102 protein-coding genes are annotated in these 87,696 nt (G+C 67.1%); 68 read left to right on the top strand and 34 right to left on the bottom strand.

What is annotated here, in order from left to right:
* From ORI27_RS23700 to ORI27_RS23670, 7 genes are all read left to right on the top strand, one after another.
* A partial coding sequence (locus ORI27_RS23700; protein ID WP_265998694.1) for an aldehyde dehydrogenase family protein occupies positions 1 to 124 on the top strand: 124 nt, incomplete at its 5' end.
* Complete coding sequence (locus ORI27_RS23695) at positions 124 to 672, top strand: DUF779 domain-containing protein (RefSeq protein WP_265999508.1); 549 nt, start codon at positions 124 to 126, stop codon at positions 670 to 672. The genes ORI27_RS23700 and ORI27_RS23695, both read left to right, overlap by 1 nt.
* A 29-nt stretch (positions 673 to 701) precedes the next feature.
* On the top strand, positions 702 to 980 hold the full coding sequence (locus ORI27_RS23690; RefSeq protein WP_265999507.1) for a putative holin: 279 nt from the start codon (positions 702 to 704) through the stop codon (positions 978 to 980).
* Entirely contained in the window at positions 973 to 1,527 is a 555-nt protein-coding gene (locus tag ORI27_RS23685; RefSeq protein WP_265999506.1) for a hypothetical protein, read from the top strand. The genes ORI27_RS23690 and ORI27_RS23685 overlap by 8 nt, the downstream gene beginning before the upstream one ends.
* Positions 1,528 to 1,531: 4 nt before the next feature.
* Positions 1,532 to 2,926 carry a dihydrolipoyl dehydrogenase gene (gene lpdA, locus ORI27_RS23680; RefSeq protein ID WP_265999505.1) on the top strand — a complete coding sequence of 465 codons (1,395 nt, stop codon included), beginning with the start codon at positions 1,532 to 1,534 and terminating at the stop codon, positions 2,924 to 2,926.
* Positions 2,923 to 3,195, top strand: coding sequence for a hypothetical protein (locus tag ORI27_RS23675; RefSeq protein ID WP_265999504.1), 273 nt, complete (start codon positions 2,923 to 2,925; stop codon positions 3,193 to 3,195). The genes lpdA and ORI27_RS23675 overlap by 4 nt, the downstream gene beginning before the upstream one ends.
* A gap of 118 nt (positions 3,196 to 3,313) precedes the next feature.
* Positions 3,314 to 3,556 (top strand): hypothetical protein, encoded by a 243-nt coding sequence (locus ORI27_RS23670; protein WP_265999503.1) that lies wholly within the window; start codon positions 3,314 to 3,316, stop codon positions 3,554 to 3,556.
* Between the two features lie 13 nt (positions 3,557 to 3,569).
* On the opposite strand, the gene ORI27_RS23665 is transcribed toward ORI27_RS23670, so the two are convergent.
* Both ORI27_RS23665 and ramB read right to left on the bottom strand, forming a co-directional pair.
* Positions 3,570 to 4,106 carry a carboxymuconolactone decarboxylase family protein gene (locus ORI27_RS23665; protein ID WP_265999502.1) on the bottom strand — a complete coding sequence of 179 codons (537 nt, stop codon included), beginning with the start codon at positions 4,104 to 4,106 and terminating at the stop codon, positions 3,570 to 3,572.
* Positions 4,106 to 5,530, bottom strand: coding sequence for an acetate metabolism transcriptional regulator RamB (gene ramB / locus ORI27_RS23660; RefSeq protein ID WP_265999501.1), 1,425 nt, complete (start codon positions 5,528 to 5,530; stop codon positions 4,106 to 4,108). Before ramB ends, ORI27_RS23665 begins: the two co-directional genes overlap by 1 nt.
* Positions 5,531 to 5,689: 159 nt before the next feature.
* On the opposite strand from ramB, the gene ORI27_RS23655 reads away from it, so the two are divergent.
* From ORI27_RS23655 to ORI27_RS23640, 4 genes are all read left to right on the top strand, one after another.
* Positions 5,690 to 6,514, top strand: a complete 825-nt coding sequence (locus ORI27_RS23655; RefSeq protein WP_265999500.1) for an acyl-[acyl-carrier-protein] thioesterase — start codon at positions 5,690 to 5,692, stop codon at positions 6,512 to 6,514.
* Between the two features lie 267 nt (positions 6,515 to 6,781).
* Complete coding sequence (aceA, locus tag ORI27_RS23650; RefSeq protein ID WP_265999499.1) at positions 6,782 to 8,074, top strand: isocitrate lyase; 1,293 nt, start codon at positions 6,782 to 6,784, stop codon at positions 8,072 to 8,074.
* Between the two features lie 146 nt (positions 8,075 to 8,220).
* Positions 8,221 to 9,081 carry a 3-hydroxybutyryl-CoA dehydrogenase gene (locus ORI27_RS23645; protein ID WP_265999498.1) on the top strand — a complete coding sequence of 287 codons (861 nt, stop codon included), beginning with the start codon at positions 8,221 to 8,223 and terminating at the stop codon, positions 9,079 to 9,081.
* 131 nt (positions 9,082 to 9,212) lie between these two features.
* Positions 9,213 to 10,088, top strand: coding sequence for a cyclopropane mycolic acid synthase family methyltransferase (locus ORI27_RS23640; protein ID WP_265999497.1), 876 nt, complete (start codon positions 9,213 to 9,215; stop codon positions 10,086 to 10,088).
* 3 nt (positions 10,089 to 10,091) lie between these two features.
* On the opposite strand, the gene ORI27_RS23635 is transcribed toward ORI27_RS23640, so the two are convergent.
* Genes ORI27_RS23635 through ORI27_RS23625 form a run of 3 tightly spaced genes read right to left on the bottom strand, consistent with a single transcriptional unit; the run spans position 10,092 to position 11,931 of the window.
* Entirely contained in the window at positions 10,092 to 10,949 is an 858-nt protein-coding gene (locus ORI27_RS23635) for a polyphosphate kinase 2 family protein (RefSeq protein ID WP_265999496.1), read from the bottom strand.
* Positions 10,950 to 10,971: 22 nt separating this feature from the next.
* Positions 10,972 to 11,202, bottom strand: coding sequence for a hypothetical protein (locus ORI27_RS23630; protein WP_265999495.1), 231 nt, complete (start codon positions 11,200 to 11,202; stop codon positions 10,972 to 10,974).
* A 27-nt stretch (positions 11,203 to 11,229) separates the two neighbouring features.
* Complete coding sequence (locus ORI27_RS23625; protein ID WP_265999494.1) at positions 11,230 to 11,931, bottom strand: TetR/AcrR family transcriptional regulator; 702 nt, start codon at positions 11,929 to 11,931, stop codon at positions 11,230 to 11,232.
* A gap of 97 nt (positions 11,932 to 12,028) precedes the next feature.
* Between ORI27_RS23625 and ORI27_RS23620 the strand changes: the two genes are divergently transcribed.
* From ORI27_RS23620 to deoC, 6 genes are all read left to right on the top strand, one after another.
* Positions 12,029 to 13,363, top strand: a complete 1,335-nt coding sequence (locus ORI27_RS23620) for a DUF445 domain-containing protein (protein ID WP_265999493.1) — start codon at positions 12,029 to 12,031, stop codon at positions 13,361 to 13,363.
* A 90-nt stretch (positions 13,364 to 13,453) separates the two neighbouring features.
* Positions 13,454 to 13,846: a helix-turn-helix domain-containing protein gene (locus tag ORI27_RS23615; protein ID WP_265999492.1), complete on the top strand. Its 393-nt coding sequence runs from the start codon at positions 13,454 to 13,456 to the stop codon at positions 13,844 to 13,846.
* A gap of 63 nt (positions 13,847 to 13,909) precedes the next feature.
* Positions 13,910 to 14,512 (top strand): heparin-binding hemagglutinin, encoded by a 603-nt coding sequence (locus ORI27_RS23610; RefSeq protein WP_265999491.1) that lies wholly within the window; start codon positions 13,910 to 13,912, stop codon positions 14,510 to 14,512.
* Between the two features lie 57 nt (positions 14,513 to 14,569).
* A complete protein-coding gene (locus ORI27_RS23605) occupies positions 14,570 to 14,845 on the top strand; it encodes a DUF2516 family protein (RefSeq protein ID WP_407666409.1) in 276 nt (91 codons plus the stop codon).
* 23 nt (positions 14,846 to 14,868) lie between these two features.
* Positions 14,869 to 15,261 (top strand): DUF2599 domain-containing protein, encoded by a 393-nt coding sequence (locus ORI27_RS23600; RefSeq protein ID WP_265999489.1) that lies wholly within the window; start codon positions 14,869 to 14,871, stop codon positions 15,259 to 15,261.
* On the top strand, positions 15,261 to 15,950 hold the full coding sequence (gene deoC / locus ORI27_RS23595) for a deoxyribose-phosphate aldolase (protein WP_265999488.1): 690 nt from the start codon (positions 15,261 to 15,263) through the stop codon (positions 15,948 to 15,950). The genes ORI27_RS23600 and deoC overlap by 1 nt, the downstream gene beginning before the upstream one ends.
* A 27-nt stretch (positions 15,951 to 15,977) precedes the next feature.
* Here deoC and ORI27_RS23590 read toward each other — a convergent pair whose 3' ends face one another.
* Genes ORI27_RS23590 through ORI27_RS23570 form a run of 5 tightly spaced genes read right to left on the bottom strand, consistent with a single transcriptional unit; the run spans position 15,978 to position 19,569 of the window.
* Positions 15,978 to 16,928 (bottom strand): LmeA family phospholipid-binding protein, encoded by a 951-nt coding sequence (locus tag ORI27_RS23590; protein ID WP_323055659.1) that lies wholly within the window; start codon positions 16,926 to 16,928, stop codon positions 15,978 to 15,980.
* Positions 16,925 to 17,746, bottom strand: a complete 822-nt coding sequence (locus tag ORI27_RS23585) for a carbon-nitrogen hydrolase family protein (RefSeq protein WP_265999487.1) — start codon at positions 17,744 to 17,746, stop codon at positions 16,925 to 16,927. The genes ORI27_RS23590 and ORI27_RS23585 overlap by 4 nt, the downstream gene beginning before the upstream one ends.
* 4 nt (positions 17,747 to 17,750) lie before the next feature.
* Positions 17,751 to 18,536, bottom strand: a complete 786-nt coding sequence (locus ORI27_RS23580; RefSeq protein WP_265999518.1) for a class I SAM-dependent methyltransferase — start codon at positions 18,534 to 18,536, stop codon at positions 17,751 to 17,753.
* Positions 18,529 to 19,041, bottom strand: a complete 513-nt coding sequence (locus ORI27_RS23575) for a DUF2505 domain-containing protein (protein ID WP_265999486.1) — start codon at positions 19,039 to 19,041, stop codon at positions 18,529 to 18,531. Before ORI27_RS23575 ends, ORI27_RS23580 begins: the two co-directional genes overlap by 8 nt.
* 21 nt (positions 19,042 to 19,062) lie before the next feature.
* Entirely contained in the window at positions 19,063 to 19,569 is a 507-nt protein-coding gene (locus tag ORI27_RS23570; RefSeq protein ID WP_265999485.1) for a DUF2505 domain-containing protein, read from the bottom strand.
* A 38-nt stretch (positions 19,570 to 19,607) separates the two neighbouring features.
* On the opposite strand from ORI27_RS23570, the gene ORI27_RS23565 reads away from it, so the two are divergent.
* The 3 genes from ORI27_RS23565 (at position 19,608) to ORI27_RS23555 (ending at position 23,301) form a co-directional block, all read left to right on the top strand.
* On the top strand, positions 19,608 to 20,735 hold the full coding sequence (locus ORI27_RS23565) for a UDP-N-acetylmuramate dehydrogenase (RefSeq protein WP_407666408.1): 1,128 nt from the start codon (positions 19,608 to 19,610) through the stop codon (positions 20,733 to 20,735).
* A gap of 157 nt (positions 20,736 to 20,892) precedes the next feature.
* Positions 20,893 to 21,864 carry a hypothetical protein gene (locus tag ORI27_RS23560; RefSeq protein WP_265999484.1) on the top strand — a complete coding sequence of 324 codons (972 nt, stop codon included), beginning with the start codon at positions 20,893 to 20,895 and terminating at the stop codon, positions 21,862 to 21,864.
* A 105-nt stretch (positions 21,865 to 21,969) separates the two neighbouring features.
* Positions 21,970 to 23,301, top strand: a complete 1,332-nt coding sequence (locus tag ORI27_RS23555) for a L,D-transpeptidase (RefSeq protein ID WP_265999516.1) — start codon at positions 21,970 to 21,972, stop codon at positions 23,299 to 23,301.
* Here ORI27_RS23555 and ORI27_RS23550 read toward each other — a convergent pair.
* Positions 23,285 to 24,034, bottom strand: coding sequence for an SDR family NAD(P)-dependent oxidoreductase (locus ORI27_RS23550; RefSeq protein ID WP_265999483.1), 750 nt, complete (start codon positions 24,032 to 24,034; stop codon positions 23,285 to 23,287). The two genes, ORI27_RS23555 and ORI27_RS23550, sit on opposite strands and share 17 nt — an antisense overlap.
* 242 nt (positions 24,035 to 24,276) lie before the next feature.
* Between ORI27_RS23550 and mshA the strand changes: the two genes are divergently transcribed.
* The 5 genes from mshA to regX all read left to right on the top strand — a co-directional run bounded on the left by mshA (position 24,277) and on the right by regX (position 28,943).
* Positions 24,277 to 25,572, top strand: coding sequence for a D-inositol-3-phosphate glycosyltransferase (gene mshA, locus ORI27_RS23545; RefSeq protein WP_265999515.1), 1,296 nt, complete (start codon positions 24,277 to 24,279; stop codon positions 25,570 to 25,572).
* Complete coding sequence (locus tag ORI27_RS23540; RefSeq protein ID WP_265999482.1) at positions 25,569 to 26,087, top strand: type III secretion system chaperone family protein; 519 nt, start codon at positions 25,569 to 25,571, stop codon at positions 26,085 to 26,087. Before mshA ends, ORI27_RS23540 begins: the two co-directional genes overlap by 4 nt.
* Before the next feature lie 94 nt (positions 26,088 to 26,181).
* Positions 26,182 to 26,928: a phosphoglyceromutase gene (locus ORI27_RS23535; protein WP_265999481.1), complete on the top strand. Its 747-nt coding sequence runs from the start codon at positions 26,182 to 26,184 to the stop codon at positions 26,926 to 26,928.
* Positions 26,929 to 27,057: 129 nt separating this feature from the next.
* Entirely contained in the window at positions 27,058 to 28,260 is a 1,203-nt protein-coding gene (locus ORI27_RS23530; RefSeq protein ID WP_265999480.1) for a sensor histidine kinase, read from the top strand.
* Positions 28,257 to 28,943, top strand: coding sequence for a two-component sensory transduction protein RegX (regX, locus tag ORI27_RS23525; RefSeq protein ID WP_265999479.1), 687 nt, complete (start codon positions 28,257 to 28,259; stop codon positions 28,941 to 28,943). Before ORI27_RS23530 ends, regX begins: the two co-directional genes overlap by 4 nt.
* A 34-nt stretch (positions 28,944 to 28,977) precedes the next feature.
* On the opposite strand, the gene ORI27_RS23520 is transcribed toward regX, so the two are convergent.
* Positions 28,978 to 30,525, bottom strand: a complete 1,548-nt coding sequence (locus ORI27_RS23520) for a sugar transferase (RefSeq protein ID WP_265999478.1) — start codon at positions 30,523 to 30,525, stop codon at positions 28,978 to 28,980.
* Positions 30,526 to 30,701: 176 nt separating this feature from the next.
* A complete protein-coding gene (locus ORI27_RS23515) occupies positions 30,702 to 31,532 on the bottom strand; it encodes a hypothetical protein (protein WP_407666407.1) in 831 nt (276 codons plus the stop codon).
* 95 nt (positions 31,533 to 31,627) lie between these two features.
* On the opposite strand from ORI27_RS23515, the gene ORI27_RS23510 reads away from it, so the two are divergent.
* The 9 genes from ORI27_RS23510 (at position 31,628) to ORI27_RS23470 (ending at position 39,232) form a co-directional block, all read left to right on the top strand.
* Positions 31,628 to 32,644: a Ppx/GppA family phosphatase gene (locus ORI27_RS23510; RefSeq protein ID WP_265999476.1), complete on the top strand. Its 1,017-nt coding sequence runs from the start codon at positions 31,628 to 31,630 to the stop codon at positions 32,642 to 32,644.
* Positions 32,641 to 33,663, top strand: a complete 1,023-nt coding sequence (locus tag ORI27_RS23505; protein WP_265999475.1) for a hypothetical protein — start codon at positions 32,641 to 32,643, stop codon at positions 33,661 to 33,663. The genes ORI27_RS23510 and ORI27_RS23505 overlap by 4 nt, the downstream gene beginning before the upstream one ends.
* A gap of 7 nt (positions 33,664 to 33,670) precedes the next feature.
* A complete protein-coding gene (locus ORI27_RS23500) occupies positions 33,671 to 34,516 on the top strand; it encodes a sugar phosphate isomerase/epimerase family protein (RefSeq protein WP_265999474.1) in 846 nt (281 codons plus the stop codon).
* Between the two features lie 40 nt (positions 34,517 to 34,556).
* Positions 34,557 to 35,390, top strand: coding sequence for a thioesterase family protein (locus ORI27_RS23495; protein WP_265999473.1), 834 nt, complete (start codon positions 34,557 to 34,559; stop codon positions 35,388 to 35,390).
* A 73-nt stretch (positions 35,391 to 35,463) separates the two neighbouring features.
* Positions 35,464 to 36,327, top strand: coding sequence for a pyrroline-5-carboxylate reductase (gene proC, locus ORI27_RS23490; RefSeq protein ID WP_265999472.1), 864 nt, complete (start codon positions 35,464 to 35,466; stop codon positions 36,325 to 36,327).
* 139 nt (positions 36,328 to 36,466) lie between these two features.
* The gene (locus ORI27_RS23485; RefSeq protein WP_036422530.1) at positions 36,467 to 36,730 is read left to right on the top strand and encodes a helix-turn-helix domain-containing protein; all 264 of its coding nucleotides are present in this window, start codon (positions 36,467 to 36,469) and stop codon (positions 36,728 to 36,730) included.
* Positions 36,731 to 36,879: 149 nt separating this feature from the next.
* Entirely contained in the window at positions 36,880 to 36,981 is a 102-nt protein-coding gene (locus tag ORI27_RS23480; RefSeq protein ID WP_003402602.1) for a 30S ribosomal protein bS22, read from the top strand.
* A gap of 82 nt (positions 36,982 to 37,063) precedes the next feature.
* Positions 37,064 to 38,137: an SDR family oxidoreductase gene (locus ORI27_RS23475; RefSeq protein WP_265999471.1), complete on the top strand. Its 1,074-nt coding sequence runs from the start codon at positions 37,064 to 37,066 to the stop codon at positions 38,135 to 38,137.
* A 30-nt stretch (positions 38,138 to 38,167) separates the two neighbouring features.
* The gene (locus ORI27_RS23470; protein WP_265999470.1) at positions 38,168 to 39,232 is read left to right on the top strand and encodes a lysophospholipid acyltransferase family protein; all 1,065 of its coding nucleotides are present in this window, start codon (positions 38,168 to 38,170) and stop codon (positions 39,230 to 39,232) included.
* 10 nt (positions 39,233 to 39,242) lie between these two features.
* On the opposite strand, the gene ORI27_RS23465 is transcribed toward ORI27_RS23470, so the two are convergent.
* Both ORI27_RS23465 and ORI27_RS23460 read right to left on the bottom strand, forming a co-directional pair.
* A complete protein-coding gene (locus ORI27_RS23465) occupies positions 39,243 to 39,755 on the bottom strand; it encodes an FAS1-like dehydratase domain-containing protein (RefSeq protein ID WP_265999469.1) in 513 nt (170 codons plus the stop codon).
* A gap of 113 nt (positions 39,756 to 39,868) precedes the next feature.
* The gene (locus ORI27_RS23460; protein ID WP_265999468.1) at positions 39,869 to 40,807 is read right to left on the bottom strand and encodes an HAD family hydrolase; all 939 of its coding nucleotides are present in this window, start codon (positions 40,805 to 40,807) and stop codon (positions 39,869 to 39,871) included.
* A 30-nt stretch (positions 40,808 to 40,837) separates the two neighbouring features.
* Between ORI27_RS23460 and ORI27_RS23455 the strand changes: the two genes are divergently transcribed.
* The 9 genes from ORI27_RS23455 to ORI27_RS23415 all read left to right on the top strand — a co-directional run bounded on the left by ORI27_RS23455 (position 40,838) and on the right by ORI27_RS23415 (position 47,875).
* A complete protein-coding gene (locus ORI27_RS23455; RefSeq protein ID WP_265999467.1) occupies positions 40,838 to 41,122 on the top strand; it encodes a glutaredoxin family protein in 285 nt (94 codons plus the stop codon).
* A gap of 107 nt (positions 41,123 to 41,229) precedes the next feature.
* A complete protein-coding gene (locus tag ORI27_RS23450; RefSeq protein WP_265999466.1) occupies positions 41,230 to 42,597 on the top strand; it encodes a glutamyl-tRNA reductase in 1,368 nt (455 codons plus the stop codon).
* Positions 42,598 to 42,623: 26 nt separating this feature from the next.
* Positions 42,624 to 43,583: a hydroxymethylbilane synthase gene (hemC, locus tag ORI27_RS23445; protein ID WP_265999514.1), complete on the top strand. Its 960-nt coding sequence runs from the start codon at positions 42,624 to 42,626 to the stop codon at positions 43,581 to 43,583.
* A gap of 4 nt (positions 43,584 to 43,587) precedes the next feature.
* Positions 43,588 to 45,249, top strand: coding sequence for a bifunctional uroporphyrinogen-III C-methyltransferase/uroporphyrinogen-III synthase (locus tag ORI27_RS23440; RefSeq protein ID WP_265999465.1), 1,662 nt, complete (start codon positions 43,588 to 43,590; stop codon positions 45,247 to 45,249).
* Between the two features lie 15 nt (positions 45,250 to 45,264).
* Positions 45,265 to 46,254 carry a porphobilinogen synthase gene (gene hemB, locus ORI27_RS23435; RefSeq protein WP_265999464.1) on the top strand — a complete coding sequence of 330 codons (990 nt, stop codon included), beginning with the start codon at positions 45,265 to 45,267 and terminating at the stop codon, positions 46,252 to 46,254.
* Positions 46,251 to 46,673 carry a hypothetical protein gene (locus ORI27_RS23430; protein ID WP_265999463.1) on the top strand — a complete coding sequence of 141 codons (423 nt, stop codon included), beginning with the start codon at positions 46,251 to 46,253 and terminating at the stop codon, positions 46,671 to 46,673. The genes hemB and ORI27_RS23430 overlap by 4 nt, the downstream gene beginning before the upstream one ends.
* Before the next feature lie 20 nt (positions 46,674 to 46,693).
* A complete protein-coding gene (locus tag ORI27_RS23425) occupies positions 46,694 to 47,089 on the top strand; it encodes a hypothetical protein (protein ID WP_265999462.1) in 396 nt (131 codons plus the stop codon).
* Positions 47,082 to 47,588, top strand: coding sequence for a DUF3093 domain-containing protein (locus ORI27_RS23420; protein WP_265999461.1), 507 nt, complete (start codon positions 47,082 to 47,084; stop codon positions 47,586 to 47,588). Before ORI27_RS23425 ends, ORI27_RS23420 begins: the two co-directional genes overlap by 8 nt.
* Positions 47,585 to 47,875 carry a cytochrome c-type biogenesis protein gene (locus ORI27_RS23415; protein WP_407666406.1) on the top strand — a complete coding sequence of 97 codons (291 nt, stop codon included), beginning with the start codon at positions 47,585 to 47,587 and terminating at the stop codon, positions 47,873 to 47,875. Before ORI27_RS23420 ends, ORI27_RS23415 begins: the two co-directional genes overlap by 4 nt.
* Here the strand turns inward: ORI27_RS23415 and ORI27_RS23410 are convergent.
* Positions 47,832 to 48,977: an amidohydrolase family protein gene (locus tag ORI27_RS23410; protein WP_265999460.1), complete on the bottom strand. Its 1,146-nt coding sequence runs from the start codon at positions 48,975 to 48,977 to the stop codon at positions 47,832 to 47,834. The genes ORI27_RS23415 and ORI27_RS23410 overlap by 44 nt on opposite strands.
* A 222-nt stretch (positions 48,978 to 49,199) precedes the next feature.
* On the opposite strand from ORI27_RS23410, the gene ORI27_RS23405 reads away from it, so the two are divergent.
* The 4 genes from ORI27_RS23405 to ORI27_RS23390 all read left to right on the top strand — a co-directional run bounded on the left by ORI27_RS23405 (position 49,200) and on the right by ORI27_RS23390 (position 53,700).
* A complete protein-coding gene (locus tag ORI27_RS23405) occupies positions 49,200 to 49,889 on the top strand; it encodes a GOLPH3/VPS74 family protein (protein ID WP_265999459.1) in 690 nt (229 codons plus the stop codon).
* A gap of 135 nt (positions 49,890 to 50,024) precedes the next feature.
* Positions 50,025 to 52,136: a heavy metal translocating P-type ATPase gene (locus ORI27_RS23400; protein ID WP_265999458.1), complete on the top strand. Its 2,112-nt coding sequence runs from the start codon at positions 50,025 to 50,027 to the stop codon at positions 52,134 to 52,136.
* 120 nt (positions 52,137 to 52,256) lie between these two features.
* Positions 52,257 to 53,120: an oxygenase MpaB family protein gene (locus ORI27_RS23395; protein ID WP_265999457.1), complete on the top strand. Its 864-nt coding sequence runs from the start codon at positions 52,257 to 52,259 to the stop codon at positions 53,118 to 53,120.
* Positions 53,113 to 53,700 (top strand): TetR/AcrR family transcriptional regulator, encoded by a 588-nt coding sequence (locus ORI27_RS23390; protein WP_265999456.1) that lies wholly within the window; start codon positions 53,113 to 53,115, stop codon positions 53,698 to 53,700. The genes ORI27_RS23395 and ORI27_RS23390 overlap by 8 nt, the downstream gene beginning before the upstream one ends.
* A 64-nt stretch (positions 53,701 to 53,764) precedes the next feature.
* On the opposite strand, the gene ORI27_RS23385 is transcribed toward ORI27_RS23390, so the two are convergent.
* From ORI27_RS23385 to ORI27_RS23375, 3 genes are all read right to left on the bottom strand, one after another.
* The gene (locus ORI27_RS23385; RefSeq protein WP_265999455.1) at positions 53,765 to 55,111 is read right to left on the bottom strand and encodes an MBL fold metallo-hydrolase; all 1,347 of its coding nucleotides are present in this window, start codon (positions 55,109 to 55,111) and stop codon (positions 53,765 to 53,767) included.
* A 48-nt stretch (positions 55,112 to 55,159) separates the two neighbouring features.
* Positions 55,160 to 55,930: a sulfite exporter TauE/SafE family protein gene (locus ORI27_RS23380; protein WP_265999454.1), complete on the bottom strand. Its 771-nt coding sequence runs from the start codon at positions 55,928 to 55,930 to the stop codon at positions 55,160 to 55,162.
* Between the two features lie 391 nt (positions 55,931 to 56,321).
* Positions 56,322 to 56,702, bottom strand: coding sequence for a nitroreductase family deazaflavin-dependent oxidoreductase (locus ORI27_RS23375; RefSeq protein WP_265999512.1), 381 nt, complete (start codon positions 56,700 to 56,702; stop codon positions 56,322 to 56,324).
* A gap of 22 nt (positions 56,703 to 56,724) precedes the next feature.
* Here ORI27_RS23375 and ORI27_RS23370 point away from each other — a divergent pair, with 22 nt between their 5' ends.
* Positions 56,725 to 57,120 (top strand): nitroreductase/quinone reductase family protein, encoded by a 396-nt coding sequence (locus ORI27_RS23370; protein WP_265999453.1) that lies wholly within the window; start codon positions 56,725 to 56,727, stop codon positions 57,118 to 57,120.
* On the opposite strand, the gene ORI27_RS23365 is transcribed toward ORI27_RS23370, so the two are convergent.
* The 3 genes from ORI27_RS23365 to ORI27_RS23355 are packed head-to-tail and all read right to left on the bottom strand — an operon-like array spanning position 57,101 to position 59,876.
* Positions 57,101 to 57,622, bottom strand: a complete 522-nt coding sequence (locus ORI27_RS23365; RefSeq protein WP_265999452.1) for a NifU family protein — start codon at positions 57,620 to 57,622, stop codon at positions 57,101 to 57,103. The genes ORI27_RS23370 and ORI27_RS23365 overlap by 20 nt on opposite strands.
* A gap of 20 nt (positions 57,623 to 57,642) precedes the next feature.
* On the bottom strand, positions 57,643 to 59,595 hold the full coding sequence (gene feoB / locus ORI27_RS23360; protein WP_265999451.1) for a ferrous iron transporter B: 1,953 nt from the start codon (positions 59,593 to 59,595) through the stop codon (positions 57,643 to 57,645).
* Positions 59,592 to 59,876 (bottom strand): FeoA family protein, encoded by a 285-nt coding sequence (locus tag ORI27_RS23355; RefSeq protein WP_265999450.1) that lies wholly within the window; start codon positions 59,874 to 59,876, stop codon positions 59,592 to 59,594. Before ORI27_RS23355 ends, feoB begins: the two co-directional genes overlap by 4 nt.
* A 111-nt stretch (positions 59,877 to 59,987) precedes the next feature.
* Between ORI27_RS23355 and hemL the strand changes: the two genes are divergently transcribed.
* The 7 genes from hemL to ORI27_RS23320 all read left to right on the top strand — a co-directional run bounded on the left by hemL (position 59,988) and on the right by ORI27_RS23320 (position 67,224).
* Positions 59,988 to 61,307 (top strand): glutamate-1-semialdehyde 2,1-aminomutase, encoded by a 1,320-nt coding sequence (gene hemL / locus ORI27_RS23350; protein WP_265999449.1) that lies wholly within the window; start codon positions 59,988 to 59,990, stop codon positions 61,305 to 61,307.
* Positions 61,304 to 61,912, top strand: a complete 609-nt coding sequence (locus tag ORI27_RS23345) for a histidine phosphatase family protein (RefSeq protein ID WP_265999448.1) — start codon at positions 61,304 to 61,306, stop codon at positions 61,910 to 61,912. Before hemL ends, ORI27_RS23345 begins: the two co-directional genes overlap by 4 nt.
* Positions 61,909 to 62,505, top strand: coding sequence for a TlpA disulfide reductase family protein (locus ORI27_RS23340; RefSeq protein WP_265999447.1), 597 nt, complete (start codon positions 61,909 to 61,911; stop codon positions 62,503 to 62,505). The genes ORI27_RS23345 and ORI27_RS23340 overlap by 4 nt, the downstream gene beginning before the upstream one ends.
* Complete coding sequence (locus ORI27_RS23335) at positions 62,502 to 63,281, top strand: cytochrome c biogenesis CcdA family protein (RefSeq protein WP_265999446.1); 780 nt, start codon at positions 62,502 to 62,504, stop codon at positions 63,279 to 63,281. Before ORI27_RS23340 ends, ORI27_RS23335 begins: the two co-directional genes overlap by 4 nt.
* Positions 63,282 to 63,391: 110 nt before the next feature.
* Entirely contained in the window at positions 63,392 to 64,963 is a 1,572-nt protein-coding gene (gene resB / locus ORI27_RS23330; protein WP_265999511.1) for a cytochrome c biogenesis protein ResB, read from the top strand.
* Positions 64,960 to 65,949: a c-type cytochrome biogenesis protein CcsB gene (ccsB, locus tag ORI27_RS23325; protein WP_265999445.1), complete on the top strand. Its 990-nt coding sequence runs from the start codon at positions 64,960 to 64,962 to the stop codon at positions 65,947 to 65,949. Before resB ends, ccsB begins: the two co-directional genes overlap by 4 nt.
* 75 nt (positions 65,950 to 66,024) lie before the next feature.
* Entirely contained in the window at positions 66,025 to 67,224 is a 1,200-nt protein-coding gene (locus tag ORI27_RS23320; RefSeq protein WP_265999444.1) for a MinD/ParA family ATP-binding protein, read from the top strand.
* Here the strand turns inward: ORI27_RS23320 and ORI27_RS23315 are convergent.
* Complete coding sequence (locus ORI27_RS23315; protein WP_265999443.1) at positions 67,221 to 67,382, bottom strand: hypothetical protein; 162 nt, start codon at positions 67,380 to 67,382, stop codon at positions 67,221 to 67,223. The genes ORI27_RS23320 and ORI27_RS23315 overlap by 4 nt on opposite strands.
* A gap of 92 nt (positions 67,383 to 67,474) precedes the next feature.
* Between ORI27_RS23315 and ORI27_RS23310 the strand changes: the two genes are divergently transcribed.
* Positions 67,475 to 67,792 (top strand): DUF4229 domain-containing protein, encoded by a 318-nt coding sequence (locus ORI27_RS23310; protein WP_265999510.1) that lies wholly within the window; start codon positions 67,475 to 67,477, stop codon positions 67,790 to 67,792.
* Here ORI27_RS23310 and ORI27_RS23305 read toward each other — a convergent pair.
* Entirely contained in the window at positions 67,789 to 68,658 is an 870-nt protein-coding gene (locus ORI27_RS23305; protein WP_265999509.1) for a 1,4-dihydroxy-2-naphthoate polyprenyltransferase, read from the bottom strand. The genes ORI27_RS23310 and ORI27_RS23305 overlap by 4 nt on opposite strands.
* Positions 68,659 to 69,246: 588 nt before the next feature.
* On the opposite strand from ORI27_RS23305, the gene ORI27_RS23300 reads away from it, so the two are divergent.
* From ORI27_RS23300 to ORI27_RS23280, 5 genes are all read left to right on the top strand, one after another.
* Positions 69,247 to 70,407, top strand: a complete 1,161-nt coding sequence (locus ORI27_RS23300) for a hypothetical protein (protein ID WP_265999442.1) — start codon at positions 69,247 to 69,249, stop codon at positions 70,405 to 70,407.
* Between the two features lie 99 nt (positions 70,408 to 70,506).
* Positions 70,507 to 71,034, top strand: coding sequence for a MarR family winged helix-turn-helix transcriptional regulator (locus ORI27_RS23295; RefSeq protein ID WP_265999441.1), 528 nt, complete (start codon positions 70,507 to 70,509; stop codon positions 71,032 to 71,034).
* A 41-nt stretch (positions 71,035 to 71,075) separates the two neighbouring features.
* Positions 71,076 to 71,852, top strand: coding sequence for an S-methyl-5'-thioadenosine phosphorylase (locus ORI27_RS23290; RefSeq protein ID WP_265999440.1), 777 nt, complete (start codon positions 71,076 to 71,078; stop codon positions 71,850 to 71,852).
* Positions 71,849 to 72,880 (top strand): NAD-dependent epimerase/dehydratase family protein, encoded by a 1,032-nt coding sequence (locus ORI27_RS23285; protein WP_265999439.1) that lies wholly within the window; start codon positions 71,849 to 71,851, stop codon positions 72,878 to 72,880. The genes ORI27_RS23290 and ORI27_RS23285 overlap by 4 nt, the downstream gene beginning before the upstream one ends.
* Positions 72,881 to 72,940: 60 nt before the next feature.
* The gene (locus ORI27_RS23280; protein ID WP_265999438.1) at positions 72,941 to 74,074 is read left to right on the top strand and encodes a nitronate monooxygenase; all 1,134 of its coding nucleotides are present in this window, start codon (positions 72,941 to 72,943) and stop codon (positions 74,072 to 74,074) included.
* Here the strand turns inward: ORI27_RS23280 and ORI27_RS23275 are convergent, their stop codons facing one another.
* Genes ORI27_RS23275 through ORI27_RS23265 form a run of 3 tightly spaced genes read right to left on the bottom strand, consistent with a single transcriptional unit; the run spans position 74,075 to position 76,424 of the window.
* Positions 74,075 to 74,695 (bottom strand): TIGR03085 family metal-binding protein, encoded by a 621-nt coding sequence (locus ORI27_RS23275; protein ID WP_265999437.1) that lies wholly within the window; start codon positions 74,693 to 74,695, stop codon positions 74,075 to 74,077.
* Positions 74,696 to 74,707: 12 nt separating this feature from the next.
* Positions 74,708 to 75,733: a sensor histidine kinase gene (locus ORI27_RS23270; protein WP_265999436.1), complete on the bottom strand. Its 1,026-nt coding sequence runs from the start codon at positions 75,731 to 75,733 to the stop codon at positions 74,708 to 74,710.
* The gene (locus ORI27_RS23265) at positions 75,720 to 76,424 is read right to left on the bottom strand and encodes a response regulator transcription factor (protein WP_265999435.1); all 705 of its coding nucleotides are present in this window, start codon (positions 76,422 to 76,424) and stop codon (positions 75,720 to 75,722) included. Before ORI27_RS23265 ends, ORI27_RS23270 begins: the two co-directional genes overlap by 14 nt.
* Before the next feature lie 93 nt (positions 76,425 to 76,517).
* Here ORI27_RS23265 and ORI27_RS23260 point away from each other — a divergent pair, with 93 nt between their 5' ends.
* From ORI27_RS23260 to ORI27_RS23245, 4 genes are read left to right on the top strand one after another with little or no spacing between them, the layout of a single operon-like run.
* Entirely contained in the window at positions 76,518 to 77,174 is a 657-nt protein-coding gene (locus ORI27_RS23260; protein WP_265999434.1) for a glycosyltransferase family 2 protein, read from the top strand.
* Positions 77,171 to 77,848, top strand: coding sequence for a TIGR04282 family arsenosugar biosynthesis glycosyltransferase (locus ORI27_RS23255; protein ID WP_265999433.1), 678 nt, complete (start codon positions 77,171 to 77,173; stop codon positions 77,846 to 77,848). The genes ORI27_RS23260 and ORI27_RS23255 overlap by 4 nt, the downstream gene beginning before the upstream one ends.
* A gap of 1 nt (position 77,849) precedes the next feature.
* A complete protein-coding gene (locus tag ORI27_RS23250) occupies positions 77,850 to 78,479 on the top strand; it encodes a methyltransferase domain-containing protein (protein WP_265999432.1) in 630 nt (209 codons plus the stop codon).
* Positions 78,479 to 79,609 (top strand): molybdopterin-dependent oxidoreductase, encoded by a 1,131-nt coding sequence (locus tag ORI27_RS23245; protein WP_265999431.1) that lies wholly within the window; start codon positions 78,479 to 78,481, stop codon positions 79,607 to 79,609. The genes ORI27_RS23250 and ORI27_RS23245 overlap by 1 nt, the downstream gene beginning before the upstream one ends.
* A 389-nt stretch (positions 79,610 to 79,998) precedes the next feature.
* Here the strand turns inward: ORI27_RS23245 and ORI27_RS23240 are convergent, their stop codons facing one another.
* Genes ORI27_RS23240 through ORI27_RS23220 form a run of 5 tightly spaced genes read right to left on the bottom strand, consistent with a single transcriptional unit; the run spans position 79,999 to position 84,192 of the window.
* The gene (locus ORI27_RS23240; protein ID WP_265999430.1) at positions 79,999 to 81,354 is read right to left on the bottom strand and encodes a hypothetical protein; all 1,356 of its coding nucleotides are present in this window, start codon (positions 81,352 to 81,354) and stop codon (positions 79,999 to 80,001) included.
* A 31-nt stretch (positions 81,355 to 81,385) separates the two neighbouring features.
* Positions 81,386 to 81,787, bottom strand: a complete 402-nt coding sequence (locus ORI27_RS23235; protein WP_265999429.1) for a TIGR03668 family PPOX class F420-dependent oxidoreductase — start codon at positions 81,785 to 81,787, stop codon at positions 81,386 to 81,388.
* The gene (locus ORI27_RS23230) at positions 81,784 to 82,653 is read right to left on the bottom strand and encodes an alpha/beta fold hydrolase (protein WP_265999428.1); all 870 of its coding nucleotides are present in this window, start codon (positions 82,651 to 82,653) and stop codon (positions 81,784 to 81,786) included. The genes ORI27_RS23235 and ORI27_RS23230 overlap by 4 nt, the downstream gene beginning before the upstream one ends.
* 40 nt (positions 82,654 to 82,693) lie before the next feature.
* Positions 82,694 to 83,839 (bottom strand): o-succinylbenzoate--CoA ligase, encoded by a 1,146-nt coding sequence (gene menE, locus ORI27_RS23225; RefSeq protein ID WP_265999427.1) that lies wholly within the window; start codon positions 83,837 to 83,839, stop codon positions 82,694 to 82,696.
* Between the two features lie 50 nt (positions 83,840 to 83,889).
* The gene (locus ORI27_RS23220) at positions 83,890 to 84,192 is read right to left on the bottom strand and encodes a DUF3349 domain-containing protein (RefSeq protein ID WP_265999425.1); all 303 of its coding nucleotides are present in this window, start codon (positions 84,190 to 84,192) and stop codon (positions 83,890 to 83,892) included.
* 233 nt (positions 84,193 to 84,425) lie between these two features.
* On the opposite strand from ORI27_RS23220, the gene ORI27_RS23215 reads away from it, so the two are divergent.
* The 3 genes from ORI27_RS23215 to ORI27_RS23205 are packed head-to-tail and all read left to right on the top strand — an operon-like array spanning position 84,426 to position 86,315.
* Positions 84,426 to 85,682 carry an inorganic phosphate transporter gene (locus ORI27_RS23215; RefSeq protein ID WP_265999424.1) on the top strand — a complete coding sequence of 419 codons (1,257 nt, stop codon included), beginning with the start codon at positions 84,426 to 84,428 and terminating at the stop codon, positions 85,680 to 85,682.
* A gap of 29 nt (positions 85,683 to 85,711) precedes the next feature.
* Positions 85,712 to 85,996, top strand: a complete 285-nt coding sequence (locus ORI27_RS23210) for a hypothetical protein (RefSeq protein WP_265999423.1) — start codon at positions 85,712 to 85,714, stop codon at positions 85,994 to 85,996.
* Between the two features lie 7 nt (positions 85,997 to 86,003).
* Complete coding sequence (locus ORI27_RS23205; protein ID WP_265999422.1) at positions 86,004 to 86,315, top strand: DUF3349 domain-containing protein; 312 nt, start codon at positions 86,004 to 86,006, stop codon at positions 86,313 to 86,315.
* 8 nt (positions 86,316 to 86,323) lie between these two features.
* Here ORI27_RS23205 and ORI27_RS23200 read toward each other — a convergent pair whose 3' ends face one another.
* Together ORI27_RS23200 and ORI27_RS23195 are read right to left on the bottom strand one after the other, a co-directional pair.
* Complete coding sequence (locus ORI27_RS23200) at positions 86,324 to 86,710, bottom strand: VOC family protein (protein ID WP_265999421.1); 387 nt, start codon at positions 86,708 to 86,710, stop codon at positions 86,324 to 86,326.
* Positions 86,711 to 86,725: 15 nt separating this feature from the next.
* Positions 86,726 to 87,571, bottom strand: coding sequence for an SDR family oxidoreductase (locus ORI27_RS23195; protein ID WP_265999419.1), 846 nt, complete (start codon positions 87,569 to 87,571; stop codon positions 86,726 to 86,728).
* Between the last annotated feature and the right edge of the window lie 125 nt (positions 87,572 to 87,696).

Raw genomic sequence — 87,696 nt, 5'->3', positions numbered from 1 at the left:
GGCGTTCGGCGGCTACAAGCAGTCCGGCATCGGGCGGGAGAACCACCTCATGATGCTCGACCACTACCAGCAGACCAAGAACCTGCTCGTCTCCTACAGCAACAAAGCCCAGGGGTTCTTCTGATGAGTGATTTCGGCGCGCATTCCGCCGCACAGCGAACGAAAGCGCGCCGAAATCACGGGGGGCAGGCGCCGCCGCGGGCGTTGATCACCGCGGCGGCCGCCGACCTTCTGCACCGGCTCCAGCAGCGGCACGGTCCGGTGATGTTCCATCAGTCCGGCGGCTGCTGCGACGGCTCGTCACCGATGTGTTACCCGGACGGGGAATTCATCGTCGGCGACCGTGATGTCTTGCTGGAGGTGCTCGAGGGTGCCCCGGTGTGGATTTCGGGCCCCCAGTTCCAGACCTGGAAGCACACCCAACTGGTGATCGACATCGTTCCCGGACGCGGCGGCGGGTTCAGCCTGGAATCGCCCGAGGGTGTCCGCTTTCTCAGTCGCGGGCGGGCCTTCAGCGACGCCGAGAACGAGTTGCTGGCCAGTGCATCGCCGCTGACGGGAGCTGACTACCAGCGGGGGGCGCGGTTGCCGGCGCGGGCCGATCTGGTGGTCGCGGAGGGGGTCGACGCCTGCGCGATCCCTGCTCGGCACGCCGGAGTCGTTCAGCCGTAGTCCGCTGCCGGACCCGTACCCTCATAAGGGTGATACCCCTGCCTCGGGCATGGCTGCTCACAAGTGCGTTACTGGTCGGCACCGTTACCGGTCTGGTCGCGGCGGTCGTGGCCACTGTGTTGGTCAAGACGCCGGTTCGCCCCGATCTCGTGGTGGGCCTGGTGGTGGCGGTGCCCAGCGTGATCGGGATGCTGCTCATCCTGTTCTCCGGGCGGCGCTGGGTCACCACCGTGGGGGCGTTCATCCTGGCGATGGCACCGGGATGGTTGGGTGCACTGGTTCTTGTTCAGGTGGTGTCCGGTGGCTGACCAGACTTCCGCTCCGTCGACCGAACCGTCCCACGCACCGATCTTCGACACCGGACCGCATCCCGAGCCCCTGAAGTCGCTGACCGACGAACCCGAGGCCCAGATCTCCCCGGAGTCCATCGCGTTCAGCGAGTTGGAGAACTTCGACACCGACGCCTTCATGCGCCCGGTCAACGGGTCTCTCCATGCCGAGCCGGTCGTGGTGCCGCCCGCGGCGTCGACGGCCCCGGCCGAGCATCAGTTGCTCAAGCGGTGGCAGTTCGTGTTCATCGTGGCCGCGGTCTGGGTGCTGGCGGCGGCCGCCGGCCTGGGCTTCTACTTCTGGTGGTACACATCGCTGAACAAGACCCCGGCGGTGTTCGTCGTCCTGATCTACCTGATCTTCTGCTCCGTCGGCGGCATCCTGGTCTCCCTGGTGCAGGACCGGCCGCCGGTAACGGCGCTGGCCATCGCCCTGATGTCGGCGCCGCTGGCCTCAGTGTCCACCGCCGCGGTGTTGCACGGGGCCTACTACTTCGAATGGATTGCCCGTCCGACGATAGGCTGACGACGTGACTCACTATGACGTCGTCGTTCTCGGAGCCGGTCCCGGCGGGTACGTCGCGGCGATCCGCGCCGCCCAGCTCGGGCTGAACACCGCCATCATCGAACCCAGGTATTGGGGCGGAGTCTGCCTCAATGTCGGTTGTATTCCGTCGAAGGCGTTGCTGCGCAACGCCGAGCTGGCCCATATCTTCACCAAGGACGCCAAGACGTTCGGCATCAGCGGAGAGGCAACCTTCGACTACGGAGCCGCCTTCGACCGCAGCCGGAAGGTCGCCGAGGGCCGGGTGGCCGGCGTGCACTACCTGATGAAGAAGAACAAGATCACCGAGATCCACGGCTACGGGAAGTTCACCGGCGCCAACAGCATGACCGTCGATCTCAACGAAGGCGGTACGGAGGACGTCACCTTCGACAACGCCATCATCGCGACCGGCAGCAGCACCCGGCTGGTGCCGGGCACGTCGCTGAGCGAGAACGTCGTCACCTACGAGAAGCAGATCCTGTCTCGGGAGTTGCCGGGCTCGATCATCATCGCCGGGGCGGGCGCGATCGGCATGGAGTTCGCCTACGTGCTGAAGAACTACGGCGTCGACGTCACCATCGTCGAGTTCCTGCCCCGCGCGCTGCCCAACGAGGACGCCGAGGTCTCCAAGGAGATCGAGAAGCAGTACAAGAAGCTCGGGGTGAAGATCCTGACCGGCACCAAGGTGGAATCCATCACAGATGATGGCTCCCAAGTCACCGTCGCGGTGAGCAAGGACGGCAAGACCGAGGAACTCAAGGCCGACAAGGTGTTGCAGGCCATCGGTTTTGCCCCCAACATCGAAGGCTTCGGCTTGGACAAGGCCGGCGTGGCGCTGACCGACCGCAAGGCGATCGGCATCGACGACTACATGCGCACCAACGTGCCGCACATCTACGCCATCGGCGACGTCACCGGCAAGCTGATGCTCGCTCACGTCGCCGAGGCGATGGGGGTGGTGGCCGCCGAGACCATCGCGGGTGCGGAAACGTTGGCGTTGGGTGACTACCGGATGCTGCCGCGCGCCACGTTCTGCCAGCCGCAGGTGGCCAGCTTCGGGCTGACCGAGCAGCAGGCCCGCGACGAGGGCTACGACGTAAAGGTGGCCAAGTTCCCGTTCACCGCCAACGGCAAGGCGCACGGACTGGCCGACCCCACCGGATTCGTGAAGGTCATCGCCGACGCCAAGTACGGCGAACTGCTCGGTGCCCACCTGATCGGACCGGACGTGTCCGAGCTTCTGCCCGAGTTGACGCTGGCGCAGAAGTGGGACCTGACCGTCAACGAGCTGACCCGCAACGTGCACACCCATCCGACGCTGTCGGAGGCACTCCAGGAATGCTTCCACGGTCTCGCCGGCCACATGATCAACTTTTGAGGCCCGCCACGGTCGTCGCCGCCATCGGCGGACTGGTGCTGGGTCACGTCCTGTGGCTCGTCGGTATCTCGTTCGCGACCGATGCATCGAGGGTCAGTTTCTGGGTGCTGATCCTCGCCGCGGTGATCGCCGTGGTTGCCGCCGTCGCCGGCTTTCTGGCGTGGCAGAGCTTCCAGCGCAAGCGGATGCCGTGGGCGGCTTTCCTGGCCTGCCTGCCGATCTCGCCGGTGATCTTCACGCTCATCGTGCTCGGGGTCACCTACCTGTAGGCGGCATCTGCCAGCCCTTCGCCAGGTTGATTACAGGCTGCCTCAAGCCTGGCGGGGTTCACTGTCGTTCACGATCGGCGACCGTGGCTGGCGCCGGTTGGCGAAACGAGGGGGCGGCATGGCTGAGTCGACACATACGCGGGTGAAGATCCTGTTGGCTGTCGCCGGTGGCGGTGCTGTGATGGCGCTGGCGGGGTTCGCGGTCGGCGAGGGCGCGCCGCCGCCATCACCCTCGGTGGCGGCGCCGGTCCTACCCGGTCCGATGACGCAGGGCGACACCGTGACCACCACAATTCCGCCCACCGCCTTGGCCACCGCGAAGGCGGCGCCGGTGGTGAAGGCGAAGCCCTACCACGGATAGCCGCCGGCGCGGCCTAGTCCGGGAAGTCCATCGGTACGCGCAAGGTGGTCAGAATGGCGGCGATCGCGTCGTAATGCCCTGCCACGGCGCAGAACTCGATCAGCTGCTGGCGGGTCAGATGTGCCGACAGATCGGCGAACGTGTCATCGCTCAGATCTCGGTTCAGCACGAACTCGTCGACCGCGGTGAGCAATGCCCGCTCGCGATCGGTCAGTCCCTCCGCACTCGGGCCGGCAAAGATCTTGTCCTGCAGTGCGGAATCAACCCCGCGGCTCCTGGCCAGCCGTCGGTGCTGCTGCAGTTCGTACTCTGAGCCACGTAAGTGGGCCACCCGCAGGATGACCAGTTCCTTGTCCCGTTTGGGCAGCTTGCCCCAATTCAGCAGCACGTGCGAATACGGCAGAAACGACAGGAACAGCAGCTTGTGCTGCCCCAGGACATCGAACAGGTGCATGCGCGGAGCGCGAATCGCACGCGCTCCCAACCGGGAAACACCCCAGTTGATCAGGCCGAGCTCACGACGGCCGCCGGGTGGAATGCGTTGGGGCATTAAGACTCCTTGACCAGGTAGGGCGATACCGTGCTGCGGTGCTCGTCGAGATCCAGCGCCCGGCCGAGCGCGGGGAAGGCCCGCTGCGGGCAGTTGTCGCGTTCACACACCCGGCAGCCGGAGCCGATCGGCGTCGCATTGTCCGACGACAGGTCCAGGCCTTTCGAGTAGACCAGCCGGTTGGCATGACGGGCCTCGCAGCCCAGGCCGATCGCGAAGGTCTTGACCGGCTGGCCGTATCGCGACGCCCGCCGTTCGACCGTGCGTGCCACCCACATGTAGTTCTGCCCGTCAGGCATCTGGGCTATCTGCACCAGAATCTTGCCGGGATTGGCGAACGTCTCGTAGACGTTCCACAGCGGGCAGGTTCCGCCGGCGGACGAGAAGTGAAAACCGGTGGCGGACTGGCGCTTCGACATATTGCCGGCTTTGTCGACGCGGACGAACGAGAACGGGACGCCGCGCATCGAGGGTCGCTGCAACGTCGAGAGCCGGTGACAGATCGTCTCGTAGCTGACCTGATAGAAGGCCGAGAGTCGTTCGATGTCGTAGTGGAAGGTCTCGGCCACATCATGGAACTGTCGGTATGGCAATATCGTCGCCGCCGCGAAGTAGCCGGCCAGCCCGAGCCGTGCCAGCGTGCGGGACTCCTCGCTGGTGAATTTGCCTTCGTCGACCAACTGATCGATCAAATCGCCGAACTCTAGATAGGCCAGCTCGGTTGCCATCTTGAACACCTGCTGGCCGGACGACAGCTGATTGCTGATCTCCAGAGTGCGGGACACCGGGTCGTAGCGGTGCAGCACCGTGTCGCCCAGGTCGATGCGGCGGATGATGTGGACACCGTGCACCATCGTGAGTCGATCGGACAGCTCACGCGACAACTCGGCGCGGTGCATTCGCATCCGGATGGTGAGATCCTCTGCGGCGGTGTCGAGTTCGTGCAGATAGTTTTGCCGCTGGTAGAAGTAGTCGCGAACCTCCTCGTGCGGCATGGAGATCGATCCGGTGCCACTGCCTCCGGTGTTGAGGTTGAACCGGTCCTCGGTGGCGGCCGCCAGTTGCGCGGTGGTGATCCGGTAGCGGCGATGCAGGTTCACTATCGCGCGGGCGACGGCGGGATGGGTATTGACGATGTCGGCGACCTCGGTCATGTCGATGTCGAGATCGAGGTCGCGGTCCATCGTCACTTCGCGCAACTCCGCCACCAGCCGGGTGTCGTCCTGGGACGAGAAGAACGTGGCGTCCACGCCGAACACCTCGGTGATCCGGAGTAGCACCGCGACCGTCAGCGGCCGGACATCGTGCTCGATCTGGTTGAGATAGCTGGGGGAGATCTCCAGCATCTGAGCCAGCGCGGCCTGGCTGAAACCCCGCTCACTGCGCAGTTGTCGTATCCGGGAGCCGACGAACGTCTTGGACACCACTTCAGCCTACCGACGGGATGCGAAGAGCATCTTCGCAGCGTTGGCAACGCAGGCTGGTTGGCATTCAGGGGGCCCTTTGGCATGATCGCGCTGGGCGGGGACGGGGAGAGGACGACCGCACATGAGCACCAGCGAGAAGCCGAAGGCGGATCGCGCATGAGTCCAGCGGAGCGCACCGCAGACTCCGGGTTGGCGAAGTCGTTGATGCCCGTTCCGGATCCGAACCCCGATGTGTTCGACCGGGAATGGCCGCTTCGGGTCGGCGACATCGACCGGGCGGGCCGGCTGCGGCTGGACGCCGCCTGCCGCCACATTCAGGACATCGGTCAGGACCAGTTGCGCGAGATGGGCCACGAGGAGACCCACCCGTTGTGGATCGTCCGGCGCACGATGGTCGACCTGATCCGGCCCATCGAGTTCCAGGACATGTTGCGGATGCGCCGCTGGTGCTCGGGGACCTCGAATCGCTGGTGCGAGATGCGGGTCCGTATAGATGGGGTGCGCGGCCGCGGCCTCATCGAATCTGAAGCCTTCTGGATCAACATCAACCGGGAGACCCAGGGCCCGGCGCGGATCTCCGACGACTTCATGGAGGACCTGCAGCGCACCACCAACATCAACCGGTTGCGCTGGAAATCGTACCTGAGCGCCGGGGCGCGCCAGGATGCCAACGAGATCCGCGACTTCCCGATTCGGGTCAGCGATATCGACCTGTTCGACCATGTCAACAACTCGGTGTACTGGAAGGTGGTCGAGGAGTTCCTGGCCCCATACCCCGAGTTGTTGGAAGCGCCGCTGCGAGTGACCATCGAGCACGATGCGCCGGTGGCCTTCGGTGACAAGCTCGAGATTCTGCTGCACGTGTATCCGCCCGGCTCGACGGACAAGTTCGGTCCGGAGCTGACCGATCGGACTGTTAGAACGCTCACATATGTCGTCGGCGACGAGATCAAGGCCCTCGCCGCGATCTTCCCGCTCTGATCGGCGCGGTTTAACAGTACAAGCGTACTGACCTGCGAAAAGGTGCTACTGGACGGTAACCTCTGAACCGGTTCAGCTGATGATGGCCTTCGCAATCTTTGCAAACTAATCGGTGCCGTTGGCGAAAGTTGGCACTGATAACGGCTTGAACTGCCCTAACGGTACGGGGCATGCTCGTGTTCAGCACACAAGCGAAGCTGCGTTGACGTTAACAATTCACTTTCCCGTCAAGGTGGCGACCTCGATTGAGAAGGAGCAGGCCCCCTCATGACTACGTCCACCGTTGGCCAGCCGAAGACCGCAGAAGAGATCCAGCGCGACTGGGACACCAACCCCCGCTGGAATGGTGTCACCCGTACCTACACCCCGGCCGACGTCGTCGCCCTGCAGGGCAGCGTCGTGGAGGAGGCCACCCTGGCCCGTCGTGGTGCCGAGGTGCTGTGGAGCCAGCTGCACGACATGGAGTTCGTCAACGCGCTCGGTGCGCTGACCGGCAACATGGCCGTCCAGCAGGTGCGCGCCGGCCTGAAGGCGATCTACCTGTCGGGTTGGCAGGTCGCCGGTGACGCCAACCTGTCCGGTCACACCTACCCTGACCAGAGCCTGTACCCGGCCAACTCGGTGCCGCAGGTGGTCCGCCGCATCAACAATGCGCTGCTGCGCGCCGACGAGATCGCCAAGGTCGAGGGCGACACCTCCGTCGAGAACTGGCTGGCCCCGATCGTCGCCGACGGTGAGGCCGGCTTCGGTGGTGCGTTGAACGTCTACGAACTGCAGAAGGCGATGATCGCCGCCGGTGTCGCGGGCTCGCACTGGGAGGATCAGCTGGCCTCGGAGAAGAAGTGCGGCCACCTCGGGGGCAAGGTGCTGATCCCGACCCAGCAGCACATCCGCACTTTGACGTCTGCCCGGCTCGCGGCTGACGTCGCTGACGTGCCGACCGTTGTCATCGCCCGCACCGACGCCGAGGCCGCCACCCTCATCACCTCCGACGTCGACGAGCGCGACCGCCCGTTCATCACCGGTGAGCGCACCGCCGAAGGCTTCTACCGGGTGCGCAACGGCCTCGAGTCGTGCATCGCCCGCGCCAAGGCATACGCGCCGTACTCCGATCTGATCTGGATGGAGACCGGTACCCCGGACCTGGATCTGGCCCGTCGCTTCGCCGAGGGCGTCAAGAGCGAGTTCCCGGACCAGATGCTGGCCTACAACTGCTCGCCGTCGTTCAACTGGCGCAAGCACCTGGACGATTCGACCATCGCCCGGTTCCAGAAGGAACTCGGTGCCATGGGCTTCAAGTTCCAGTTCATCACGCTGGCCGGTTTCCACGCCCTGAACTACTCGATGTTCGATCTGGCCTACGGCTACGCCCGCAACCAGATGACCGCCTACGTCGAGCTGCAGGAGCGCGAATTCGCCGCCGAGGAGCGCGGTTACACCGCGACCAAGCACCAGCGTGAGGTTGGCGCCGGCTACTTCGACCGGATCGCCACCACCGTGGACCCGACCAGTTCGACCACGGCGCTGGCCGGCTCGACCGAAGAGGGTCAGTTCCACTGATTGCCCCTCCGCGAGCGTGCGTGTCTGCTCGGTGACACGCCGTCACCAGCGACAGTAGGCGCACGCTCGCGGCAGGCGGGCCCATCAGCGATGCCGTCAGGCCCCGTCCCTATATTTGGGCGGGGCCTGACGCGTGAGGAGACGAAGTGAGCATTCAACGAGTTGGCGTGGTCGGAGCGGGACAGATGGGCTCTGGCATTGCCGAGGTGGCAGCCAAGGCGGGCGCCGATGTCGTCGTGTTCGAGCCGACCGAGGAACTTCTCGGCGCTGGACGCCAGCGCCTGACCGGCTCGCTGGAGCGGGCGGCGAGCAAGGGCAAGCTTTCCGGGGCCGACCGCGATGCCGCGCTGGCCCGGCTGTCGTTCACCACCGACCTCGCCGATATGGCTGACCGCGAGCTTGTCATCGAGGCGGTTGTGGAGGACGAGGCCGTCAAGGCGAAGATCTTCGGTGAGCTCGACCGGATCATCACCGATCCGGATGCGGTGCTGGCGTCGAACACCTCGAGCATTCCGATCATGAAGATCGCCGCGGCTACCCAGAACCCCGGCCGGGTGCTGGGCCTGCACTTCTTCAACCCGGTGCCGGTGCTGCCGCTTGTCGAACTGATCAACACGCTGGTCACCTCCGAGGGGGCCATCGCCAGGGTGGAACAGTTCGCGAGCGAGGTCCTCGGAAAGAAGGTCGTGCGATGCGCCGACCGCTCGGGATTCGTCGTCAACGCGCTCCTGGTGCCGTACCTGCTGTCCGCGATCCGGATGGTCGAGGCCGGGGTCGCCACCGTCGAGGACGTCGACACGGCGATCGTCGCCGGCCTCTCGCATCCGATGGGGCCGCTGCGGCTCTCCGACCTCATCGGCCTGGACACTATGAAGCTCATCGCCGACTCGATGTACGACGAACTCAAGGACGCGCAGTACGCCCCGCCGCCGCTGTTGCTGCGCATGGTCGAGGCCGGGATGCTGGGCAAGAAGTCCGGACAAGGCTTTTACTCGTACTCACCGTGACGTAACACCACGCCTTGTGCATTTCCTGGTCTAATTGGTTAGGCTCCTGGTTTTGGTTGGGGGACTGCCGAAGCGGCATTGCTTCCCGAGGCATCCAGCCATGTGAACAGAAAGCTGGAAGGTAGCTGTAGATGGTCAACGTAGATGCGGATCTGACTCCTTACTACGAGGAGTCACAATCGATCTACGACGTCTCCGACGACTTCTTCGCCCTGTTCCTCGGCCCGACCATGGGGTACACCTGCGGATACTACGAGCGCGACGACATGACGCTCGAGGAATCGCAGCTGGCCAAATTCGACCTCGCCCTGGGCAAGCTCAACCTCGAACCCGGCATGACCCTGCTCGACGTCGGCTGCGGCTGGGGTGGCGCCCTCGAGATGGCCGTGCAGAAGTATGACGTCAACGTCATCGGCATCACGCTGAGCAAGAACCAGTCGGAGTACGCACGCCGGCGCCTGGCCAAACTCGACACCAACCGCTCGATCGAGGTGCGGCTGCAGGGCTGGGAGGAGTTCGACGAGCCCGTCGACCGCATCGTGAGCATCGGCGCCTTCGAGGCGTTCAAGGCCGAGCGGTACCCGCTGTTCTTCGAGAAGGCCTACAACCTGCTACCCGACGACGGCCGGATGCTGCTGCACACGATCCTGGCGCACACCCAGAAGTTCTTCCGTGAGAACGGAATCAAGCTGACCATCAGCGACTTGAAGTTCATGCGGTTCATCGGCACCGAGATCTTCCCGGGCGGGCAGCTGCCCGCGGTCGAGGACATCGAAGCGCTTGCGGCCCAGTCAGGATTCAATCTGCAGCGCATCCACCTGCTGCGCCCCCACTATGCGCGCACGCTGGACATGTGGGCGGCCAAGCTGGTGGCCAACCGGGACGAGGCGATCGCCATCACGTCTCAGGAAATCTACGACCGCTACATGAAGTACCTCACCGGCTGCGCGGACTTCTTCCGCCGCGGGATCACCAACATCGGCCAGTTCACCCTGGTCAAAGGCTGACCGTCAGGCCTGCGCCAACCTCTTCTTCTCCACCTCGACGTCGAAGTCGGGCGGCGGCCACGATAGCCCCATGCCCTTGATGGCCTCGATCAGCAACTCGTTGATGGCCAGCCGGCTGTACCACTTCTTGTCGCACGGGATGACGAACCACGGGGCGTAGTCGGTTGACGTCCGGTCCAGCACCGCCTGATAGGCCTCCTGGTAGGCCGGCCACAGCTTGCGTTCGTCGAGATCGCCCGGGTTGTATTTCCAGTACCGATCCGGGCGGTCGAGGCGTTCGGCCAGCCTGCGTTTCTGCTCTTCGAGCGAGAGGAACATCGCGCACTTGACGATGGCGGTTCCGGAGTCGACGAGCTCTTTCTCGAACGCGTTGATCTCGTCGTAGCGCGGTTCCCACACGTCTGGCGGCACGAGCTCGTGCACGCGCACCACCAGCACGTCCTCGTAGTGGGAGCGGTCGAACACCCCGATGTCGCCGGCGTCTGGCAGGGCATTGCGGATGCGCCACAGGTAATGGTGGGCGCGCTCCTCTTCGGTCGGCACGCCGAAGCTGGTGTAGCGGATGCCCATCGGATTGGCAGCGCCGACAACGTGCTTGACGATGCTGCCCTTGCCCGCGGTGTCCATGCCTTGCAACACCAGCAGCACGGAGCGGTGGCCACCGGCCTTGCCGTTGGCGTAGAGCAGTTCCTGCAGGCCCGCGAACCGCTCGTTGCGCTCGGCCTGCACCTCGTCGGAGCCGTCTTTGCCGTCGGAATACCCCGGGCTGGAATCGGTATCGATGTCGGTGACCTTGTCGCCGGGACGGAACCGGAGGATCTTGTGTGGCTCATGCGTCCATTGCGACGGCAGATCGGTCATAGCCGACGAGACTAGCTTCCGATCAGCCGCTGAGGCCGCGACGCCGCGAAACCGCCACGGCAAGCGCCGATATGCCTGCGCCGACGGACTGCTCAGGATCTTCCTGCGACGCTTCCGGGCCGGCCGGATCTGCGATGTCACCGTCGGCCGAGGCCACCTCCTGCACCCCGCCGCCGTCCGGCGCGCCCGACCACGACGGGTTGCCGGACACGTCCGACAACGACAAGGACTGGCCGGGCAAGATGACGGCCACCTACGCGGACCTTGCTCGGCCCGTACCTCACGTGAGCTTGGTCGGCAGCAACGGGGAAGGGTGCGGGACGGATCTGAACATATCCAGCGAGCCACCGGCCTCGACGATGCCGCACAGTGCGTTCCAGCACAGCATGGTCAGGTAATCGATCAGTTCACCACTGGTCATCCGAGGATTCGACATCCATGAGTGCGTCGCCAACTGGACGCCGCCGACGATCAGGTAGGCCCAGGGCTCCACGCCGCCGGTGTCCATTCCGGCCCGTTTCATGCGCCTGCGCAGCACCACCGCGAGCATCCTGGCGATGATTTGCTCCGAGTCGGCGATGACTTTGTTTTTGCTGGCCGAACTGTTTGCCATCACGAATCGGTACGGTTCGGGCTCGTTGGCGACGGTGTCCACGTACACCCGGATGATCTCGCGGGTGAGGTCGAAACCGTCGAGGTTCGACGACAGCGCGGCGGCCATGTTGGGGATCAGGGTGGTCTGCGCGAAGCGCATCATGACCGCGGTCGTCAGGTCGTTCTTGTCGACGAAGTAGCGGTACAAAACAGTCTTGGAGACGCCGATTTCCGCAGCTATCTCGTCCATGCTGACGTCACGACCGCGCTGGCGGATGGCCTCGAGCGCGCCGTCCACCAATTCGGTGCGGCGCTCAACCTTGTGCTGATGCCAGCGTCGCTTCCGACCATCGGTCTTGGCGGGCCCATGGTTAGTCTGCTCTGCCACTGTCGCGGAGTCCGTCCCCTCGTTCTCGACGATTCTACGGTCAGTTCGAACGGCGACGTCACATTAACTGGGTCGCCGGATAGCGGATGATGGTGGTGTGGCAAAACATCGCGAGCTCCCGGCGTTGCCGGACAGAGTGGCCCGCGCCGGCACCTCGTTTGCGGAATCGTTCGCCGGGGCCGACCCGGAAGCGGATGCACAGCGTCGCCGTGCGCTGCGCCGGATGAAGGCCGTGGCGCTGGGCTTCCTGATCGGTGCCACGGTGATTTTCCTCCTCTGCCGGTGGGGTCAGGCTCAGGGCGGACCGGCGTGGATCGGCTACGTCGGGGCCGCCGCTGAGGCGGGGATGGTCGGCGCGCTCGCCGACTGGTTCGCCGTCACGGCGCTGTTCCGTCATCCACTGGGGCTGAAGATCCCGCACACAGCGATCATCAAACGCAAGAAGGATCAGCTCGGCGAGGGGCTGGGCACCTTCGTGCGGGAGAACTTCCTGTCCCCGGAGGTGGTGGAAACCAAGCTGCGGGACGCCGAGGTGGCCGGCCGGCTGGGCAAGTGGTTGTCCGAACCGTCGCACGCCGCACGGGTGGCCACCGAGACGGGCACCGTGCTGCGGGTCGTCGTGGAACTGCTCAACGACGAGGACATCCAGCAGGTGATCGACCGCACCATCGTCAAACGGCTTGCCGAGCCGCAGTGGGGGCCGCCTGTGGGCCGGGTGCTGGCGCAGTTGTTGGCCGAGAACCGCCAGGAGGCCCTGATTCAGCTGCTGTGCGACCGGGCCTTCCAATGGGCACTGGGCGCCGGAGACACGATCGAACGCGTCGTCACCCGCGACTCGCCCAGTTGGTCACCGCGATTCGTCGACCAGTTGGTGGGCGACCGGATCCACCGGGAGCTGATGGACTTCACCGACAAGGTGCGCCGAGATCCGAATCATGAACTGCGCCAATCGGCTACGCGCTTTCTGTTCGAGTTCGCCAACGATCTGCAGACTGATGACGCGACGATCGCACGCGCGGAGGCGGTCAAGGAACAGCTGATGGCGCGTGATGAAGTCACCCGCGCGGCCGAGACCGCGTGGAAGACGTTGAAGCGGTTGGTGCTTGACGGCGTTGACGACCCGGCAAGCACATTGCGCACGCGTATCACCGATTCGATCATGCGTATCGGTGAGTCGCTGCGCGACGACGCCGAGCTGCGCGACAAGGTGGACAACTGGATCGTGCGCGGAGCAGAGCATCTGGTCGGTCAATACGGGGCCGAGATCACCACGATCATCACCGACACCATCGAGCGCTGGGACGCCGAGGAGGCCAGTCGTCGGATCGAATTGCACGTCGGCCGGGATCTGCAGTTCATCCGGATCAACGGCACCGTGGTGGGTGCGCTGGCCGGCCTGATCATCTACACCGTGGCGCAATTCCTATTCTGACCTGCGCTAGCAAGTGCTTGCAAAAGTTAGCACCCCCGCGTAGTGTGGCATCCGTACGCACCGGATACCCGACGCGACGGGAGGTGAACCATGGCGCAAGACGCAGATCTTCAGGCTGTGGTGTCCAATGCCGCGCATGACATCGGGGGCTTCATCAGGGCGCAGCGTGAAGCCGCTCAGGTTTCGGTGCGACAGTTGGCCGAAAAGGCCGGTGTCAGCAACCCGTATCTCAGTCAGATCGAACGGGGGCTACGGAAACCTTCTGCGGAAGTTCTGAGCCAGATTGCCAAGGCACTGCGGATGTCGGCCGAGGTGCTCTACATCCGGGCTGGGATTCTCGAGCCCGGGGAGGCGAGCAAGGTGAACGACGCGATCATCGGAGACACCGTGATCACCGAGCGTCAGAAGCAGGTTCTGCTCGACATCTACACCTCGTTCTGTCAGCAGAACGAAGCTGCCCGTGAGGAGCTGTCGACTGAGTAACAACAGACCAGCAACCTCGAATTCCGTTAACTGACAATCGATTCACTGAAAGGAGCCACTACGATGGCTGAGAACCCCAATGTCGAGGACCTGAAGGCCCCGCTGCTTGCTGCTGTCGGTGCTGCCGATCTGGCCCTGGCCACTGTCAACGAGATCCTGATGACCCTGCGCGAGCGCGCCGAGGACGCCCGCAGCGAGGCCAACACCCGCGTCGAGGAGCGTCGCGCCGCGCTGACCAAGCTGCAGGAAGACCTGCCGCAGCGGGCCGAGGAGCTGCGCGGCAAGCTGTCGAGCGAGGAGCTGCGCAAGGCCGCCGAGGGCTATGTGGAGTCCGCGACTGCGACCTACAACAGCCTCGTCGAGCGCGGTGAGGCCGCTCTGGAGCGGCTGCGCAATCAGCCTGAGCTCAAGGAAGCCGCCGCCCGTGCCGAGGGCTATGTCGACCAGGCGGTCGAGCTGACGCAGGAGGCGCTGGGCAACGTGTCGTCGCAGACCCGTGCCGTCGGCGAGCGCGCGGCCAAGCTGGTCGGTGTCGACCTGCCGGCCAAGGCCCCGGCCAAGGCTCCGGCGAAGAAGGCTCCGGCCAAGAAGGCCGCTCCGGCCAAGGCCGCCGCCAAGAAGGCTCCGGCCAAGAAGGCTCCGGCCAAGAAGGTCACCCAGAAGTAATCCCACGACGAAATTCGTCAGCAAGGGCAAGACCCGCCTACCCTGGTAGCTGTGATGCTGCAAGGTGTGGCGGGTCTTGTCCTTCAGATCGTGTTCTGGGCGGTCACCGCGGTGACCATCTATGCGTTCGTCCATGCGGCGATGCAGCGGCCCGATGCCTACACCGCGGCTGAGAAGCTGACAAAGCCGGTGTGGCTGGTGATCCTCGGTATCGCGGGGTTGCTCTCGCTGTTCCTGGGCATCATGGGCGTGGCGATCGCCGCCGTGGCCTCCGGTGTCTACCTGGTGGACGTCCGGCCCAAACTGCTCGACGTCCAGGGGAAGTCCCGCTGAGCGCACGACGCCACCTGGCCGCGGTGCTCGCCGTCATCCCGGTCGGGCTGGGCTTGGCCGCCCCTGCCGCAGCCGACAACAACGCGTCACCACCGTTCATCGATCACGTCACATGGGTGCACTGGGGCGACTTGTCCAGCCTGCGGGTCTATCCCACCCGCGCCGGCCGTCAGGTGGCCGGTGAGCTGTTGAAACCCCAGTGGGACATCGATGAAGCCTGGGGCGAGGTCCTGGCGCTGGCACCGGATGCCGACCTCCCCGGAATGCGTGACCAATTCGTGTGTCATTTCCGCTTCGCGGAGATCGGTGAGCCCGGGAAAACCAGCTGGAACCTGGAACCGTGGCGGCCGGTGGTCGACGACGAGACGATGACCGCCGCGGGCTGCAACCCCGGCGGTGTCGAAGAGCCGTTCTGATGGTGACGATGCGCTCCCGGGGTGAGGTCGCGGCACTCGTTGATCACACCCTGCTCAAACCCGAGGCCACCGAGGCCGACGTGGCTGCCCTCGTCGACGACGCCGCCGACCTGGGCGTGTTCGCGGTATGTGTGTCTCCGTCGATGGTGTCCTGCGCACACAAGGCCGTCGACGCCCGTCCGGAGCGCCTCGCCATCGCCGCGGTCGCCGGCTTCCCGTCCGGCAAGCACCTGCCGGTCATCAAGGCCCGCGAGGCGGCGGTGGCCGTCGAATCCGGCGCCGACGAGATCGACATGGTCATCGACGTCGGGGCGGCGCTGGCCGGCAACTTCGCCGAGGTGGCCGCCGATATCGCAGCGGTCCGAACCGCCGTCCCCGGCGTGGTGCTCAAGGTGATCGTCGAGTCGGCCGCCCTGCTCAGCCTCGCCGATGAACACACGCTGGTTGCGGCGTGCCGGGCCGCCGAGGAATCCGGCGCGGACTTCGTCAAGACATCCACCGGATTCCATCCCGCGGGCGGTGCATCGGTGGTCGCGATCGAGATCATGGCCGGCACCGTGGGCGGTCGGCTCGGTGTCAAGGCCAGCGGTGGCATCCGCACCGCCGAGCACGCGGTGGCGATGCTCGACGCCGGCGCCACCCGCCTCGGGTTGTCCGGGACGCGAGCGGTTCTCGACGGGCTGGGCTAGGGGCAGTCGAGTGGCGCCTGCCCCGGGCTACACCCCGGCGAAGCAGGGGTCTTGCTGGCCGTTGGGAATGGTCGCGTTGCGGGTGATGAACTTGGCGGTGACGCCGTCGTCGGTGACCGCGACGCTATCGGCGTGAATGCCCATCGGCAGGTTCTTGGTCAACGCGGTCATGAACGCGTCCAGCGCCGGCTGCACGGCTTCCCTCGGCAGCGTCATCCCCAGCCCGCTCAGGCTGACGACCTGCAGGTTCAGCGCATTGTTCGTCACCGTCGGCTTGACGGTGACCGTGCCCAGCGCGCCTTGCAGTTCGATGGTTCCTTCCGACGGAGAAGTCGTCACTCCGCTGACCAGACTGCCCAGGAACGGGATGGCGTCCTGCACGGTCTGCTTGATGCCCTCGCTGGACCAGGTGATGTTGGCGTCCAGCGCGCCCATCGTGCCGGCCGAGTCCGCGGTCTGGTTGATCCGGACGTCATCGAGGAGAAGGTCGAGCTTCATGCCCTTGGCTTGACGGATCTGATTTCCCGCGGTCTGTACCGAGATGTCGTTGTAGTGCTTCGACAAGTGCTGAAGCAGGAACGGCCGGGCTCCGAATGACACGCTGGCCTGATCTTGCACCACGCAGGACACGGCGCGGGACACCACGGTATCGGCCACGTGGCGCACGTAGAGCTCGGTGCCCAGCAGCCCGGCGATCGCCAGCGCGACGACGATGATCAGCGACAGGACGATCGACAGCGGGTCGCGCAGGAACCCCCGCTTGGGCTCCTCGGGCTCCACCGGCGGCGCAGGCGGCACAGGAGCAGTAGGCGGTGGCGGCGCGGCGTGCGGGATGTGCTGGGTCGGCGCATCGGCGGGGCCGCCCGGTCGCGGGATGTACTCGGTGGGTGTGCCCTGCCCCGGGGCCGCGGGCCAAGCCGGGGTGGTCGGGTCGCCGGGGCCGACGGGATGACTCGGACCTTGTGGCGGATACGTCACCTGCGCGATTCTGCCTTATCAGCCTGAGCGAACTCTGAGCGGTTACGCAGCACGCCGAGCGTTTCCCGCACCGGGGCGACCCGATCGATGTCAATATCGGCCACCACCAGCTGGGGATCGTCGCCCGCCGACGCCACCACCTCGCCGAGGGGGGAGGCCACCAGGCTGCCGCCCACGCCGGTGGGTGCCTTGGACGCCATCGCCATCTCGTCACCGGGATAGCCCTGGTCGACGGCGGCGACGAAACACGTGGAGTCCAGGGCGCGGGCGCGGGCCAGCAGGGTCCACTGCTCGAGCTTGCCCGGCCCGGCACCCCACGATGCGCTGACGGTGATCAGCTGCGCTCCCCGGTCGGCGAGCTCGGTGTAGAGGGTGGGAAAGCGGATGTCATAGCACAGGGTGAGTCCGACGCCGACGCCGTCGATGGTGATCACCACCGGTTCCCGGCCCGGCGCGACGGCCTCGGATTCGGAGAATCCGAACGCGTCGTACATGTGGATCTTGTCGTAGTGCGCGTCGACGCCGGGGCCGACGGCCAGCATCGTGTTGGTGACCCGCCCGTCGGGGGCCGGGGTGAACATGCCGACGGCCACGGTGATCCCCGCACTGTCGGCGATGTGACGCACCCGGTTGGCCCACGGTCCATCGAGCGGCTCGGCCACCGGGGCCAGGGGAACGCCGAACCGGCACATCGTGCCCTCGGGGAACACCACGAACCGGGCGCCGGCGTCGGCGGCGCGGCGGGTGTAGTCCTCGACCAGCTCGAGGTTCGCGGTCGGATCGGTATCCGACAGCAATTGGGCGAGCGCAATCCGCATGGGCCTAGCCTACGGCGGGCGCCACCGTCGCCCACGGCACGGTGAACACGGCATCGCGGGCATTGCGCCGGTGCGCCTCGATCGGGATGCCGGCGCCGCGGAGCTCGGCGAGCATCGCTCGCCAGCGGTCCCGCGGACCGAACACCGAGTGCCCCGCCGACGTCGCCCACGCGCGGTCGGCCGACGACAGCAGAGTGTGAATGGGTTGACCCGGAATATTGTGGTGGATAAGCACTTTCGGCAATCGCTCGGCCAGATCTGACGGCCGCTCGATGTGCCGCGGGTCGCAGGCCAGCGTCAGGCTCACCGGACCTTCGCGATCCAGCAGCACCCAGCAACAGCGCCTGCCGAGCTCGTCGCAGGTGCCGTCGACGATCAATCCGCCCGGGGCCAGTCTCGACTGCATCTCCGCCCAGGCCTGCGCCACCGCGTCTTCGGGGTACTGTCGCAGCACGTTGAAGGCCCGCACCAGAATCGGTCTCAGTCGGGCGAGTTCGAAACCGCCCACCCTGAATTCGACGCCGTCCACACCGGGAACCACCCGTTGTGGATCGATCTCCAGGCCGACCACCCGAATGTCGGTCCGTACCGCGCGTAACCGTGCCGCCAGTTCCAGTGTGGTGACGGGCAATCGGCCGTACCCGAGGTCGATGACCACCGGGTCGTCCGACGCCTCCAGCGCCGCCCGCACCAGCGGCGAGTTCACCAGCCAGCGGTCGGCACGCCGCAGCCGGTTGGCGTTGGTGGTGCCGCGGGTCGGAACTCCGACCGGGCGAGGTGGCCTAGTAATGGCCGGCGATCCAGTCGCGGGTGAAATCCCGTTCGCTGTCGAATAATCCGCGCAGGCCGTCCAGCACCCATTGTTCGATCTTGCCGCCGACCAGCGGCACGTTGACCTTGCACAGACTGCGCAGGCGAAGCTCGCTGCCGTCGGTGGTCTGCTGAAGCACATAGGTTCCGTCGAAGTTCAACGGCGCCGCGGGCACCAGGGCGCGGTAATGCCCGTCGGCCGAATTCGTCGCGGGATCGAACGGGTCGAAATGTTGTTCGCGGGTGATGGTGAGCCGCAACGGAACCACCGCGGCAACCAACGACGGCATGTCCCTGCGGGACACCGTGTGGGTGAAGACGATGTCGGTGCCGGAATCGTCGGAATGAAACCGGGTCATTTCGGAATCGGTGTGACGCTGGTGTTCGGCGATCAGATCTTCCCAATACGCGCGGCTGGTGAAGCTCTGGTAGAGGTCGGCGACCGGCTTGTCGAGCCCGATGACGTAGTCCATGCGGCGGGACATGAGGCAACCGTACCTGCGGTGTCAGCCGTTCTCAGCGATCCACCTGGTGGTGAACCGTTGTTCGGCGATCAGAAGGTCGACGAGCTGATTGCCGATGAAGTTCTCCACCTTGCCGCCCACCAGCGGGATGCGTACCTCGACGGTGGCCCGAAAAGCCAAGCGCGCCCGCAGATCCGACGGGGCCAGCTGGGCGCTACCGGTCAACATCACCGGCGCGCCGGGGATGCTGCCACTGACGCTGGCTTCGGCCTGGCCGGCCATCAGACCGGTCCAGCTCTCGGCCCGTCGGATCTCCAGATCACCGTGGTGGAACTGGGTGACCACGGCTGGCAGCCGGTCGGCGCGCAACAGCTGGGTGGTGCTCACCTCGACGCCGCCGTCGGGGGTCAGCTCCAGGGAGTTCAGCGTCGCGTCGTCGGCTCCCGAATCGGCCAGCCGGGCCAACCAGTACTGCTCGTTGCGCAATGCCTGGTGCACCTGTTTGACGCTGCCCTCGTAGTCGGTGGCCATGTCGAATGAACGCGGCATAGCTGGTGAGGCTACCGTTACGGGCCGTGGGATCCGGGATTGAGCACGGCGGGGGAGAGCGAAGCGACCCGGGGAAGGGCTACGGCGGGCCGGAGCGGAGCGACCCGGGGTTGAGCTATGCCGGCGCGGCGGTTGCCGAGAACGTCCCGCTGGCGCCGCTGACCACCCTGCGGGTCGGCCCGGTCGCGCGCAGGGTCATCACCTGCACCACCTCAGAGCAGATCACGGCGACGCTCGGCGTACTCGACCAGGCCGGCGACGGTCCGGTCCTGGTGCTCGCGGGTGGGTCGAACGTGGTGATCGCCGACGACCTCACCGACCTGACCGTGGTCCGGCTGGCCAACCGCGCTGTCGGTATCCACGGTGGCCGGCTGCGCGCCGAGGCCGGAGCGGTCTGGGATGACGTGGTGGTGGCCGCCGTGGCGGCCGGACTGGGCGGACTGGAATGCCTGTCCGGGATCCCCGGTTCGGCCGGGGCGACACCGGTCCAGAACGTCGGGGCCTACGGCGTGGAAGTGGCTGACTACCTGACCCGTGTTCGACTGCTGGACCGGAAGCGTTCGCGGGTGCGCTGGGTGCCCGCCGGCGAACTGGGACTCGGATACCGGCACAGCGCGCTGAAGAACTCTTCTGATGCGGTGGTGCTCGAGGTGGAGTTCGAACTCGACCCAGCGGGCCGGTCCGCCCCGCTGCGCTACGGCGAGCTGGCCGAGGCTCTCGGTGTGGGGGTGGGGGAGCGGGCCGCGCCGGCCGCGGTGCGTGCGACCGTGCTGGCGCTACGCGCCCGCAAAGGTATGGTGCTCGACGCCGACGACCACGACTCCTGGAGCGTCGGATCGTTTTTCACCAACCCCGTCGTCCCGGCCGAGCGCTTCGAGGAACTCCAGGCCGGCCGCGAGGATCCGGTGCCGCACTACCCGGCACCTGACGGGGTCAAGCTGGCTGCGGGCTGGCTGGTCGAGCACGCCGGCTTCGGTAAGGGCTATCCGGGCGCTCAGGGTGCGCCGTGCCGGCTGTCGACCAAGCATGCGCTGGCCGTGACCAACCGCGGTACTGCGACCACCGCGGACGTGCTGGTGCTGGCGCGCACCGTCCGCGACGGGGTCCGCGACGTGTTCGGTATCACGTTGGTGCCCGAACCCGTGCTGGTCGGCTGTTCGCTGTAGCACGGGACAACACCGGCCAGACAGAGGGTCGGGCAACCCGACGGCGACACAACTTTGTGAATCTCCTGATAATTAACCCGGGCGACGAAAAATAGGGAGAATGGTTGCTTGTCAGCCCGCTCACGGGTTTGCTTCAACGACTTACGGGGGATTTGAGATGGCCAGTGGGACCACGAAAACTGCCAAGCAAGGACGCAACCGCGCGCTGTCAGTCAGAACTTGGCTGGGTGCGGGTGCGCTGACCATCGGCGTGGGTGCTGCCATGGCCGCCGCATCGGGGGTGGCCCAGGCCGACACCGGCGCTCACCACGCCACGGGGTCGTCGACCTCGGCGAGCAAGCACGAAGCCGGGCCGAAGCACGCCACGGCCGGCTCGGCTCGGTCACTGGTCAAGGTGAGCAAGCCGGCCGCGAGCCCAGCCGCCGCTGTCACATCGACAACCAGGGCGCAGGCCAAGGCCAAATCCGCCGCGTCGAGCCCGTCCGCCGCTTCTCAGACGGTGGAGGATACGCAGACCGTCGACACTCCGATCGGTCCCATCACGGTGAAGATTTCGTCGACCGTTCCGGACCCCGGCGAGAGCGGCCCGGTGTCGTTGAGCCTGAATGCGAGCACACCGATCGGCAACGCGCTGTTCTCGCTGTCGGGGAATGAGACCTTCGTCACGGACCCCGCCGTGAAGGCCACGTTCTCGATCACCGATGGGACGCTCAAGGTTCCGGCTCCGGTCGCATTGATCGCCAGCGGCGCCGGCGCCGTGCTGGCCGGCGGACTCGCCGCGTACGACAGCTTCAACTCGTTCGTCTCCGCGGCACAGAGCGGCAATGTGGGAGGGGCGATCCTGGCATGGGCTGAGGCTGCGCCCAAGTTCACCCATGCGCTGCTATTCGGCACTGACACACTGACGTTGCCGCTCTCGACCGGGGACACCGGGCCGGTAGTCGAACTGGGCATTCCCATCGGCGGGTTGTTCTCCCCGCTTCGGTCGGTGTCGGTGAGCTGGGACGAGTACAGCTATGTCGACGAATCCACCGGAACGGAATTCGTGCTCGACGCGGCGGACATCAACTTCGCGGGATCGAAGTTCGGCGGTGCGGCGCCCGCGTTCCTGCAACTGTTCGGCCTCTGACCCGACCGGGCGCTGCGGGGCCTGGTCAGAGCACTTCGGTTGGCAGCACGACGGCTGGGTTCCGTATCTTGGATTGACGTGAGCCCAGCCGACCAACCGCCGCCGATGAACCGGCGACGGGCCCTGACAGCGCTGGTCCTCGGCGTTGCTGCGCCGGGTGCGCTGGCCGCGTGTGTGAGCAGGCCCGGCCAGAAGGCCGCGGCCCCGGAACCGCCGCCCACGCCGTCACTGGAATTCACCCCGGCCAACGATGCCCAGGATGTGCTGCCCACGACGGCGGTCAGCCTGCAGGTCAAGAACGGCTGGCTGCAGCACGTGGACCTGACCAATGCCGATGGCAAGGTGGTCGCCGGCACCCTCAACCGTGACCGCACGGCGTTCACCGTCACCGAGCCGCTTGGTTACGGCGCCTCCTACACCTGGGCGGGATCGGCAGTCGGTCGCGACGGCAAAGCGCTGCCCGTTGCCGCGTCGTTCACCACCGTCGACCCCACCACCAGGGTCAACGGCCAGTTCCAGCTGTCCGACGGGCAGACCGTCGGGGTGGCGGCGCCGATCATCCTGCAGTTCGACGCCGCGATCGACGACGAGCACAAGCCTGATGTCGAGCGGGCGCTGACCGTCACCACCGAGCCGCCGACCGAGGGCAGCTGGGCCTGGCTGCCCGACGAGGTGGGCGGCTCGCGGGCGCACTGGCGGACGCGGGAGTACTACCAGCCGGGAACCAAGGTCCACGTGGACGCCCGCCTCTACGGAGTGAGGTTCGGCGAGGATGCCTACGGCGCCACCGATTCGACGCTGGACTTCGACATCGGCCGCCGCCAGGTCGTCAAGGCCGACGCCCCGTCGCACCGCATCCAGGTGATCACCGACGACGGCGTCATCATGGACTTCCCGTGCAGCTACGGGGAGGCCGACCTGCCGCGCAACGTGACGCGCAGCGGAATTCACGTCGTCACCGAGAAGTATGCCGACTTCTACATGTCCAATCCGGCCGCCGGCTACAGCGATGTCCATGAACGCTGGGCGGTGCGGATCTCCAACAACGGCGAGTTCATCCACGCCAATCCCGCCTCGTCGGGCGCGCAGGGCAATACCAACGTCACCAACGGCTGCATCAACCTGTCGACCGGCGACGCCGAGCAGTACTTCGGGACGGCGGTGTACGGCGACCCGGTGGAGGTGACCGGCACGTCGATCGAGCTGTCCTACGCGGACGGCGACATCTGGGACTGGGCCGTGGACTGGAACGACTGGAAAGCCATGTCGGCGCTGTCCGATGCCCGGCCGGAGACAAGCATGCCCAGTAGCGCGCCGGCCACCCCGACCGACGCGCCGACCCTGTCGGGCACACCCACCACCACGACAACCACGACGAGCCCCACCACGACGGCGGGCGTGGAGACGACGACCGGCTCGGCTACGACCGGCGGTTGAACCGGCTGGCGCTGGCCTGGTCGCGGGGCCGGATGATGATCTGGTCCAGGTTGACGTGCGGCGGACGCGACGCGACGAAACCGATCACCTCGGCGACGTCGGCGGCCACCAGTGGCGTGATGCCGGAATACACCGCGTCGGCGCGCTGTTCGTCGCCGCCGAAGCGCACCAGGGAGAACTCCGTTTCGACCGCGCCTGGCGCGATCTCGGTGAGGCGCACCGGTTCTCCGAGGAGTTCGCCGCGCAGCGTCCGATGTAGCGCACCCTGGGCATGTTTGGCGGCGGTGTACCCGCCGCCGCCGTCGTAGACCTCCAGCGCGGCGATCGACGTGACGGTGACGATCAGCCCGTCTCCGGACTCGACGAGTCTGGGCAGCAGCGCCCGTGTCACTCGCAGCGTCCCCATGACGTTGGTCTCCCACATCCAGCGCCAATTGTCGAGATCCGCGTCGCCTATCGGTTCCAGTCCTTTGGCTCCACCAGCGTTGTTGACCAGCACGTCGACCCGGCCGAGCCCGGCCGCCAGTGCCTCGACCGCCGCGTCATCCGTGACGTCGGCCGTGACGGCGGTGCCGCCGATCTCGTCGGCCAGCCGCCGCAGGCGCTCCGCCCGACGGGCCACTGCGACGACGTGAAATCCCTGTGCTGCAAGGGTTTTAGCAGTAGCCTCGCCGATGCCGGAGCTCGCGCCGGTGACCACCGCCACGCGGGAATGGGCGTCTGGATTCGTCATCGGTCCAACTCTAGTAACTGTGTTAGGCCCCGAGGGCCTCGTCGTCGGCGGTCGGGGGTGGTCGAGGCGTCGTTCGCCGAACGCTTGGTGCTGCCGACGGGGGCATCCGGGTGACCGCCTTCGGCAACCGGGTGCAGAGGGCCGGGGCCGGCGCAGAACCGCCACGAAGCCCTGGACAGGGCAGGTGCAAAGATGGACACGTGCGGCACGCCCGGGAACTGACCGACGGTTCGATCGATGGCATGCCGCGACGTGTGGCGGTGTTATCGGTGCACACCTCGCCATTGGCGCAGCCCGGCACGGGCGATGCCGGCGGGATGAATGTCTACGTGCTGCAGACCGCGTTGCAGATGGCCCGCCGCGGGGTGGAGGTGGAGATCTTCACCCGGGCGACGTCGTCGTCGGACCAGCCGCTGGTGCGCGTCGCACCCGGGGTTCTGGTGCGCAACGTCGTCGCGGGTCCCTTCGAGGGACTCGACAAATATGACCTGCCGACCCAGTTATGCGCGTTCACCGCCGGGGTGCTGCGCGCCGAAGCCAACCACGAGCCCGGGTACTACGACATCGTGCACTCGCACTATTGGCTGTCCGGTCAGGTCGGCTGGCTGGCCCGCGACCGGTGGGCCGTGCCGCTGGTGCACACCGCCCACACGTTGGCCGCGGTGAAGAACGCCGCGCTGGCCGACGGCGACGCCCCGGAGCCGCCGCTGCGATCAGTCGGTGAACAACAGGTGGTGGACGAGGCCGACCGTCTGGTCGTCAACACCGAAGATGAAGCCCGCCAACTCATTTCGCTGCACAACGCCGATCCTCGGCGGATCGATGTGGTGTACCCCGGTGTCGATCTGGAAACGTTCAGCCCGGGCGACAGGCGTGCCGCGCGGGCCGTGCTCGGCCTGCCCGCCGACGAGCGGGTGGTTGCGTTCGTGGGCCGCATCCAGCCGTTGAAGGCACCCGATGTGCTGTTGCGTGCCGCCGCCCGGCTGCCCGGGGTGCGGGTGCTGGTCGCCGGCGGCCCGTCCGGCAGCGGTTTGGCCGCACCCGATGCTCTGGTGGGTCTGGCCGCCGAATTGGGTATCGCTGATCGGGTGACCTTCCTGCCCCCGCAGTCGCGCGAACAACTGGTCAATGTCTACCGAGCGGCCGATCTGGTCGCGGTGCCCAGCTATTCGGAATCGTTCGGGCTGGTCGCCGTCGAAGCGCAGGCCTGCGGGACGCCGGTGGTCGCGGCGGCCGTGGGCGGGCTGCCGGTGGCGGTGGCCGACGGAGTCAGCGGCGCATTGGTGTCCGGTCATGATCCCGGCCCCTGGGCCGAGGCGATCGACGCAGTGCTGCGACGCGACCCGCAGGAGCTGGGCCGCGCTGCCGCCGCGCACGCACAGCGCTTCTCCTGGGCCAACACTGTCGACGGACTGTTGGCCAGCTACAGCGGGGCTATCACCGAATATGCCAGCGCGAGGCGGCGGAACGCGGCCGGTGATGCGCTGGCCCGGCGCAATGGCAGGCGCTGGTCGATGCGGCGCGGTGTGCGGGCATGACCTCGAACATTCAGCGGGTCATCGAGGCCGCGCTGGCTGAGCACGGCCTGGTCTACAGCCGTCACGAAGGCGCCCACGGCGGGCTGCCGGGGCTGATCGTCGAGCTGCCGGGCGAGCGCAAGCTGACGACGAACACCCTGCTGAGCATCGGTGAGCACTCGGTGCGTATCGAGGCGTTCGTCTGCCGCCAGCCCGACGAGAACCACGAGGGCGTTTACCGGTTCCTGCTCAGGCGCAACCGCCGGCTCTACGGCGTGGCCTACACGCTGGACAACGTCGGCGACATCTACCTCATCGGGCGGATGGCGCTTGATGCGGTGACCGCCGACGAACTCGACCGGGTACTCGGACAGGTGCTCGAGGCCGTCGACACCGACTTCAACACGTTGCTGGAGCTGGGCTTCAAATCATCCATCCAGAAGGAGTGGGCGTGGCGGGTGGCCCGCGGCGAATCGCTGAAGAACCTGCAGGCCTTTGAGCATTTGATTACCGAAGACGACGATGCGGGCCGCTGAGCGGCCCCAGGAGGAGTCGAGCACCTGATAGACGACGAGCAGGCGGGTGGCGACGGCCGCGACCGCTGAGCTCAGCCGTGAGAGGATTTCGGTTATGGCTGACTCCACACTGATCCTGCTGCGGCACGGCGAGAGCGAATGGAACGCGCTGAACCTGTTCACCGGGTGGGTGGACGTCGACCTCACGGATAAGGGCCGAGCCGAGGCGGTCCGGGGCGGGAAATTGATGGCCGAGCAGGGCCTGCTGCCCGATGTCCTCTACACCTCGCTGTTGCGGCGCGCGATCACCACCGCGCACCTGGCGCTCGATGCGGCGGACCGGTTGTGGATTCCGGTGCAACGGAGTTGGCGGCTCAACGAACGCCACTATGGCGCACTGCAGGGCTTGGACAAGGCCGAGACGAAGGAAAAGTACGGCGAAGAGCAGTTCATGTTGTGGCGGCGCAGCTACGACACCCCGCCGCCGCCGATCGAGCCGGGCAGTACCTACAGCCAGGACACCGACCCTCGCTACGCCGACATCGGAGGCGGACCGCTGACGGAATGCCTGGCCGACGTCGTCGCCCGCTTCGTGCCCTATTTCACCGAGACGATCGTCCCCGATCTGCAGGCCGGAAAGACGGTGCTGATGGTCGCGCATGGCAACTCGTTGCGCGCGTTGGTGAAATACCTGGACGGCATGTCCGACGCGGAGGTGGTGGGCCTGAACATCCCGACCGGAATCCCGCTGCGCTACGACTTGGATGCCGATCTGAAGCCGCGCGTGCCGGGCGGCACCTACCTCGATCCGGAGGCCGCGGCCGCCGGTGCCGCCGCGGTGGCCAGCCAGGGCGCCAAATAGCCGCTCCGGGTCGGGTTTGGGAAACATCCGGTGAACGACGGCCGAATACATGCGCGCTGAAGGTGTGACGTGTCCCGATTTGGCCGCACGCTGCTGGGATGACGTTCACCGGATGCGTACCATTTTCCTGTGAGTGTTGTCTCGGTGGCGCTATTGGCCACCGTCGCGGCGCTGGTCGCGCTCGCTTTCGGTCTTGGAATAGGGGCCGCACTCACTCCACGCATCCTCGAGCGCAGGCAGCGTCGCGCGATCACCGAAGCGGGGATCACGGTCTCGCAGATGTTGCAGCATGTGGTGTCACTCGCACCGATCGGCATGGTGGTCGTCGACTCGCATCGCGATGTGGTGTTCGTCAACGACCGGGCTACCGAGTTGGGCCTGGTACGTGACCGGCAACTCGACGAGCGGGCCTGGAATGCCGCACAGCGCGTGTTGGCCACCGGGGAGGGCGTCGAGGTCGACCTGTCCCAGCAGCAACGGGCCGCGGCCGGCCGATCGGGTCTTTCGGTGCGGGGACACGTCCGCTTGTTGAGTAAACAGGATCCGCGATTCGCGGTCGTCTATGTCGACGACCAGTCCGAGCAGGCCCGCATGGAAGCCAGCCGGCGCGACTTCGTGGCCAACGTCAGCCATGAGCTCAAGACACCGGTTGCGGCGATGGGCGTGCTGGCCGAGGCACTGCTGGAATCTGCCGACGATCCCGAGACGGTGGACCACTTCGGCAAGAAGATCCTCACCGAGTCCCAGCGGCTGGCCAACATGGTTGGTGAGCTGATCGAGCTGTCCCGCCTCCAGGGCGCCGAGCCGCTTCCCGACCTCGACGGCATCGATGTGGATTCCGTTGTCAACGAGGCGATTTCACGTCACAAGGTGGCCGCCGACAACGCCGACATCACGGTGACGACTGACGCGCCGAGCGGTTTCCGGGTGTTGGGCGATCAGTCGTTGTTGGTCACCGCACTGGCCAATCTGATCTCGAACGCGATCGCGTACTCACCGGACGGATCGAAGGTGTCGATCAGTCGCCGTCGCCGTGGCGACAACATCGAGATCGCGGTCACCGACCGGGGAATCGGAATTGCCCGCGCCGACCAGGAGCGGGTTTTCGAACGATTCTTCCGGGTCGACAAAGCCCGCTCCCGTGCCACCGGCGGCACCGGTTTGGGCCTGGCCATCGTCAAACATGTGGCCGCCAATCACAACGGCAGTATCCGGCTGTGGAGCCAGCCGGGCACTGGTTCGACGTTCACCCTGTCCATTCCCGCCTACCCCAACAACGACGACGAACCGGCCGACGAATCGGCCATTGACGAGGAGGCACTACGCCAATGACCAATGTGTTGATCGTGGAAGACGAAGAGTCGCTGGCCGATCCGCTGGCTTTTCTGCTCCGCAAGGAGGGGTTCGAGGCCACCGTGGTCGGTGACGGCCAGTCAGCCCTGGCTGAATTCGACCGATCCGGGGCCGACATCGTGCTGCTCGATCTCATGTTGCCCGGAATGACCGGCACCGATGTGTGCAAGCAGCTGCGCGCCCGCTCCAGCGTGCCGGTGATCATGGTCACCGCCCGCGACAGCGAGATCGACAAGGTGGTCGGCCTTGAACTCGGCGCCGACGACTATGTCACCAAACCGTACTCGGCGCGGGAACTGATCGCCCGCATCCGGGCGGTTCTGCGACGCGGCAGCGACACCGAGGACGCCGGTATCGGCGACGCCATCCTGGAGGCCGGCCCGGTGCGCATGGATGTCGAACGTCACGTCGTCACGGTCAACGGCGAGCCGATCACGTTGCCGCTCAAGGAATTCGATCTGCTGGAGTACCTGATGCGTAACAGCGGACGGGTGCTCACCCGCGGTCAGCTCATTGATCGGGTGTGGGGCGCGGACTACGTCGGGGACACCAAGACCCTCGATGTCCACGTCAAGCGATTGCGGTCGAAGATCGAAGCCGATCCGGCCAACCCGGTGCACCTGGTCACGGTGCGCGGTCTGGGTTACAAGCTGGAGGGCTAGCCGGGCCATCGAGCCTGGCCCGCGGCAGTCGGGCCTAGTACGCGCCCTCGCCCCGCAGGACGGTCTTGACGGTCTTGACGATGATCACCAGATCCCGGATCGGCGACCAGTTCTCGATATAGCTGAGGTCGAGTCGGACGGCATCTTCGGTCTGCAGGTCAGAGCGGCCGCTGACCTGCCACAGGCCGGTCAGGCCGGGCTTGACGGTCAACCGCCTGCGAAGCAGGTAGTCGTACGAGTCAACCTCGCGGCGGACCTGCGGACGGGGCCCGACCACGCTCATGTCGCCGCGTAGCACGTTGATGAACTGAGGCAACTCGTCGATGCTGTATTTGCGTAGCACCCTGCCGACCCGGGTGACCCGCGGATCGTCCTTGGCCTTCCAGAACAGCGGGCTGGTGCCGTCGGCGGCGATCATTGCCGGCGCATCGACGTCGGCACCGTCGACCATGCTGCGGAACTTCAGCATCTTGAAGGTGGTGCCCTTGTGTCCGATCCGTTCGGAGACGTAGAAGACCGGTCCGGGGCCGGACAGCCGCACCGCCAGTGCCGCGAGCGCGAAGAGCGGCGCGACGACGATCATCGCGACGGTGGTGAACGCGATGTCGAAGGCTCGTTTGGCCGCCGAATTCGCCCTTTCGTGCTGCGGCTTGGCCACCTCGAACATCGCCATACCGGCCACCGGCCGGCTGTGCAGCCGCTCTTCGGCGACGTCGACCAACCCGGGCGTGATCATCAGATCCACCCCGAGCGAGTCGAGTTCCCAGATCAACCGCCGGATCTCGGTGGGGTGCAGATGCTCGGTGGCGGTCAAGGCGACGGTTTGCGCGCCGGTGCGTCGGACGGCGTCGGCGATCGCCTGGTCGATCCCGACAATGGGGATGGCCCGGCCGTCGACGTCGATGCTGCTGTCGCGCGCGGTCGGTCCCGCGGGCGTGCAGACCCCGACGACGCGGTACCCGGCACCCGGATCTCGCACGAAGGTGGCGGCGACGTCAGCGGCCGCCCGTGGGCTACCGACGACAAGCAGAGCGACCTGGTTGTCGGCACGGCTGAGTTCGGCGGCGGCCACCCGACGCCAGTAACCGCGGCTCACCAGCAGTCCGAGCAGGCCGACAGGAAAGGCGATCGCGAGATAGCTACGGGACAGATCGATGTGCAACAACAGCGCACTGATCGCGACCAGGCCGAACAACTGCAGCGTGGCGAGCACGATGCTCATGTACTCGCCGACGTTCCGGCCGACAACCCGGCGTACGCGGTAACCGACGAGACCTAGTGCCACCATCCACAACGAAGCCAACGCGACCGAGCCGGCGGCATAGAACGGCGGGGCCTCGGGTTGGCCGGCAACCGCGACGATGGTCGCGACGGTCAGCACGAGGCAGATAACTGCGGCATCACTGAGGATCAGCCGTTTGGAGTGGCGAAAATGCCGATCTTCGCGCTGCGACGCGGGCGCCTGGGGCCAAAGCGGTGGGATGTTGCTCTCGTCAAATAACGCGGAGGTCGAGTTTTGGCGAAGATTTGCATCGCAGTTGTCACCAACTGAAATCTGACTGTCAGACTGTTCGGCCAACACAGCGAAAATCGGACCTCGATGTCGGGGATCTGCTATTAACTGCACCGTAACCTTGATTACTGCGCAAGGCAACCGCTACGACACATGACGTCGGTCACGAATTTCTCGCAAAGATATGCAGATCTAGCAAATAATCGATCGGCAAGAGCTCGTCAGGTGGCTGTCGTCCGTCTACATCACGGTGCGGCGCGCGTGGCCGGGTGCACGGCGATGAGGGGAAAGCCGCCTCGCCGCTTGCACATGGCAGCCAACTCCGAATACGCCTTCTCGCCGAGCAGCTCAGTCAGTTCGGGCGCGTAGGACTGCCAGACCTGCTTCTTGCCGACGTGGGCGGCCGGGTCACCCGTGCAGTACCAGTGCAGATCCGCGCCGCCTTCGCCCCAGCCGCGCCGGTCATACTCGGTGATCGTGGTCCTGAGCACCTCGGTTCCGTCCGGTCGGGTGATCCATTCCTGGCTGCGCCGGATGGGAAGTTGCCAGCACACCTCGGGTTTCATCGTCAGCGGTTCGACCCCGAGCTTGAGTGCCTTGGTGTGGAGGGCGCAGCCGATGCCCGTCGGGAAGCCCGGGCGGTTGAGGAAGATGCAGGCGCCTTTGTATTTGCGGGTGCGCAGGTTCGGCTTGTCGTCGTACTCGTCCATCTCGAGGTAGCCCTTGCGGCCCAGCCCCTTGTCCCGGAACTGCCAATCCGCATCGGTCAGTTGCTTGACGGCGTCATCGAGCTTGGCCCGGTCGTCGTCATCGGACAGGAACGCCCCATGCGAGCAGCACCCGTCATCCGGGCGGCCCTCGACGGTGCCCTTACACGCCGGGGTGCCGAAAACGCACGTCCAGTGGGACAGCAGCCAGGTCAGGTCCGCAGCGATCAGATGCTCCGGATTGTCCGGGTCGTAGAACTCCACCCACTCGCGGGGAAAGTCCAGTTCAACCTCGCCAGGGTAGCCATGCGTCACAGCGCCCAACGGTAATGCAAATGCGCCCCGCCATCGCGCTGGCGATACGCCCATGTCGCGCGTGGCGAGACCCGGCGGCGGGGTCTGATTGCGCGACTCCTCCGCACTGGAGTGCCGGAGTGCATCGTCGTCGCGCTAGTTTTGTTCACGTGCGATTAGGCGTGCTCGACGTGGGCAGCAATACGGTTCATCTGCTGGTGGTCGATGCGCACCGCGGCGGGCATCCAACTCCGATGAGTTCGACCAAAGCCGCGCTGCGGCTCGCCGAGGCGATCGACGACTCCGGCAAGCTCACCCGACGTGGTGCCGACAAGCTGATCGACACCGTCGATGAGTTCGCCAAGATCGCGGCGAGCTCCGGGTGCGCCGACTTGATGGCATTCGCCACGTCGGCAGTCCGCGATGCCAAGAACTCCGAAGACGTCCTGGCTCGCGTGCTCGCCGAAACCGGAGTAGACCTGCAGGTTCTGTCCGGGGCCAGCGAGTCGCGACTGACGTTTCTGGCGGTGCGGCGCTGGTATGGCTGGAGCGCGGGACGGATCATCAACCTCGATATCGGGGGCGGCTCGCTGGAGCTGTCCAACGGTGTCGACGAGGCGCCCGAGGTGGCGTTGTCGCTGCCGCTGGGCGCCGGCCGGCTCACCCGCGAGTGGCTGCCCGACGATCCGCCGGGCCGGCGTCGGGTCGCCATGCTGCGCGACTGGCTGGACAACGAGCTCGCCGAGGCGAGCGCGTTCGTCCTGGAGGCGGGCCTGCCCGACCTCGCGGTGGCAACGTCGAAGACGTTTCGGTCATTGGCCCGGCTCACCGGTGCGGCCCCGTCGGGGGCCGGGCCCAGGGTCAAACGGACGCTCACGGCCAACGGCCTGAGGCAACTCATATCTTTCATCTCTAGGATGACCACGACAGATCGTGCCGAGTTGGAAGGGGTCAGTGCCGAGCGGGCGCCACAGATCGTGGCCGGCGCTTTGGTGGCGGAGGCAAGCATGCGAGCACTGTCATTGGAATCCGTCGACATCTGCCCGTGGGCGCTGCGCGAGGGCATCATCCTGCGCCGGCTCGATAGTGAAGCTGACGGAACTGCCCTGGTAGAAACCTCGGTGGGGGATGCTGGACACAAGGTTTTTGATCGGTCGACTTCCGCCCGATCGAGAGGCACACGATGACTGCACCAGATGACAGCGAGAACAGTCGGCCGATCTCGGTGGCCGAGCTGCTCGCCAAAAACGGAACGATCGGCTCACCGCCGGTCGGGGGGCGGCGGCGCCGTCGGCGCGGTAACAGCGACGCGGTGACCGTCGCGGAGTTGACCGGTGAGATCCCCATTTTTCGCACCGGTGAGATCCCTGTCGCGCAGGACGTCGAGACAGCCGATGTCGAGGTGGCCGAGGAGCAGGTCGACGAGGAGACAGCCGTCCCGGAGCCGGTAGGGGCAGCGGCGACCAACGGATCGGCCGTCGCGGTGCCGGTACCGGAGGAGGCCGAACAGGCCGAGGACGAAGGCGAGGTTTCGGCGCGGCCCTTCGAGGGGCCGCCCCCGCGTGCGGACAGCCCGCTCCCGCGGCGTGAGCGCGGTCCTGAGCGCGGTTACGACCCACGCCCGCTGCGTCGGCCCGAACAGCGGCCCGCGGCCGACACGGTGGCTTCCGAGGCCTCGGATGCCGAACAGATGGCCTTCGACCCCCTCGATGAAGCGGCCCCGGCGCTGGATCTGACGCCCGACGAGCAGGTCGACGAGGCCGCCGAGTTGCAGTCGTATCTGCGGTCCTCCGGTGGCCCGCTGTTCAGCGGCCAGACCGTGGCCGACGACCTCGCCCGCCGTGGCGTCAACCCCGACGACGAGCACGACGGCGGCGCGGTGGCAGTGGCGACCGAGCCGGACGACGAGGTGGCAGACGTCGGGCGTCCCCGGGAGGGGAAGCTCATCGCGCTGTGGCGCGGTCTCATCGTCGTGGGTCAGTCGATCCTGGCCGTTATCTTCGGCGCCGGGTTGTTCATCGCCTTCGACCAGCTGTGGCGGTGGAACAACATTGTCGCGTTGGTGCTGTCGGTACTGGTCATCCTGGGTCTCGTGGTGGCCGTCCGCATCGTCCGTAAAACCGAGGACATCGCCAGCACCCTGATCGCGGTTGCGGTCGGGGCGTTGGTCACCCTCGGACCGTTGGCGCTGCTGCAATCGACCTGATTCGTCAGTGCGCCCCGCTATCAAGGTCGGTCTGTCGACGGCCTCGGTCTATCCGCTGAGGACCGAGGCGGCTTTCGAGTACGCAGCCGAATTGGGTTACGACGGCGTCGAACTCATGGTGTGGGCCGAGACGGTCAGCCAGGACGTCGGCGCGATCGCCAAGCTGTCTCGGCGCTACAACGTGCCGGTGTTGTCGGTACATGCGCCATGTCTGTTGATTTCGCAGCGGGTTTGGGGGGCCAATCCCATCCCGAAGCTGACCCGCAGCGTGCAGGCCGCCGAGCGGCTCGGCGCGCAGACCGTGGTGGTACACCCGCCCTTCCGGTGGCAGCGCCGATACGCCGACGGATTCAGCGAGCAGGTGGCCGAATTGGAGAGCCGCAGCGACGTGCTGGTCGCGGTGGAGAACATGTTCCCGTTCCGCGCCGATCGCTTCTTCGGCTCCGGGGACCCGTCGATCGAGCGGATGCGCAAACGCGGCGGCCGTCCCGGTGTGGGGATCTCGGCGTTCGCGCCGTCCTATGATCCGCTGGACGGAAACCATGCCCACTACACATTGGACCTGTCACACACCGCGACGGCGGGCACCGACGCACTGGACATGGCCGCGCGGATGGGTTCGGGTCTGGTACACCTGCACCTGTGTGACGGCAACGGCGCGTCGACGGACGAACACCTGGTGCCGGGTCGGGGAACACAGCCCACCGTCGAGGTGTGCCGGATGCTGGCCGGCGGCGACTTCACCGGTCATGTGATCCTTGAAGTCACCACGTCGGGTGCACGCACCAAGGCTGAGCGCGAAGCGCTGCTCGTCGAATCGCTTCAGTTCGCGCGCACAAATCTGCTGCGGTGAGTGCAGCGGCGAACAAGGTAGTTGTGCGAGAAAGGCATTGATGTACCCCCGGTTCGACGATGCGATGCGGTTGCAGCCGCTGGATGGCGCCTTCGAGGCAAACCTCAACGAGCACTGGACAATTGGGCCGAAGATCCACGGCGGGGTGATGTTGGCGCTGTGCGCCAAGGCCGCTCGTGAGGCCTATGCCCAAGAGGTCGGCGGGCAGGAGCGAAGCGACTCGAGGATCAGCACAGCCGAGCCGGTGGCGGTGTCGGCGGATTTCCTGTCCGCCCCCGATCCGGGACCGGTGCGACTGATGACCAGCGTGCAGAAACGCGGCCGTCGGATCGGGCTGGTTGACGTGGCGCTGGCCCAGGGCGAACGCACCTGTGTTCGTGCCGTGGTCACCCTAGGTGATCCGGAGCATCACGTGCAGCCGCTGCTATCGGCCGACCCGGTGACGCCGCTGATGAGCGTCGAGCCGCCCGCGCACGTCGAGCCGATCGGGCCAGGCCATCCCGCGGCCGCGATCAACAATCTGGCCCGCGGCTGCGACATCCGCCCCGAGCTGGCCGAGACGCTGACGGCCTCCGGGGCGCCGCTCTACAAGATCTGGGTTCGGCCCAAGGACGGGCCGGTCGACGTGTTGTTCGCGCTCATGTGCGGCGACATCTCGGTGCCGGTCTGCTACGCGGTGGACCGCCGTGGCTGGGCCCCGACGGTGCAGATGACCGCGTACCTGCGGGGCATGCCGGCTGACGGCTGGCTGCGGGTGGCCTGCACGACCACGCAGATCGGACAGGACTGGTTCGACGAAGACCACACCGTGGTCGACAGCGAGGGCCGGATCATCGTGCAGACCCGCCAGCTGGCATTGGTGCCCGCCCAGTGATTTCGGCGCGCAAACCGCCGCTAGAGCGAACGCAAGCGCGCCGAGATCGCGGAGGCCGCTAGGGTGCTCTGACATGGCCAGAATCGCGATCATCGGCGGCGGCAGTATGGGCGAGGCGATCCTTGCGGGTCTGCTTCGCGCGGGCCGACAGGTCAAGGACCTCGTGGTCTCCGAGCGCATGCCGGAGCGGGCGCGCCAGTTGGGCGAGAAGTACTCGGTTCAGATGACGGGTGTCGCCGAGGCGGTGGAGACCGCGGCGTTCGTGATCCTTGCGGTGAAACCGGCCGATACCGAGGTGGTGGTCGCCGAGATCGCCGAGGCCGCCGCCCAGGCCGAGAGCGACACCGTCGAACAGGTCTTCGTCAGCGTCGTGGCCGGTGTGACGATCGGCTTCTACGAATCACGGCTACCTGCCGGCTCGCCGGTGGTCCGCGTTATGCCCAACGCCCCGGCCCTGGTCGGGGCGGGCGTCAGTGCGCTGGCCGCGGGCCGCTTCGCCACGGCTGAGCAGCTCGCGGACGTCGCGGGGGTGTTCCGGTGCGTCGGTGACGTGTTGACCGTCCCCGAAGCCCAGCTCGACGCCGTCACCGCCGTCTCCGGCTCGGGGCCGGCGTATTTCTTCCTGTTCGTCGAAGCGTTGGTCGACGCGGCGGTCGCCAACGGGCTCAGTCGAGCCGTCGCCACCGACTTGGCCGTGCAGACGATGGCCGGATCGGCCGCGATGCTGCTGGAACGTCTCGACAGCCAGCGGGCGGCTGGCGAAGACATCGGGCTGGACACGTCCGCGGCCCGGCTGCGCGCGATGGTGACGTCTCCGGCTGGAACCACCGCCGCTGGCCTGCGGGAACTCGAGTCCGGTGGGCTGCGGGCCGCCGTCACCGCGGCCATCGACGCGGCAAAAACACGCTCTGAGCAGCTAGGAATTACATCAGAGTAGTTCAAGAATTTTCTGATGGATTGACCCACACCCGTCGCAGTAACCCCACCCGCCACGCTATTCTCCTCGTGTATGCACGGCTGGGTGCCAGCGGTGGGGAAGCCGCTGGAACTGCCCGTGCCTGACGGATTGGGTTGCGATGACGTCTATGAACGGGCCATCGGCGCGGGATTCGGCTGGAAAATCGGCGCGGGATGCCGGTGGCGCCGACAGTCCGCCGGCCGCCCGAGCTCAATTTCTGACCGTCGCCGAAGTGGCGGCGCTGATGCGGGTCAGCAAGATGACGGTCTATCGCCTGGTGCACAACGGGGAGCTGCCCGCGGTGCGGGTGGGGCGCTCTTTTCGGGTGCATGCCAAGGCCGTCCACGACCTGCTGGAGACGTCGTACTTCGACGCGGGCTAGTTCGCTTGTTGTGCGGGCGGCGGTCGAAGGCGACCGGCTCGTCTCGGACCGGCCGTTTTCCGTTCCGCGTCCCTGCTTAGGTAAGGTGTCCGGGACACAAAGAAGCCTGCTCTGGTGCAGGCACTGCGAAGACTTAGGTAGCGGATTTCATGGGTTCAGTCATCAAGAAGCGGCGCAAGCGCATGTCGAAGAAGAAGCACCGCAAGCTGCTGCGTCGCACCCGGGTCCAGCGCAGAAAACTCGGTAAGTAAGGCTTCTGCCGGGGATCGCGCCCGGCCTCGACCGCTGCCATCGGCCGGTGCCGAGCTCAGTCTCGGCCGATAAGCTGTGCAGATGGAATCCGGCGGTCCCGACACCGAAGCCCCGCACTACCCGAAGGTCGTGCTGGTCACCGGAGCATGCCGGTTCCTTGGCGGGTATCTGACCGCCCGATTGGCGCAGAACCCGTTGATCAACAAGGTCATCGCGGTCGACGCCGTGGCGCCGAGTAAGGACTTGCTGCGCCGGATGGGTCGAGCCGAGTTCGTCCGTGCCGATATTCGAAACCCGTTCATCGCCAAGGTGATTCGAAACGGCGAGGTCGACACCGTCGTGCACGCCGCCGCCGCCTCGTACGCCCCGCGCTCCGGCGGGCGCGCGACGTTGAAGGAAATCAACGTGATGGGCGCGATGCAGTTGTTCGCGGCGTGCCAGAAAGCACCGTCGGTGCGGCGGGTGATCCTCAAGTCGACCTCCGAGGTTTACGGGTCGCATGCCCATGACCCGGTGGTCTACACCGAGGACAGCAGCAGCCGCCGCCCGCCGGGTGAGGGCTTCGCCCGCGACAGCATCGACATCGAGGGATACGTGCGCGGATTGGGTCGGCGCCGGCCCGATATCGCGGTGACGATCCTGCGGCTGGCCAACATGATCGGCCCGGGCATGGATACCGCCCTGTCGCGGTATCTGGCCGGCCCGCTGGTGACCACGGTGCTGGGTCACGACGCACGGCTACAGCTGCTTCACGAGCAGGACGCTCTCGGGGCACTGGAGCGCGCGACGATGGCCGGTAAATCGGGCACGTTCAATATCGGGGCCGACGGCGTGATCATGATGTCGCAGGCGATTCGGCGGTCCGGGCGCATTGCGGTTCCGCTGCCGAATACTGGCTTTTGGGCTCTGAATTCGTTGCGCAGGACGGGCCGGAGCTCCGACCTCAACCGTGACCAGATGGATTGGCTCAACTACGGCCGCGTCATGGACACCGCGCGAATGCGCTCCGAGTTGGGCTTTTCGCCGAAATGGACGACGATGGAAGCCTTCGACGACTACGTGCGGGGTCGAGGTTTGACTCCGATCATCGACCCGAAATGGGTACGCTCTCTGGAGAGACGCGCGGTCGTCGTTGCGCAGCGATGGGGCGGCTGATGAGCCGATGGTGGGGAGAAGGTAACTGAAGTGGCGGGTGAATCGAAAGCGAAAGTGATTCCGCTGCATTCGAATTCGAGTCGTGCAGCGGCCGCTCGTCGGGCTGCTCAACGTGCCGAGGCCGCGCGCCGACATCCCTCGCTGCTCGCTGATCCCGGCACCCGCGCGTCGGCGGAGGATATTGCCGCCGTCGTCAAGGAAATTGACGCGCACCGGGGCGCGGGCGCGACTGCGCCCGGTGACGAGGCTCCCAATGAACTGGCGCAACGTATTTCGGCGATCGCCGATTACGTTTCCAAACGTCTTACCGGTGATTACGAGGTCGACGAATTCGGTTTCGACCCGATGTTCAACAACGCGCTCGTCCTGCCTTTGCTGCGTTTCTTTTTCCAGAATTGGTTCCGGGTCGAGGTCAGTGGCATCGAGAATCTGCCCACCAGTGGTGCCGGCCTGGTGGTCGCCAACCACGCGGGGACGTTGCCGTTCGATGGGTTGATGTTGTCGGTGGCGGTGCACGACCATCACCCCGAGCACCGGGATCTGCGGTTGCTGGCGGCCGACATGGTGTTCGACATGCCGATGATGGGGCCGATCGCCCGCAAGGCCGGTCACACGATGGCGTCCACCGTCGACGCCCACCGGCTCCTCGTCGGCGGGGAGCTGACGGCGGTCTTCCCCGAGGGCTACAAGGGTCTGGGCAAGCACTTCCGGGATCGCTACAAGCTGCAGCGATTCGGCCGCGGCGGGTTCGTCTCGGCGGCGCTGCAAACCAAGGCGCCGATCATCCCGTGCTCGATCGTCGGTTCCGAGGAGATCTATCCGATGATTGCCGACGTCAAGCTCCTCGCGCGGGTGTTCGGGTTGCCGTACTTCCCGATCACGCCGCTGTTCCCGTTGGCCGGCCCGGCGGGGCTGATGCCGCTTCCGTCCAAGTGGCACATCGCCTTCGGTACGCCGATCGAAACAGCCGACTACGACGAGTCCGCGGCCGACGACCCAATGGTCACCTTCGAGCTCACCGACCAGGTGCGCGAGACCATTCAGCAGACGCTGTATCAGTTGCTGACCAAGCGTCGCAATATGTTCTTGGGCTGAGCGGTCCGGGTCAGCGCGCGGTTTGCTTGCCCAGTGCCGCCGCGGCGATCGCCGCCACCTGAGCGCTTGTCTCTTCGTCGCCGGCGGCTTCACCGATCATTGTCACGACGGTGGTCATCACCGGTTTGCCGTCGGCGTCGGTGACTTCGCTGCGCAATTCACTGATGACGGTGCCGTGCGATTCGATCACCGAATCCAGCCAGGAATCGAAGAACAATTTGTCACCCGCCACGATCGGCCGGTGGAAAAGCAGCTTCTGATCGCGGTGAATGACCCGGGCGATATTGATGCCGACGTCGAAGTTGCGGAAGATGTCCAATTGCACTTGGCGGCCCGGGATCGCGATGAAGGTCAGCGGCGCCACCACGTCGGGGTAGCCGGCGGCCTTGGCCGCTTCCTCGCTGTAGTGCAGCGGATCGTCGGACTGGATCGCCTTGGCGTACTCACGGATCTTCTCCCGGCCGACCAGGTAGTAGTCCGGGTAGCGATAGTGGGTCCCGATGATGTCGCTGGCGATTGACACCCGGGGAGCCTATCAGCGGCGTTGCGCGTGATTGCGGGGGTGAGCCGCGTTGAGGCCGCGTTCAGAGCGACGATCGGGCCGAATCATCGCTGAAGAGTGCGGTCTCAAACCCCTTAGTGGTGTTCGTGTCGCCGCGACACGGCTGCGGCGAGCGCCCCGCCGATCGCCCCGAGCGCCAGCGCTGAGGGCACCCCGATCCGGGCCGCCTTGCGCGCGGTCCGGAAATCCCGGATCTCCCAGCCGCGTTCGCGAGCCAACTCGCGCAGGTCGGCATCCGGGTTGATGGCGACCGCCGTCCCGACCAGAGACAGCATGGGCACGTCGTTGTAGCTGTCGGAATAGGCGGTGCAGCGCTTGAGGTTGAGCCCCTCGCGGATGGCCAACTGCCGTACCGCATGGGCCTTGCCGACGCCGTGCAGGATGTCGCCCACCAGCCGGCCGGTGAAAACCCCGTCCTCGGACTCCGCAATCGTCCCCAGCGCACCGGTGAAGCCCAGCCGGCGGGCGATCGTGCTGGCCAGCTCGTAGGGCGTCGCGGTGACCAGCCACACCTGCTGGCCGGCGTCGAGGTGCATCTGCGCCAGCGCCCGGGTTCCGGGCCAGATCTTGTCGGCGATGATGTCGTCGTAGATCTCCTCGCCGACCGCGATCAACTCGGCGGTCGAGCGACCCTCGATGAAGGCCAGCGCCTTGCGACGACCCTCGGCCACGTCGTCGCTGTTCTCCCGCCCGGTCAGCTGGAACTTCGCCTGGGCGTAGACGAACTTCCACATGTCGGCGTACGTGAAGTACTTGCGGGCGGCCAGGCCGCGCCCGAAGTGCACCAGCGAGGACCCCTGCACCAGCGTGTTGTCGACGTCGAAGAACGCCGCCGCGGTGAGGTCGGCGGGCGGCGGTGCCGCCGGCTCGGCGGGCTGCGGCTCCGGATCGCGCCGCGCGGCGATGCTGGCGTCGCGTGCCACGGCGCTGGCCTGCTCGGCGACCAACTCGTCGAGGGCCCGCTCGGCGCTGGCGTCCCCTGCGAGCTCCTGATCGTGGTCCCCGGAACTCATGGGTCAACCCTAACTGCGACACTGGGTCGGATGAGCCGCGCACACGTCGAGTTGCTGACCCGGGCCGGGTGCACCATCTGCCGGCAGGTCCATGACCGGCTCGTGGAGCTGGCCGCCGAGCTCGGATTCGAGTTGTCCGTGACCGACGTCGATGCGGCGGCCTCCGCCGGTGACAGCACGTTGCGCGCCGAATTCGGCGACCGCCTACCGGTTGTCCTCCTCGACGGGCGCGAGCACAGTTACTGGGATGTCGACGCCGAACGGTTACGAGCCGATCTCGCACCCGGCCGTCCGGTCGTCGATGACGAAGTGTGAATCACCTCTGGAATTTGGCCAGCCGCCTGCGCAGCGTTTACCGTGGAAGTAAGTTTCACTAACGGAGCATTCCGTGACAGCAAGGGAGCGGGCCAGGTGATCGTGCCGTGAGCGTGCTGCTCTTCGGGGTGTCGCATCGCAGCGCTCCGGTATCGGTTCTCGAACAGTTGTCGACCGATGATTCCGACCAGGTCAAGATCATCGATCAGGTGCTGCAGTCGCCGCTGGTGACCGAGGCGATGGTGCTCTCGACCTGCAACCGGGTCGAGGTGTACGCGGTGGTCGACGCCTTCCACGGCGGCCTGTCGGCGATCGGCCAGGTATTGGCCGACCACTCCGGGATGTCGATGGGCGATCTGACCAAGTACGCCTACGTCCGCTACAGCGAGGCGGCCGTCGAGCATCTCTTCGCCGTCGCCAGCGGCCTGGACAGCGCGGTGATCGGCGAGCAGCAGGTACTCGGCCAGGTCCGCCGCGCGTATGCCAACGCCGAGACGAACAAGACCGTCGGCCGCGTCCTGCACGACCTGGCTCAGCGTGCCCTGTCGGTGGGTAAGCGCGTGCATTCCGAGACGGCGATCGACGCCGCCGGTGCCAGCGTGGTGTCGGTGGCTCTCGACATCGCCGGGACTCGACTGACCGGCCTGGCTGGGCGCAACGCGACCGTCGTCGGTGCCGGATCGATGGGTGGGCTGTCGGTCGCGCATCTGCTGCGGGCCGGGATCACCCATATCGACGTCGTCAATCGCTCCCTGCCCCGCGCGCAGCGGCTGGCCGAGAACATCCGCCAGCAAGGAGCCACCGCGCGGGCGCTGACCCTGGAGGAGTTGCCGGCCGCGCTGGCCGCCGCCAATGTGGTGGTCAGCTGCACCGGCGCGGTCCGCCCGGTGGTGTCGCTCGCCGACGTGCATCACGCACTGGCCAGTACCCGCCGTGACGAGACCGCCGATGAGCTGGTGTTCTGCGACCTCGGTATGCCCCGCGACGTCGACCCCGCCGTTGCCGGACTGCCCGGTGTCTCGGTCATCGATATGGATCGGGTGCAGCGGGAGCCCTCCGCCCGGGCCGCGGCCACCGACGCCGAAGCCGCCCGCCAGATCGTCGCCGCCGAAGTTGCCAGTTACCTGACCGGCCAGCGGATGTCCGAGGTCACGCCGACCGTCACCGCGCTTCGCCAGCGCGCCGCCGACGTCGTCGAGGCTGAGCTGTTGCGGCTGGACAACCGGCTGCCGGGCTTGGACAACGCCCAGCGCGACGAGGTTGCCCGCACCGTCCGCCGGGTGGTCGACAAGCTGCTGCACGCCCCGACGGTACGGGTCAAGCAGCTGGCCAGCGCTCCCGGTGGGGACAGCTACGCCGAGGCGTTGCGGGAACTCTTCGAACTCGATCCACAGGCCGTCGACGCCCTTGCCGCAGGTGAATTGCCTCTGCGGGCAACGGAATTCGATCAGGGCCGAACCGACGGTACCGGGTAGCGCGGTTGGCCGGCAGCAAAGACGCCGTGATCCGGATCGGTACCAGGGGCAGCCTGCTGGCGACAACGCAGGCCGGGAGCATCAGGGACCAACTCATCGAGCGCGGGCATCGCGCGGAACTGGTCATCATCAGCACCGAGGGTGATCGGTCGGACAAGCCGGTCGCCGAGATCGGGGTGGGGGTGTTCACCGCCGCGCTGCGCGAAGCCATCGGCGACGGCCGCGTCGATATGGCGGTGCACTCGTACAAGGATTTGCCGACGGCTCCCGACGAGCGCTTCGTGATCGCCGCGGTCCCGCGCCGGGAGGACGCCCGCGACGCCCTGGTCGCGCGCGACGGGATGGTGCTGGGGGAGTTGCCGGCGGGGTCGGTGATCGGCACGAGCTCCGTGCGGCGGGCCGCACAGCTTAGAGCACTGGGTCTCGGTTTGGAAATCCGCCCCCTAAGAGGCAACCTAGATACCAGGTTGAACAGGGTAAGCAGCGGTGATCTCGACGCCATCGTGGTTGCCCGGGCGGGCCTGGCCCGTCTCGGACGACTCGGCGATGTCACCGAGACGCTGGAGCCGGTGCAGATGTTGCCAGCGCCGGCTCAAGGTGCGCTCGCGGTCGAGTGCCGCGCCGGCGACACCGAGCTCGCGGCGCTGTTGGGAGAGTTGGACGATCCCGACACCCGCGCCGCGGTCACCGCCGAGCGAGTCCTGCTGGCCGAACTGGAGGCGGGTTGTTCCGCACCGGTGGGCGCGATCGCCGAAGTGGTCGAGTCCATCGATGACGACGGCCGCGTCTTCGACGAGTTGTCACTGCGCGCATGTGTGGCGGCAGCAGACGGATCCGACGTGATCCGCGCGTCCGGTATCGGATCACCCGGCCGGTCCGCAGAGCTGGGGCTCTCGGTGGCCGCGGAGTTGTTCGAGCTCGGCGCGCGCGAGGTCATGTCGGCACAGACTCCGCAAGGACAAGAAGGCGGAGTAGAGCGGGAGTGAAGCGATGACTGGGCATGTGAGCGGTCGGGGACGTAAGGCGAAGCCGGGACGCATCACGTTCGTCGGCTCGGGGCCAGGTGACCCCAATCTGTTGACGACGCGCGCCCGTACCGTTTTGGCCAATGCCGCTCTGGTGTTCACCGACCCGGACGTGCCGCAGGCCGTGCTGGGTGTCGTCGGCACCGACCTGCCGCCCGCGGTCGGCCCCGCCCCGGCACGCGACGGCGGTCCCGCGGACGGACACGACGAAACCGCCCCTCCGGTGGTCTCCGTCGGCCCGGATATCCGGCCGGCGCTCGGCGACCCGGCCGAGGTGGCCAAGACTTTGGTCACCGAGGCCAAGGCGGGCTTCGACGTGGTGCGGCTGGTCGCCGGTGATCCGCTGTCGATTGACTCGGTCATCACCGAGGTCAACGCGGTGGCCCGGGCCCACGCCGAGTTCGAGATCGTTCCCGGGCTGCCCGCCACCAGCGCGGTGCCGACCTATGCCGGCCTGCCGCTGGGGTCGGCGCATACCGTCGCCGATGTGCGCGGCGAGGTGGACTGGGCGGCCCTGGCGGCCGCGCCCGGCCCGCTGATCCTGACCGCCAACGCCACCCACCTACCGGAGGCGGCGCGCACCCTGATCGAGTACGGCCTGGCCGAGGGCACCCCCTGCGTGGTCACGTCGAACGGCACCACCTGTGCCCAGCGGTCGGTCGAGACCACCTTGGCGGGGCTGACCGACCGCGCCACCCTGGCGTGCAACAGCGATCCGGCCGGTCCGCTGACCGGCACCCTGGTGGCCACCGTCGGCAAGACCGTGGCGCACCGCGCCAAGCTGAACTGGTGGGAGAGCCGGGCCCTGTACGGCTGGACCGTCCTGGTGCCGCGCACCAAGGATCAGGCCGGCGAGATGAGTGACAGGCTGGTCGGCCACGGCGCGCTGCCCATCGAGGTGCCCACCATCGCCGTCGAGCCGCCGCGCAGCCCGGCCCAGATGGAAAGGGCTGTCAAGGGTTTGGTCGACGGCCGCTTTCAATGGGTAGTGTTCACCTCGACCAACGCGGTGCGCGCGGTGTGGGAGAAGTTCGGCGAATTCGGGCTCGACGCCCGGGCGTTTTCCGGGGTGAAGATCGCCTGCGTGGGTGAGTCGACCGCCGACCGGGTGCGCGCCTTCGGCGTGAGCCCCGAGCTGGTGCCCTCCGGCGAGCAGTCCTCGCTGGGGCTGCTCGACGAATTCCCGGAGTACGACGACATATTCGATCCGGTCAACCGGGTGCTGCTGCCGCGTGCCGATATCGCCACCGAGACGCTGGCCGAAGGTCTGCGCGACCGTGGCTGGGAGATCGAGGATGTCACCGCGTATCGCACCGTGCGCGCGGCACCGCCGCCGGCGGAGACCCGCGAGATGATCAAGACCGGCGGTTTCGACGCGGTCTGCTTCACCTCCAGCTCCACGGTTCGCAATCTCGTCGGCATCGCCGGCAAGCCGCACGCCCGCACGATCGTGGCGTGCATCGGACCGAAGACCGCGGAGACGGCGGCCGAGTTCGGCTTGCGGGTGGATGTTCAGCCCGAGACGGCCGCGGTCGGTCCGCTGGTCGATGCGCTGGCCGAGCATGCCGCGCGGCTGCGTGCCGAAGGTGCATTGCCGCCGCCGCGCAAGAAGAGCCGACGCCGCTAGCGACGAACAGAAGGCATGACCTTGCCCGGTTATCCACGACAGCGCCCGCGTCGGCTGCGATCAACCCCGGCGTTGCGTCGGATGGTGGCCGAAACCTCCTTGGAGCCCAGACATCTGGTTCTTCCCATGTTCGTTGCCGACGGGATATCGGAATCGCGGCCCATTGCTTCCATGCCGGGTGTGCACCAGCACACCCGCGAGTCGCTGCGGCGCGCGGCGGAGCAGGCCGTCAAGGCTGGTGTCGGCGGGCTGATGTTGTTCGGGGTGCCCCGTGAGACCGACAAGGACGCCATGGGCTCCTGCGGCGTGGATCCGGACGGCGTCCTCAACGTCGCCCTGCGCGACCTGACCAAAGACCTCGGCGATGACGCCGTGTTGATGGCCGACACCTGTCTCGACGAGTTCACCGATCACGGACACTGTGGCGTGCTCGACTCGCGCGGCCGGGTCGACAACGACGCGACCAATTCTCAGTACGTCAAACTTGCCGTGGCTCAAGCGGAATCAGGTGCACGCGTGGTCGGGCCCAGCGGCATGATGGACGGCCAGGTGGCGGCGATCCGCGACGGACTGGACGCGGCGGGGTTCACCGACGTGCTGATCCTGGCCTATGCCGCCAAGTTCGCCTCAGCGTTCTACGGCCCGTTCCGCGAGGCGGTGGCCTCGAGTCTGCAGGGTGATCGGCGTACCTATCAGCAGGACAGCGGCAACGCCCGGGAAGCTCTCCGCGAGATCGCCCTCGACCTCGATGAGGGCGCCGACATCATCATGGTCAAACCCGCCATGGCCTACCTGGATGTCGTGCGCGCGGCCGCCGACGTCTCGCCGGTCCCGGTGGCCGCCTACCAGGTGTCGGGGGAGTACGCGATGATCAGCGCCGCCGCGGCCAACGGGTGGATCGACGGTCGGGCCGCTGCGCTGGAATCGCTGACCAGCATCCGGCGTGCCGGCGCCGATATCGTCCTGACGTATTGGGCGGCCGACGTCGCGGGCTGGCTCGCGTGACCCAGCAGCCGCCAACCGGGGCGCCCGCGCGTCCAGCCGATGTCGACACCGGGTTCTGGCTGTGGCTGACCGCCCTGCCGTTGATGGTGATCGGCTATCTCGTGGACGCCTACTTCGCCGCGAGCAAGCACTCTTCGATCATGGTGATCGGTGTCAGCGTGCTGGCCGCGTTGACGATGGGCGCCCTGGTCGTCACGTTCCTGTTCCTGATGCGGTCCGGGTACCGCTGGACCCGCACGTTGCTGACCGGCGGTGGGGTGGCGACCGTGGTATACACGGCGGCCAGTTTGTTCAGCACCGAGCGGGAGACCGTGCAGGCGGTGATCTTCGCGGTCACCGGCATCGTCGGGTCGGTGCTGATCATGGGCGGCATCTTTCTGTTGCACCGGCAGGACGCCCAAGGGTTCTTCACCAAGTGAACCGATAGGCTGGCCCGACCATGTCCGCATCCCAACCCAGGCCCCGTGTCGTCTCGATCGCCTTCTGGTGCTGGCTGGCGGCGGCAATCCTGCTGATCATGGGTGGCCTGCTCCTGGTGTTCTCGCAGGCCCACGTGCCGGTCGTCTTCCGGGGCGCCGGCGTGCTGTGGATTCTCAGCGGCGCGCTGTTGAGCTTCCTGGCCGGCCGGGCCCGCAACGGCGACACCCGGTTCCGTCGCGCTGCCGTCGCGCTGTCGCTCGCGCTCACTGTGGCGTTGGCCTTGTTCGCGGTGCTGACCAGCGGTGTGGTGTGGCTGTTCGTGCTGGTCTTGCTGATGGTCGCCGGGGTTCTGGTGATGCGGCCGTCGGCGCAGCAGTGGTACCTGCCGCCCGATTCGCCGGAGTCCGATGCCTGACGACGAGCTGCCCGAGCAGCCCGAACGGCTGTTCTTCGAAAACGGCGCCAGTTGGTACTGGCTGCTGGCCGGCCCGGTGTCGGCGATCGCGATGTTGCTGATTCAGATCAAGGGCGGGGTGGGCTTCCAGCCTGTGGTACCGCTGATCTTCCTGGTGCTCGTGACGGGATTTCTGGGGCTGCAGGTCAAGGCCGCCCGGATCCACACCAGCGTCGAACTCACCCGGGATGCCCTGCGGGAGGGCACCGAGGTCACCCCGATCAGCACCATCGTGGCGGTGTTCCCGGAGGCGCAGCACTCGGTGAAGTCCCGCGAGCCCTTGGAGAAGTGGCAGTCGGCGCGGGCGCTGGGCGAATTGTCGGGAGTGCCCCGCGGTCGTACCGCAATCGGCGTCGAGCTCAGTGGCAAGCGGACCGCGCAGGCCTGGGCGCGTAACCATCGGGGCTTGCGCACCGCGCTCACCGACCTGGTCGAGGGCCGGACGGCGAGCGCTCGGTGAGGCATTTCATCCAGCTGATGCTGGCCGTGCCGGCACTGGTCGGCGGCGTGATCACCGGCCTGCAATCGCGCGACCTGGTGTTCGTGGCGCCGGTCGCCGACGGTCAGCCGACGACGACGTCGGTCGTCTACGACCCCCCGATGATGCTGTTGACCTGGGTGTTGATCACCGCGGCCGGGGTGCTGGCGGTTCTGGGCGTGGCGGGTCTGGTTCGGGCCAGGCGCGCCCGTGCCGTTCCCGTGCTCAAAACACCCGCGTCTGTCCCTCCAGCACCGGAACCGTCGTAGGCAGCTTGTAGGTCTGCACGCCGTTGCGCCACATCACCGCGTCGCGGGCGTGTTCGGGTAGGTGTTTGACCAGCCAGCGTGGGTCGTCGAAGGTCCAGTGCGGGTAGTCGGAGGAGAACAGCAGGATCTTTTCGCATTCCATCCACTCGAAGGCCCGCAGGAGTTCGGTCTTGTCCTCGGGGTAGTCCAGTGGCTGGGTGGTGAATTTGATGTGGTCCTTGACGTACTCGGACGGTTTGCGCTTGATGTCCATCCAGGGCTTACGTGCCTCGTAGATGGCGTCCATCCGCCACATCAGCGGCAGGATCCAGTTGAAGGCGTGCTCGACGAACACGATGCGCAGGGTGGGGTAGCGGTCGAACACCCCGTCGAAGACCAGGCTCATCACCTGGTTGGCCGCCAGCAGCGAGTAGCTGACCATGAAATCGTGGTTGTAGCTGGGCAAGCCGACCGGTGGGATCGGGAGCGTTTCGTACTTGCCGCGGCCCAGATGACAGCTGACGGTGATGTCGTGTTTGGTGGCGGCCTGCCAGATCGGGTCGTATTGCGGGTCGCCCCATGAGGGCCGGGGTTCGGCCTTGATCAGGATCTGGGACATGTACGGGTGGCCGGCCCACTTCTCGATCTCGCGGGCAGCGCCGACCGGGTCCTCGATGGCCACCGAGATCGATCCGCGCCAGCGTTCGTGCCAGTTGTTGCGGCTGTCCAGCCAGTGCGCGTCCAGCCAGAGGTTGGTCGCGATGGCCGAGGCCTGCGCCGCGTCGGCTATCCGGTGACCGGCAGCCAACGGCTCCAGGATGGCGATGTCGGCGCCCGCATCCATGATCAACTGACGAAATGCCAGGTCAGGGTCGCTTCCGGCGAATTCGCCGTCGTCCGGGAAGGTATCGGTGCGCATCGCGTAGGCATGCGCGTAGTCGGGGGCGTCGTAGTAGATCTGTTCACCGACCGGGTGCGAGAGGAAGTACTTCGTGCGCCAGGGTTCGGGTATGTAGTCGAGGAGCACCCCACGCCGCGGAACCGGATGCACATCGGAATCGACGCACCGCACCGCCATGTGTTCGGTCGGAGCGGACCGCTGCTCGTTGTGCGTCAGAGTCATCGGAGGTCATCTCTCCCTCATCGGTGTCTTCATTGTCCCACCGAAACCGCGTCGCTGGAACGAAGGCAACAAATGAGGTAGTGCCCTACTTACGTCATTTGCCGGCTTATGCGCCAGAGTTGGTGCAACTGAGCGGCGGGGCTCAGCTGGGGTCAATCTCAAACTCGTTCTGCGACAAGCTGATATCTGTGGCGACGCGCGAAGGCGGGGACGAGGAGGGGGATGGAACGCGTGGGCGGCTTGTCGTGCGGGTCCTCGACCGTGCCGCCGACGCTGCACGGTCAGCTGTTCCTGCTCGCCTTCGACCCCAAGCAGGGGACATTCGACGGTCACGACCCTGCTTTGTTCGGGCTGGCCCTGCGAGCGGCGATGCTGACCGATCTGCAGCTGAGCGGTTACCTGGTCGAACGCGGGGGCCGGGCGGTGCCCGGCAAGGCGGCGAGTCCCGACGATCCCATCCTTCGAGCAGAGTTTGCCCAGGTCGGGGTCCACAATCGAGCGACCTGGGCGCAGCTGGTCGCCGGGAACGCGCACGAGGCGATCACAGCGGTGCGCGAGCAGTTGGTCGCGGCCGGCTGGTTGCGCCCCGGCCGGAACAGGGTGCTCGGGGTGCCGGCCGGGAATCTCGAACCGTATGACGCGTGCCGTGTCGCCGCATTGGCCGACGACGTCGGTGGTGCGCTGCGCAATGCGATCGCCGGATTCCCGGCCGAGCCGTGGTTGTTGGCGGCCGGATTGTTGGCCGCCCTTGCCGGGTTGCCCGGTCTGGGGGATCCCGGCGACGACCCGGAGCGGCGGTATCGACTGCAGGAGTTGGCGCGGGACGTCTGCGCGCCCATCTCTGGCCTGGTCGAAGCAATCGGAGGTCATCGCGAGAACATCGGCGCAGAGGTGGCAGGCGGGTCGCCATGACGGGCCGCGAGCGTCGGCACCTGCGCCCGGTTCCGGAACCGGACGATCCGGAGACACCGGACGAGGACATCGGCGTGTTGTTGTGCGAGGCGAAAATCTACTGGACATCATACCCCCTAGGGGTATAGTCGGGGTATGACGACAACCGACCTTCAGTTGAGCGGCATGAGCTGCGCGTCCTGCGCATCGAAGATCGAGCGCGGCCTCAACGGCCTGGAGGGTGTGCACGCCACGGTGAATTTCGCCGTCGAGCGCGCGCACGTCGACCACGGGCCGCAGGTCTCCGAGCACGACCTGATCCATGCCGTGGAATCCACCGGCTACCACGCTTCGGTGATCGACCATTCCGGCCACGGTCACGACCATATGAACCACGACGTCCCAACCGAGCAGCTGCGCCCCCGGCTCATCGGCTCGGCGGTGCTGGCGGTGCCCGTGGTCGCGCTGTCGATGGTGATGCCGTGGCAATTCCCAGGCTGGCCGTGGCTGGTGCTGGTGCTGACGACCCCGATCGTGTTCTGGGGTGGCTATCCGTTCCACAAGGCCGCTTTGAGCAGCGCGCGACATGGATCGTCGACCATGGACACCCTGGTATCGCTGGGCACCCTGGCCGCCTATCTGTGGTCGGTGTACGCGGTGGTGACCGGCGCGGCAGCTCACGGGCAAGGCCACGTGTACTTCGAAGTCGCGGCGGCCGTGACGGTGTTCCTGCTGGCCGGCCGGTATGCCGAAGCGAAGGCCAAGCGGTCGGCGGGGTCTGCCCTGCGCGCGCTGCTGTCGCTGGGCGCCAAAGACGCCACGGTTGTACGCGACGACGGCGAGGTCCGGATCCCGGTGGGCGAGTTGGAGGTCGGCGACGTGATCGTGGTGCGCCCCGGTGAACGGGTGGCCACCGACGGCGTCGTCGTGGACGGGGCCTCCGCGCTGGACATGTCGGCGATGACGGGTGAATCGGTGCCCGTCGACGTGCGGGCCGGCGCCGAGGTGCTCGGCGGCGCGGTCAACACCTATGGCCGGATCATGGTGCGCGCCTTACGAGTTGGAGCAGACACTCAGCTGTCCCGGATGGCCCGGATGGTCGCCGATGCGCAGAGCGGGAAGGCGTCGATCCAGCGATTGGCCGATCGGGTGTCGGCGGTCTTCGTGCCGGTGGTGCTGGCCATCGCGCTGATCACGCTGGTCGCCTGGCTGGTGGCCGGCGGGCCCGTCACGGCGGCCTTCACCGCCGCGGTGGCCGTGCTGATCATCGCCTGCCCCTGTGCGCTGGGCCTCGCGACACCGACCGCGATCCTGGTCGGCACGGGCCGCGGCGCTCAACTCGGAGTGCTGATCAAGGAACCGCAGGTCCTCGAGACCGTCACCGGCATCGACGCCGTCGTGCTGGACAAGACCGGGACGGTGACCACCGGCACGATGTCGGTGGCCGCCGTCGAGGCCGAATCCGGCGCTGACGCCGACACCGTCTTGGCGCGGGCGGCCGCCGTCGAGTCCGCCTCCGAGCATCCGGTGGCCGCCGCGATCGTGGCCGCCGCGCGGGAGCGGGGCCTGCGGGTACCGGCGGTCAGTGACTTCGCCAACGATCCCGGCACCGGGGTCAGCGGTGTCGTCTCTCGCGTGACGGTGCGGGTGGCCCGCGCCTCCGACGATGATGGACGTACCAGCGTGGCGGTCAGCTGGGAGGGCGGCCAACACGGGGTGATCCGGCTGGTCGACGCGGTCAAGCCGACCAGCGCCGAGGCCATCGCGGAACTGAAGTCCATGGGCATCACCCCGATCCTGCTCACCGGGGACAACCCGGCGGTGGCCGCGCGGGTGGCGGAGGAGGTGGGCATCGCCGCCGAGAACGTCATCGCGGGTGTGCTGCCCTCGGAAAAGGCGGACGTGATCGCGCGTTTGCAGGCCGAGGGGCGAAAGGTCGCCATGGTCGGCGACGGTGTCAACGATTCGGTGGCCCTGGCCACCGCTGATGTCGGCATGGCGATGGGGACCGGCACCGATGCCGCGATCGAGGCCGGCGACATCACGCTGGTCCGCGGCGACCTGCGAACCGTTCCGACCGCGCTGCGGCTGTCGTCGCGCACGCTGCGGATCATCAAGCAGAACCTGTTCTGGGCGTTCGGCTACAACGTCGCGGCCATTCCACTGGCCGCGCTGGGCCTGTTGAACCCGATGATCGCCGGCGCGGCGATGGCATTCTCGTCGGTGCTGGTGGTGACCAACAGCCTGCGGCTCAAGCGTTTCGCCTAACTGCCGCGAAACCGACAATTCGCCGGGAAAGTGCGAGTAGATCGCACCATTTCGTCGATCTCGGTGATGCTCGTCACGAAAAGGTTGGTACAAAGTTCAGAATCTGTAACACTGTTTCACATGACGGATCTCGCCGAATCCCACCCCGCCACCGATGCCCTGCCGTTGGGACCGCAGTCCCTGGTGTGGCGCTATTTCGGCGACAACCGGATGTTCCTGATCGGGCCGCGGCCGGCAGTCCTGCAGAACATGCTGGCCGAACTCGGCCAAGGCGTGCTCGACCACTCGGTGTTCTTCGCCGACACCGCGGCCCGCGTCAAGCGGTCGCTGCCGCCCATCTTCATGACCGTCTACGGCAGCGACGACGACAACGCCGGAAGCCGGGTCCGCGACTTCCACCACACCATCAAGGGCGACATGCCCGATGGCGGCCGCTACCACGCGCTGGATCCCGACACGTATTTCTGGGCGCATGCCACCTTCTTCGATCAGGCCCTCTATTTCGCCGACACCTTCGTCAAACGGCTCTCGCGCGCCGAGAAGGAACAGATGTATCTGGAGTCCAAGACGTGGTACCGCCGCTACGGCGTCAGTGACCGCCCGATGCCCGCCGACTACGCCGAGTTCGAGCGCTACTGGGACCGGATGATCACCGAGGTGCTGGTGCCTCATTCGACGGCCAAATACGGCGTCGGCTATGTCACCAAGGGATTCCCGCGCCCCAAGGCGGTCAAGCCGTGGGTGTGGCGGCTGGTCTCACCGGTGTTCAATCCCCTGGCCGCGTTCCTGACCACCGGCGGGATGCCGCCACACACCCGCGAGCTGCTCGGCCTGCCCTGGAGCGAGCGCAAGGAACGCAACTACCAGCGCTTCGCGGCGTTCTGGCGCTCGCGTCCGGTCAATTGGGTGTGGGATCTTCTGCCGATGAAGGTCCGCTACAACGGCTATGCCAGAGCGGGTTTCGCGCGGGCGGGGCATGCCTGACCAGGCGACCGAAGCGATTCTCGACGCCGCGCTCGTCGAGTTCGATCAGCATGGAATCCGCCGGGTCGCCCTCGATGACGTCGCTCGCCGGGCCGGGGTGAGCCGGACGACGATCTACCGGCGCTTCGCCAACAAGGATGACCTGGTGTCGGCGGTGGTGGACCGGGAAAACGCGCGGTTGTTCGCCGATATCGCCGAAGAACTCAAAGCCAAACGCCCACAATCGAACTACTACGTCGAAGCATTCACGCAGGCCATCCTGCGCGGCAGAAAGCACCGCGTGCTCAACCGGATGGTTCACGACGAGCCCGCACTGACCCTGGAGCTGGCCCGCCGCCACTACGCGGCCGCGGTGCGGCGCATCGAGGCGGCGCTGTACGTGATCTTCCCGCCCGGCTTCGCCGAGCGGATCGGGCCCCAGGCCGTCCACGAACTGGCCGACAACATCTGGCGGTACGCGATCATGGTGACCCTGCTGCCCAGCCCGGATCCGATCGAAACCGAGGACGATATCCGGGCTTTCGCCACCAAGCACTTCCTGCCCAGCCTGCCCGAAGCACTGCGTGCCGTCCCCGTCTAGGTGACGGCCACGCCAGCGTCGCAGAGCACGATGGCGCCGGGATTGCACAGGCCGGGTACGCGCTTCAGGTGGTGAGGTTGCGCTTGACGGCGTTGTCGAACTGGTCATCCACGAGCACCACGGCGCGTTCGGGAGACTCGATGAGTGATGCGGCGATCGACGCCCGGTACCCCGATCCGCAGTGCACCCAGACCTGGCCCACGGGGATCTCCTCCAGACGAGCCGTCAACTCGTGGAGGGGAACGTTGATGGCGTCGTGGACGTGACCATCGGCGTACTCGTGGGACTCTCGCACGTCGAGAACGGTGAGGCCGGCGACACCGCGTACGGCGGCGAGATCGGTGAAGTCAGCAACCCGATAGTTCGCCAACCTCGCACCGTCGGCGAGGCCGCCGATGTCGCCGGCGGCCGAGCCGGTGATGTTGTCGACACCGATGCGACACAGTTCGCGGCGCGCGTCGAGGATTTGGTCGGCGTCCTCACCGATCAGAGTCAGTGGTGCGCCCCATGAGTACAGCCACCCCAGATAGGTGACGAACTGGGTGGACAGTTCGAAGCCTTTCGTTCCGGCGAGATGCCCTGCAGCGAAGGCGGTTCGGGATCGAAGGTCGATGACCCATTCTCCGGCGTCGATGCGGCCGCGCAGTTCGGCGGCGTTGATGGGTTCGGGCAGCGACAGGTCGACGGGGGCGGGGCCGTCGGCGTTGATGACGCCCATGTGTGCGTAGTAGGCGGGGTAGGCGTGCAGGCCGGCAATGAGGTCGTCGACGTAGGTCTGTTCGTCGTTGGTCAGCGCCGGATTTGTGGTGCGTTGCTCGGCGATCGTCGACGAGTCGCCGCTGGCAGGGCTGGCCGAGCAGAAGCTACCGAACCCGTGGGTGGGATAGACCTGCACGTCGTCGGGGAGTTCAGCGGCCAGACGTCGCACGGAGTGGAATTGCGCATGGGTCAACTCTTCGGTGTACTCGGCGCCGATCAGGTCGGTGCGGCCGGTGGTGCCATGCAGCATCGAACCGCCGGAAAACACCCCGACCGCCGCCCCGGACGCGTCGTGTAGGACGTAGCTGAGGTGATGGTGGGTGTGTCCAGGGGTGTGTAGCGTCTGAAAGCGGAACGGCCCGGCATCGATGACGTCGCCGTCGTTGACGGGGCGCCGATCGTAGGCCACCGCATCACCTGCGGCCACCACGTATTCGGCGCCGACCGTGCGCGCCAACTCGAGACCGCCGGTGATGTAGTCGTTATGCAGATGGGTTTCCAGCACGTGGGTGATCGTGACGTCCTGAACCTTGGCGAGGGCGAGCACGCGGTCGATGTCGCGTTGCGGATCGATGACGGCTGCCACGCCGTCCTGGCTCACCAGGTAGCTGCGGTCCCCCAGCCCCGAGGTTTCGATGACGGTCACATTCATGTTGGTTCCTCCAATCGAAATATGTTGTGCGGCTGAGAACATCCTGATTCAGCGCAGCCAGAGGGTGTCTACGACGATGAATGCGGCGACCGCGAAGACCAGAACGGCGAACCACCGTCGCAGGCGGTTGGTGTCCAGCCGCGTGCCCAGGTGCCCTGCGACGAGCGACGCGACGATCGCGGTGCCGGCGAACCCTGCCGCGACACCCCAGTCGATGTGCAGCCGGTGCAGGTGCGAGACGACGCCTGCCGCCGAATTGGCCACGATGATCAACAGTGAGGTGCCCACGGCGATCGGCATCTCGACGCCGAGCATCAACACCAGCGCCGGGATGATGAGGAATCCGCCTCCCACGCCGAACAGGCCGGTCAGCAGTCCCACGGCCAGGCCTGCCGGGATGGAGCGTGGGGCGCACCGCCGCCAGTCGATGCCGCCGACGGTGTCACACGCTATCCCGGTGGGCCCGCCCTCGCGCAACATGCGAATCCCCGCGAACACCATCACCGTTGCGAAGCCCAGCAGCAGTGCCGACTGCGGCAGATGCGATCCGATCGCGGACCCGGCGAAGGTGGCCGGGATGCCCGCAACAGCAAACACGGTGGCCAGGCGCCACTCGACCTGGCCGGCACGAACTTTCGGCAGTGCACCTACTGCGGACGCGGCACCGATCACGATGAGTGATACCGGGATCGCCTGACCCATATCGAGACCTACGGCGTACACCAGCGCCGGTACGGCCAGGATGGACCCGCCGCCACCCAACAGGCCCAGCAGAACCCCGATGAGCGCACCAAACACCAGGGAGATGGCGATCGTCACAGCGGTCGGGTCTCGTCATGGCGGATCGGGGCGGTCACGGCGAGACGCTGAGCACAGCGGTCACGGCGCACAACCGCTTGGCTTGCGTCGTCGGCCGGGGTCGTCGAAATGGCCGGGGATGGCACGAGGACTTCTCCTTTCACTGCGCAGAAATGCGAGCCGGGCGTCGGTCAGGCCATCGCAGCGCGATGACCGTTCCAGTTCGGAGTGCTCAACAGCTTTGACCCGGCTTTGACCCGCGCGGTCTCCGGCCGAGGGCGAGTGAGCCTGTCCATGTATACCCCATTGGGTATGGATCAATCAGGTGCACCCGTGTAGTCCGTGGGGCACTGCCACCGGCGCAGGGCCTTGGCGGTCACGGACCCGCCGTCGTGCCAGCCCCGGTCGCTGCTCAGGAGCGGGTCAGCAGCACCGCGTTCTCGAACGGCAATCTCTTGAAGATCGGTCGCCAAGATCCCGAAACATGAGGGGCGGCTTCGGCTTTGGTCACCATCCGCGGATTGCTGACGGTGAAGGTCCGGCCATAACGCTTGAGTCGCCCGCCGCCCGCGGCGGTGATGTTCTTCAGCCAGTCCCGGTTCGGCCCGTACGTCAGCAGGATCGCCACCCCGTCGTCGGTGGTGAACACCGTCAATGGAGTGCGGTATTCGGCGCCGGAACGGCGACCGACGTGTTCGAGGATTCCCATGGTCGGAACGAAGCCGGCCCACAACCGCTGCACCGGATTGGTGACATGCCGGTTGAACCTGGCCAACCATTGCGGTAGCTGCATCACCCAATCAAACTCTCAAGACATGGCCTATCTCAAGCCTCCGTGGTTCACCGTGAAGGTGTTCAACAAGATCGCGATGGCCACCGGGCTGTCGGGCACCGAGACCCTCACGGTGACGGCCCGCACCACCGGTCACGAGCAGAAGATCCCGGTGATCACCGTCGAGGTGGACGGCACCCGGTACCTGGTGTCCACCCGCGGCGAGTCGCAGTGGGTGAAGAATGTGCGCGCCAACCCGGCGGTCGGCGTGGCCACCAAGTCCGGTTCGGCGCGGTTCACCGCGGCTGAGCTGCCGGTTGCCGAGCGTGCGCCGGTGCTGCAGGCCTACCGGGTCAAGGCGGGCAAGACCGTCGACGGCTACTTCGCCAAGCTGCCCGATCCGGCCGACCACCCGGTGTTCAGCCTGACACCGGCCTAACCCTCAGATTGATCCGTCCGTTGTGCGATTCCAGCTCGACCAGGTCGGGGCAGTGGCGGCGCAGCTCGCCAACCAGACGGTGACGCAACGTATGTTCGGCGGCCGGGCAGCTCTCACAGGCGCCACCCAGCCGAATCGTCACCGCGTCGCCGACCCGCTCGGCGGCCACGGATCCACCGTGGGAGCGGACGAATTCGCCCGGGCCTCCGTTCAGTAGCTCAGCGGTCACCAGCTCCAGAATCTCGCCGGGTGCGGGCTCGATCGTCCACCCTGCCGGCTCCGCCAGCGCCGCCCGCAGCGCTTTGTGAATCGCCGATCCCATGTCGCGCCAGGACAACCCGTCGCGCAGCCACAACCACACCGCGGTGGGGTCAACCAGCCCGTCGGTCAAGGCGCCATCGGCGAACCTTCGGCCAAGCTCGCCCGGGGCGTCGACGACTCGGCCGGCCGCAAGACCATCGGTGTGGGTCACCCAGCGCACCGCTTGCGGTTCGCCGGTCACCCGTTCAGCGTGCAACGCAATCACCACACCGTCGCCACGATGGTCCGGGTCGCCAGCGCCAGCACCCAGGCCAGCGCGAACATGTACGCCCAGGCGATAGCCGGCCATTTCCACGAGCCCGTCTCGCGGCGCAGCACACCCACCGTCGACATGCACTGCAGCGCGAACATGAAGAACACCAACAACGCCGCGATGGTCGGCGCGTCGAACAGCAGTCGGCCCGCGTCCGGCCCGCTCTGCACCCGCATCGACCGCAGTGATTCGGTGGGGTCTTCGGGGTCTTGGGCCGCGGCCACCTGGCCTAGGGTGGCGACGAAGGTTTCCCGGGCGGCCAGCGAGGAGAGCACACCGATGTTGATCCGCCAGTCGAAGCCCAACGGCGCGAAGACCGGCTCGATGGCGCGACCGACCGATGCCCCGTACGAGTGGTCGAGCACATACGACGACACCGCCGAGTGGTCGGATGTGTCGACTCCCGCGGCCGTCATCTCGGCTTCGTGGCGAACCGGCAGGTTGAGCAGGATCCACAAGATCACGGTTGTGGCCAGGATGATCGACGACACCTTGCGCAGGAAGGCCGACGCCGCCGTCCATACCTCGGCGATCACGGTCCGCAGTCGGGGCACCTGGTAGGGCGGCATCTCCATGTAGAACGGCAGCAGCGCGGCCCGTCGTGAAGTGAACCGTTTGAAGATCGCGGCGACAACCATCGCCGACACCGCGCCCAGCAGGTACAGCACGAACATCAGCACGCCACGCGCACTGAACGGTCCAACCCTCGAGTCCGCACTCAGCAGCATGCTGATGAGCAGGATGTAGACCGGCAGCCGTGCCGAACACGTCATCAACGGTGCGCCCATCATCGTCGCCAGCCGATCCTTGGCCGACGGCAACGACCGGGTCGCCATGATCCCCGGGATCGCGCACGCGACCGAGGAGAGCAGCGCCACGAATGCCCGGCCTTCGAGCCCGGCCCGCGCCATCACCCGGTCCATCAGGAATGCCGCGCGGGCCAGGTAACCGGTGCCCTCCAGCAGAGCGATGAGGATGAACAGCAGCGCGATCTGCGGAACGAACACCAGCACGCTGCCGACACCGCCGATGACGGCCTCGGAGAGGAACGCCGACAGCCAGGAGACATGGACGTAGGTGGTGACGAGATCGCCGAGCCAGCCGAAGAATTGCGCGACATAGTCCTGCAACGGCGCGGCGACGGTGAAGATCGTTTGGAAGAACACGAACATCGTGAGCAGGAAGACGACGGTGCCCGCCACCGGGTGCAGCAACACGGCGTCGATGCGCCGGGTGCGGTGGTCGAGGTCCGGAACTCGGTAGCCGGCCGTTGCCAGCACGGAGTCCACCCATCCGGTCACTTCGTCGGTATCGGTGGGTGGCAACACCACCGGGCTGCTCCATGACTTGACGTCGGCCATCGTGGCGCGCAGTCGTTCCACGCCGTCGCGGTGCCCACCTACCACCGGGATGATGGGAACTCCCAGGGCCTTCGACAGCGCCGCGACGTCCAGCGTGCCGTGCCGCCGGGCGAGATCGTCGGTGAAGGTCAGCACGACGCACGTCGGCAGGCCGGTTTGCAGCAGTTGGGCCAGCAGTCCCAGCGACCGGCGCAGGGTGGTGGCATTCAGCAGGACCAGCAGGGCGTCGGGGACGTCCACGCGGGTGTTGTGGTGGTCGGTGTCCAGGACGTCGACGACGATCTGTTCGTCCGGGCTGATCGGATCGAGGCTGTAGGTGCCGGGCAGGTCCTCGACGACGACGGTTTCGTGCTCGCTCAGGCGCATCCGGCCTTCGAAGCGGGCCACGGTGACGCCGGGATAATTTCCGGTCTTCGCGTGCAGACCGGTCATTGCGTTGAACAGCGTGGTCTTGCCGGAATTCGGGCTGCCGACGACGGCGAAGCGGGGCAGTCCAACATTGACTGCGGCGGCGCCCCCGCCGTGGTGATGCCCGCTCAACTCACGGGCTCCACGCGGATGCAGCGGGACTGGGCGGTTCGCAACGCGATTTCGTAGTCGCCGACGCGGTAGATCACCGGGTCGCGCAGCGGCGCCCGGCGCACCATGGTGACCTCCCTGCCGGGCACGATCCCCAGATCGAAAAAGCGACGTGCGGTGCTGCCGGCGAGCTCGTCGCGATAGCCGATGACCCTGGCGCGATCGCCCGGCCGCAGATCGGCGAGTGTCACCGCGGCAGCGGTGTCCGATCCGCACGCGGACGCCAGACGACGCCGGCTCATGCGGTCGGAAAGTGAGGACACCCTTAGGAGAATAGCCTTACCGTCCCGGACCCTTCCTGGGAACTACACCCTGTAGTTGAGCATCCCGGTATGCCTGGGACACTGGTGGCCATGAGCAGTACGGACCAGGCCGCCTCGACCGCGGCATCGGCCAGGCTGTTCGCCGACGCCTGCGCGGTCATCCCCGGTGGAGTGAACTCCCCGGTCCGGGCCTTCAACTCCGTCGGCGGTACACCTCGCTACATCACCTCGGCCAACGGCTACTGGCTGACCGACGCCGACGGCAACCGGTTCATCGACCTGGTGTGCTCGTGGGGCCCGATGATCCTGGGTCACGCCCACCCGGCCGTGGTGGAGGCGGTGCAGCGCGCCGCCGCCGACGGGCTGTCGTTCGGCGCGCCCACTCCCGGTGAGACCGAGTTGGCCGCCGAGATCGTCGCCCGGATGAAGCCGGTGCAGCGGGTGCGGTTGGTGAACTCCGGCACCGAGGCCACCATGAGCGCGGTGCGCCTGGCTCGCGGCTTCACCGGCCGCTCGAAGGTGGTCAAGTTCTCCGGCTGCTACCACGGCCACGTCGACGCGCTGCTGGCCGACGCGGGCTCCGGGGTGGCCACGCTGGGCCTGCCGTCGTCGCCGGGCGTCACCGGCGCCACCGCGGCCGACACGATCGTGCTGCCGTATAACGATGTCGAAGCGGTTGAGGAATCCTTCGGCAAGTTCGGTGACACCATCGCCGCGGTGATCACCGAGGCCTGCCCGGGCAACATGGGCGCGGTGCCGCCGCTGCCCGGCTACAACGCCGCCCTGCGGCGCATCACCGCCCAACACGGTGCGCTGCTGATCGTCGACGAGGTGATGACCGGCTTCCGGATGAGCCGAAGCGGTTGGTACGGAATCGATCCCGTCGACGCCGACCTGTTCACCTTCGGCAAGGTGATGAGCGGCGGCCTGCCCGCGGCGGCCTTCGGCGGCCGCACCGACGTGATGGAGCGCCTGGCTCCGCTGGGCCCGGTGTACCAGGCCGGCACACTGTCGGGTAACCCGGTGGCGGTGGCCGCCGGCCTGGCCACCCTGCGCAACGCGGACGACGCGGTGTACGCCGCCCTGGACGCCAACGCCGACCGGCTGGCCGGCCTGCTCACCAACGCGTTGACCGATGCCGGTGTGGCTCATCAGGTTCCGCGCGCCGGGAATTTCCTGTCGGTGTTCTTCACCGACTCGCCGGTCGCCGACTTCGCCGCCGCGCGGGCCAGCGAGACCTGGCGGTTCCCGGCGTTCTTCCACGCCCTGCTCGACGCCGGCGTCTATGCCCCACCGAGCGCCTTCGAAACCTGGTTCGTCTCAGCCGCGCTCGACGACACCGCGTTCGACCGGATCGCCGACGCCCTCCCGGCCGCCGCCCGCGCGGCAGCGGAAGCGAAGCCGTCATGACTGAACGCACAACGGTTCACGTCATGCGCCACGGCGAGGTGCACAACCCCGACGGCATCCTCTACGGGCGCCTGCCCGACTACCACCTTTCCGATCGGGGCCGCGCCCAGGCCGAAGCGGTGGCCAGCTGGCTGGCCACCCGCGACATCGTCTATGTGGTGGCCTCGCCGCTGGAGCGTGCGCAGGAGACCGCCGCGCCGATCGCCGCCCACCACGGCCTGGCGGTCGACACCGACACTGAACTCATCGAGTCGCACAACGTCTTTCAGGGGGAGAGGGTCTCGCCCGGCGACGGCGCCCTGCGCGATCCGCGCAACTGGTGGCACCTGCGCAACCCCCGCCTGCCGTCCTGGGGCGAGCCGTACCGCGAGATCGCGGCGCGGATGAAGGGAGCCGTGGAACGCGCTCGGGTCAAGGGAGCCGGCCACGAGGCGGTCTGCGTCAGCCATCAGCTGCCCGTCGAGACGTTGCGCCGAGCGATGACCGGCGCTCAGTTGCACCACTTCCCGACCCGGCGGCTGTGCAACCTGGCGTCGCTGACGTCGTTCTATTTCGACGGGGATGACTATGTCGGCTGGGGATACACGGAGCTAGCCGGGCGGTGAAGCGACTGTTGGTCCTCGTGGTGGCGGCGATGGTGCTGGCCGGCTGCTCCACCGGCGACGACGCCGTCGCGCAGGGCGGTTCGTTCGAGTTCGTCGCCCCCGGCGGTAAGACCGACATCTTCTACGACCCGCCATCCAGCCGCGGCACCCCGGGACGGATATCGGGTCCCGAGCTGATGGACCCGTCGAAAACGGTGTCGCTGAAAGACTTCGATGGAAAAGTCGTGGTGATCAACGTGTGGGGCCAGTGGTGCGGGCCATGCCGCGCCGAGGCCACTCAGCTCCAGCAGGTCTACGACCAGACTCGTGGGCTTGGCGTGGCCTTCCTCGGTATCGACGTGCGGGACAACGACATCACCGCACCCCAGGACTTCGTCACCGACCGGAAAATCACCTTCCCGTCCATCTACGACCCGGCGATGCGCACCATGATCGCGTTCGGCGGGAAGTACCCCGCGACCGTCATCCCGTCGACGGTCGTCCTCGACCGGGAACACCGGGTGGCCGCGGTGTTCCTGCGCGAGCTGCTGGCCCAGGACCTGCTGCCGGTGGTGCAGCGGCTGGCCGCCGAACCGAAACCGGCTGCGCCATGACCGGTTTCGCGCAGACCGCCGCCGCGGGCCCGTTGCTGCTGGCCCTGGGGGTCTGTGTGCTGGCGGGGCTGGTGTCGTTCGCCTCGCCGTGCGTGGTGCCCCTGGTGCCCGGGTACCTGTCCTATCTCGCCGCGGTCGTGGGCGTCGACGACCTCGACGCGCGCACCGGCCAGGTGGCGGTCAAGGCGCAGCGCTGGCGGGTGGCCGGCTCGGCGCTGCTGTTCGTCGCCGGATTCACCGCGGTGTTCGTGCTGGGCACGGTGGCGGTGCTGGGTATGACCACCACGCTGATCACCAATCAGCTTGTGCTGCAACGGGTCGGCGGGGTGCTGACCATCGTCATGGGCCTGGCGTTCATCGGCTTCATCCCGGCGCTGCAGCGCCAGGCGCGGTTCACCCCGCGCCGGCTCGCCGGCGTAGCCGGTGCCCCGCTGCTCGGCGCGGTGTTCGGGCTGGGCTGGACACCCTGCCTCGGCCCGACGCTGACCGGGGTGATCGCCGTCGCCTCGGCCACCGACGGCGCCAGCGTGGCCCGTGGTGTCGCCCTGGTGATCGCCTACTGCCTGGGCCTTGGCATCCCGTTCGTCCTGTTGGCGCTCGGATCGGGCTGGGCGGTCAACGGATTCGGTTGGCTGCGCCGCCACACCCGGACCATCCAGATCATCGGCGGCGTACTGCTGATCGCCGTCGGACTGGCGCTGGTCAGCGGGGTCTGGAACGACTTCATCTCCTGGGTGCGTGACGCCTTCGTCTCCGACGTGAGGTTGCCGATTTGACGACGACCGCACCGCGAGCAGACGCAGAATCGCCCAAAACCGGCCGCTTCGGCGCGATTCTGCGTCTGCTCGGCAGGCAGGTGCGCACCCTCTGGCGTGCGCTGACCTCGATGGGCACCGCCCTGGTGCTGCTGTTTCTGCTCGCGCTGGGCGCTGTCCCGGGTGCGCTGCTGCCGCAGCGCAGCCTCAACGCATCCAAAGTGGACCAGTACCTCGCCGAGCACACCATCATCGGGCCGTGGCTGGACCGCCTGCAGCTCTTCGACGTGTTCTCCAGCTTCTGGTTCACCGCCATCTATGTGCTGTTGTTCATCTCGCTGGTGGGGTGTTTGACGCCGCGAATGATCGAGCACGTCAAGAGCTTGCGTGCGGTGCCGGTGCCGGCCCCGCGCAATCTGTCCCGGCTGCCCAAGTACGCTTCCGCCGAGATCGGTGGGACGCCGCAGGACGTCGCGACCACGATTTCCGAGCGGTTGCGCGGCTGGCGCCGCACCACCCGGCAGACCGACGACGTCATTGAGATCTCGGCCGAGAAGGGCTACCTGCGCGAGTTCGGGAACATCGTCTTCCATTTCTCCCTTCTCGGCCTGTTGGTCGCGATCGCGGTCGGCAAGCTGTTCGGATACGAGGGCAACGTCATCGTGGTCGCCAACGGCGGCCCCGGTTTCTGCTCGGCCTCACCGGCCGCCTTCGACTCGTTCCGGGCCGGCAACAACGTCGACGGCACCTCGCTGTATCCGATGTGTGTGCGGGTCAACGACTTCCAGGCGCACTATCTGCCCAGCGGGCAGGCACTGTCGTTCGCGTCGAATATCGACTACCAGGCCGGGGCAGACCTGGTCGACGGCATCTGGCGGCCCTATCGCCTCGAGGTCAACCATCCGCTGCGCATCGGCGGCGACCGTGTCTATCTCCAGGGCCACGGCTACGCCCCGACGTTCACCGTGACCTTCCCCGACGGCCAACAGCGCACTCAGACGCTGCAGTGGCGTCCCGACGATGCGCGCACGCTGTTGTCCTCGGGTGTGATTCGTGTCGACCCGCCCGGCGGCATGTATCCCGATCCCTCCGAGCGGCGCAAGCACCAGTTGGCGATCATGGGCCTGTTCGCCCCGACCGCCGAACTCGACGGCACCCTGTTGTCGTCCAGCTTCCCGGCGGCCAACGATCCGGCGGTCGCCATCGACATCTATCGCGGTGACACCGGGTTGGACACCGGTCGTCCCCAGTCGCTGTTCACCTTGGACCCGCGGCTGATCGAGCAGAAGCGGCTGACGAAGGTCAAACGCATCAACCTGCGCCAGGGTGAAGAGGTGAAGTTGGACGACGGCACGGTGGTGCGGTTCGACGGTGCGACGCCGTTCGTCAACCTGCAGGTCTCCCACGATCCGGGTCAGGTGTGGGTGCTGGTGTTCGCGATGTCGATGATGGGCGGGCTGCTGGTGTCGCTGATCGTGCGTCGGCGCCGGGTGTGGGCCAGGATTGTTTCGGCGGAGGGCCAGCCCGGTACGGTGAACGTCGAGCTCGGCGGTCTGGCCCGCACCGACAACTCCGGGTGGGGCGGCGAGTTCGAGAAGCTCACCGAGCGGGTGCTGACGGACGTGCCGGAGCAGTCTCGGGCGAAGGAGAATGGTGTGAGCGGCGTGAACGTCCAGCGAGAAGCGAAGGCGGATCGCGCATGAATAGTGAGCACATCGACATCGGGCTGGCCCGCTATTCCGACTGGGCCTTCACCTCGTCGGTCATCATCCTGGTCGGGGCCCTGCTGCTGCTGGCCGTCGAGCTTGCCTACAGCCGCGGCCGCAAGGTCGAGGCCCGAGAGCTGGTGGCGGCCGGAACGGTCACCGCCGACAGTGGCCGGCCCGGCGTCGTCGCCGAAACGCCGCGGCCCTCAGCCGATGAGCGCATCGGCAAGGCCGGCCTGTCGCTGGTGTACCTCGGCATCGCCTTGCTGTTCGTCTGCATCGTGTTGCGCGGGCTGGCCACCGCCCGGGTGCCGTGGGGCAACATGTACGAGTTCATCAACCTGACCAGTTTCTGCGGGCTGGTGGCAGCCGCGGTCGTGCTGCGCAAACCGCAGTACCGGGCGCTGTGGGTTTTCGTACTCGTTCCTGTGCTGATTCTGCTGACGGTCTCGGGTCGCTGGCTCTACACCAACGCCGCTCCGGTGATGCCCGCCCTGCAGTCGTACTGGCTGCCCATCCACGTGTCGGTGGTGAGCCTGGGTTCGGGGGTCTTCCTGGTCGCCGGTGTGGCCAGCATCCTGTTCTTGCTGAAGATGTCGCCGGCTGGCCGCCCCCCTCAAGACGGGGGGAGTGAGGGCGCGCTGGCGCGGATCGTGCAGCGGCTGCCGGACGCCCAGACCCTCGATCGGATCGCCTATCGCACGACCATTTTCGCGTTCCCGATCTTCGGCTTCGGGGTCATCTTCGGCGCCATCTGGGCTGAGGAGGCCTGGGGCCGCTACTGGGGCTGGGATCCCAAGGAGACGGTGTCGTTCATCGCCTGGGTGGTTTACGCGGCCTATCTTCATGCCCGCTCGACCGCCGGTTGGCGGGACAAGAAGGCAGCGTGGATCAACGTCGTCGGCTTCGTCGCGATGGTGTTCAATCTGTTCTTCATCAACCTGGTGACAGTCGGTCTGCACTCCTACGCGGGAGTGGGCTGACACCCGAGTGCGCTAGGGTTTCAGATACGCCACGAGAACCACTCGACCCGAAACGATCTGTCAGGGGAAGTGCACGTGTCTGATCCTCATGGTTCCCGTCAGGGCCACGAATTGACTGATGCGACAACGGTGTTCCGCGCGGAGCGGCGGTTCACCGATCCTGCTGCCAACGCGCCGCAACCCGAACCGGACTGGCTGGCCAACACGCCGCCCATCGGCATCCCGATGGATCCGCTGTCGGCCGCCGCGCCACCGTTCAGCCAGGCCGCTCCGCGGTTAGGACAATATGAAGCCGAGCACCCGGTGCCGTCGTACCGGCCTACGGTGCCTGCTTCGCCGTATCCGGACCTGGCGACCGGTGCGCTGCTGCGTCCGGTCAAGCCGGCGCCGTCGGCCGGCTGGCGCAAGTGGCTCTATGTGCTGTCGGGCAAGCTGATCAACGTCGGCGACGGGCCGGGCGCAACGCGTCAGCACAACCTGACCGCGCGGGTCAATCGTCCGCTGCAGGGGTGCTACAAGATCGCCGTGCTGTCACTCAAGGGCGGTGTCGGCAAGACGACGATCACCGCCGCACTCGGCGGCACGTTCGCCTCGATCAGGGGCGATCGGGTGGTGGCGGTCGATGCCAGCCCCGACCGTGGCACGTTGAGCCAGAAGGTGCCGCTGGAGACCCCGGCCACCGTGCGTCACCTCTTGCGTGACGTCGAGGGGATCCACCGCTACAGCGATGTTCGGGGATACACCTCACAGGGGCCGAGCCGGCTGGAAGTGCTGGCCTCGGAGAATGATCCCGCGGTCTCCGAGGCGTTCAGCGCCGAAGACTACGACCGGGCGCTGGCGGTGCTGGAGCGTTTCTACAGCCTGGTGCTCACCGATTGCGGGCCGGGGCTGTTGCAGTCGGTCATGTCGTCGGTGCTGAAGCAGGCCGACGCGCTGATCGTGGTCAGTTCGGGCTCGGTGGACGGCGCCCGCAGCGCGTCGGCAACGCTGGACTGGCTGGACGCTCATGGCCACGAGGATTTGGTGCGCCGGTCGGTCTGCGTGATCAACGCGGTGCGGCCGCGCACCGGCAAGGTCGATATGCAGAAAGTGGTCGATCACTTCTCCCGGCGCTGCCGTGCGGTCTGTGTCGTCCCGTTCGACCCGCACCTGGAGGAGGGCGCTGAAATCGAACTCGACCGGTTGAAGCCGAAGACCCGGGAGGCTCTGGTCCAACTGGCCGCGGTCGTGGCCGACGTGTTCCCCGCCGCCGACGCGGGGGAGCGGTTCGGCTAGCGGGGGTTGTTGTCGCCGTGGCTGAGCCGCCAGAGGAAGTCCGGGTCGTCGTCGGGGCCGACGACCCTGGTCTTCGTCCGATTCGACTGGGCGCGAACGACACGCCAGCCGACATAGACAGCTGCGGCGATGATCAAGACCAAGAGCAGGTACAGCACGTAAACCTCCTTTGTCTGAATATACGCGCGTCGGTAGGCTCGGCGCGGTGTCGGACAATTCGGACAACCAGACCTCGGGCTCGGGCGGCCGCATGGCGCGCGACGTCGCCATTTACACGCTCGCGCGGCTTGCATTGGTGGTCGTTCTGACGGCGGCGATCTACTTCATCGCGCAGTTGATCGGGATCCACCAGTTTCCGCTCATCGTTGCGCTCTTGTTCGCGATCGTGATCGCCCTGCCGCTGGGCATCTGGGTTCTGGCCCCGCTGCGCAAACGCGCGACCGCGAGCATCGCACTGGTCGACGAGCGTCGCCGCAAGGACCGCGAGCAGCTGCAGGCTCGGCTGCGCGGATCGGAGGGCAGGAGCGAAGCGACCCGGGAATTGCCCGAGAAGCCGAAGAAGGACTAACCGAGCCCCAAGGCCAGCGCCACCGCGACGGACCAGACCAGCATGGTCAGGCCCGTGTCGCGCAGCACTGCGATGAGCTCACGACCACCGAGGCCACGTCGCACCGGCCCGGCGGCACGCACGGCGAGCGGTGCCGCGACCAGCCCGACCGCGCACCACGGAGTGGCGAGCATGAGGACCGACGTCAGCACGCCGGCGAGCACCAGCAGCGACTGGTAGAGCACCCGGGTTCGGGCATCGCCGAGGCGGACCGCCAGAGTCAGCTTGCCCGACTCCCGATCGGTGGGGATGTCGCGCAGATTGTTGGCGACCAGCACCGCCGAGGACAGGGCACCGGTCGCGACGGCCAGGACGGCACCGACCCAATCCACCCGCAGCGCCTGCGTGTACTGGGTTCCCAGCACGGCGACGAGCCCGAAGAACACGAACACGGCGACCTCGCCGAAGCCGGCGTAGCCGTAGGGTCGCGAGCCGCCGGTGTACAGCCACGCTCCGGCGATACAGAGCACACCGATCACGATCAGCCACGGCGCGCTGACAAGGGCCAGGGCCAGCCCCGCGACGGCACCCAACCCGAGGCTGACGATGGCGGCGGCCAGCACGGCGCGTGGCGTCGCCAGCTTCGAACCGACCAGCCGCAGCGGGCCGGCACGTTCGTCATCGGTGCCGCGGATGCCGTCGGAGTAATCGTTAGCGAAGTTGACGCCGACGATCAGTGCGATCGAGACAGCAAGCGCCAGCAGCGCCTTCCACCACACCGCGGCGTGTAACCACGCGGCCGCCCCGGTGCCGGCGATCACCGGAGCCACCGCGTTGGGCAGCGTTCTGGGCCTGGCCCCCTCGACCCATTGCGCGATGCTCGCCATGCCCGCAATCGTCGCACGCATCGATGCGCACACCTGGGGGTCGGTGGTGGCCGGCCTCGCGGAGTTTTGCTGGGCACCCGCACAGCCCGCCTGGTCGGGATAGCTGGCGCCCATGCGCGAGAACCTAGCTATGGCTAACTCATTGCGACGTCTGTCGTTGAAAACGGTACTGAGATCCATCAGGGTGGCTTTGCCCGCCGGCCCCGCAACCCGGTAGCCGCCGGCTGCTGACTCAAATCAATCAGTTGCACGACGACATATCGGCGGGATTGTTCACCAGCAAACCAAACCGGTGTGTCAACAGCAAGCGTCAGCGGATCTTTATGTTCAATTAGTTAATGAACAGATGGCCGGTAACACGTTCTAGTCCGAAACGCTTTCGTTGCGATCTTAAACAATTTACGCGTTCGTAGCGTTTGCTGTTAACCGCAAAGGGGGCGCCCACCAGCGACTCTGTTTCGGACTGGGATTGCGAGAAGCGGCGCCTACCTTACGGACCGGTAAGTTCTTCAACCAATGCCGTCATTTCTCAGCTTCTCCTCAGGTACGTTTTGCCGCGTCCCCAATAGTCCCCCGACAGGAGTAATCATGCACATTGCTGTGCGGTCATCTGTTGCCACCGGGATCGCGCTGGTTGGAGCAGGCGCCATCGCGCTTTCTCCGGTCCAACCGGTTGCCTCTCCGCTTTCGAACCTTCCGGCCGCCATTTCCAACGCGGGCGTCGAACTCACCGCCACCTTTGACCCGATCACCCCGTGGGTCGACGTCATCACGGCCGCGGTGACCAATACGGTCACCATCGGCGAGGACTGGCTGGCGGATCCGCTGCCCGCCGCGCGCCAGCTGGCCAACAACTGGTTCGGCTACGCCGACACCACGGCGACCGCACTGGGTGGCGTCGCCGAGGGCACCTGGACTTACCTGACCACGACGGTTCCAGAGGGGCTGAGCACTGCCTTCGACCAGATCGTCAACGGTGACCTCTCGGGCGCGGCGACCACGATCAACAACGTCCTGGGATCGGCCGTCTTCACGATCGGCCTCCCGCTGTTCCCGGTCGCCGAGATTCCGGGCCAGATGGCCGATAATTTTGCGGCCGTCGTCAACGCGGTGACCGGAATCGGCACCCTTCTCCCCGTCGTCATCGGGCTCCTCGGCCCGATTGAGGGTGGTGTCCAGGCGTTCGGCGACAGTGGGCAGGCCGTCCTCGATGCGGTTCAGGCCAGCGAGCCCGTCACCGCGTTGAACGCCGCGTTCGCCCTTGTTCCGAACGTCCTGGGCGCGGTGCTCAACGGATATCAGAACAATACCTACCCCGGCCTGCTCTCGCCGGTGAGCGGCGGACTTGTCTACTCGCTGGCGATCACCATTCCGCAAGCGATCGCCACCGCACTCGGTGCGACCACCATGGTTGCCGCCGCGTCGAAAGCCGCGCCGAGCGCCGAGGCCGTGGCGGCCGACGAGCCCACCACCACGGACAGCTCCGCAGGCACGGCGCGGTCGAAGGCGGTGGCGACCCCCGCGGCCGACGATCCGGCCGACGACGCTGTCGCAGAACCCGCCGCGGCCGCCAAGCCTGTGGTCAAGGACGGCAACAAGTTCGAGCCGGGAGACGTCAGTGGTTCCGGGGCGGCGGGCGCACGCACCGCGTCGGCCTCGGCGAAGGCGGCCGCTTCCAACTCGGGGACCGCGAAGAGTGCAACCGGTGCCGGCAGCGGCAAGGGGCACAGTGCCCGTGGGGATAAGTAGTCCAATCCGGCGGTTGTGACGATGTGAGTGGGCGGCTCCCCGCAGTGTGGGGGCGCGGGGGGCCGCCACCGCATCCGGTGAAATCAGGCGGAGGAATCTGTGTCGACACGTCGGCCAGGTGACGTCGGCCGTCAATCTGCTCGTGAGCGCCGCAAGAAGCTCGGTTTCGACGACGTCGAGGCCAGCGCATGGATGCAGTTCGAATCCGTGGCCATGCTGCTGCATGACGTCGTCGACCGGGCTCTGGCGCGCGACCACCGGTTGAGCTTGGCCGAAGTCCAGATGTTGGTGCATCTGAAGAATCATGGCCCCAGTCCGATGGGCACTCTCGCTCAAACGCTGATGATGACGCCGGGCGCCCTCACGCAACAAACCCAACGTCTCGAGCGCCGGGGATTGGTCTACCGGTGCGCCAGCCGCGATGACGGCCGACGCGTGATCGCGGTCATCACCGAAGACGGCAACGGGCTGCTGGCGGCCGCCCTGGAGACGTACGCCAGGTTGGTGCGGGCCCACTTCCTCAACGAGCTGACCAGGCCTCAGATGATCGCCCTGGGTGATAGCTGTCGCCGCATCATCGCCAGGTTGAAGGCCGTCGAGTCGCCCCTCGGTCTGCCGGACCGCTAGCACGATCGAGCTTGCCGAACCCGATACATCACAATGGTCGGATGCTCGGAGTCATCGGCGGCAGCGGCTTCTACACCTTCTTCGGTTCTGACGCGCGCAGCCTGAACCTGGACACCCCATACGGCGAGCCCAGCGCGCCGATCACCGTCGGCCGGGTTGGTCAGCATGAGGTGGCCTTCCTGCCGCGGCATGGGTTGAGCCATGAATTCTCGCCGCACACCGTGCCGTACCGCGCCAACATGTGGGCCCTGCGGGCTCTCGGGGTGCGGCGGGTGTTCGGGCCGTGCGCGGTGGGCAGCCTCACCCCTGAGCTGGGCCCCGGCGCGGTCGTCGTGCCGGATCAGTTGGTGGACCGAACCCGTGGCCGGCAGGACACCTACTTCGACTCCGGCGGTATCCATGTCGGGTTCGCCGATCCGTACTGCCCGACGCTGCGCGCGGCGGCCGCCGATCTGCCCGGGGTGGTCGACGGCGGCACCATGGTGGTGGTCCAGGGTCCTCGGTTCTCCACCCGCGCCGAGAGCCAGTGGTTCGCGCGTGAAGGATTCAGCTTGATCAACATGACCGGGTATCCTGAGACCATCTTGGCCCGTGAGCTGGAAATGTGTTATGCGGCAATCGCTTTGGTGACCGATTTGGATGCCGGCGTCGATGTCGGGGCCGGCGTTCGCGCGATTGACGTCTTCGCCGAGTTCGAGAAGAACATGGTTCCGTTCAAGAAGCTGGTGCTGGAGGCGATTGACCAGGTGGCCTCCGAACGTGTTTGTACGCACTGCCTGGCCCATGAAGGCGTCGAGTTGCCTTTCGATCTGCCATGAGGGTGCTGCTCACCGGCGCGGCCGGGTTCATCGGCGGTCGGGTGCGAGCCGCCCTGCTGGCCGACGGGCACGAGGTGGTCGCTACCGATGTCATGCTCAAGGCCGCCCACGGTCCCGGTGCCGCCTTGCCCGAGGACTGTCACCAGGTGGATGTGCGTGACGCGGATGCGTTGGCGCGCCTGCTTTCCGGGGTCGATGTCGTCTGCCATCAGGCTGCCGTCGTCGGTGCGGGGGTCAATGCCGCTGACGCGCCCTCCTATGCCGGGCACAACGACTACGGGACCGCGGTACTGCTGGCGCAGATGTTCGCTGCGGGCGTTCAACGGTTGGTGCTGGCGTCGTCGATGGTGGTGTATGGCCAGGGGGGCTACCGGTGCCCGAGGCACGGAGAGGTCGACCCGCTGCCGCGCACCCGCGCCGATCTCGATGCCGGGGTGTTCGAGCACCGCTGCCCGCTGGGCGGGGAGGAACTGTCCTGGCAACTGGTCGGCGAGGATGCGCCGCTGCGCCCGCGCAGCTTGTATGCCGCCAGCAAGACCGCCCAGGAGCACTATGCGCTGGCATGGGCGGAGTCGACCGGCGGTTCGGTGGTCGCGCTGCGCTACCACAATGTCTACGGGCCCGGCATGCCGCGCGACACCCCGTATTCGGGGGTGGCGGCAATCTTCCGGTCATCGCTCGAAAGAGGCGAGCCGCCAAGGGTTTACGAAGATGGCGGGCAAATGCGTGATTTCGTCCACGTCGACGATATCGCGGCCGCCAACTCCGCGGCGGTCCGCTGCGAGGCGGGTGGATTTCTGGCGGCCAATGTCTGCTCGGGCCGTCCGATTTCGATCCTGACGGTGGCCACCCGGCTCTGTGAGGCACGCGGCGGACCACCGCCGGTGGTCACCGGCCAGTACCGCAGCGGCGATGTCCGGCACATCGTCGCCGACCCGGCCCATGCCAGCGAGTCGCTGGGTTTTCGGGCCGCGATCGATCCGGAGCGAGGGCTGCGGGAGTTCGCGTTCGCCCCCCTGCGTGGGTGACCGACGCTCGTTCCCAACCCGGTGGTTGGTCGAGAGGTCGGCGCGGCGCATACTGGGCGCGTGAAGACCGAGATCTGCGACCAGTTCGGCATCGAGTTTCCGTTGTTCGCCTTCAGCCACTGCCGCGACGTCGTCGCGGCGGTGACCAACGCGGGCGGCTTCGGCGTATTGGGCGGCACCGCGTTTCGACCCGACCAGCTCGACCAGGAACTCAGCTGGATCGACGAGCAGGTGAAGGGCAAGCCCTACGGCGTCGACATCATCGTGCCCGCCAAATTCGAGGGCAAGGGCGAGAACCTGTCCTTCGGCCAGCTCGCCGACCGGATCCCGGATGATCTTCGCGGCTTCATCGACGAGTTGCTGGCCACCCATGACATCGACATCAGCGACCAGCCACGGATGGCCCCGTCCTCGCTGAGCGGCGATACCGGCAAGAGCCTGCTCGACGTCGCGCTCAACCATCCGATCAAGTTGATGGCCAACGCGCTCGGCGTCCCACCTGACTACATGATCGAGGCGGGAAAGCAGACCGGCATCCCGGTCGCCGCGCTCGTCGGCGCCAAGGAGCACGCCGTCAAACAGGTGAACGCGGGTGTGGACCTGATCGTCGCGCAGGGCACCGAGGCCGGCGGCCACTGTGGTGAGGTGACCACTCTGGTGCTCATTCCCGAGGTCCTGGAAGCCATAGCAGCGGTTCCGGGTGGCCGCCAGGTACCCGTGCTGGCCGCCGGCGGGATCGTGACGGGCCGGCAGATGGCGGCGTCGGTGGCGCTGGGCGCGGCGGGAGCGTGGACAGGTTCGGTGTGGTTGACCACCGAGGAGGCCGAGACCGCCCCCTACACGGTGCAGAAGATGTTGGCCGCGACGTCCCGGGACACCGTCCGGTCGGCGGGGCGCACCGGAAAGCCGTCGCGGCAGCTGGTTTCGGATTGGACCGATGCCTGGCAGCCGCACCCTGGTGGGCGGGAGCCGCTGCCGCTGCCGTTGCAGAACATGATCGCCGAGCCGGTGCTGCGGCGGATCGACAAGCTGGCCGAGGGCGGGCATCCCGGGGCGCAGGCGCTGGCCACCTACTTCGTCGGCCAGGGGGTGGGGCTGATGAACAAGGTCAAGCCGGCCCGCGAGGTCGTCTTGGAGTTCATCGAGGATTACCTGGCCGCCGCGGAGCGGCTGGGGCGTTCACTCGAGGACTGATCACAGCCCCTTGGGCGCGTCCCGCACGGCCTGTACAGCTTGCGCATCGCCGTCGTAGTCGACGCGGGCGAGCCGTCCGGTCGCGAATAGCAGTAGTTCAGCGGGCGCACCGGTCACCGTCACGGCCGGACCACGGCCGGCGGTCAGCACCGTTTCTCCCTCCGGCGTGCGCAGCTGCACGCGGGCCGGCATCTTCGCCAGGGTGAGCCGGGCCATCATGCCGAGGGTGCGGCGCAATCTGGCGGTCAGGTCGGCGTCCAGGGTCCGTGGCGCCCAGTTCGGCTGGGCCCGGCGGATGTCCTCGTGGTGGATGAACATTTCGGCGACGTTGGCCACCGAGTCGACGAGCTTGAGCGGGGAGTAGAGCGGCGGGCCGGCGGCCACCTTGTTCACCAGCTCGTCCCATCCGGTGTGCTCGGCCACCTCGTCCTGCACGCGTGCGGTGTGGGCCGCGAACCGGGGGATGAGGATGCCGGGCGCGGCGTCGACGCGGTATTCGCGAACCATCAAGTGCGCGGCCAGGTCTCGGGCGTCCCAGCCGTCGCACAAGGTCGGTGCGTCGGGCCCGACCTCGCGCAGGGCGGCGACGAGGGCGGCACGTTCACGCTGGGCTACGGACATATCGATCTCCCTTCACGAGTCGGCCAGCGGTAGCCGGACCTCGAAACGAGCGCCAGTTGCGGTGTTGTGTGCCGACAGTGTGCCGCTGTGCGCCTGCACCAATCCCGCCGCGATCGCCAGGCCCAGACCCGAACCGCTCGGCAAGGACGAATCCTCGCGCGGAACACGCCCATTCGACCCGCGATAGGCCACGTCGAATACCCGCGGGAGATCGGCCTCGTCGATGCCGACCCCGGTGTCGTCCACCCGGGCCCACGCCCCGGTCGCATCCGTCCCGAGCGCCAGCGTCACCGCCCCGCCGGACGGCGTGTGCGCGATCGCGTTGGCGACCAGATTGGACAGCACCCGGACCAGCGCGCGGTCGCTGCCGATCACCGGCACCGGGGCGGCGGGCACCGATGCCGCCAGACTCACTCCGGCCCGCTCGGCGGTGATCTTGTGGGCCGCGATGACGTCGTCGACCACTTCGTCGAGCGCGACCTTCTCGTACGGCGCGTGGACCGCGCCGGCGTTGATCTTCGACATCTCGAACAGGTCGTCGACCATCTCGGAGAGCCGGATCGATTCGTGCTCGATGTGCTTGGCCTGCTCGCGCACCTCGCCGTCGCTGACCACACCGTCGGCGATCGCCTCGGACAGTGCGCGGATTCCGGCCAGCGGGGTGCGCAGGTCATGGCTGACGAATGCCACCAGCTGGCGTCGCGACTGTTCCGCCGTCCGTTCGGCGTCGCGAATCTCCTTCTCCCACACAGTACGTCGAGCTTGATAGCGGGCCAGCATCACCGCGGCGGGCAGGGTCACGATCGCCACGATGAGCAACACGACCGCGATGGACGTGAAGGTACTGGTGATCATGAAGCCGCTGGCGCCCAGCACCCCGGTCAGTGTCGCCAAGGTCGGGATCAGCACCAGCACAGCCATGGTGAGTGTCATCGACCAGGACCGGGCCAGCCGGATCACCAGTGCGCCGAGCACCACGACCGGCAACGAACACGCCAATGCCAGGACCGCCATCCTCGCGAGGTCATTCGGTTGCATGCTCACCCCCGCCGGCCTCGCTGCTCCACAGATAACCACGGCCCCAGACCGTTTGCACCCGGTGGTGGTCACCGAGCTTGGAGCGCAAGCGTTTGACGTGCACGGTGACCGTCGACAGATCGCCGAAGTCCCAGTGCCACACCATCTGCAACAAGTCCTCGCGGGAGAAGACGGTGTCGGTATGGGTCAGAAAGAACACCAACAACTCGAATTCGCGGTTGGTCAATCCCACCGGCCTGTCTGCGATGTAGACGGCCCGGGCGGCCGTCGCCACTTTCAGATCACCCACCGTGATCTCCAGCGGGAGCGCCGTGGCCGGCGCCGGCGTTCTCCGCAACACCGACCGAACCCGCAGCGCCAGTTCACGGGGGCTGAACGGTTTGGTCAGGTAGTCGTCGGCGCCGGCTTCCAGCCCCGCGATGCGGTCGTCTTCCTCGCCGAGGGCGGTCAGCAGGATCACCGGCAGGCTGTAGTCGTCGCCTTGGCGCAGCGTTCGGCACAGGGACAGCCCGTCGGGCCCGGGCATCATGACATCGAGCACCGCCAGGTCGATGCGCTGGCTGCCCAGCACTCGCAGCGCCTCGGTGCCGTCGCTGGCCACCGTCACTTCCAGGCCGTCCCGCTCCAGATACCGGCGCACCACGTCACGCACGACGGTGTCATCGTCGGCGATCAGAACCCTGGCCGTCATAGCTGCACACGTTAACCAACAACACCCTCACCTGCACCGACGTCACTGTTTTGTCATTCGCCCGGTTGCCTATCGGCAACTAGGTTGAGCGTTATGCCCGAGTGTGCGGTCACCGTGGTGCTCCCGTGTCTGAACGAAGCCGAATCGCTGCCCGCCGTGCTCGCTGCCATTCCGGCTGGTTATCGCGTTCTGGTCGTCGACAACAACAGCACCGACGGCACCGCCGAGGTCGCCCGGCGACACGGCGCCGACGTGGTCAGCGAGACCCGGCCCGGCTACGGGTCGGCGGTGCACGCCGGCGTAGTGGCCGCCCGGACACCCGTCGTCGCGGTGCTCGACGGCGATGGTTCGCTGAATCCGGCCGATCTGCCGCGACTGGTCGCCGAGCTGCAGAGCGGGGCCGACCTGGTGACCGGTCGCCGCCGCCCGCAGCGAGGCCTGAAATGGCCATGGCATGCGCGGTTGGGCACGGCGGTGGTGTGCTGGCGGCTACGCACCCGGCACCGGATGCCCGTCCACGACATCGCGCCGATGCGGGTGGTCAACCGCGACGCGCTGCTCGGGCTGGGAGTGAGCGACCGTCGTTCGGGGTATCCGCTCGAATTACTGGTCCGTGCCGCGGCCGCGGGATGGCGTGTGGTGGAGGTCGATGTGGATTATGGCCCGCGCACCGGCGGAAAGTCGAAGGTCAGCGGGTCGGTGCACGGAAGCATCACCGCTGCCGTCGACTTCTGGAAGGTCATCTCGTGACAGCGAGCCGGGGCCCGATACCGGTCACCGTGCTCGTTGTCGCCAAGGCCCCGGTTCCCGGCCTGGCCAAGACCCGATTGGCCGCCACGCTTGGGGAGCGGGTCGCCGCCGACATCGCCGCGGCAGCCCTGCTGGACACGCTCGACGCGGTCGGCGCCACTCCGGTGACGCACCGGGTGGTGGCCATGACCGGCGATCTCGACCGGGCCTGCCGGGCCGACGAGATCCGCGACCGGCTCGCCTCGTTCACCGTGATCGACCAGCGCGGCGACGGCTTCGCCGACCGACTGGCCAACGCGCACCTGGATGCGGCCACGTCGGCCGGCCGCCAACCGGTGCTGCAGATCGGGATGGACACCCCGCAGGTAAGTGCCGAACTGCTCGCCGACTGCGCCCGCCGGTTGCTGGCCGGGCCGGCCCTGCTCGGGATGGCGCGCGACGGTGGCTGGTGGGTGCTCGGGGTCGAGGAGGCCGCGACCGCCGAGTGTCTGCGCGACGTGCCGATGTCGCAGGCCGACACCGGGGCTGTAACGCTTGCCGCGCTCGAGCACACGGGGATCTGCGTGAACCTCGCCGAAGAACTGCACGACGTCGACACCGTCGACGACATCCCGTCGGTCCGCGCAGCCTGCCGCTCGTCGAGCCGGTTCGCCCAAATCACCCAAGGGGTATGAGATGTTGGGACAGCTCTACGACCGCGCGCTGACCGGCGAGAGGTGTTGGTTGCGCCACGACGATGGCCGGGTGCATCGCCTCCCGGTACACAGCTGGTTGGGCGGACACGGCGCCGACACCGTGTTCGACTCGGCGGTCGTGGCGCTGTGTAACGGACCGACGATCGACTTGGGTTGTGGCCCAGGACGATTGGTGGCCCATCTGGTCCAGCGTGGCATCCCCGCACTCGGGGTGGACCAGTCGGCGACGGCGGTCAGTCTCGCGCGGCGCAGTGGCGCCCCGGCGCTACTGCGTGATGTGTTCGAGCCGCTACCGGGCACCGGTCGCTGGCAAACGGTATTGCTCGCCGACGGTAACGTCGGCCTGGCCGGCGATCCGCGCCGAATCCTGCGCCGGGCCGCCGAACTCCTGGGCGCGGGCGGTCATTGCGTGGTCGAATTCGATCCGGGCACCGCCGGGGTGTTGACCCGGTGGGTGCGTCTGGAGTCCCCGCACAGCATCGGCCCCTGGTTCAAGTGGGCGTCGGTGGGGATCGATTGCGCCGCCGCACTGGCGGAAGAAGTTGGCCTGGCGTTGGTCGGAATCCACCAGATCGGCCAGCGCGTCGTCGCTACACTCACGCTGACGTGATGCCGCAGATGGAGAAAGCCACCAGGGCCTCCTTGCGTGGTACAGCAGTGACGGCTCGGGTCGGTGTCGCCCTCGGTGTCGCCGTGGCCGTCTGCTTCGTCACGGGATTGATCAGCCACTTCATCCAGCATCCGCAACCGTGGTTCTTCTGGCCGACCCGCCCGGTCTGGCTGTACCAGCTGACCCAGGGCCTGCACGTGATCGCCGGTATCGCGGCGATCCCGTTACTGGTGGTCAAGTTGTGGTCGGTCTACCCCAAGCTGTTCGAACGCCCCATCATCGGCGGGTTGACCCGGCAGATCGAGCGGGGTTCGATCCTGGTTCTGGTGGGCTCCATGATCTTTCAGCTGTCCACCGGCGTCATGAACATCGCGCAGTGGTATGCGTTCAAGTTCTTCTTCACCACCAGTCACTACGCGATGGCTTACGTGGCGGCCGGCGCGGTGCTGGTGCACATCGGGGTGAAGCTGCCGGTGATCCGCCGGGCACTGGGTGAGCCCTTGGAAGAGCTGCCGACCGGCGAGCTGCCGCGCACCGGTCCCAGCCGGCGCACCGTGCTCGGGGCCACCTGGCTGGCCGTCGGTGCCGCCACCATTCTCACCGCCGGGCAGACGGTCCCGTGGCTGCGCCGCGTCTCCGTCCTCGCACCCCGGTCGGGTCAAGGGCCGCAGGGTGTTCCGGTGAATCGGTCGGCGTTCGCCGCCGGGGTGTTGGGCAGCGCGCGCTCACCCGACTACCGGCTGACCGTCGTCAACGGGGACACCACCAAGGCGTTCACCCTCGACGAACTGGCCGCGCTGCCGCAGAACACCCACCGACTGCCCATCGCCTGCGTCGAAGGCTGGAGCGCCACGGCGGACTGGACCGGTGTGGTGCTCGCCGATCTGCTCAAGGCGGTTGGCGGCAGTCCGGATTCGGATGTTCGGATGATCTCGTTGGAGCCGCCGGGGCCTTACTCCCGTACGGTGCTACCCGCGCGCCACGCCCGTGACTCCCAGACGCTGATCGCGCTGAAACTCAACGGGCAGACCCTCGACCTCGATCACGGCTATCCGTGCCGGCTGATCGCCCCGACCAGACCCGGTGTGCTGCAGACGAAATGGCTGACCAGGATCGAGGTGGTGCCGTGACCGCGACGAGGGTGATCCTCGTGCTCATCGGGGTGGCGCTCGGCATCTACGGTGTGGTGCTGGTGGCCGACAACTCCACCGAGGTGATCATCCGCATCGTGGTGTGGGCGCTGATCGGCGTGCTGCTGCATGATGCGGTGTTCGCCCCGGTGTGCGTGGCTCTCGGGTTCGCCGGGCATCGTCTGCTCCCGCACCGGTGGTGGACGCCCGTGTTGGTGGCCGCGCTGCTGACGGTGGTCCTGGTCCTGCTGGCGATTCCGGTGTACAACAAGCCCGGACAGCACCTGGACAACCTCACCGTGCTGGACCGCAACTACCAGGCCGGCTTCTGGATAGCGCTGGCGGTGGTGTGGGGTGCCGCACTGCTCTACCTGGTCGGCGACCGGGTGTTACCAGTTCGTCAAGATGAGGTGGTTGAGCGCCACGGCCCCGATCACGTTGAGGCTCAACCACCATCGGTGGGATCGGACGGGCAGCAGGGCACCGGCGGCGGTAAGCCAGACCTCGAACGGTAACCAGATCCGTTCTGTTTCGGCCTTGGACAGCATCGACAGATCGGCGAACATGATGGCCAGCAAGGCTGCCAGCACCAGCAGATGCAGGCCCGAGCGCCGCTTGATCGCTTCGATGTCGAACACCCGGCCGATGCCGGCCACGCTGCCCAGCCCGATCGCGCACACCACGGATGCGAGGTTGGCCCAGCTCCAATACTGGAACGGCCGATTCAGCGCAATGCCCTGCCAATAGCGCTGCTGGACAAGGGTGTATCCGTCGAACCACCAGAACCCGGCGATCGCGAACACGCCCACCACGGCAAGCGCTGCCAGCGCCGCGGGAATCAGCACGCGGACCGCGGCCCGCCAGGAGGATGCGCAGATCAGTACCGCGGCGGCCGGAAGCGCCATCAGCGCCAGGCCGTAGTTGAGAAAGATCGCCCAGCCCAGCACCAGGCCGGCCGCCGCGGACATCAGCACCGGCCAGCGGCCCGGCCGGCGAACCGCCAAGGCCAGCAGGGCAATACCCCATGCCGCCACGCCCGCGAAGTAGCCGTCGGCCGAGACCGCGATCCAGATCGCCGTCGGCGCGACGGCGACGAACGGCGCCGCCAGGCGGGCGGTCTCCTCGCCGGCGAGGGCGCGTACGGCCACCAGGATCGCCGCGGCCGCCGACGACCCGAACAGCAGGCACCACAGGCCGGCCCATGCCCCGCCACCCAACCCGATGCGGTCCAACCAGACGAAGGTCAGCAGCGCGCCCGGCGGATGGCCGGACACGTGGGTGATCCATGAATTGGGCTGGAAGTCAAGGATTCTGCTGGAAAACGTGCGCAGCGCCTCGGGGATGTCGGTGATCGTCGGCACCTGCCGCAGGTATTCGTGGCGGGCGGCGAGCCGGCCGGCAAAGCCACGCTGCCACCCGTCGATCATCGCCAGCGCGAATGCCCACGACATCGACGTCACCCACACCACCAGGGTCAGCGACCGCCAGGGCAGCCGCTGTGCCAGCGATGCACCCCAGACGACGGCCGCGAGCCCGATCAGGATTGCGGGCACCGTGCCCCAGCCGACGTGGGCGTTCCACCAGCCGAAGATCGGTGCGGTGTCGGCGAAGCTCTTGATCTGCGCCGGCGTGCTGTTGATCAGGGGAGTGACGATGCCCAGGTGCAGATGCGGTACGACGAACGCCGCGACCACCAGCAGCACGCCGACGGTGACCGCGACCGCTTCCCTGCGACCGATACTCACAAGTCCCCAGCGTACGGGCTGTGCTCACGAATCAACCGGACCAGGACGACCACCGGTCGACGTCCACGGTGATCACCGGGCCGTCCAGCCGAACAGACTGATATTGCGGGTATTTCGCCCGTAGCAGGGCCCGCCCCCGGTCACACATCGACCCGTCGTGGTGGATCGTCGCGATCCCGTCGGCCCGTATCCACCACAGCTGCGACCAGTCGTCGTCGTAGTGGTCGACCAGGATGCAGACCCGGGGGTTGGCCTCGATATTGGCCAGCCGACGAAGCCGGTGGCTGGATTTCGGCTTGCCGTCCACGGCGGTGTACACCACCGACGCGGCAACGGCGAACACGATGGGCACCAGATGCGGGGGACCGTCGGGAGTGAAGGTGGCCAGCCGGGCGACCTTCGCGGCCGCGAAACGCTGGGCGGGCCCGCTCACGCCTGGGTGGCGGGCTGCTCGATGTCCGCGCCGGCGTTGGTGGCGATGAAGTCGTCGATCAGGTCGACCACCTCGGTGGGCCGCTCCACCTGGGGGAAGTGCCCGACCCCGGTCAGCACTTCGACCCGGACGTCCGGGCGGGCCCGGTGGGCGGCGTGGGCGTGCTCGACGGGAATGATGGCGTCCTGGTCACCCCAGATGGCCATCACCGGCATATCCGTGACGTGCAGCCGGTTCAGCGCGCTGACGGCTTGGCCGCGATAGTCGACCACCGACCGCAGCGTGCGCAGAAACGCCTGGCGGGTCTCGGCGTCGGCGAACGAACTGTAGGCGTTCCAGATCTCCGAGCCCCGGGGCGAGGAGATGCCCAGCTTGCCGAACCAGGACCGCACCCGCTCGCCGGCGGTCAACACCGGTGGGGGCGCGATGATCGGCATGATCAGCTCGGCGCCGGGCGCCGAGAGCAGCCGCAGCGTCCATCCGACATCGGGCCCCAGTCCGCCGCTGTTCATCAGGATCAGCCGCCGGCAGTAGTCGGGGTGCTGGTAGACGAACTGCATCGCGATCCCGCCGCCCAGCGAGTGCCCCACGATGGTGGCTTGCGCCACCCCGAGTTCGTCGAGAAAGTCGCGCAGCCACACCGCGAAGGCGCCCAGCGAGTAGTCGCTGCGGGGTTTGGCCGAACTGCCGTGACCGAGCAGGTCAGGTGCGATCACCCGGTACTTGCGGGATAGCGGGCGAAGCACCGACCGCCAGGTCTGCGAACTGCCTGCCATGCCGTGCAGCAGCAGGATCACCTCGCCCTGGCCTTGATCCAGGTAGGCCACCCGGTCGCCGTGCAGTTCGAGAAACTTCAGTTCGTCCATAGCTTTGCTATCCCCTCTGTGTGGGTGTGCAAACCATTGTTCACCAGCCGTAGCCGCCGGGGAGGTCATCGCCGTCGGCGAATCGCTCGCGAAGCGCCCGGCGGTCGAGCTTGCCGATGCTCCGGCGCGGCAGCTCGTCGAGAAAGTGCAGTTCACGGGGTGCGGCCGTGCTGTCCAGCCACTGGGTGAGGTACGCCCTGATGTCGTCCAGCACCGGTTCCGGCGCGCCGGTGATAAGCACCACAGCGGCCACCACCCGTTCGCCCAACCGGTCGTCGGGCAGGCCGAACACCGCACAGTCGGCGACCGCCGGATGCCGCGACAGCACCGCCTCGACCGCCGCGGGCATCACCGTCAGTCCGCCGGTGCTGATCGCTTCGTCGACGCGGCCCAGCACCCTCAGGGTGCCGGACTCGTCGACCATGCCGAGATCGTCGGTGCGAAACCAGCCGGGTTCGGCGAAGGGGTTCGGATCTGGCGGGTTGCGGTAGCCCATGGCCAGTGTCGGCCCGCCGATGACGATGCGCCCCTGGCCGGGCTCGGTGCCGTTGTCGAGGCGGATCCTCACCCCGGTTAGCGGTACACCGTCGTAGACGCAGCCGCCGGCGGTTTCGCTGGAGCCGTAGGTCCGCACCACCGCGATACCAGCGGCCTGCGCGCCCTCCAGGACCGGCCGCGGGGCGGGCCCACCGCCCAGCAGCACCGCGTCGAGTTCGCTAAGCGCAGCCGTGGCCTCGGGGTCGAGCAGTGCCTTGGCGAGCTGGGTGGCCACCAGCGCGGTGTAGCGCCGACCGGAGCCGAGTTGTGCCACGGCCGTGGGCAATTCGGTGACATCGAAGCCCGCTGTGAGGTCCAACTCGACCGGTACGGTGCCGGCCTGCAGGCTGCGCACCAGTACCTGTATTCCGGCGATGTGGTGGGTCGGCAATGCCAGCAGCCAGCTGCCCGGGCCGCCGAGGCGGTCATGGGTGGCCGCCGCGCTGGCGATCAGTGCCGCCGGCGTGAGCATCGCGCCCTTGGGGGTACCGGTGGTTCCCGACGTCGGCACCACCAGTGCGACGTCGTCGTTGATCTCCTCACCGACCCGTAAAGACGTTGTCAGCAACTCGCTTTCGCGCAGATCACCGGCGGGAACCGGGACCAGGGGCCCGTCGCGCGCGTCGAGGACGCCGTCAAGGGCGGCCATCAGTGATTGCGCCGAGGGGCCGGGCGGGATGGCGAGCGCTCGCAGAGTGGCTATTGCGGGTCCTCGCTGTCTCGTGGATCGTCCAGCGGCCAACCGAAGGCGGCCAGCTTGTCATGAACGCGGTCGATGTCCTCGGGAGTGGGTAACGCGTCGGTGATCTCGGTGATCAGCACCCCGATGTCGATGTGGTCGAAGTCGCCCCGGTCGAGCAGCGCGTTGGCGACGGCGATGACCTCCTCCTCGCTCAATCTCCTACGCAACAACGCGAACAGCGGCACCTGGTCGGGGCGCGGAACCCCGTCCGGGTAGCCGGCTTTGATCCAGGCCACGATCTTGGTGAGGAATTTGGTCACCGCGGAATCTCCCTGGCGGGGGCGTGTGGGCGCCCGGTGGACTTCACGAATCCTAAGCGGCGCGAATGCTCGCCGCGTCCCCCGTGTTGTACCCCTGATCCGTCGGCCTGAACGAATCATGGACGGCTCCAAGGTTAACAGCCGATGAACAGCTGCGGGACGTTCGCAAATGTGCAGTTCGGGGACCTTTGGCCGCTGGTCAAAGGGTCATCTCACCCAGCACAATCTGACTTATGAGCGCGGAGATGATCATCCTGGTGTTGCTGATCGCCACAGCACTGGCTTTCGATTTCACCAACGGATTCCACGACACCGGCAACGCCATGGCGACCTCCATCGCCACCGGTGCTCTCAAGCCGAAGACCGCCGTGCTGCTCGCCGGCATCCTGAACCTGGTCGGCGCGTTTCTCTCCGTCGAGGTCGCCGTTACGGTGACGACATCGGTGCTCAAGGTGCAGGACGGCAAGACCGGTCAACTCCTGCCGGGCATCGACGCGTCGATGGGGTTGACCATCATCTTCGCCGGCCTGATCGGCGGCATCCTGTGGAACCTGCTGACCTGGCTGTTCGGCATTCCGTCCAGCTCGTCGCACGCGCTGTTCGGCGGCTTGATCGGCGCCGGACTGGCAGCGCTGGGCACCAAGGGCGTCAACTGGAGCGGCGTCACCCAGAAGGTGCTGATCCCCGCGGTCGCCGCACCGGTCATCGCGGGCATCGTGGCCATGTGCGGCACCTGGCTGGTGTACCGGATCACTCAGAAGGTGCTGGCGCGGCGCCGTGAGGAAGGCTTCCGCTGGGGCCAGATCGCCACCGCGTCGCTGGTCGCGCTCTCGCACGGAACCAACGACGCGCAGAAGACCATGGGTGTCATCGCGCTGGCCCTGATCACCACCGGCCATCTGACCGGCGACGTGAAGGAACAGGGCCTGCCGTTCTGGATCATCTTCAGCTGCGCGCTCGCGATCGGCCTGGGCACCTACATCGGCGGCTGGCGGGTCATCCGCACGCTGGGCAAGGGGCTGGTGGAGATCGAGTCGCCGCAGGGCCTGGCCGCTGAGGCGTCTTCGGCGGCAATCATTCTCAGCTCCAGCGCCGCCGGTATGGCACTGTCCACCACCCACGTCGCCACCGGTTCGATCCTCGGCAGCGGAGTCGGCAAGCCGGGCGCCGAGGTGCGCTGGGCGGTCGCCGGGCGGATGGCGGTGGCCTGGTTGGTCACGCTGCCCGCCGCGGCTCTGGTCGGTGCCCTGGCCTATTGGCTGTCCTACGGGGTCAAGAACGTCACCAACTCGGCGCTTATGGGCGACGGGCTGATCTTCCTCATCCTGGTCGGGCTCTCGGGGTACATGTGGTGGCGCGCCCAGCAGCAGAAGGTCGACTCCAGCAACGTCAACGCCGATTGGGACACCTCGACCAACTCCGTGGTGCCCGCCGACGTCCGGGCAGCCGCCAAGGAGTCCAAGCCGATCAAGCCCACGGCCACGGTCTGATCGCCAAGACAAACAAAAGGGACACGCTGATGACGTACTTCGAATCCATCTTCAAGGTGCTGGTGGTCGGGCTGATCCTCGGTGCCGGCCTGCCGGCGATCTTCGCGACCGGCATGCTGGCGTACTCGTTCGGCGCGGGTGGTGAGGAAGCCGATCACGTCATCCATAAGCCCAACCCGGCGCTGAAGTACCTGGGGATCCTGCTCTTCCTTTTCGTCGCCTTCGTGATTGTGACGGCTGTCGCCTGGATCACCCGGGCGACGGTCATGCATCACTTCGGTATCGACCTCTTCCCGATGCTTCCCAAGAAGTGAGGTTGCGGTGACCGTCGACGAACAACGTCCCCAGCTCCTCGAAAACATCCTGGACTGGCTGCACAAGGGCTACCCCGAAGGTGTTCCGCCCAAGGACTATTACCCGCTGCTGGCCCTGCTGAAGAGGTCGCTGTCAGAGGATGAGGTCATCCAGGCGGCCCAATCGATCTTGCGCGCAGCGGATTTCGATACTCCGGTGACCGCGGACCAGATCCGCGACGCCGTACGCGAGGTCATCGAGAAGGAACCCAATCCCGAAGAGATGCATCAGGTTGCCGGACGGCTGGCCTCGGTGGGCTGGCCGCTCGAAACGCACTAGGCAGCGCCTCAGTCGCGGGTGTCCCGGCGCAACGGGTGATCGTCGGGAATCTGGACGAAGATCAGCGCCACCCCGTCCGGGTCGTTGACGTGCATCTCGTGCAGGCCCCAGGGTTCGCGGCGGGCCTCGCGCGCGATCGCGACACCGCGGTCCTGTAGCTGGGTCTGGGTGGCGTAGAGATCGCGGACCTGCAGCCACAGCGCGCCGGGGAAGGGCCCGCCGGGTTTCGCAGGTGCGCCGTGGCCGGCCAGTTCGATCAGCGACTGGCCGGCGTAGAACACCGTGCCGCCGCCGTATTCGCGGGCGATGGCCAAGCCGAGCGTGTCGCGGTAGAACGCCACCGAGCGTGCGTAATCCGACGGCCGGAACAGTATCCGGCTCGCGAGGATCTCCATGCTCTCGTGTCTACCTCAGTTGGGCTGCAAGCGCTGACGCTTCATGGCCCGGCTGACGGCACCGGGTGCGACGATGTCCAGGGCGCGCGCGGTGACGGCCATGCGTGGGGCGATCCGCACCGGACGGTGCCGGGCGGCGTCGATCATCCACTGTCCGGCCTCCTCGGCCGACAGGGCGGCCAGGCCGTCGTAGGCCTTGGTCGGCGCGATCATCGGGGTGGCCACCAGTGGGTAGTACAGCGTCGTCGAATGCACACCGTGGCTGGACCATTCGGTTTCGATGACGCGGCTGATGGCGCTGAACGCACACTTCGACGCGTTGTATACGCCGAACAGGGGGGAGGCTTCGCTGAACACGCCCCACGTCGCGACGTTGATGATGTGGCCGTCGCCGCGCTCGATCATGGCCGGCGCCAGCGCGCGGATGAGGCGCAGCGGGGAGAAGTAGTTCAGCATCATCGTGCGCTCGACGTCGTGCCAGCGGTCCAGCGACTCGGCCAGCGGCCGGCGGATGGACCGGCCGGCGTTGTTGACCAGGATGTCGACCGTGCCGGCCTCGTGCGCCAGGGCGTCGACGGCGTCGAGGTCGGACAGATCGCACGAGATGGCGGTCGCCGTTCCGCCCGCGGCGCTGATCCGGTCGACGACTTCGCCGAGCAGGTCCGCGCGACGCGCGACGACCACGACATCGCACCCCTGTGCGGCGAACAGTTCGGCACCGGCGGCGCCGATACCCGACGAGGCGCCGGTCACCAGCACCCGTTTACCCCGCAGATCGATGTTGATACCGGTCGGCAGGCTCAGGGGCGGACGCATCCCGGTCAGGGCGATGGCGTCGGTCAGTCGGCGCAGGGGATTCACGGGTCGTCTCTCTCCCGCGAGCAGCTGTCTGGGGGGCTGCGCCCGGTGGTGGAGGATGAAAATTTGGCCGTGGTGTTCGGCCTGGTGAGGTGCTTGCGTCGCAGACGGGCGGGGTCAACCATGAA

Source organism: Mycobacterium pinniadriaticum (assembly GCF_026242045.1).
In the GTDB taxonomy this organism is placed as follows: domain Bacteria; phylum Actinomycetota; class Actinomycetes; order Mycobacteriales; family Mycobacteriaceae; genus Mycobacterium; species Mycobacterium pinniadriaticum.
Note: the sequence above shows the minus strand (reverse complement) of the source record. Positions and strands in the feature narration are given on the sequence as shown.

Excerpts from the sequence above, each read along its gene's own strand:
- ORI27_RS23695 (WP_265999508.1), top strand. The coding sequence starts at position 124 with ATGAGTGATTTCGGCGCGCATTCCGCCGCACAGCGAACGAAAGCGCGC.
- ORI27_RS23670 (WP_265999503.1), top strand. The coding sequence starts at position 3,314 with ATGGCTGAGTCGACACATACGCGGGTGAAGATCCTGTTGGCTGTCGCC.
- ORI27_RS23665 (WP_265999502.1), bottom strand. The coding sequence starts at position 4,106 with ATGCCCCAACGCATTCCACCCGGCGGCCGTCGTGAGCTCGGCCTGATC.
- ORI27_RS23655 (WP_265999500.1), top strand. The coding sequence starts at position 5,690 with ATGAGTCCAGCGGAGCGCACCGCAGACTCCGGGTTGGCGAAGTCGTTG.
- aceA (WP_265999499.1), top strand. The coding sequence starts at position 6,782 with ATGACTACGTCCACCGTTGGCCAGCCGAAGACCGCAGAAGAGATCCAG.
- ORI27_RS23640 (WP_265999497.1), top strand. The coding sequence starts at position 9,213 with ATGGTCAACGTAGATGCGGATCTGACTCCTTACTACGAGGAGTCACAA.
- ORI27_RS23635 (WP_265999496.1), bottom strand. The coding sequence starts at position 10,949 with ATGACCGATCTGCCGTCGCAATGGACGCATGAGCCACACAAGATCCTC.
- ORI27_RS23615 (WP_265999492.1), top strand. The coding sequence starts at position 13,454 with ATGGCGCAAGACGCAGATCTTCAGGCTGTGGTGTCCAATGCCGCGCAT.
- ORI27_RS23610 (WP_265999491.1), top strand. The coding sequence starts at position 13,910 with ATGGCTGAGAACCCCAATGTCGAGGACCTGAAGGCCCCGCTGCTTGCT.
- deoC (WP_265999488.1), top strand. The coding sequence starts at position 15,261 with ATGGTGACGATGCGCTCCCGGGGTGAGGTCGCGGCACTCGTTGATCAC.
- ORI27_RS23585 (WP_265999487.1), bottom strand. The coding sequence starts at position 17,746 with ATGCGGATTGCGCTCGCCCAATTGCTGTCGGATACCGATCCGACCGCG.
- ORI27_RS23575 (WP_265999486.1), bottom strand. The coding sequence starts at position 19,041 with ATGTCCCGCCGCATGGACTACGTCATCGGGCTCGACAAGCCGGTCGCC.
- ORI27_RS23570 (WP_265999485.1), bottom strand. The coding sequence starts at position 19,569 with ATGCCGCGTTCATTCGACATGGCCACCGACTACGAGGGCAGCGTCAAA.
- ORI27_RS23560 (WP_265999484.1), top strand. The coding sequence starts at position 20,893 with ATGGCCAGTGGGACCACGAAAACTGCCAAGCAAGGACGCAACCGCGCG.
- ORI27_RS23555 (WP_265999516.1), top strand. The coding sequence starts at position 21,970 with ATGAACCGGCGACGGGCCCTGACAGCGCTGGTCCTCGGCGTTGCTGCG.
- ORI27_RS23550 (WP_265999483.1), bottom strand. The coding sequence starts at position 24,034 with ATGACGAATCCAGACGCCCATTCCCGCGTGGCGGTGGTCACCGGCGCG.
- mshA (WP_265999515.1), top strand. The coding sequence starts at position 24,277 with ATGCCGCGACGTGTGGCGGTGTTATCGGTGCACACCTCGCCATTGGCG.
- ORI27_RS23540 (WP_265999482.1), top strand. The coding sequence starts at position 25,569 with ATGACCTCGAACATTCAGCGGGTCATCGAGGCCGCGCTGGCTGAGCAC.
- ORI27_RS23535 (WP_265999481.1), top strand. The coding sequence starts at position 26,182 with ATGGCTGACTCCACACTGATCCTGCTGCGGCACGGCGAGAGCGAATGG.
- regX (WP_265999479.1), top strand. The coding sequence starts at position 28,257 with ATGACCAATGTGTTGATCGTGGAAGACGAAGAGTCGCTGGCCGATCCG.
- ORI27_RS23515 (WP_407666407.1), bottom strand. The coding sequence starts at position 31,532 with ATGGGCGTATCGCCAGCGCGATGGCGGGGCGCATTTGCATTACCGTTG.
- ORI27_RS23505 (WP_265999475.1), top strand. The coding sequence starts at position 32,641 with ATGACTGCACCAGATGACAGCGAGAACAGTCGGCCGATCTCGGTGGCC.
- ORI27_RS23495 (WP_265999473.1), top strand. The coding sequence starts at position 34,557 with ATGTACCCCCGGTTCGACGATGCGATGCGGTTGCAGCCGCTGGATGGC.
- proC (WP_265999472.1), top strand. The coding sequence starts at position 35,464 with ATGGCCAGAATCGCGATCATCGGCGGCGGCAGTATGGGCGAGGCGATC.
- ORI27_RS23485 (WP_036422530.1), top strand. The coding sequence starts at position 36,467 with ATGACGTCTATGAACGGGCCATCGGCGCGGGATTCGGCTGGAAAATCG.
- ORI27_RS23480 (WP_003402602.1), top strand. The coding sequence starts at position 36,880 with ATGGGTTCAGTCATCAAGAAGCGGCGCAAGCGCATGTCGAAGAAGAAG.
- ORI27_RS23475 (WP_265999471.1), top strand. The coding sequence starts at position 37,064 with ATGGAATCCGGCGGTCCCGACACCGAAGCCCCGCACTACCCGAAGGTC.
- ORI27_RS23460 (WP_265999468.1), bottom strand. The coding sequence starts at position 40,807 with ATGAGTTCCGGGGACCACGATCAGGAGCTCGCAGGGGACGCCAGCGCC.
- ORI27_RS23455 (WP_265999467.1), top strand. The coding sequence starts at position 40,838 with ATGAGCCGCGCACACGTCGAGTTGCTGACCCGGGCCGGGTGCACCATC.
- ORI27_RS23440 (WP_265999465.1), top strand. The coding sequence starts at position 43,588 with ATGACTGGGCATGTGAGCGGTCGGGGACGTAAGGCGAAGCCGGGACGC.
- hemB (WP_265999464.1), top strand. The coding sequence starts at position 45,265 with ATGACCTTGCCCGGTTATCCACGACAGCGCCCGCGTCGGCTGCGATCA.
- ORI27_RS23425 (WP_265999462.1), top strand. The coding sequence starts at position 46,694 with ATGTCCGCATCCCAACCCAGGCCCCGTGTCGTCTCGATCGCCTTCTGG.
- ORI27_RS23420 (WP_265999461.1), top strand. The coding sequence starts at position 47,082 with ATGCCTGACGACGAGCTGCCCGAGCAGCCCGAACGGCTGTTCTTCGAA.
- ORI27_RS23410 (WP_265999460.1), bottom strand. The coding sequence starts at position 48,977 with ATGACTCTGACGCACAACGAGCAGCGGTCCGCTCCGACCGAACACATG.
- ORI27_RS23405 (WP_265999459.1), top strand. The coding sequence starts at position 49,200 with ATGGAACGCGTGGGCGGCTTGTCGTGCGGGTCCTCGACCGTGCCGCCG.
- ORI27_RS23400 (WP_265999458.1), top strand. The coding sequence starts at position 50,025 with ATGACGACAACCGACCTTCAGTTGAGCGGCATGAGCTGCGCGTCCTGC.
- ORI27_RS23395 (WP_265999457.1), top strand. The coding sequence starts at position 52,257 with ATGACGGATCTCGCCGAATCCCACCCCGCCACCGATGCCCTGCCGTTG.
- ORI27_RS23390 (WP_265999456.1), top strand. The coding sequence starts at position 53,113 with ATGCCTGACCAGGCGACCGAAGCGATTCTCGACGCCGCGCTCGTCGAG.
- ORI27_RS23385 (WP_265999455.1), bottom strand. The coding sequence starts at position 55,111 with ATGAATGTGACCGTCATCGAAACCTCGGGGCTGGGGGACCGCAGCTAC.
- ORI27_RS23375 (WP_265999512.1), bottom strand. The coding sequence starts at position 56,702 with ATGCAGCTACCGCAATGGTTGGCCAGGTTCAACCGGCATGTCACCAAT.
- ORI27_RS23370 (WP_265999453.1), top strand. The coding sequence starts at position 56,725 with ATGGCCTATCTCAAGCCTCCGTGGTTCACCGTGAAGGTGTTCAACAAG.
- ORI27_RS23355 (WP_265999450.1), bottom strand. The coding sequence starts at position 59,876 with ATGAGCCGGCGTCGTCTGGCGTCCGCGTGCGGATCGGACACCGCTGCC.
- hemL (WP_265999449.1), top strand. The coding sequence starts at position 59,988 with ATGAGCAGTACGGACCAGGCCGCCTCGACCGCGGCATCGGCCAGGCTG.
- ORI27_RS23345 (WP_265999448.1), top strand. The coding sequence starts at position 61,304 with ATGACTGAACGCACAACGGTTCACGTCATGCGCCACGGCGAGGTGCAC.
- ORI27_RS23335 (WP_265999446.1), top strand. The coding sequence starts at position 62,502 with ATGACCGGTTTCGCGCAGACCGCCGCCGCGGGCCCGTTGCTGCTGGCC.
- resB (WP_265999511.1), top strand. The coding sequence starts at position 63,392 with ATGGGCACCGCCCTGGTGCTGCTGTTTCTGCTCGCGCTGGGCGCTGTC.
- ccsB (WP_265999445.1), top strand. The coding sequence starts at position 64,960 with ATGAATAGTGAGCACATCGACATCGGGCTGGCCCGCTATTCCGACTGG.
- ORI27_RS23310 (WP_265999510.1), top strand. The coding sequence starts at position 67,475 with ATGGCGCGCGACGTCGCCATTTACACGCTCGCGCGGCTTGCATTGGTG.
- ORI27_RS23305 (WP_265999509.1), bottom strand. The coding sequence starts at position 68,658 with ATGGCGAGCATCGCGCAATGGGTCGAGGGGGCCAGGCCCAGAACGCTG.
- ORI27_RS23300 (WP_265999442.1), top strand. The coding sequence starts at position 69,247 with ATGCACATTGCTGTGCGGTCATCTGTTGCCACCGGGATCGCGCTGGTT.
- ORI27_RS23290 (WP_265999440.1), top strand. The coding sequence starts at position 71,076 with ATGCTCGGAGTCATCGGCGGCAGCGGCTTCTACACCTTCTTCGGTTCT.
- ORI27_RS23285 (WP_265999439.1), top strand. The coding sequence starts at position 71,849 with ATGAGGGTGCTGCTCACCGGCGCGGCCGGGTTCATCGGCGGTCGGGTG.
- ORI27_RS23275 (WP_265999437.1), bottom strand. The coding sequence starts at position 74,695 with ATGTCCGTAGCCCAGCGTGAACGTGCCGCCCTCGTCGCCGCCCTGCGC.
- ORI27_RS23270 (WP_265999436.1), bottom strand. The coding sequence starts at position 75,733 with ATGCAACCGAATGACCTCGCGAGGATGGCGGTCCTGGCATTGGCGTGT.
- ORI27_RS23265 (WP_265999435.1), bottom strand. The coding sequence starts at position 76,424 with ATGACGGCCAGGGTTCTGATCGCCGACGATGACACCGTCGTGCGTGAC.
- ORI27_RS23260 (WP_265999434.1), top strand. The coding sequence starts at position 76,518 with ATGCCCGAGTGTGCGGTCACCGTGGTGCTCCCGTGTCTGAACGAAGCC.
- ORI27_RS23250 (WP_265999432.1), top strand. The coding sequence starts at position 77,850 with ATGTTGGGACAGCTCTACGACCGCGCGCTGACCGGCGAGAGGTGTTGG.
- ORI27_RS23245 (WP_265999431.1), top strand. The coding sequence starts at position 78,479 with ATGCCGCAGATGGAGAAAGCCACCAGGGCCTCCTTGCGTGGTACAGCA.
- ORI27_RS23230 (WP_265999428.1), bottom strand. The coding sequence starts at position 82,653 with ATGGACGAACTGAAGTTTCTCGAACTGCACGGCGACCGGGTGGCCTAC.
- menE (WP_265999427.1), bottom strand. The coding sequence starts at position 83,839 with ATGGCCGCCCTTGACGGCGTCCTCGACGCGCGCGACGGGCCCCTGGTC.
- ORI27_RS23215 (WP_265999424.1), top strand. The coding sequence starts at position 84,426 with ATGAGCGCGGAGATGATCATCCTGGTGTTGCTGATCGCCACAGCACTG.
- ORI27_RS23210 (WP_265999423.1), top strand. The coding sequence starts at position 85,712 with ATGACGTACTTCGAATCCATCTTCAAGGTGCTGGTGGTCGGGCTGATC.
- ORI27_RS23200 (WP_265999421.1), bottom strand. The coding sequence starts at position 86,710 with ATGGAGATCCTCGCGAGCCGGATACTGTTCCGGCCGTCGGATTACGCA.